The organism is Cyanobium sp. NIES-981 (assembly GCF_900088535.1).
Lineage (GTDB): Bacteria > Cyanobacteriota > Cyanobacteriia > PCC-6307 > Cyanobiaceae > NIES-981.
In genome coordinates this window covers 110,951-215,977 of record NZ_LT578417.1, presented here as the reverse complement: position 1 = coordinate 215,977, position 105,027 = coordinate 110,951, and the positions used below count along the sequence as shown (strand labels likewise).

At 70.2% G+C, this 105,027-nt stretch carries 127 protein-coding genes, 1 tRNA gene and 1 pseudogene (2 of these 129 only partly in view); 74 read left to right on the top strand and 55 right to left on the bottom strand.

Going from position 1 to position 105,027, the window contains the following annotated elements; genetic code table 11:
• The 9 genes from lpxD to fba form a co-directional block, all read left to right on the top strand.
• Positions 1-485 carry the end of a UDP-3-O-(3-hydroxymyristoyl)glucosamine N-acyltransferase gene (gene lpxD, locus CBM981_RS01155; RefSeq protein ID WP_087066909.1) on the top strand. 619 nt of this gene lie to the left of the window's left edge, so 485 of the gene's 1,104 nt are visible here — the last part of the coding sequence; the start codon falls outside the window, past its left edge; it ends in the stop codon at positions 483-485.
• Positions 486-529: 44 nt separating this feature from the next.
• Entirely contained in the window at positions 530-1,615 is a 1,086-nt protein-coding gene (leuB, locus tag CBM981_RS01150) for a 3-isopropylmalate dehydrogenase (protein ID WP_087066908.1), read from the top strand.
• Positions 1,616-1,685: 70 nt separating this feature from the next.
• A complete protein-coding gene (locus CBM981_RS01145) occupies positions 1,686-2,588 on the top strand; it encodes a phosphoribulokinase (RefSeq protein WP_087066907.1) in 903 nt (300 codons plus the stop codon).
• A 190-nt stretch (positions 2,589-2,778) separates the two neighbouring features.
• On the top strand, positions 2,779-2,970 hold the full coding sequence (locus CBM981_RS01140; RefSeq protein ID WP_225867459.1) for a hypothetical protein: 192 nt from the start codon (positions 2,779-2,781) through the stop codon (positions 2,968-2,970).
• A gap of 36 nt (positions 2,971-3,006) precedes the next feature.
• Positions 3,007-3,888: an A24 family peptidase gene (locus tag CBM981_RS01135; protein WP_087066905.1), complete on the top strand. Its 882-nt coding sequence runs from the start codon at positions 3,007-3,009 to the stop codon at positions 3,886-3,888.
• A 67-nt stretch (positions 3,889-3,955) separates the two neighbouring features.
• Positions 3,956-4,831, top strand: coding sequence for an acetyl-CoA carboxylase, carboxyltransferase subunit beta (gene accD, locus CBM981_RS01130; RefSeq protein ID WP_087066904.1), 876 nt, complete (start codon positions 3,956-3,958; stop codon positions 4,829-4,831).
• A complete protein-coding gene (locus tag CBM981_RS01125; RefSeq protein WP_087066903.1) occupies positions 4,828-5,265 on the top strand; it encodes a hypothetical protein in 438 nt (145 codons plus the stop codon). The genes accD and CBM981_RS01125 overlap by 4 nt, the downstream gene beginning before the upstream one ends.
• A gap of 19 nt (positions 5,266-5,284) precedes the next feature.
• Positions 5,285-6,376, top strand: a complete 1,092-nt coding sequence (locus CBM981_RS01120) for a Gfo/Idh/MocA family protein (RefSeq protein ID WP_087069090.1) — start codon at positions 5,285-5,287, stop codon at positions 6,374-6,376.
• Positions 6,377-6,650: 274 nt separating this feature from the next.
• Complete coding sequence (gene fba / locus CBM981_RS01115; protein WP_087066902.1) at positions 6,651-7,724, top strand: class II fructose-bisphosphate aldolase; 1,074 nt, start codon at positions 6,651-6,653, stop codon at positions 7,722-7,724.
• Positions 7,725-7,833: 109 nt separating this feature from the next.
• On the opposite strand, the gene CBM981_RS01110 is transcribed toward fba, so the two are convergent.
• Positions 7,834-10,680 (bottom strand): UPF0182 family protein, encoded by a 2,847-nt coding sequence (locus CBM981_RS01110; RefSeq protein WP_087066901.1) that lies wholly within the window; start codon positions 10,678-10,680, stop codon positions 7,834-7,836.
• 178 nt (positions 10,681-10,858) lie between these two features.
• Here CBM981_RS01110 and thrC point away from each other — a divergent pair, with 178 nt between their 5' ends.
• The 3 genes from thrC (at position 10,859) to CBM981_RS01095 (ending at position 13,461) form a co-directional block, all read left to right on the top strand.
• Positions 10,859-12,124 carry a threonine synthase gene (gene thrC / locus CBM981_RS01105; protein WP_172820782.1) on the top strand — a complete coding sequence of 422 codons (1,266 nt, stop codon included), beginning with the start codon at positions 10,859-10,861 and terminating at the stop codon, positions 12,122-12,124.
• 33 nt (positions 12,125-12,157) lie between these two features.
• A complete protein-coding gene (locus CBM981_RS01100) occupies positions 12,158-12,433 on the top strand; it encodes a MoaD/ThiS family protein (protein ID WP_087066899.1) in 276 nt (91 codons plus the stop codon).
• An 83-nt stretch (positions 12,434-12,516) separates the two neighbouring features.
• Positions 12,517-13,461: a cupin gene (locus CBM981_RS01095; RefSeq protein WP_087066898.1), complete on the top strand. Its 945-nt coding sequence runs from the start codon at positions 12,517-12,519 to the stop codon at positions 13,459-13,461.
• Here CBM981_RS01095 and ftsH read toward each other — a convergent pair.
• On the bottom strand, positions 13,420-15,342 hold the full coding sequence (ftsH, locus tag CBM981_RS01090) for an ATP-dependent zinc metalloprotease FtsH (protein ID WP_087066897.1): 1,923 nt from the start codon (positions 15,340-15,342) through the stop codon (positions 13,420-13,422). The genes CBM981_RS01095 and ftsH overlap by 42 nt on opposite strands.
• A gap of 87 nt (positions 15,343-15,429) precedes the next feature.
• Between ftsH and rpmF the strand changes: the two genes are divergently transcribed.
• Positions 15,430-15,606 carry a 50S ribosomal protein L32 gene (gene rpmF / locus CBM981_RS01085; protein WP_087066896.1) on the top strand — a complete coding sequence of 59 codons (177 nt, stop codon included), beginning with the start codon at positions 15,430-15,432 and terminating at the stop codon, positions 15,604-15,606.
• Here rpmF and CBM981_RS01080 read toward each other — a convergent pair.
• The 3 genes from CBM981_RS01080 to CBM981_RS01070 are packed head-to-tail and all read right to left on the bottom strand — an operon-like array spanning position 15,570 to position 17,596.
• Positions 15,570-16,487: a hypothetical protein gene (locus CBM981_RS01080; RefSeq protein ID WP_087066895.1), complete on the bottom strand. Its 918-nt coding sequence runs from the start codon at positions 16,485-16,487 to the stop codon at positions 15,570-15,572. The two genes, rpmF and CBM981_RS01080, sit on opposite strands and share 37 nt — an antisense overlap.
• On the bottom strand, positions 16,487-16,834 hold the full coding sequence (locus CBM981_RS01075; protein ID WP_087066894.1) for a DUF565 domain-containing protein: 348 nt from the start codon (positions 16,832-16,834) through the stop codon (positions 16,487-16,489). Before CBM981_RS01075 ends, CBM981_RS01080 begins: the two co-directional genes overlap by 1 nt.
• A gap of 24 nt (positions 16,835-16,858) precedes the next feature.
• On the bottom strand, positions 16,859-17,596 hold the full coding sequence (locus tag CBM981_RS01070) for an HAD-IA family hydrolase (protein ID WP_087066893.1): 738 nt from the start codon (positions 17,594-17,596) through the stop codon (positions 16,859-16,861).
• A 32-nt stretch (positions 17,597-17,628) separates the two neighbouring features.
• Between CBM981_RS01070 and recJ the strand changes: the two genes are divergently transcribed.
• Together recJ and CBM981_RS01060 are read left to right on the top strand one after the other, a co-directional pair.
• Entirely contained in the window at positions 17,629-19,560 is a 1,932-nt protein-coding gene (gene recJ, locus CBM981_RS01065) for a single-stranded-DNA-specific exonuclease RecJ (protein ID WP_087066892.1), read from the top strand.
• Positions 19,560-20,876: a chloride channel protein gene (locus tag CBM981_RS01060; RefSeq protein ID WP_087066891.1), complete on the top strand. Its 1,317-nt coding sequence runs from the start codon at positions 19,560-19,562 to the stop codon at positions 20,874-20,876. Before recJ ends, CBM981_RS01060 begins: the two co-directional genes overlap by 1 nt.
• Positions 20,877-21,148: 272 nt before the next feature.
• Here the strand turns inward: CBM981_RS01060 and psb30 are convergent, their stop codons facing one another.
• Positions 21,149-21,256 carry a photosystem II reaction center protein Ycf12/Psb30 gene (gene psb30 / locus CBM981_RS01055; RefSeq protein WP_006041509.1) on the bottom strand — a complete coding sequence of 36 codons (108 nt, stop codon included), beginning with the start codon at positions 21,254-21,256 and terminating at the stop codon, positions 21,149-21,151.
• A gap of 168 nt (positions 21,257-21,424) precedes the next feature.
• On the opposite strand from psb30, the gene CBM981_RS01050 reads away from it, so the two are divergent.
• From CBM981_RS01050 to CBM981_RS00995, 12 genes are all read left to right on the top strand, one after another.
• A complete protein-coding gene (locus tag CBM981_RS01050) occupies positions 21,425-21,817 on the top strand; it encodes a YkgJ family cysteine cluster protein (RefSeq protein WP_087066890.1) in 393 nt (130 codons plus the stop codon).
• 65 nt (positions 21,818-21,882) lie between these two features.
• Complete coding sequence (locus CBM981_RS01045; RefSeq protein WP_369801655.1) at positions 21,883-22,224, top strand: TMEM165/GDT1 family protein; 342 nt, start codon at positions 21,883-21,885, stop codon at positions 22,222-22,224.
• A 116-nt stretch (positions 22,225-22,340) separates the two neighbouring features.
• Positions 22,341-22,673, top strand: a complete 333-nt coding sequence (locus tag CBM981_RS01040) for a TMEM165/GDT1 family protein (RefSeq protein WP_087066888.1) — start codon at positions 22,341-22,343, stop codon at positions 22,671-22,673.
• Between the two features lie 185 nt (positions 22,674-22,858).
• On the top strand, positions 22,859-25,225 hold the full coding sequence (locus tag CBM981_RS01035) for an RNB domain-containing ribonuclease (RefSeq protein ID WP_157665286.1): 2,367 nt from the start codon (positions 22,859-22,861) through the stop codon (positions 25,223-25,225).
• A 4-nt stretch (positions 25,226-25,229) separates the two neighbouring features.
• Positions 25,230-25,922 carry a flavin prenyltransferase UbiX gene (locus tag CBM981_RS01030; protein WP_225867458.1) on the top strand — a complete coding sequence of 231 codons (693 nt, stop codon included), beginning with the start codon at positions 25,230-25,232 and terminating at the stop codon, positions 25,920-25,922.
• A 3-nt stretch (positions 25,923-25,925) separates the two neighbouring features.
• On the top strand, positions 25,926-26,510 hold the full coding sequence (locus CBM981_RS01025) for a hypothetical protein (protein ID WP_087066887.1): 585 nt from the start codon (positions 25,926-25,928) through the stop codon (positions 26,508-26,510).
• Between the two features lie 93 nt (positions 26,511-26,603).
• Positions 26,604-27,077: a DUF2996 domain-containing protein gene (locus tag CBM981_RS01020; protein WP_087066886.1), complete on the top strand. Its 474-nt coding sequence runs from the start codon at positions 26,604-26,606 to the stop codon at positions 27,075-27,077.
• 81 nt (positions 27,078-27,158) lie between these two features.
• A complete protein-coding gene (gene acsF, locus CBM981_RS01015; RefSeq protein ID WP_087066885.1) occupies positions 27,159-28,268 on the top strand; it encodes a magnesium-protoporphyrin IX monomethyl ester (oxidative) cyclase in 1,110 nt (369 codons plus the stop codon).
• A 95-nt stretch (positions 28,269-28,363) separates the two neighbouring features.
• Positions 28,364-29,794, top strand: coding sequence for a TldD/PmbA family protein (locus CBM981_RS01010; RefSeq protein ID WP_087066884.1), 1,431 nt, complete (start codon positions 28,364-28,366; stop codon positions 29,792-29,794).
• A 2-nt stretch (positions 29,795-29,796) separates the two neighbouring features.
• Positions 29,797-31,191, top strand: coding sequence for a TldD/PmbA family protein (locus CBM981_RS01005; protein ID WP_087066883.1), 1,395 nt, complete (start codon positions 29,797-29,799; stop codon positions 31,189-31,191).
• Positions 31,192-31,219: 28 nt separating this feature from the next.
• Positions 31,220-32,248, top strand: a complete 1,029-nt coding sequence (gene fmt / locus CBM981_RS01000; protein ID WP_087066882.1) for a methionyl-tRNA formyltransferase — start codon at positions 31,220-31,222, stop codon at positions 32,246-32,248.
• A gap of 204 nt (positions 32,249-32,452) precedes the next feature.
• On the top strand, positions 32,453-32,665 hold the full coding sequence (locus CBM981_RS00995; RefSeq protein WP_087066881.1) for a hypothetical protein: 213 nt from the start codon (positions 32,453-32,455) through the stop codon (positions 32,663-32,665).
• Between the two features lie 23 nt (positions 32,666-32,688).
• Here the strand turns inward: CBM981_RS00995 and CBM981_RS00990 are convergent, their stop codons facing one another.
• Genes CBM981_RS00990 through CBM981_RS00970 form a run of 5 tightly spaced genes read right to left on the bottom strand, consistent with a single transcriptional unit; the run spans position 32,689 to position 35,813 of the window.
• Positions 32,689-32,868 (bottom strand): hypothetical protein, encoded by a 180-nt coding sequence (locus CBM981_RS00990; RefSeq protein ID WP_087066880.1) that lies wholly within the window; start codon positions 32,866-32,868, stop codon positions 32,689-32,691.
• Between the two features lie 19 nt (positions 32,869-32,887).
• On the bottom strand, positions 32,888-34,300 hold the full coding sequence (locus CBM981_RS00985; RefSeq protein ID WP_369801654.1) for a DEAD/DEAH box helicase: 1,413 nt from the start codon (positions 34,298-34,300) through the stop codon (positions 32,888-32,890).
• A 33-nt stretch (positions 34,301-34,333) separates the two neighbouring features.
• Complete coding sequence (locus CBM981_RS00980; protein ID WP_087066879.1) at positions 34,334-34,630, bottom strand: hypothetical protein; 297 nt, start codon at positions 34,628-34,630, stop codon at positions 34,334-34,336.
• Positions 34,630-34,980: a DUF6464 family protein gene (locus tag CBM981_RS00975; RefSeq protein WP_087066878.1), complete on the bottom strand. Its 351-nt coding sequence runs from the start codon at positions 34,978-34,980 to the stop codon at positions 34,630-34,632. The genes CBM981_RS00980 and CBM981_RS00975 overlap by 1 nt, the downstream gene beginning before the upstream one ends.
• A gap of 14 nt (positions 34,981-34,994) precedes the next feature.
• Positions 34,995-35,813 carry a DUF475 domain-containing protein gene (locus tag CBM981_RS00970; RefSeq protein WP_087066877.1) on the bottom strand — a complete coding sequence of 273 codons (819 nt, stop codon included), beginning with the start codon at positions 35,811-35,813 and terminating at the stop codon, positions 34,995-34,997.
• 55 nt (positions 35,814-35,868) lie between these two features.
• Between CBM981_RS00970 and CBM981_RS00965 the strand changes: the two genes are divergently transcribed.
• The gene (locus tag CBM981_RS00965; protein ID WP_087066876.1) at positions 35,869-36,621 is read left to right on the top strand and encodes a hypothetical protein; all 753 of its coding nucleotides are present in this window, start codon (positions 35,869-35,871) and stop codon (positions 36,619-36,621) included.
• Between the two features lie 3 nt (positions 36,622-36,624).
• Here CBM981_RS00965 and CBM981_RS00960 read toward each other — a convergent pair whose 3' ends face one another.
• Positions 36,625-37,467, bottom strand: coding sequence for a hypothetical protein (locus tag CBM981_RS00960; RefSeq protein WP_087066875.1), 843 nt, complete (start codon positions 37,465-37,467; stop codon positions 36,625-36,627).
• A 119-nt stretch (positions 37,468-37,586) separates the two neighbouring features.
• On the opposite strand from CBM981_RS00960, the gene mfd reads away from it, so the two are divergent.
• The gene (gene mfd / locus CBM981_RS00955; protein WP_087066874.1) at positions 37,587-41,156 is read left to right on the top strand and encodes a transcription-repair coupling factor; all 3,570 of its coding nucleotides are present in this window, start codon (positions 37,587-37,589) and stop codon (positions 41,154-41,156) included.
• An 84-nt stretch (positions 41,157-41,240) separates the two neighbouring features.
• A complete protein-coding gene (locus CBM981_RS15555; protein WP_172820781.1) occupies positions 41,241-41,411 on the top strand; it encodes a hypothetical protein in 171 nt (56 codons plus the stop codon).
• Between the two features lie 9 nt (positions 41,412-41,420).
• Here the strand turns inward: CBM981_RS15555 and CBM981_RS00950 are convergent, their stop codons facing one another.
• The 4 genes from CBM981_RS00950 to CBM981_RS00935 form a co-directional block, all read right to left on the bottom strand.
• A complete protein-coding gene (locus CBM981_RS00950; RefSeq protein ID WP_087069088.1) occupies positions 41,421-41,663 on the bottom strand; it encodes a DUF6737 family protein in 243 nt (80 codons plus the stop codon).
• Positions 41,664-41,686: 23 nt separating this feature from the next.
• Positions 41,687-43,033, bottom strand: a complete 1,347-nt coding sequence (locus tag CBM981_RS00945) for a S41 family peptidase (protein ID WP_087066873.1) — start codon at positions 43,031-43,033, stop codon at positions 41,687-41,689.
• A gap of 129 nt (positions 43,034-43,162) precedes the next feature.
• Positions 43,163-44,416: a (E)-4-hydroxy-3-methylbut-2-enyl-diphosphate synthase gene (gene ispG, locus CBM981_RS00940; RefSeq protein WP_087066872.1), complete on the bottom strand. Its 1,254-nt coding sequence runs from the start codon at positions 44,414-44,416 to the stop codon at positions 43,163-43,165.
• A gap of 30 nt (positions 44,417-44,446) precedes the next feature.
• Entirely contained in the window at positions 44,447-45,166 is a 720-nt protein-coding gene (locus tag CBM981_RS00935; protein WP_087069087.1) for a uracil-DNA glycosylase family protein, read from the bottom strand.
• 154 nt (positions 45,167-45,320) lie between these two features.
• Between CBM981_RS00935 and CBM981_RS00930 the strand changes: the two genes are divergently transcribed.
• The 4 genes from CBM981_RS00930 (at position 45,321) to CBM981_RS00915 (ending at position 50,059) form a co-directional block, all read left to right on the top strand.
• A complete protein-coding gene (locus CBM981_RS00930) occupies positions 45,321-46,637 on the top strand; it encodes a pyridoxal phosphate-dependent aminotransferase (RefSeq protein ID WP_225867457.1) in 1,317 nt (438 codons plus the stop codon).
• Between the two features lie 75 nt (positions 46,638-46,712).
• Positions 46,713-47,669, top strand: coding sequence for a putative selenate ABC transporter substrate-binding protein (locus tag CBM981_RS00925; RefSeq protein WP_087066870.1), 957 nt, complete (start codon positions 46,713-46,715; stop codon positions 47,667-47,669).
• Positions 47,669-48,433, top strand: coding sequence for an ATP-binding cassette domain-containing protein (locus CBM981_RS00920; protein ID WP_087066869.1), 765 nt, complete (start codon positions 47,669-47,671; stop codon positions 48,431-48,433). Before CBM981_RS00925 ends, CBM981_RS00920 begins: the two co-directional genes overlap by 1 nt.
• 21 nt (positions 48,434-48,454) lie before the next feature.
• Entirely contained in the window at positions 48,455-50,059 is a 1,605-nt protein-coding gene (locus CBM981_RS00915; protein WP_087066868.1) for a phosphonate ABC transporter, read from the top strand.
• Here CBM981_RS00915 and mnmH read toward each other — a convergent pair.
• On the bottom strand, positions 50,022-51,104 hold the full coding sequence (gene mnmH / locus CBM981_RS00910) for a tRNA 2-selenouridine(34) synthase MnmH (RefSeq protein ID WP_087066867.1): 1,083 nt from the start codon (positions 51,102-51,104) through the stop codon (positions 50,022-50,024). The two genes, CBM981_RS00915 and mnmH, sit on opposite strands and share 38 nt — an antisense overlap.
• Before the next feature lie 94 nt (positions 51,105-51,198).
• Here mnmH and CBM981_RS00905 point away from each other — a divergent pair, with 94 nt between their 5' ends.
• Together CBM981_RS00905 and CBM981_RS00900 are read left to right on the top strand one after the other, a co-directional pair.
• On the top strand, positions 51,199-51,894 hold the full coding sequence (locus CBM981_RS00905; protein ID WP_087066866.1) for a GDSL-type esterase/lipase family protein: 696 nt from the start codon (positions 51,199-51,201) through the stop codon (positions 51,892-51,894).
• A 53-nt stretch (positions 51,895-51,947) separates the two neighbouring features.
• Entirely contained in the window at positions 51,948-52,823 is an 876-nt protein-coding gene (locus CBM981_RS00900; protein ID WP_087066865.1) for a sigma-70 family RNA polymerase sigma factor, read from the top strand.
• Here CBM981_RS00900 and CBM981_RS00895 read toward each other — a convergent pair.
• Complete coding sequence (locus CBM981_RS00895; RefSeq protein WP_087066864.1) at positions 52,763-53,518, bottom strand: DUF92 domain-containing protein; 756 nt, start codon at positions 53,516-53,518, stop codon at positions 52,763-52,765. The genes CBM981_RS00900 and CBM981_RS00895 overlap by 61 nt on opposite strands.
• Before the next feature lie 113 nt (positions 53,519-53,631).
• Between CBM981_RS00895 and CBM981_RS00890 the strand changes: the two genes are divergently transcribed.
• A complete protein-coding gene (locus tag CBM981_RS00890) occupies positions 53,632-54,057 on the top strand; it encodes a hypothetical protein (protein ID WP_087066863.1) in 426 nt (141 codons plus the stop codon).
• Here the strand turns inward: CBM981_RS00890 and CBM981_RS00885 are convergent.
• Together CBM981_RS00885 and CBM981_RS00880 are read right to left on the bottom strand one after the other, a co-directional pair.
• Positions 54,023-54,826, bottom strand: coding sequence for a 16S rRNA (uracil(1498)-N(3))-methyltransferase (locus tag CBM981_RS00885; protein WP_157665284.1), 804 nt, complete (start codon positions 54,824-54,826; stop codon positions 54,023-54,025). The genes CBM981_RS00890 and CBM981_RS00885 overlap by 35 nt on opposite strands.
• Positions 54,827-54,834: 8 nt before the next feature.
• Entirely contained in the window at positions 54,835-55,299 is a 465-nt protein-coding gene (locus tag CBM981_RS00880; protein ID WP_087066861.1) for a DUF3531 family protein, read from the bottom strand.
• A 78-nt stretch (positions 55,300-55,377) separates the two neighbouring features.
• Between CBM981_RS00880 and CBM981_RS00875 the strand changes: the two genes are divergently transcribed.
• The gene (locus tag CBM981_RS00875; protein ID WP_087066860.1) at positions 55,378-56,046 is read left to right on the top strand and encodes an ABC transporter ATP-binding protein; all 669 of its coding nucleotides are present in this window, start codon (positions 55,378-55,380) and stop codon (positions 56,044-56,046) included.
• Between the two features lie 17 nt (positions 56,047-56,063).
• Complete coding sequence (gene hslO / locus CBM981_RS00870) at positions 56,064-57,002, top strand: Hsp33 family molecular chaperone HslO (RefSeq protein WP_087066859.1); 939 nt, start codon at positions 56,064-56,066, stop codon at positions 57,000-57,002.
• A gap of 8 nt (positions 57,003-57,010) precedes the next feature.
• Here hslO and CBM981_RS00865 read toward each other — a convergent pair whose 3' ends face one another.
• Together CBM981_RS00865 and CBM981_RS00860 are read right to left on the bottom strand one after the other, a co-directional pair.
• Complete coding sequence (locus CBM981_RS00865) at positions 57,011-57,691, bottom strand: CPP1-like family protein (protein ID WP_225867456.1); 681 nt, start codon at positions 57,689-57,691, stop codon at positions 57,011-57,013.
• A 71-nt stretch (positions 57,692-57,762) separates the two neighbouring features.
• A complete protein-coding gene (locus CBM981_RS00860; RefSeq protein WP_087066857.1) occupies positions 57,763-58,008 on the bottom strand; it encodes a hypothetical protein in 246 nt (81 codons plus the stop codon).
• A 68-nt stretch (positions 58,009-58,076) separates the two neighbouring features.
• Between CBM981_RS00860 and CBM981_RS00855 the strand changes: the two genes are divergently transcribed.
• A complete protein-coding gene (locus tag CBM981_RS00855) occupies positions 58,077-58,400 on the top strand; it encodes a hypothetical protein (protein WP_087066856.1) in 324 nt (107 codons plus the stop codon).
• A gap of 30 nt (positions 58,401-58,430) precedes the next feature.
• Here CBM981_RS00855 and CBM981_RS00850 read toward each other — a convergent pair whose 3' ends face one another.
• On the bottom strand, positions 58,431-58,751 hold the full coding sequence (locus CBM981_RS00850; protein ID WP_087066855.1) for a hypothetical protein: 321 nt from the start codon (positions 58,749-58,751) through the stop codon (positions 58,431-58,433).
• On the bottom strand, positions 58,736-58,888 hold the full coding sequence (locus CBM981_RS15100) for a hypothetical protein (RefSeq protein ID WP_157665283.1): 153 nt from the start codon (positions 58,886-58,888) through the stop codon (positions 58,736-58,738). The genes CBM981_RS00850 and CBM981_RS15100 overlap by 16 nt, the downstream gene beginning before the upstream one ends.
• 63 nt (positions 58,889-58,951) lie before the next feature.
• Between CBM981_RS15100 and CBM981_RS00845 the strand changes: the two genes are divergently transcribed.
• The 7 genes from CBM981_RS00845 (at position 58,952) to CBM981_RS00820 (ending at position 64,674) form a co-directional block, all read left to right on the top strand.
• Positions 58,952-59,632, top strand: a complete 681-nt coding sequence (locus tag CBM981_RS00845; protein WP_087066854.1) for a Coq4 family protein — start codon at positions 58,952-58,954, stop codon at positions 59,630-59,632.
• A 99-nt stretch (positions 59,633-59,731) separates the two neighbouring features.
• The gene (cysK, locus tag CBM981_RS00840; protein WP_087066853.1) at positions 59,732-60,709 is read left to right on the top strand and encodes a cysteine synthase A; all 978 of its coding nucleotides are present in this window, start codon (positions 59,732-59,734) and stop codon (positions 60,707-60,709) included.
• Positions 60,710-60,825: 116 nt separating this feature from the next.
• Positions 60,826-61,548 carry a response regulator gene (locus CBM981_RS00835; RefSeq protein WP_087066852.1) on the top strand — a complete coding sequence of 241 codons (723 nt, stop codon included), beginning with the start codon at positions 60,826-60,828 and terminating at the stop codon, positions 61,546-61,548.
• On the top strand, positions 61,529-62,887 hold the full coding sequence (locus CBM981_RS00830) for an ATP-binding protein (RefSeq protein WP_157665282.1): 1,359 nt from the start codon (positions 61,529-61,531) through the stop codon (positions 62,885-62,887). The genes CBM981_RS00835 and CBM981_RS00830 overlap by 20 nt, the downstream gene beginning before the upstream one ends.
• 4 nt (positions 62,888-62,891) lie before the next feature.
• Positions 62,892-63,323: a hypothetical protein gene (locus CBM981_RS00825; protein WP_087066850.1), complete on the top strand. Its 432-nt coding sequence runs from the start codon at positions 62,892-62,894 to the stop codon at positions 63,321-63,323.
• Positions 63,324-63,448: 125 nt separating this feature from the next.
• Positions 63,449-63,610 carry a hypothetical protein gene (locus CBM981_RS15550; RefSeq protein ID WP_172820780.1) on the top strand — a complete coding sequence of 54 codons (162 nt, stop codon included), beginning with the start codon at positions 63,449-63,451 and terminating at the stop codon, positions 63,608-63,610.
• A 5-nt stretch (positions 63,611-63,615) separates the two neighbouring features.
• Positions 63,616-64,674, top strand: a complete 1,059-nt coding sequence (locus CBM981_RS00820; RefSeq protein WP_087066849.1) for a metallophosphoesterase — start codon at positions 63,616-63,618, stop codon at positions 64,672-64,674.
• Positions 64,675-64,702: 28 nt separating this feature from the next.
• Here the strand turns inward: CBM981_RS00820 and CBM981_RS00815 are convergent, their stop codons facing one another.
• Positions 64,703-65,455 carry a type 1 glutamine amidotransferase gene (locus CBM981_RS00815; RefSeq protein ID WP_087069086.1) on the bottom strand — a complete coding sequence of 251 codons (753 nt, stop codon included), beginning with the start codon at positions 65,453-65,455 and terminating at the stop codon, positions 64,703-64,705.
• Between the two features lie 367 nt (positions 65,456-65,822).
• On the opposite strand from CBM981_RS00815, the gene CBM981_RS00810 reads away from it, so the two are divergent.
• Together CBM981_RS00810 and CBM981_RS00805 are read left to right on the top strand one after the other, a co-directional pair.
• Entirely contained in the window at positions 65,823-66,356 is a 534-nt protein-coding gene (locus CBM981_RS00810) for a ferritin (RefSeq protein WP_087066848.1), read from the top strand.
• Positions 66,357-66,488: 132 nt separating this feature from the next.
• A complete protein-coding gene (locus CBM981_RS00805; protein ID WP_157665281.1) occupies positions 66,489-66,833 on the top strand; it encodes a hypothetical protein in 345 nt (114 codons plus the stop codon).
• Here the strand turns inward: CBM981_RS00805 and gorA are convergent.
• Both gorA and CBM981_RS00795 read right to left on the bottom strand, forming a co-directional pair.
• On the bottom strand, positions 66,830-68,194 hold the full coding sequence (gene gorA, locus CBM981_RS00800; protein ID WP_087066846.1) for a glutathione-disulfide reductase: 1,365 nt from the start codon (positions 68,192-68,194) through the stop codon (positions 66,830-66,832). The two genes, CBM981_RS00805 and gorA, sit on opposite strands and share 4 nt — an antisense overlap.
• A 159-nt stretch (positions 68,195-68,353) precedes the next feature.
• Positions 68,354-69,817 carry an ammonium transporter gene (locus CBM981_RS00795; protein WP_087066844.1) on the bottom strand — a complete coding sequence of 488 codons (1,464 nt, stop codon included), beginning with the start codon at positions 69,815-69,817 and terminating at the stop codon, positions 68,354-68,356.
• A gap of 492 nt (positions 69,818-70,309) precedes the next feature.
• On the opposite strand from CBM981_RS00795, the gene CBM981_RS00790 reads away from it, so the two are divergent.
• The 4 genes from CBM981_RS00790 to CBM981_RS00775 all read left to right on the top strand — a co-directional run bounded on the left by CBM981_RS00790 (position 70,310) and on the right by CBM981_RS00775 (position 73,183).
• The gene (locus CBM981_RS00790) at positions 70,310-70,510 is read left to right on the top strand and encodes a DUF4278 domain-containing protein (protein ID WP_087066842.1); all 201 of its coding nucleotides are present in this window, start codon (positions 70,310-70,312) and stop codon (positions 70,508-70,510) included.
• A gap of 220 nt (positions 70,511-70,730) precedes the next feature.
• Entirely contained in the window at positions 70,731-71,072 is a 342-nt protein-coding gene (locus CBM981_RS00785) for a P-II family nitrogen regulator (protein ID WP_087066840.1), read from the top strand.
• Positions 71,073-71,259: 187 nt separating this feature from the next.
• Positions 71,260-72,507: a glutathione S-transferase family protein gene (locus CBM981_RS00780; RefSeq protein WP_087066838.1), complete on the top strand. Its 1,248-nt coding sequence runs from the start codon at positions 71,260-71,262 to the stop codon at positions 72,505-72,507.
• Positions 72,508-72,526: 19 nt separating this feature from the next.
• A complete protein-coding gene (locus CBM981_RS00775) occupies positions 72,527-73,183 on the top strand; it encodes a DUF2808 domain-containing protein (RefSeq protein WP_225867455.1) in 657 nt (218 codons plus the stop codon).
• A gap of 76 nt (positions 73,184-73,259) precedes the next feature.
• Here the strand turns inward: CBM981_RS00775 and CBM981_RS00770 are convergent, their stop codons facing one another.
• The 4 genes from CBM981_RS00770 to CBM981_RS00755 all read right to left on the bottom strand — a co-directional run bounded on the left by CBM981_RS00770 (position 73,260) and on the right by CBM981_RS00755 (position 75,291).
• Complete coding sequence (locus CBM981_RS00770) at positions 73,260-73,493, bottom strand: hypothetical protein (RefSeq protein ID WP_087069085.1); 234 nt, start codon at positions 73,491-73,493, stop codon at positions 73,260-73,262.
• A gap of 122 nt (positions 73,494-73,615) precedes the next feature.
• The gene (locus CBM981_RS00765; protein WP_087069084.1) at positions 73,616-74,008 is read right to left on the bottom strand and encodes a Hepatitis C virus core protein; all 393 of its coding nucleotides are present in this window, start codon (positions 74,006-74,008) and stop codon (positions 73,616-73,618) included.
• Positions 74,009-74,062: 54 nt separating this feature from the next.
• Complete coding sequence (locus CBM981_RS00760; RefSeq protein WP_087066834.1) at positions 74,063-74,782, bottom strand: pirin-like bicupin family protein; 720 nt, start codon at positions 74,780-74,782, stop codon at positions 74,063-74,065.
• Entirely contained in the window at positions 74,779-75,291 is a 513-nt protein-coding gene (locus CBM981_RS00755; RefSeq protein ID WP_172820779.1) for an NADPH-dependent FMN reductase, read from the bottom strand. The genes CBM981_RS00760 and CBM981_RS00755 overlap by 4 nt, the downstream gene beginning before the upstream one ends.
• Before the next feature lie 121 nt (positions 75,292-75,412).
• Between CBM981_RS00755 and CBM981_RS00750 the strand changes: the two genes are divergently transcribed.
• The 3 genes from CBM981_RS00750 (at position 75,413) to CBM981_RS15095 (ending at position 77,221) form a co-directional block, all read left to right on the top strand.
• Positions 75,413-75,811, top strand: coding sequence for a helix-turn-helix domain-containing protein (locus tag CBM981_RS00750; RefSeq protein WP_087066831.1), 399 nt, complete (start codon positions 75,413-75,415; stop codon positions 75,809-75,811).
• Positions 75,812-76,011: 200 nt separating this feature from the next.
• Complete coding sequence (locus CBM981_RS00745; RefSeq protein ID WP_087066829.1) at positions 76,012-76,596, top strand: hypothetical protein; 585 nt, start codon at positions 76,012-76,014, stop codon at positions 76,594-76,596.
• A 76-nt stretch (positions 76,597-76,672) separates the two neighbouring features.
• On the top strand, positions 76,673-77,221 hold the full coding sequence (locus tag CBM981_RS15095) for a LexA family transcriptional regulator (protein WP_157665280.1): 549 nt from the start codon (positions 76,673-76,675) through the stop codon (positions 77,219-77,221).
• A 170-nt stretch (positions 77,222-77,391) separates the two neighbouring features.
• On the opposite strand, the gene CBM981_RS00735 is transcribed toward CBM981_RS15095, so the two are convergent.
• Positions 77,392-77,535, bottom strand: a complete 144-nt coding sequence (locus CBM981_RS00735; protein WP_087066827.1) for a chlorophyll a/b-binding protein — start codon at positions 77,533-77,535, stop codon at positions 77,392-77,394.
• 41 nt (positions 77,536-77,576) lie between these two features.
• Here CBM981_RS00735 and CBM981_RS00730 point away from each other — a divergent pair, with 41 nt between their 5' ends.
• Together CBM981_RS00730 and CBM981_RS00725 are read left to right on the top strand one after the other, a co-directional pair.
• The gene (locus CBM981_RS00730) at positions 77,577-78,218 is read left to right on the top strand and encodes a triacylglycerol lipase (RefSeq protein ID WP_087066825.1); all 642 of its coding nucleotides are present in this window, start codon (positions 77,577-77,579) and stop codon (positions 78,216-78,218) included.
• Positions 78,219-78,312: 94 nt separating this feature from the next.
• A complete protein-coding gene (locus CBM981_RS00725) occupies positions 78,313-78,534 on the top strand; it encodes a hypothetical protein (RefSeq protein WP_157665279.1) in 222 nt (73 codons plus the stop codon).
• Between the two features lie 4 nt (positions 78,535-78,538).
• Here CBM981_RS00725 and CBM981_RS00720 read toward each other — a convergent pair whose 3' ends face one another.
• From CBM981_RS00720 to CBM981_RS15730, 4 genes are all read right to left on the bottom strand, one after another.
• Positions 78,539-78,823: a cell division protein SepF gene (locus tag CBM981_RS00720; protein ID WP_087066821.1), complete on the bottom strand. Its 285-nt coding sequence runs from the start codon at positions 78,821-78,823 to the stop codon at positions 78,539-78,541.
• Between the two features lie 188 nt (positions 78,824-79,011).
• Entirely contained in the window at positions 79,012-79,470 is a 459-nt protein-coding gene (locus tag CBM981_RS00715; RefSeq protein WP_225867454.1) for a hypothetical protein, read from the bottom strand.
• 68 nt (positions 79,471-79,538) lie between these two features.
• Positions 79,539-80,579 carry a hypothetical protein gene (locus CBM981_RS00710; RefSeq protein WP_225867453.1) on the bottom strand — a complete coding sequence of 347 codons (1,041 nt, stop codon included), beginning with the start codon at positions 80,577-80,579 and terminating at the stop codon, positions 79,539-79,541.
• Positions 80,549-80,686: a hypothetical protein gene (locus tag CBM981_RS15730; protein WP_255376850.1), complete on the bottom strand. Its 138-nt coding sequence runs from the start codon at positions 80,684-80,686 to the stop codon at positions 80,549-80,551. Before CBM981_RS15730 ends, CBM981_RS00710 begins: the two co-directional genes overlap by 31 nt.
• Positions 80,687-80,838: 152 nt before the next feature.
• Here CBM981_RS15730 and CBM981_RS00705 point away from each other — a divergent pair, with 152 nt between their 5' ends.
• Positions 80,839-81,237, top strand: coding sequence for a hypothetical protein (locus tag CBM981_RS00705; RefSeq protein ID WP_087066819.1), 399 nt, complete (start codon positions 80,839-80,841; stop codon positions 81,235-81,237).
• A 75-nt stretch (positions 81,238-81,312) separates the two neighbouring features.
• On the opposite strand, the gene CBM981_RS00700 is transcribed toward CBM981_RS00705, so the two are convergent.
• From CBM981_RS00700 to CBM981_RS00680, 5 genes are all read right to left on the bottom strand, one after another.
• Entirely contained in the window at positions 81,313-81,714 is a 402-nt protein-coding gene (locus CBM981_RS00700) for a fasciclin domain-containing protein (protein ID WP_087066817.1), read from the bottom strand.
• A gap of 26 nt (positions 81,715-81,740) precedes the next feature.
• Positions 81,741-83,051 carry a CO2 hydration protein gene (locus CBM981_RS00695; RefSeq protein WP_087066815.1) on the bottom strand — a complete coding sequence of 437 codons (1,311 nt, stop codon included), beginning with the start codon at positions 83,049-83,051 and terminating at the stop codon, positions 81,741-81,743.
• Entirely contained in the window at positions 83,048-84,601 is a 1,554-nt protein-coding gene (locus CBM981_RS00690) for an NADH-quinone oxidoreductase subunit M (protein WP_087066813.1), read from the bottom strand. The genes CBM981_RS00695 and CBM981_RS00690 overlap by 4 nt, the downstream gene beginning before the upstream one ends.
• A 9-nt stretch (positions 84,602-84,610) precedes the next feature.
• Positions 84,611-86,530 (bottom strand): NAD(P)H-quinone oxidoreductase subunit F, encoded by a 1,920-nt coding sequence (locus CBM981_RS00685; RefSeq protein ID WP_087066811.1) that lies wholly within the window; start codon positions 86,528-86,530, stop codon positions 84,611-84,613.
• A gap of 284 nt (positions 86,531-86,814) precedes the next feature.
• Positions 86,815-87,468 carry a DedA family protein gene (locus tag CBM981_RS00680; RefSeq protein WP_087066809.1) on the bottom strand — a complete coding sequence of 218 codons (654 nt, stop codon included), beginning with the start codon at positions 87,466-87,468 and terminating at the stop codon, positions 86,815-86,817.
• Positions 87,469-87,600: 132 nt separating this feature from the next.
• On the opposite strand from CBM981_RS00680, the gene CBM981_RS00675 reads away from it, so the two are divergent.
• From CBM981_RS00675 to CBM981_RS00665, 3 genes are all read left to right on the top strand, one after another.
• Entirely contained in the window at positions 87,601-89,058 is a 1,458-nt protein-coding gene (locus CBM981_RS00675; RefSeq protein ID WP_225867451.1) for a potassium transporter TrkG, read from the top strand.
• A gap of 101 nt (positions 89,059-89,159) precedes the next feature.
• Positions 89,160-89,864: a TrkA family potassium uptake protein gene (locus CBM981_RS00670; protein WP_087066807.1), complete on the top strand. Its 705-nt coding sequence runs from the start codon at positions 89,160-89,162 to the stop codon at positions 89,862-89,864.
• Between the two features lie 75 nt (positions 89,865-89,939).
• On the top strand, positions 89,940-91,757 hold the full coding sequence (locus CBM981_RS00665) for an SLC13 family permease (protein WP_087066805.1): 1,818 nt from the start codon (positions 89,940-89,942) through the stop codon (positions 91,755-91,757).
• Between the two features lie 7 nt (positions 91,758-91,764).
• On the opposite strand, the gene CBM981_RS00660 is transcribed toward CBM981_RS00665, so the two are convergent.
• Complete coding sequence (locus CBM981_RS00660; RefSeq protein ID WP_087066803.1) at positions 91,765-92,835, bottom strand: calcium/sodium antiporter; 1,071 nt, start codon at positions 92,833-92,835, stop codon at positions 91,765-91,767.
• A gap of 128 nt (positions 92,836-92,963) precedes the next feature.
• Here CBM981_RS00660 and CBM981_RS00655 point away from each other — a divergent pair, with 128 nt between their 5' ends.
• Positions 92,964-93,356, top strand: a complete 393-nt coding sequence (locus tag CBM981_RS00655) for an MAPEG family protein (protein ID WP_087066801.1) — start codon at positions 92,964-92,966, stop codon at positions 93,354-93,356.
• 12 nt (positions 93,357-93,368) lie between these two features.
• Here CBM981_RS00655 and CBM981_RS15090 read toward each other — a convergent pair whose 3' ends face one another.
• Positions 93,369-93,542 carry a hypothetical protein gene (locus CBM981_RS15090; RefSeq protein ID WP_157665278.1) on the bottom strand — a complete coding sequence of 58 codons (174 nt, stop codon included), beginning with the start codon at positions 93,540-93,542 and terminating at the stop codon, positions 93,369-93,371.
• A 324-nt stretch (positions 93,543-93,866) separates the two neighbouring features.
• On the opposite strand from CBM981_RS15090, the gene CBM981_RS00650 reads away from it, so the two are divergent.
• Both CBM981_RS00650 and CBM981_RS00645 read left to right on the top strand, forming a co-directional pair.
• Positions 93,867-94,112, top strand: coding sequence for a hypothetical protein (locus CBM981_RS00650; protein ID WP_087066799.1), 246 nt, complete (start codon positions 93,867-93,869; stop codon positions 94,110-94,112).
• A gap of 5 nt (positions 94,113-94,117) precedes the next feature.
• Positions 94,118-94,687, top strand: coding sequence for a DUF924 family protein (locus CBM981_RS00645; protein WP_087069081.1), 570 nt, complete (start codon positions 94,118-94,120; stop codon positions 94,685-94,687).
• Here the strand turns inward: CBM981_RS00645 and CBM981_RS00640 are convergent.
• From CBM981_RS00640 to CBM981_RS00620, 5 genes are all read right to left on the bottom strand, one after another.
• Positions 94,663-95,136 carry an NUDIX hydrolase gene (locus CBM981_RS00640; protein WP_087066797.1) on the bottom strand — a complete coding sequence of 158 codons (474 nt, stop codon included), beginning with the start codon at positions 95,134-95,136 and terminating at the stop codon, positions 94,663-94,665. The genes CBM981_RS00645 and CBM981_RS00640 overlap by 25 nt on opposite strands.
• A complete protein-coding gene (locus CBM981_RS00635) occupies positions 95,136-95,492 on the bottom strand; it encodes a phenylpyruvate tautomerase MIF-related protein (RefSeq protein ID WP_087066795.1) in 357 nt (118 codons plus the stop codon). Before CBM981_RS00635 ends, CBM981_RS00640 begins: the two co-directional genes overlap by 1 nt.
• A gap of 34 nt (positions 95,493-95,526) precedes the next feature.
• Positions 95,527-95,946, bottom strand: a complete 420-nt coding sequence (locus CBM981_RS00630; RefSeq protein WP_225867450.1) for a hypothetical protein — start codon at positions 95,944-95,946, stop codon at positions 95,527-95,529.
• Positions 95,947-96,006: 60 nt separating this feature from the next.
• Entirely contained in the window at positions 96,007-96,873 is an 867-nt protein-coding gene (locus CBM981_RS00625; RefSeq protein ID WP_087066793.1) for a LysM domain-containing protein, read from the bottom strand.
• Between the two features lie 92 nt (positions 96,874-96,965).
• A tRNA-Leu gene (locus CBM981_RS00620) sits at positions 96,966-97,049 on the bottom strand.
• Between the two features lie 43 nt (positions 97,050-97,092).
• Here CBM981_RS00620 and ndhL point away from each other — a divergent pair.
• From ndhL to CBM981_RS16125, 6 genes and pseudogenes are all read left to right on the top strand, one after another.
• Entirely contained in the window at positions 97,093-97,344 is a 252-nt protein-coding gene (gene ndhL, locus CBM981_RS00615) for an NAD(P)H-quinone oxidoreductase subunit L (RefSeq protein WP_369801653.1), read from the top strand.
• The gene (locus tag CBM981_RS00610) at positions 97,341-97,754 is read left to right on the top strand and encodes a DUF3007 family protein (RefSeq protein ID WP_369801652.1); all 414 of its coding nucleotides are present in this window, start codon (positions 97,341-97,343) and stop codon (positions 97,752-97,754) included. The genes ndhL and CBM981_RS00610 overlap by 4 nt, the downstream gene beginning before the upstream one ends.
• A gap of 28 nt (positions 97,755-97,782) precedes the next feature.
• Positions 97,783-98,598, top strand: a complete 816-nt coding sequence (trpA, locus tag CBM981_RS00605; RefSeq protein ID WP_087066792.1) for a tryptophan synthase subunit alpha — start codon at positions 97,783-97,785, stop codon at positions 98,596-98,598.
• A gap of 21 nt (positions 98,599-98,619) precedes the next feature.
• Positions 98,620-99,231 (top strand): DUF938 domain-containing protein, encoded by a 612-nt coding sequence (locus CBM981_RS00600; protein WP_087066790.1) that lies wholly within the window; start codon positions 98,620-98,622, stop codon positions 99,229-99,231.
• Positions 99,228-100,010, top strand: a complete 783-nt coding sequence (locus CBM981_RS00595; protein ID WP_087066788.1) for a class I SAM-dependent methyltransferase — start codon at positions 99,228-99,230, stop codon at positions 100,008-100,010. Before CBM981_RS00600 ends, CBM981_RS00595 begins: the two co-directional genes overlap by 4 nt.
• Before the next feature lie 14 nt (positions 100,011-100,024).
• Positions 100,025-100,096 (top strand): annotated as a pseudogene (locus CBM981_RS16125) (DUF2256 domain-containing protein); the annotation flags it as partial.
• 26 nt (positions 100,097-100,122) lie between these two features.
• On the opposite strand, the gene CBM981_RS00585 reads toward CBM981_RS16125, so the two are convergent.
• Together CBM981_RS00585 and CBM981_RS00580 are read right to left on the bottom strand one after the other, a co-directional pair.
• Complete coding sequence (locus CBM981_RS00585; protein WP_087066786.1) at positions 100,123-101,430, bottom strand: aminotransferase class I/II-fold pyridoxal phosphate-dependent enzyme; 1,308 nt, start codon at positions 101,428-101,430, stop codon at positions 100,123-100,125.
• Positions 101,431-101,457: 27 nt separating this feature from the next.
• Positions 101,458-101,727, bottom strand: coding sequence for a hypothetical protein (locus tag CBM981_RS00580; RefSeq protein ID WP_087066785.1), 270 nt, complete (start codon positions 101,725-101,727; stop codon positions 101,458-101,460).
• Positions 101,728-101,855: 128 nt separating this feature from the next.
• Between CBM981_RS00580 and CBM981_RS00575 the strand changes: the two genes are divergently transcribed.
• Positions 101,856-102,125 (top strand): YciI family protein, encoded by a 270-nt coding sequence (locus tag CBM981_RS00575; RefSeq protein WP_087066783.1) that lies wholly within the window; start codon positions 101,856-101,858, stop codon positions 102,123-102,125.
• Positions 102,126-102,149: 24 nt separating this feature from the next.
• Here CBM981_RS00575 and CBM981_RS00570 read toward each other — a convergent pair whose 3' ends face one another.
• Both CBM981_RS00570 and CBM981_RS00565 read right to left on the bottom strand, forming a co-directional pair.
• Positions 102,150-102,464: a c-type cytochrome gene (locus tag CBM981_RS00570; RefSeq protein WP_225867607.1), complete on the bottom strand. Its 315-nt coding sequence runs from the start codon at positions 102,462-102,464 to the stop codon at positions 102,150-102,152.
• 140 nt (positions 102,465-102,604) lie between these two features.
• Complete coding sequence (locus CBM981_RS00565; RefSeq protein ID WP_087066779.1) at positions 102,605-102,970, bottom strand: AbrB family transcriptional regulator; 366 nt, start codon at positions 102,968-102,970, stop codon at positions 102,605-102,607.
• 250 nt (positions 102,971-103,220) lie between these two features.
• Between CBM981_RS00565 and CBM981_RS00560 the strand changes: the two genes are divergently transcribed.
• Both CBM981_RS00560 and CBM981_RS00555 read left to right on the top strand, forming a co-directional pair.
• Positions 103,221-103,661: a GNAT family N-acetyltransferase gene (locus CBM981_RS00560; RefSeq protein ID WP_225867449.1), complete on the top strand. Its 441-nt coding sequence runs from the start codon at positions 103,221-103,223 to the stop codon at positions 103,659-103,661.
• A complete protein-coding gene (locus tag CBM981_RS00555; protein WP_087069076.1) occupies positions 103,654-104,184 on the top strand; it encodes a Nif11 domain/cupin domain-containing protein in 531 nt (176 codons plus the stop codon). The genes CBM981_RS00560 and CBM981_RS00555 overlap by 8 nt, the downstream gene beginning before the upstream one ends.
• Here the strand turns inward: CBM981_RS00555 and CBM981_RS00550 are convergent.
• The 3 genes in view from CBM981_RS00550 to CBM981_RS00540 are tightly spaced (at most 42 nt apart) and all read right to left on the bottom strand, a layout consistent with a single transcriptional unit that may run on beyond the window.
• Positions 104,120-104,647, bottom strand: a complete 528-nt coding sequence (locus tag CBM981_RS00550) for a phosphate-starvation-inducible PsiE family protein (RefSeq protein ID WP_369801651.1) — start codon at positions 104,645-104,647, stop codon at positions 104,120-104,122. The two genes, CBM981_RS00555 and CBM981_RS00550, sit on opposite strands and share 65 nt — an antisense overlap.
• 38 nt (positions 104,648-104,685) lie before the next feature.
• Positions 104,686-104,982 carry a hypothetical protein gene (locus tag CBM981_RS00545; RefSeq protein WP_157665277.1) on the bottom strand — a complete coding sequence of 99 codons (297 nt, stop codon included), beginning with the start codon at positions 104,980-104,982 and terminating at the stop codon, positions 104,686-104,688.
• A gap of 42 nt (positions 104,983-105,024) precedes the next feature.
• Positions 105,025-105,027 carry the 3' end of a hypothetical protein gene (locus tag CBM981_RS00540; protein WP_087069074.1) on the bottom strand. The gene runs 342 nt beyond the window's last position, so only the last 3 of its 345 coding nucleotides appear in the window; its start codon lies beyond the right edge, outside the window — the gene reads right to left on this strand; it ends in the stop codon at positions 105,025-105,027.

The window sequence follows — 105,027 nt, the reverse complement described above, 5'->3', positions numbered from 1 at the left end:
CCGGCTGGCGCAAGATGCCCCAGACCGGCCGGGTGGTGCTGGAGGACGACGTGGAGGTGGGCTGCGGCAGCACGATCGACCGGCCGGCCGTGGGTGAGACCCGCATCGGCGCCGGCACCAAGATCGACAACCTCGTGCACGTCGGCCATGGCGTCAGCACCGGCCGGGGCTGCGCCCTGGCGGCCCAGGTGGGCATCGCCGGCGGTGCCCGGCTCGGCAACGGCGTGATCCTCGCCGGCCAGGTGGGCCTGGCCAACCGGGCGGTGATGGGGGATGGCGCGATCGCCTCCTCGAAGTCGGGGATCCACGGCGAGGTGGCGGCCGGGGAGGTGGTGAGCGGCTATCCGGCGATCCCCAACCGGCTGTGGCTGCGCTGCTCCGCCGCCTTCAGCAGGCTGCCGGAGATGGCCCGGCAGCTGCGCCAGCTGGAGAGGCGCCGGGCCGCCCAGGAGCAGGCCAGCGCCGGCGGGGAAGCGGGCACCTAACCTCGCGCTCGCCCTCGAGCCTCCCGGCCGTTCCCTCCCCCGCCATGACCTCCAGCCACCGGATCACCCTGCTCGCCGGCGACGGCATCGGTCCGGAAATCATGGGCGTAGCCCGCCAGCTGCTCGATGCGGTGGCCCGCCGCCATGGCTTCAGCCTCCACTACGACGCCCAGCCGATGGGAGGCGCGGCGATCGACGCCACCGGCATTCCCCTGCCCCAGAGCACCCTGGAGGCCTGCCGGGCCGCCGATGCGGTGCTGCTGGCCGCCATCGGATCCCCCCAGTACGACAGCCTGCCCCGCGAACAGCGCCCCGAATCCGGCCTGCTGGGGCTGCGCGCCGGCCTGGGCCTGTTCGCCAACCTGCGCCCGGTGAAGATCATCCCCGCCCTGATCGACGCCAGCACGCTGCGGCGCGAGGTGATCGAGGGGGTGGATCTGATGGTGGTGCGCGAGCTCACCGGCGGCATCTACTTCGGCACCCCCAAGGGCCGCGTGGCAACCCCTGACGGGGTGCGGGCCTTCAACACCATGGCCTACAGCGACACGGAGATCGACCGCATCGCCCGGGTGGGCTTTGATCTGGCCCGGGAGCGCGGCGGCCGCCTCTGCAGCGTGGACAAGGCCAACGTGCTCGACGTGTCGCAGCTGTGGCGCGACCGGGTGGAGAGCCTGCACGCCAGCAGCTATCCGGACGTGGAGCTCAGCCACATGTACGTGGACAACGCCGCCATGCAGCTGGTGCGCAATCCCCGCCAGTTCGACGTGCTGCTCACCGGCAACCTCTTCGGCGACATCCTCAGCGATGAGGCGGCGATGCTGAGCGGATCGATCGGCATGCTGCCCTCCGCCTCCCTCGGCAGCGATGGCCCCGGCCTGTTCGAGCCGATCCACGGCTCCGCTCCCGACATCGCCGGCCAGGACAAGGCCAACCCCATGGCGATGGTGCTCAGCGCCGCGATGATGCTGCGGGTGGGCCTGAAGCAGGAGGCCGCCGCGACCGATCTGGAGGCCGCCGTGGACCGGGTGCTGGCCCGGGGATTCCGCACCGGCGATCTGATGAGCCCCGGCTGCACCCTGGTGGGCTGCCGGGCCATGGGCGAGCAGCTGCTGGCTGCCCTGGAGGGCTGAGCCAGCCGGGGCGGGGAGCCCGGACCGGCGACCTGCCAAACTCGCCCACAGTTTCCCCGAATCCCCGCGCATGTCGAAGCGTCATCCGGTCGTGGCAGTCACCGGGTCCTCCGGCGCGGGGACCAGCACTGTGAAGCGGGCCTTCGAGCACATCTTCAAGCGCGAGGGCATCACCCCGGCCGTGGTGGAGGGCGACAGCTACCACCGCTACGAGCGCGGGCCCATGAAGGAGGCCATGGCGGCCGCCATGGCCAAGGGCGAGAACTTCTCCCACTTCGGCCCGGAAGCCAACCTGTTCGACAAGCTCGCCGAGCTCTTCCAGACCTACGGCGCAACCGGCGGCGGCCAGAAGCGCTACTACCTCCACTCGGTGGAGGAGGCCGCCGAGCACAACGAGCGGCTTGGCACCAACCTCGATCCCGGCCAGTTCACCCCCTGGGAGGAGATCCCCACCGGCACCGATCTCCTCTTCTACGAGGGTCTGCATGGCGGCGTGAAGGGCGAGGGCTACGACGTGGCAGGCCTGGCGGATCTGCTGGTGGGCGTGGTGCCGATCGTGAACCTGGAGTGGATCCAGAAGATCTCCCGCGACAACGCCGAGCGGGGCTACTCCGCCGAGGCCACCGTGGACACGATCCTGCGGCGGATGCCCGATTACATCAACCACATCTGCCCGCAGTTCAGCCGCACCGACATCAACTTCCAGCGGGTGCCCACGGTGGACACCTCCAACCCGTTCATGATCCGGAACATCCCCACCCCGGACGAGAGCTTCGTGATCATCCACTTCCGCAAGGGGGCCCGCGAGAAGTGGGGGATCGACTTCACCTACCTGCTCGACATGATCCACGACTCCTTCATGTCCAGCCCCACCTCGATCGTGGTGAACGGCGGCAAGATGGGTTTCGCCATGGAACTGATCCTCACCCCGATCATCCACCGCATGATCCAGGACAAGAACGGCCAGGCCTGAAGGGAGCCAAATCCAGGCGTCAACCTCTAAGGTGGTGCCGTGAATCGGAGGCGGTGAGGCCATTACCAACGCCACACCCGGTCCCTCTCATCCGTCGTTCCTGATCGCAGGGGGGTCCCCTTCCCCTGCCTTCAATCTCCGGCTTGATCGTGTCAACAGCCAGGAGGTGTTTCAACTGGCCCGCAGGGCCATGTACGCCTACATGGACCGCTGTCCGTCGGGGCCCGATCCCTGCGGTGTGGTGCTGCAGGCCGGCCGGGGGCGGGTGGTGTTCGAACTGCCGGTGCTCCTGCCGGATGAACAGTTCATCCCGCTCGATCTGATCCGCGGCAAATCCAGCCGCAGCAGCTCCAGCCGCGTGCGCTGGGCGCGGCCCAGCTGATCCCTCCGCGGACGTTCCCCCTCCCCTGCCGGCCCCATGCCGTACGCGCTCCAGCCCCTCACCGGCCCGGCCGCAGCACCGGCCATGTCGGCTCTGTGGTTCTGGACCGCCTGTGTGCTGGGGGCCTGCGTCGGCAGTTTTCTCAATGTGGTGGCCTGGCGCCAGCCCCGCCAGGAATCGCTGCTGCATCCCCCCAGCCACTGCCCGCGCTGCGGCACCCGCCTGCGCTGGCACGACAACATCCCCGTGCTGGGGTGGCTGCTGATCCGGGGCCGCTGCCGTCACTGCCACGCCCCCGTCTCGCCGCGCTACCCCCTGGTGGAACTGCTCACCGCCGGCCTGTGGGTGGCGGCGGTGCTCGCCCCGCCCCAGGCCATGGGCCCGGCCCCCTGGGGGCCAGGGCAGGTGCTGGCGGGGTGGCTGCTGCTGAGCTGGCTGATTCCCCTCACCCTGATCGATCTCGACCGGCTGTGGCTGCCGGAACCCCTCTGCAGGATCGGGCTGCTGCTCGGCCTGGGCTGCACCGCCCTGCTGGGCTTTGCCCAGGGCGGTGCGGTGGGCAAAGCCCTGGTGTTCCACCATCTGCTGGCCGCGGGAGCGGGCCTGCTGGGCTTCGAGGCGGTCAGCGCGCTCGCCGAACGCCTGATCGGCAAACCTGCCCTGGGTCTTGGCGACGCCAAGCTCGCAGCCCTGCTGGGCGCCTGGCTCGGCCTCACCGGCCTGGGCCTCACGGTGGTGATCGCCGTGACCTCCGGCGCGGCAGTGGGCCTGGCCGGACGCCTGAGCGGGCGCCTGGGACGCCATGACCCCATGCCGTTCGGGCCCTTCCTGGCCGCCGGCGGGGCGGGGGTGTGGCTGCTGGGCCATGGGCCCTGGCTGCAGCTGCTCGGATCGCTGGGGCTGGTGCCGGGGCCCTGAGCCGGCCGGGCCGGGCCTTACCGGGCCTTAAATGGTCAAGAGCCCCTGATCTCCCCGCAGCCCAGCGATGTCCCTGTTCGATTGGTTCGCTGATCGCCGCAAGGCCGCCCCGGTGGTGCGGGTCACCCAGGAAGTGGAGGAGGGGGACGGGCTCTGGAGCAAGTGTCCCGACTGCGGCCTGGTGGTGTACCGCAAGGACCTCATCGCCAATGCCAGCGTGTGCAAGGGCTGCGGCCACCACCACCGCATCGACAGCGAGGAGCGCATCCGCCTGATCGCCGATCCCGGCAGCTTCGAGCCCCTCGACAGCGACGTGGCCCCCACCGATCCCCTGGCCTTCAAGGACAGGCGCAGCTACGCCGACCGCCTGCGCGACAGCCAGCAGAGCACGGGGCTGCGGGATGCGGTGGTCACGGGGCTGTGCCGCACCGGCGGGCTGCCCCTGGCCCTGGGGGTGATGGATTTCCGCTTCATGGGGGGCTCGATGGGCTCGGTGGTGGGGGAGAAACTCACCCGGCTGATCGAGGAGGCCACGGCCCGCCGCTACCCCGTGCTGATCGTGTGCGCCTCCGGCGGGGCCCGCATGCAGGAGGGCATGCTCAGCCTGATGCAGATGGCCAAGATCTCCGGCGCCCTGCAGCGGCACCGGGCGGCGGAGCTGCTGTACATCCCCCTGCTCACCCACCCCACCACCGGCGGGGTGACCGCCAGTTTCGCCATGCTGGGCGACCTGATCCTGGCCGAGCCCAAGGCCCTGATCGGCTTCGCCGGCCGCCGGGTGATCGAGCAGACCCTGCGGGAGAAACTCCCCGATGGCTTCCAGACCGCCGAATACCTGCAGGACCACGGCTTCGTGGACGCCATCGTGACCCGTCCGGAGTTCCGCGCCACGCTCAGTGAGCTGCTGCGGCTGCATGGCTGCCGGGAGCTCGTGCCGGCATGAGACGCGTCGGAGCCGGCTGGACCTCCCCCCCGCTCGGCTGGCTGGCGGGCCTGCTGATCGCCCTGCTCCTGCTGGCCCCGGCTCCGATCCTGCCCAGCCAGCCGGCCCTGGCCGGCTCGGTGGACTGGCAGGAGGTGCCCGCCAACAGCGATGGCCGCCAGTGGTGGGATGCCGGCAGTCTGCGGCTCACCCGCAACGGCAATCTCTCGGTGCTCAGCCGCTTCCAGCCGGCCGCCGCGGAGGAGGAGCGTCCCCACCTCGGGGATCTCTACGTGATGGAGATCGACTGCGGTCAGCAGCTCTACCGCGACACCTCCGTGAACGGCCTGCCGCGGCTGGGCGCCGAGTGGCAGCCGGCCAGCGGCGATGACCTGATCAGCGCCGTGATCGACGCCAGCTGTGATGCCGGCGCGGCGCTGCTGCAGGCTGCCTGAAGCTCTCCGCCGACCCTCCATGGTGCCCAGTGCCCCCTCCCTGCCCCAGCAGCCCCTGCGCGTGGCGATCGCCGGGCTCGGCTTCGGCGAGACGGTGCACCTGCCGGCGCTGAGGGCGGCCGCCGGCACCGAGCCGGTGGCCCTCTGGCATCCCCGCCCGGAGCGGCTGGAGAGCGCCTGCGCGGCGGCGGAGCTGCCCGGCCACACCGACTTCGCCGCCCTGCTGCATCAGCCCGACGTGGAGGCGGTGGTGATCGCCACCCCGCCCGAGCCCCGCTTCGAGCTGGCCCGCCAGGCGCTGCTGGCGGACAAGCACCTGATGCTGGAGAAGCCCGTGGCCCTCAACGCCGCCGAGGTGGAGGAGCTGCAGCGGCTGGCCCTGGCCCGGGGCCTCACCGTGGCCGTGGACTTCGAATACCGGGCCGTGCCGCTGTTCCAGCAGCTGGCCGGCCTGCTCCACAGCGGTGCCCTCGGCGAGCTGGTGCTGGTGAAGCTCGACTGGCTGATGGGCAGCCGCGCCGATGCCTCCCGGCCCTGGAGCTGGTATTCCCAGGCGGCCGCGGGCGGGGGCGTGCTGGGGGCCCTCGGCACCCACGCCTTCGACATGCTGCACTGGCTGGTGGGTCCCAGCCACCGGGTGGCCGGACGGCTCGGCACCGCCATCCGCCAGCGCCCGCTGCCCGAGGCCAGCGGACGGATGGGGGTGGTGGATGCGGAGGACACGGCCCTGGTGCAGCTGGAGCTGGAGAGCGCATGCGGCGGGCGCGTGCCTGCCCAGGTGTGCCTCTCCTCGGTGACCCGGCGGGGCCGCGGCTGCTGGCTCGAGATCTACGGCAGGGAGGGCACCGCCGTGCTCGGCTCCGACAACCAGAGCGACTACGTGCACGGCTTCCATCTGTGGTGGTCCCAGGCGGGAGAGCCCTTGCGCCGGCTGGAACCGGAGGCCGGGCTGGCCTTTGCCCGCACGTGGGAGGACGGCCGCATCGCTCCGGTGGCCCGCCTGCACGGGTGGTGGAGCAGCGCCGTGCGCGAGGGGCGGCCGATGGTGCCGGGGCTGGCCGAGGCGGTGAGCAGCCAGCGCTGCTACGACCAGGCCCGCGCAGGCGGCTAGCTCAGATTCGGTAACAACCGCTACGATTCAGCCCCCCCCCCCCCCTGGATCGAGGTCTTTCGCCGGAGCCACCCCCATGACCCCCGCCACGGCCATGCCACACGCCCGCCAGGCCGAAGCGGCCCGCCGCGCCGCCAAGCAGGCCGGGGACCTCCTCCAGTCCCTGCGCAAGCAGAATCTGATCGCTTGAGCGCCGCCGGCCCTGCGGACCTGAGACCCGTGAGGCATCACCTAGACTCCGCCGCAGTCCTTTTCTCTGCCTGCGAGGTTTCCCATGGCGTTGGTTCCGCTTCGGCTGCTGCTCGATCACGCCGCTGAGAACGGTTACGGCATCCCGGCGTTCAACGTGAACAACCTGGAGCAGGTGCAGTCGATCATGGAGGCGGCTTACGAGACCGACTCCCCCGTGATTCTGCAGGCGTCCCGCGGCGCCCGCCAGTACGCCGGCGAAGCCTTCCTGCGCCACCTGATCCTGGCCGCCGTGGAAACCTATCCCGACATCCCGGTGGTGATGCACCAGGACCACGGCAACAGCCCCGCCACCTGCTACGGCGCCGCCGCCAACGGCTTCACCTCGGTGATGATGGACGGCTCCCTGCAGGCCGACGCCAAGACCCCCGCCAGCTACGAGTACAACGTGGCCGTCACCAAGGAAGTGGTGGACGTGGCCCACGCCATCGGCGTGAGCGTGGAGGGCGAGCTGGGCTGCCTGGGCTCCCTCGAGACCGGCATGGGTGAGGCCGAGGACGGCCACGGCTTCGAGGGCAAGCTCGACCACAGCCAGCTGCTCACCGACCCCACCGAAGCCGCCGACTTCGTGGCCAAGACCAAAGTGGATGCCCTGGCCATCGCCATCGGCACCAGCCACGGCGCCTACAAGTTCACCCGCAAGCCCACCGGCGAGGTGCTGGCCATCAGCCGCATCGCCGAGATCCACAAGGCCATCCCCAACACCCACCTGGTGATGCACGGCTCCTCCTCGGTGCCCCAGGAGTGGCTGGACATGATCAACAAGTACGGCGGTGCCATCCCCGAGACCTACGGCGTGCCCGTGGAGGAGATCCAGGAGGGCATCCGCAACGGCGTGCGCAAGGTGAACATCGACACCGACAACCGCCTGGCCTTCACCGCCGCCATCCGGGAGGCCGCCGCCAAGGATCCCGCCAACTTCGATCCCCGCCACTTCAACAAGCCCGCCCGGGCCTACATGAAGCAGGTGTGCCTGGACCGCTACCAGCAGTTCTGGTGTGCCGGCAACGCCAGCAAGATCAAGCAGCGCGACATCAACTACTACGCCACCCTCTACGCCAAGGGGGAACTCGATCCCAAGACCGCCGTCGCCGCCTGAGCCTCGGCATCCCGGCCATCCCTGTGATGCCCAGCGGCCCCCAACCAGGGGGCCTTTTTTCTTGCCCGTCTTTTCTGCCCGTCGCGCCGGCCCGTCGCGCCGGTCCAGCTCAGAGGGCGGCCGCGGGGGTGGCCGCGGGGGTGGCCGCCTCCGGTTGCGGCGAGGCCTCCTCCGACCGGCGCGGATCCAGCAGGGCATCGATCGCCTCGCGCAGGCTCGGCTCCATGGCGATGCGGGAGCTGTCGCTCACCACCACCCGCGTGAGGGTGGGCAGACCCCCGGCCCGGGCCCGCAGATACACCGGCTCCACGTAGAGCAGGGCCTGGCCGATCGGCACCACCAGCAGATTGCCCTGGATCACCTGGGAGCCGGCCCGGTCCCACAGCCCGAACTGCTGACTGATGCGGGGGTTCTGGTTGATCAGGGCCTGCACCTGTTCCGGGCCGTAGATGGGCAGCTGGCTGGGAAAGCGCAGCAGGGTGAGTTCGCCGTAGTGGGGGGCATCGCTGCGGGCCGCCAGCCAACCCACCAGATTGGGACGGGCCAGGGGGGTGAGGGGCTGCAGCAGCAGGAACTCCGGTTCCACTTCCCCGGGCAGCTGGGCACTGATGTGGTACGGCTCCACCGGCACCTGATCCTGGCCGTAGAGCTCCTTGGGCACCTGCCACACGTCATCGCCGCTGTAGAAGATGCGCGGATCGGTCACGTGGTAACGCAGCAGCTGGGTGGTCTGGATCTGGAACTGCCAGCGGGGATACATGATGTGGTCCTGGAACGCCACCGGCATGGCGGCCAGGGGCTGGAACAGCTCCGGAAACAGCGACTGCCAGGTGCGGATCAGGGGATCGGCGGGTTCGGCCACGTAGAGCACCATCTGACCGGTGAAGGCATCCACCACCGCCTTGACGCTGTTGCGCAGATAGCGGATGTCCGGCCGGCCCGGCACCGCAGCGCTGTAGGGGTAGAAGGCACTGCTGGTGAAGCCGTCCACGATCCAGTACTGGTGCTGATCGGAGGGGAAAGGGGCCTCCCCCTCCAGATTCACCGAGATCAGGTAGGGCTCCGCCTCGAAACGCACGAAGGGAGCCAGGGCCCGCACCCGGTCGCGCACCTCCCGGTGCAGCAGCAGGCGGGTGGAGGCATTGAGCTCGCCGCGCACCAGCAGCTTCGGTTCCCGCAGGTAGATCGCGGCGGCCAGGCGTTGCCAGAACCGGCCCAGGGGCACGCCCGCACCGCCGCTGTAGTGGATGTAGAAGTTGTTGTCACCCTGGGGGTAATTGAATTCCTCCACGGCCGTGGGGGCCAGGGCATAGGGGGAGGCCAGGGAACCGAAATAGAGAAATGGATCCCGGGTGGGCACCACCTGCTCCACCTGCTGCCGGGTGATCCCCAGCTGGGCGTTGCCCTGCACCTTGGTGGAGGGGCCCAGGTCGGAGATGAAGAACTCGGGCAGGCCCTCCGGTCCGCTCGTGTTCACCGGCGACAGGGTGAAGCCGTTGCCGTGGGTGAACACCAGATGGCGGTTCAGCCAGGTGCGGGCGGTGCGGGGCAGGGAGCCCTGATCCAGCTCCCGGGCCGCCATGATCACCTGCTGCCGTCCCAGACCGGCATCGGGCTGCAGGGCGTAGCGGTCCACCGCCGGCTCCGAGAAGCGGTAGTACACCCGCAGCTGCTGCAGCTGGCGGTTGGTGGCCAGCAGGGGTTCACTGTCCCAGAGGCGCACGTTGCTCAGCGTGGCCTCCCCCTCGGCGAGATCCCGCCGGCTGAGCCGGTCGTTCGGCACCCGGTCGATGATCTCCATCGCATCGATCTGGAAGGCCCGCCGCGTCGCGTCGATGGAGCGGGCCAGATAGGGCATCTCCCGCTCCAGCTCCTGGGGGTTCACCAGCAGGTTCTGGAGCAGGGGGCTCAGTCCCGCCTCCAGCAGGGGAAGGGCCAGCAGCAGCAGGCAGAGCACCGCGGTGGCGGGGCCGCGGTGCCCCTGGCGCGCCAGGGGCAGCAGCAGCAGCAGGGCCATCAGCAGGGCCACCACGGCAGCGGCGGTGCGCAGCGGCAGCGCCAGATGCACATCCAGCCAGCCGGCCCCGGGCACGCTGCCGGTGGTGCTCAGCAGCAGCTGATGCCGCCCCAGCCAGAAGGCCAGGGCCAGCAGCAGCGCCAGGGCGGCGAGGGGCCGGCGCAGGGCCTGGAGCTGGGCGGGGGCGAAGCCGGCGAAGTGGCCGTCACTCAGCTGGGAGCCCCGGGCCATCAGCCCCCAGAGGGCCAGCGCCAGGGTGGCCAGCAGGATCGCGATCGCCAGGGTGAGGGCCAGGGCGAGCGCGGGGAACCGCAGCTGCACGAAACTCACATCGGCGCCCAGCAGCGGCTCCCGCAGGCCCGTGGGCTGCGCCATCACCGCCAGGCTCCACAGGCCCCAGCCCCGCCCCAGCACCAGCGCGAGTCCCAGGCCGGCCCCACCGTGCAGCCAGCGGGCCCCGCCCTGGGGGCGGGCAAGGAGCACCACCGCCGCGGCCACCAGCAGCAACAGCCACGGACCCGGCGGCAGGCTGGCCAGGGCGATCAGACCATGCAGGCGCGCCGGATCGAAGGGCTGGAGGGCCAGACGGGCCACCACCCCCCAGATCAGCGACAGGGAGAGCAGGGCGGCAGCCAGGAGGGCGAGCAGCACCAGGGCGTAGGGCCCCGTGCGCAGCGGACGGCGCAGCGCCCCCGGCGCCGCGGGCAGTGCCCACAGCCACAGCAGCCAGCGCTGCAGCGCCAGGGTGATCGCCAGGCCGATGCCCAGGCCGAGCAGCTGCAGGGCCCAGCGCCGGGCCAGCACCGCGGTGAGGTTGAACTGGGAGAACCAGCTCCACTCGACCCAGAGGCGGGCGGTGAGCACCAGCAGCGCCAGGGCCAGCACCAGCAGGCCCGGCAGCAACAGGGAGGGCCTGGAGAGAAGGCGACCGCGGGGCAAGGAGCGTTCAGGGCGGCTCAGGCGCCGAGGCTAGACAGCCCCAGCGGCACCACAAGCCCCCGGGCGGGCCGCCAGCGCCGCCGCCAGGCAGGGGAATCAAATCCCGATCTCAGACATCGGCTTTAAATCGATGGCCTCGGCAGCGCTGTTAGGGTTCGGGGCAACCCGGGCGATCGCTGTGACGGCCACCCTCTCCCGCTCCACCTTCACCGGCCTGCGCTGCAAGGAATGCGGCCATGCCTACGAGGCCGGCGCCCGCCACGTCTGCGAGGACGTGTGCTTCGGCCCCCTGGAGGTGGTGTACGACTACGAGGCGATCCGCAACCGGGTGAGCCGCGCCACGATCGAGGCCGGCCCCGCCTCGATCTGGCGCTACCGCGACTTCCTGCCCATCGAGGGCGATCCGATCGACGTGGGCACCGGCTTCACGCCCCTGCTCAAGGCCGACAACCTGGCCCGCCGCCTCGGCCTGCGCAGCCTCTACATCAAGAACGACGGCGTCAACATGCCCACCCTCTCCTTCAAGGACAGGGTGGTGTCGGTGGCCCTCACCCGCGCCCGGGAGCTCGGCTTCAAGACCGTGAGCTGCGCCTCCACCGGCAACCTGGCCAACTCCACGGCCGCCATCGCCGCCCACGCCGGCCTCGAGTGCTGCGTGTTCATCCCCAGCGATCTGGAACTGGGCAAGGTGCTGGGCACCCTGATCTACAACCCCACCCTGATGGCGGTGCACGGCAACTACGACCAGGTGAACCGCCTGTGCTCGGAAGTGGCCAACACCTTCGGCTGGGGCTTCGTGAACATCAACCTCCGCCCCTATTACTCCGAGGGCTCGAAAACCCTCGGCTATGAGGTGATCGAACAGCTCGGCTGGCAGCTGCCCGACCACATCGTGGCGCCGCTGGCCTCCGGCTCGCTGTTCACCAAGATCCGCAAGGGCTTTGACGAGTTCATCAAGGTGGGCCTCGTGGACGAGAAGGCCGTGCGCTTCAGCGGCGCCCAGGCCGAGGGCTGCAGCCCCATCGCCCAGGCCTTCGCCGAAGGCCGTGACTTCATCACGCCGGTGAAGCCGAACACGATCGCCAAGTCGATCGCCATCGGCAATCCCGCCGACGGCCCCTACGCCATCGACATCGCCAACCGCACCCGGGGCAGCATCGCCGCAGTGAACGACACCGAGATCGTTGACGGCATCAAGCTGCTGGCCGAAACCGAGGGGGTGTTCACCGAAACCGCCGGTGGCACCACCATCGCCGTGCTGAAGAAGCTGGTGGAGCAGGGCAAGATCGACCCGGGTGAGACCACCGTGGCCTACATCACCGGCAACGGCCTCAAGACCACCGAGGCCGTGGTGGATGCCATCGGAGCGCCCTACACGATCGAAGCCCAGCTCGACAGCTTCAAGGCCGCCTGGCAGCAGGCCCAGGCCGCCCACCAGGGCTGACCCCCGTTCCTTTCCCTTCCATCCCGCTGATCCATGGGCATCCAGGTTCTGATCCCCACCCCGCTGCAGAAGTTCACCGGCGACCAGGCCAGCGTGGAGCTGGAGGCCGCCAGCATCGATGCCCTGATCGATGCCCTCGACGGCCAGTTCCCCGGTCTGAAGGGTCGCCTGTGCGATGAGAACGGCAAGCTGCGCCGTTTCCTCAACATCTACGTGAACAGCGAGGACATCCGCTTCCTGGAGAACCAGGCCACCGGCCTCAAGGACGGCGATGAGGTGTCGATCGTGCCCGCCGTGGCGGGCGGCTGAACGCCTGGCCTGTGCCTGCGGGCACCCCAAGTTCCGGCTCGGGCTGCATAGGCTCGGCCACCGATCGTTCTGTGGCTTGAGCCATGACCCTGACGCCCGAGGCCCCAGCGGCGGCCACCAGCAAGGCCGTGCTGTTCGACTACCGGCAGGCCGCCAATCCGGTGCGCAAGGGTCTGACCGAGCCGATCCCGGAGGGCCGCTGGGGACCTGAGCTGCACCAGCGGGGGCCCAGCGCCATCCTGCCCCTCGACCTCAGCGCCGAGCTCGGCTGTGAGGGTCCGGCCACCAGCCCGGCGCTGAGCGCCAACTTCGTGCGGATCCTGGCCGGCGAAACGATCGACGCCGGTGCCAACGCCACCAGCTCCCTCTTCTATGTGTGGCGGGGGGCCGGCCACTGCCTTCAGCCGGCCACCACACCGGGGCCGGACTTCCGCCAGGACTGGCGCCAGGGCGACCTGTTCGTGCTGCCCGCCGGCGAGGCCGCCCAGCTCGAGGCCTACGAGGAGAGCGTTCTCTACTGGGTGCACGACGCTCCCTTGCTGCGTCATCTGGGGGTGCGGGCCGACCGCCCCCGCTTCGAGGCCACCTATTACCCCGGCGAGTGGCTGCGGCGGGAACTGGCGGCCCTGGCGGCGGATCCCAGCACCGCCCGCAGCAACCGGCTCAGCCTGCTGCTGGCCAACCGCGATCTGCCGGCCAGCCGCACCGTGACCCACACCCTCTGGGCCATGTACGGGCTGGTGCCTGCCGGGGCCGTGCAACCCCCCCACCGCCACCAGTCCGTGGCGCTGGATCTGGTGATCGCCTGTGCCCCCGGCTGCGCCACCCTCTCGGGCACCGAACTGAATCCCGACGGCACGATCCGCAACCCGGTGCGGATGGAGTGGGAACCCGGCGCTGCCTTCGTGACGCCACCGGGCCACTGGCACAGCCATGTGAATGACAGCGGCCAGGAGGCCCTGCTGCTGCCGATTCAGGACGCCGGGCTACACACCTACCTGCGCAGTCTCGACATCTGCTTCAGCTGACGCCGGATGGGTGGCGGGTCCGTTCACCCCGGGCCCGCCTGATGCCTCCCAGCTCTCCACCAGCCGGCGGAACAGGTCACCCTCGATCGTCTCCTCGGCGATCAGGCGTTCCACCAGCAGGTCCATCAGCTCGCGGCGGGGTTGCAGCAGGCCCACGGCACGCTCGAGGGCCGTGCGGGCCAGCTGCCGCACCTGCTGGTCGATGCGAGTGCCGGTCTCCTGGGAGTAGGGCGCTTCGGAACGCAGCCAGTCGCGCCCCAGAAACACCTCGGCGCCGTCCCCCTCCAGGGCCTGGGGGCCGAGGCTGGAAAAGCCGTAGCGCGTGACCATCTCGCGGCAGATGCGGGCCACCATCTCCAGGTCGCCGGCGGCGCCCTGGGTCACCTCGCTCGGCCCGAACACCACCAGTTCGGCGGCCCTGCCGCCCATGGCCACCACGAGCCGGGCCTGCAGGTAGGCCTTGCTGATCAGCCCGGAGTCCAGCACATCCTCGTCCGGCATCATGCGGGCGAAGCCGCCCACGCCGCCGGCCCGCGGCAGCAGGGTCACCTTGTCGAGCCGGTCGGCATGGGGCACCAGGGTGGTGAGCAGGGCATGGCCCACCTCGTGGTAGGCGATCAGGCGCTTCTTGGCCGAATCCTGCAGCGGAGCCACCGCCAGCCCCATGGTGATCCGCTCGAGGGCATCGCCCAGGGCGGCCTCATCGATGGCGGCGCGATGGCGGCGGGCGGTGAGGATGGCGGCCTCGTTGAGCAGGTTGGAGAGATCCGCTCCGGAGAAGCCAGGGGTGCGCCGTGCCCAGTCGGCCAGGGACACCCCCTCGGCCAGGGGGCGGGTGCGGGCGTGGACCGCCAGGATCTCCTCGCGGCCGCGGCGGTCCGGCAGGTCCACCGTGATGCGGCGGTCGAAGCGGCCGGGGCGCATCAGCGCCCGGTCGAGCACGTCGGGGCGGTTGGTGGCGGCCACCAGGATCACGCCGGAGTTCTCCTCGAACCCGTCCATCTCGGTGAGCAGCTGGTTGAGCGTCTGCTCCCGCTCGTCGTTGCCGCCGCCGATGCCGGCACCGCGCTGGCGCCCCACCGCGTCGATCTCGTCGATGAAGATGATGCAGGGCGCCTTGGCCTTGGCCTTGCGGAAGAGATCGCGCACGCGGCTGGCCCCCACGCCCACGAACATCTCCACGAATTCCGAGGCGGCCATGGAGAAGAACGGCACCCCGGCCTCACCGGCGATGGCGCGGGCCAGCAGGGTCTTGCCCGTGCCGGGGGGGCCGATCAGCAGCACCCCCTTGGGGATGCGGGCGCCGATGGCGGTGTAGCGCTCCGGCGACTTCAGGAAGGTGACCACCTCCTGGAGTTCCTCCTTCGCCTCGGCGATACCGGCCACGTCCTCGAAGCGCACCGCCACGCTGTTCTCGGGGGAGAGCCGCGGCTTGCTGCTGCCGAAGCCCATGGCCCGGTTGGCCACCTTGGCACTGCGACGCAGCAGCAGGGACAGGCCCACCACCAGCATGGCCACCAGCAGGGCATTGGACACCAGCGATGCCGTGGCGGCCTCGGCCCGGTCATCCCGCACCGTGAGCGGCACATTGGCGGCCTCAGCGGTGCGCAGCAGCAGCTGGTCGTTGTTGAACACGGGCACCCGGGCCACCCGGCCGTCCGTGAAGGTCACCTCCACGTCCCGGCGGCGGGTGGAGAGCTCCAGCTCCTTCACCTTACCGCCCCGCAGATCCGCCAGCAGCTGGCTGTACGACGGTGCCTGCCCTTCACCCCCCAGACCACCCACGAGGGATTCGAGCTGGGGCCTGGCCTGCTCGCCCTCGGGGGGGGCGCCGGCGGCATCAGAAGCGTTGGCAGCCGCCGGTGACGGGCTCTTGCTCACGGGGGTTCGGCTTTCACGCGAGCTTAGCGATTTGACGAAAGGCGAGACGACAACAGAGGATTGTTGTTTGGCCGTGAGTGATCGGGGATGGCTGTTCCCAAGAAGAAGACATCGAAAGGGAAGCGCAACCAGCGCCACGCCCACTGGAAGGCCAAGGCCGCCACGGCCGCCCAGAAGGCCCTCTCGGTGGGCAAGGCCGTGCTGAGCGGCCGTGCCCAGGGCTTCGTCTACCCCATGGACAGCGAAGAGGAGTCGGACGACTGAGTCCGGCAGCCGAGGCAGCGTCGGCGGCTGTCCAGCGTCGCCACCGCCATCACCCGGCCTGCGCTGCCGGTGATCCCTGCGCTGCCGGTGATCAGGGCATCCTGGTAGAGCACGGGGGGCAGGCTGCAGAGGCTGGCACGCACCAGCGCCTCCAGTTCATGCGGGGCCAGCCAGCCAGCCGGGTCACCTCCGTGGCGCGCCCTGCGCCGCTGGCGGGCCTCGGCCTGGAAGCGCCAGCGGCGCGGCCAGCGCCAGTCGGAGGGGCGCAGCACCCAGATTCCATCGAGCAGCTCCCACACCGGGTGGTAGCGCTGCAGTTCGGCATCCCAGCGCGGCAGCCAGGCGATCTCCTCTGCCGTGAGGGAGGGGGTGGCCGCGTCCAGGCTCCGCCGCCAGGTGCTCCCCGCGCTGCTGGCCGTGAGGTTGAGGCTGCGGCAGCCCAGCAGCCACCCCTCCAGCACCAGGGCATCGAAAGGCGCTTCGCGGAGGCCCTGACGGTCCCCCTGGCCCTGGCGCAGCGCTTTGTCGAACCGGGGCCACCGAAACAGCCCCCCTCCACGCCAGGCCCGCAGGCTTTGGAGCAGGAGGGGGAGATCATGGCTTCCCGGCGGCACCCGGGTCACCCCGAAAGGGTTGCCGGCCATCGCCTGCTGCCGCTCGGGCCACGGCAGGTAGAAATCATCGATCGAGGCCACGCCGAGCCTCAGTCCTGCGGCCAGGGCCAGGGCCTGCAGCTCCTGGGTGAGGCTGGTCTTGCCGGCCCCGACGGGACCGTTGATGGCCAGCACCGGCCGCGCTCCCTCGGCCAGCAACCGCTGCAGCCGGGCCAGCAGCGGCAGGGCGACCTGCTCCATCACGCTGGGGTGCGGGCGGGAATCCATCAGGTGCCCAGCTTGAAGGCTTCGAGCACCACCGCGTACACCAGCCCGATCCTGAAGTTGTCCGCCACCATCCAGCCCAGCCCCGGCTGCTCGCGCACAAGACGACCGCGAAGGCGCACCACCACCTCCAGGAGGAGCACGGCCGCGAGCACGGCCATCGGCCGCCCGCCGGGGAACAGCAACAGCACGTAGCTGGTGAGGTTGCCGCCGGCGTAGAAGCCCAGCAGCAGGGCGAGCAGCACCACGCTGCGGGAACGCCAGCTGCCGCGCAGGGAACCGAAGACGGCCCGCACCAGCCCGTCGCTGAGCCGGTTGAAGCGCGTGGGCTGCAGGGGACGCCCGGTCACGGCAGCACGGTCACGGCAGAACAGTCACAGCAGACGTTCCAGGTAGGAGAGCGTGATCCGGCCGGACTGGCAAGCCGGCCCCCGCACCACCGAGGCGTCCGGGCCCAGACCGGTGACCACGGCCCGGGCGGCGGCGAAGGTCTGCAACGGCAGCAGGTGGCTGTAGTGACTGAGGCTGAGCAGGCAGGGCAGGCCCGCCGCCGCCGCCGCCGCCAGGCCCGGGGGGGAATCCTCGATCACCAGAACCTCCGACGCCGGCAGGCCCAGCCGCTCCAGGGCGCCGTGATAGGCCTCCGGATCGGGCTTCTTGCGGGTGACATCCTCGCCGCAGATCCGGAAGGCGAAGGCTCCGCTTCGTTCCCCCAGCAGGTGCTGTTCCAGGCTCGCCAGGGCCTGCTGACCACTGGTGGTCACCAGGGCCTGGCGCAGTCCGGCCGCCTGAGCTTCAGCGATCAGTTCGGCCACCCCTGGCCGCAGGCTCAGGACACCCGAGGCCACAAGGGTTCCGTAGTGCCGCTGCTTGCTTGCCTGCAGTGCCACCACCCGCGGCTCCGCCGGTTCCCGCCCCTCGCTGGCGTGCAGGCAGGCCCGCAGGCGCTCATGGCCGCCGCTGATCTCCAGCCAGCGGCCGTAGGCGTCCGGATCCCAGTGGATGGGCAGGCCGTGCTCCCGGAACGCCTGGTTGAAGGCCACGCGGTGCCCGTCCCGCTCCGTTTCCGCCAGCGTGCCGTCCACATCCCAGAGCAGCGCGCGCAGGGCCATCGATCCGGTCCGGAGCTCCCAGTGCCCCCAGAATGGCCCGGCCCCTGCTTCAGCAGCCGTTGCTCCCCCCGCTCCATGAGCAACGCTGGCAGCTGCCCGCCCCCCTGGGGGAGCTGGCCGATCCCGAGCTCCTGCAGAAGCTCAACCCGGCCCCCCTCTCCCGCCTGCCCGATCCGCTGCTGGCGGTGCTGGCCCGACGCGGCTACGCCAGCGCCGAGGCGATCACCGACCTGCTGAACCCTCCGGAGGCCCCGCAGGCCTGCGAGCACTTCGCCGATCTCGAGCCTGCGGTGGCCCGGCTCCAACGCGCCTGTCTGGCCGGCGAGGCCGTGGCGATCTGCGGCGACTACGACGCCGACGGCATGACCAGCACCGCCCTGCTGCTCGGTGTGCTCGAACGGCTCGGGGCGCGGCCGGTGGCGGCCATTCCCAGCCGGATGGCGGAGGGGTACGGGCTCAACGCCGCCATGGTGGAACGGCTGGCGGCCGAGGGCGTGCAGCTTCTGGTGACCGTGGACAACGGCATTGCCGCCGCGGAGGCCCTCGCCCGGGCCCAGGCCCTGGCCGTGGAGGTGATCGTGACCGACCACCACAGCATCCCCGCGCAGCTGCCGCCCCTGCTGGCCCTGCTGCACCCGCAGCGCACCCCGGCGGATTCGCCCTACAGGGGCCTGGCCGGCGTGGGGCTGGCCTACGTGCTGGCGGCGGCCCTCTGCGAAGCCATGGGGCGGGGCGACGCCCTGCAGATGGCCCGCGACCTGTTCTGCATCGGCACCATCGCCGACATGGCTCCCCTCAGCGGGGTGAACCGCCGCTGGCTGATCGATGGCCTGCCCCGGCTCGGTCACTCGGGCCTGGCGGGTCTGCAGGCGCTGCAACAGGTGGCGGGGGTGGACGACCGCCCGCTGGATGCGCAGGCCGTGGGCTTCCAGATCGCCCCCCGGATCAATGCGGTGGGCCGGCTCGGTGATCCCCGGCTGGTGGTGGAACTGCTCACCACCACGGATGCGGACAGGGCGCTGGAGCTGGCCGGGCAGTGCGAGGCGCTCAACCGCCAGCGCCGGGAGCTGTGCGAAGCGATCGAAGCCGAGGCCCTGGCCCTGCTCGAGGCCGACGGTCCGCACCGGCCCCGCTTCATCCTGCTGGCCCAGGGCCACTGGCACCACGGCGTGATCGGCATCGTGGCCGCCAGGCTGGTGGAGCGGCTGGGGTTGCCGGCCGCCCTGCTGGCCGGCGAAGGCGGGGGGCTGCTGCGGGCCTCGGTGCGGGCACCCCGCGGTTTCGCCGTGGACCAGGCCCTGAACCACTGTGCCGATCTGCTGGAGCGGCACGGTGGCCATCCCGCCGCCGGAGGCTTCACCGTGCGGGCCGAGCACGTGGCCCGGCTGCATGAGCGCCTCGACGCCCTGGCCGCCACCTGGCTGGCCAGCCACGGCGGCGGCCATCCTGTGGAACCGGAAGCGCTGCTGCGGCTCGAGCAGATCGACCGCGACTTCGTGCGCCACCAGCAACGCCTCGAACCCTTCGGCATCGGCCACCCCCAGCCGGTGTTCTGGAGCGCCGCCTGCCGGGTGACGCAGCAGAAACTGCTGCGCGGCGGCCATCTTCAGCTGGAGCTGAGCCAGGGGGAACGCAGCCTGCGGGCGATGGGATGGCGCTGGCAGGGGGCCGCCGACCTGCCGCCCTGGGTGGACGTGGCCTACCGGGTGAAGATCGACCGCTGGCAGGGCCAGGAACGGCTGCAGCTGGAGCTGGTGGGACTGCGCGGCAGCGACCCCCCCGGCGGGGAGCGGGAAGTGCGCCTGCAGCGACGCTCCCGCACCTACTGGTGCCGCCGCCAGGGCGATGGCCTGGTGGTGCGCAACGCCGCCGGCGAGGAGCTGCACAGCAGCAGCGCCCCCGAGCACCCCTACCTGCGGGCCCTGCTGCAGGATGCCGCCATGGCTCTCGGTCTCAGCGCCTGATGCCCCGCTCCCCCCTGCACCGCGGTGACCTTCGCAGCCTCGGCCGCCTGCTGGGGCTGGGGGTGGTGGTGGGCCTGGCCTGCTGGCCCCTCAATCTCGTGGACGACGCCCAGAGCTTCCTGCAGACCAGGCTCCCCAGCTTCACGGGCGAGGCCTGGACGCTCTGGACCGTGGGGATCGCCGCCGCGCCGCTGCTGGTGATGCCGATCCTGCTGGCCCTGCAGGCGGGCCCTCTGGGGCTCGGAGCCGGGTCCGGCATTCCCCAGACGCTGCGAAACCTGGAGGGCCTCGATCAGGACAGCGCCCTGCTGGGGGCGGCTCCCACCACCGCCAGGCTGGGGTTGTGGACAGCGGCGAGCCTGGCCCTGATGCCCCTGGGGCGCGAAGGCCCGGTGGTGCACCTCGGCGCCGCCATCGCCCAGGCCCTGCAACGGCTGTTCCCCCGGCTGCTCGCGGGTCTGCGTCGGGAGCATCTGGTGGCGATCGGCGCCGGCGCCGGTCTGGCCGGAGGCTTCAACAGCCCGCTGATGGGCACCCTGTTCGTGATGGAGGAGCTCACGGGCAGCTACAGCAGCACCCTGCTGTGGCCCTCGCTGGTGGCCTGCTCCGCGGCGGCCCTGATCAGCAACCTGGACGGCGTGCCGCTGTTCCCCCTCGGGCTGGTGGCCACTGGGGAGCCGGAATGGCAGCAGCTGCTGCTCTCCCTGCCGGTGGGCGTGGGGGCGGGACTGCTGGGCGGGCTGTTCGCACGGATCCTGCTGGTCTCGAGCCGCTGGCTCAAACCTCGGGTGATGCAGCAGCCCTGGCGCTGGGGCCTGGCGCTGGGGGCAGGCCTGGCCCTGTTCGCCCTGTTGAGCGGAGGCTGGAGCGGTGGCGATGGCGAAACCCTCATGGAGCAGCTCCTGGAGGGACGCGGACCGTTGCCGGTGGCTGGAGCTCCCCTGGGACTGGTGGGCTGGGCCCTGGTGCTGGCCTCCCGGGTGCTGGCGCCGGTGCTGGCCCTGGCGGCAGGTGTGCCGGGGGGTCTGATCGATCCTGCCTTCACGATCGGCGCGGTGTTCGGCAGCGGTGTGCTCGCGACGTTCGGCGGCAACGTTCAGCTGGGGGTGGCCCTGGGCATGGCCGGAGGACTGGCCGGAGCCACCCAGCTGCCGCTGATGACCGTGCTGTTCTCCATGCGCCTGGCCGGCGACCAGCAGTGGCTGTTCGGAATCCTGATGAGCGCGGTGATCGGGGCCTACGCCGGCCGCAGACTCCAGCCGGAGCGGATCTACCACGCCCTCTCGGATGTGCACCACGACAATCAGCCGGCATGACAGCCGGTCGCCATCACAGCCGGGCTGCGGGTCAGCTGCCCGGCCGCCAGCGCGATGCCGGGTCAGCCGCGGGACGGCTCAGGGCTCGCGCACTGAATCGCTGTCTGAGGCGGTCAGACCTGTCGCAATCAGGTCTGTCGTGATCAGACCTGTCGTGATCAGACCTGTCGTGATCAGTCGTACCGCGATCGGTCCGGACGCAATCGGAGCAGGCGCGAAGTTCCTAGAAGATCAGGCCCCGGGCCGCCTGAACGGACTCACCTGAACGGATTTCAGAGGGCACCGCGGCGGTAGAAGAGGATGAAGATCACTGCAGGCCCAGCCAGGGTGATCAGCGCCAGGGCTCCGAAGTTGGCGATCAGGTGGAAATCGATGCCCATGGTGACCGGCGGCGGAGACGTTTGCTGGGCGCGATCGTAGGCGGCGTCAGGAACCTGTCCCCACCCCAGCGGATCTCTGTGACGGGTTGTCACAGCAGCGGGTCCGGGCTGGCCCCATCCCCAGGCCCCGGGATTCCTAGAACGGGTTCCCGAGAACTCGGCCCTGTGATGTCCAGCAACGTGCTCCACTGGCAGTGCATCCAGGGCTGTGGTGCCTGTTGCCGCCTCGATCCGGGTCTGCGGGGCGAGGCGCTCGAGGCCCTCAGCCCCGGGCAGAGGGAGCGCTATCTCGCCATGGTGGGGGAAGACGGCTGGTGCATCCACTACGACACCGGGGGCAGACGCTGCCGGATCTATGGCGAGCGACCCGACTTCTGTCATGTCGACAACCTGGTGGGACTGTTCGCCGGCGCCTGTGGCGCTCACGGTGATGGGACAGGGGCTCCGCCGGAGCGGGACAGCCTGGCCATCGCCTGCTGCCTGCAGCAGATCCGCGCCGAATACGGCGGGCGTGGCAGGGTGATGCGTCGTTTTCGGCAGGCGATCCGCCGCGGACCATGAGTGATGCCCCCCAGGCCAGAGCGGCGGAGCCCGATCCGCAGGCCGCTGCACCGCAACCGGACGCCGTGAGTGAGTCCGGGACCCCGACGTCCAGGGGGTGGGTGGTGGCGTTCATCACCACCTTCACCACCGTGTTTCTGGCCGAACTCGGCGACAAGACCCAGCTGGCCGCCCTGCTGCTGTCCGCCCAGTCCGGGCGGCCCCTGGTGGTGTTCCTCGGGGCCTCCCTGGCCCTGATCTGCTCGAGCCTGGTGGGCGTGCTGCTGGGCCGCTGGCTGGCCCGGGTGATGCCGGCCCAGCAACTGGAGCGGCTGGCGGGAGGCCTGATGGTGGCCCTGGGGCTGTGGCTGGGCCGGCAGGCGGTGCTGAACCTGGCGCCCATGCAGGGTCTGAACCCCCCGGCCTGAGTGCCGGAGCCATTTCCCCTCCAGCCTTCCACGCCCGTCGCGCCCTCAACGGCGGTCCAGGTCCGCCCGATCCCCCAGCCCAGCCCAGACCCGCTTTCTGCCTCCCGCTTCCTGCCATGGACCTCGCCCTGCTGGCCTCCACCTTCGCCACGGTGTTCCTGGCCGAGCTGGGGGACAAGACCCAGCTCGCCATCGTGACCATCAGCGGCACCTCAAGCCGTCCCGGCGCCGTGTTCGCCGGCAGTTCTGCCGCCCTGGTGCTCGCCAGCCTTCTGGGCGCCGCCGCCGGGGGATCCCTGTCCAGCGTGGTCCCCACCGACACCCTGCAGCTGGCCGCCTCGGTGGGCTTTCTGGTGCTGGGGCTCCGGCTGCTGCTGATGGCCAGGGCGGACGAGGACTCCGCTGCGGCCGACCAGGAGAGTGGCGCAGGCCAGGACAGCCACCCCTGAGGCTCGCCCCCCGGGCCGCGGCGGTGGCGTGGATCCAGCCCCGTCCCACGGCTGCCTAAAGTTCCGGTCCGGGAGTCCAGGGGTACGCGGGCATCGCTCCGAGCCCGGTGCGCCCCTTCCGCTGCCGCCGCCGCCAGTCCCCTGGGCTGAGCTCGGGCCGCACAAGCCACACAGCTGCTGATTCGATGAAGTTCACGGTCGCCGACCTGCTCGACCAGCTTCCCGCCGGGGAATCTCTGCCTATCGCCAAACTGGAGAAGGCCCTTGGCCTGAGCGGCACGGACGACAGGACCCATCTGCAGATCGGCCTGCATGCCCTCGACAGACTCGGCCTGCTGAGCCGATCCGACGACGCCATTCAGCGTTGCGACACGCCGGAACTCATCCCGGCCCGACTGCGCTGCTCGAGCAAGGGGTTCTGCTTCGCCCTGCGGGAGGACGGAGGCGAGGACATCTACATCCGCGATCACCAGCTCAACCACGCCTGGAATGGCGACCGGGTGCTGGTGAAGGTGACGCGGGAAGGCGGCCGGCGACGCTCTCCGGAAGGTGGCGTGCAATGCATCCTCGAGCGCCACACCACCGCGCTGCTGGCCCAGGTGGAACACCAGCGGGATCACCTGGTGGCCCTGCCGCTGGACGACCGGCTCCTGACCGCCGTCCAGCTGCCGGAATCCGACGCCGAGTACCTCGATCCGGAGCAGAACTCGGTGGTGGAGGTGATGATCGATCGCTACCCCGTGGCCCAGTTCGCCCCCCAGGGGCACGTGGCACGGCGCCTGCCGATCCATGGCGGCGAGGCGGCCGACCTCGATCTGGTGCTCACCAAGCACCGCCTGAACCAGCGCCCGACGGCCCCACGGGCCAGCCTCCGCACACCGGAGATCAAGGACCGCGCGGACCTCACCCAGCAGCCCGCCCTGCTGATCAGCGGCTGGCAGTGCAAGGACACGCCGGACCTGGCTGCGGTCTGCCTCGAATCCCGCGACGAGGGCTGGACCCTCTGGATCCATGCACCGGCCGTGGCCGAGCGGATCCCCTTCGGCGGCAGCCTCGACCAGTGGCTGCGGGATCAGGCCGAAGCCCACTGCGTCGGCCGCCAGTGGCTTCCCCTGCTGAGCCCGGCCCTCCAGAAGGCCGCCGGCTGGAAGCCCGGCGAGCGCCAGGCCGCTCTCTCGGTGGCGCTCGAGCTCAACAGCTCCGGCCAGCTGGAGCACTACCGCTTCTGCCGCTCCCTGATCAAGCCTGAGGCCCGCGTGGACGCGGCGATGCTCGCCGCCCTGGCCGAGCGCAAACCCAAAAGCCGCTCCACACCGGCGGCCCTGAAGGCCGTCAAGGCCCACCTCGACCAGCTGGAGCAGCTGGTGACGCTCACCGCCCTGCTGCGGGAGCGACGGCTGGAGAAGGGTTCGCTCGACCTCCTCCTGCCGATGCCTCCCATCGAGAGCCTCGGGGACCTGGCGGTGCCGCCCCCGGATGCGGCAGGACAGGGCTGGATGGTGGAGCTGCCGGCCCACCATCCGATGGCGATCCTGCGGGAGGGCGGTCTGCTTGCCGATCGTGCCCTGGGGGAACACCTGGCGGCCCTGCAGCTGCCGGCGATCTATGCGGTGAATGCTGCGGCGGAAGCCTCCGACCTCAACGATGTGGCCAAGGCGGCCCTCGCCCTGGAGATCCCCCTGGAGCTGGATGAGGAGGGCCATGCCAGCGCCGGTGAACTGGCGGCCGCCTTCGCGGCCACCGATCGCTGCCGCCCCCTGCAGCAGCAGCTCAGGGCCGTGCTGAGGCCCGTCAGCCTGGCCACCGAGGCCGGGGAGCATGCCGTGGCGGGCATCACCGGTGAGGAGCCGGCCTATGCACCCTGGTGCTGCCCTGGCCTGCATTACGCCGACATCTGGAACCAGCATCTGCTCACCCTGCTGCTCACCGAGGGCAAGGACCGCCCGAGCGTGCGTCACAAGATCGGGGTGGACCTGGCCTCCGATGCCTGCCACGGCTCCATCGACTGGCCCCTGCTGCCGAACAGCGCCCTGGTTCCCTTCCATCAGGGTCTTGCCCATGGCCTGGTGCAGCGGCTGAACGGCAGGCGCCGTTTCGGGGCGGAGCTGGAGGCGGATCTGCTGGCCATGGCCCAGGCCCGGCAGGCTGAACCGCTGGTCGGCCAGGTGCTGCCGGGAATCATCAGTGGTGTGCAGAGCTACGGCTTCTTCGTGGAAGTGCCACCCTCCAACGTCGAGGGGCTGGTGCACGTGAGCTCCCTCAAGGACGACTGGTACGAGTACCGCTCGCGCCAGAACCGGCTGGTGGGCCGCAAGAACCGCCGCACCTACATGCTCGGCGATGCGGTGGAGGTCGAGATCCAGAAGGTGGATGCGCTGCGCCACCAGATCGATCTGGCCGTGCAGCTGCCGGAGGGCTACGAGGCCCTGGCGGACGGCCAGGACAACCTCGCCGCCCCGGACAAGGCCCCCCTCGACGGCGACTCCCACGACGGGGACTCCCCCGACGGCGACGACACGTTCACCCCGGTGGCCGTGCTCAACGAGGCCTGAGGCGATGGACCCGGTTGTTCTGGCCGTTTCCGGGGCCTCGGCCCAACCCCTGGCCAGACGGGCACTGCAGCTGCTGCTGGAGGCGGGCGAGTCGGTCGAGATGGTGACGAGCCGCGGTGCCATCGGGGTGTGGCAGGCGGAGCTGGGACTGCGGGTCCCGAGCGAACCGGAGGCCCAGGAACGGTTCTGGCGCGAGGAGACCGGTTGCCAGACCGGACGGTTGCGCTGCCATCGCTGGAATGACCAGGCCGCCGCGATCGCCAGCGGCAGCTACCGCACCCGGGGCATGGTGATCCTGCCCGCTTCGATGGGCACGGTGGGACGGATCGCCTCCGGTGTGGCCCTCGACCTGGTGGAGCGGGCCGCCGATGTGCACCTGAAGGAGGGCAGACCCCTGGTGATCTGTCCCCGGGAAACGCCCTGGAGCCTGGTGCACCTCCGCAATCTCACCGCCCTGGCGGAAGCCGGGGCACGCATCGCACCACCGGTGCCGGCCTGGTACCACCGCCCCCGTGGGATCGAGGAGATGGTGGATTTCCTGGTGATCCGCGTCTTTGATGTGCTCGGCTTCGAGCTGGGCAGCCTGCGGCGTTGGCAGGGCCCCATCCAGGCCGATCGGGCCGACCGCTCCAGCCCAGGCTCCGGCAACCCGACACCGCCAGAGCCCGTGTCCACCCCGATTCCCACCGAGTCCTGAGTCTTGGCCCCTCTGGTGCGACAGCTGCTTCTGCTCCCGTTGCTGGCGCCGCTGCTGGCCGTGGTGCTGATCGGTGCCGTCAACCCCCGGCCTGCGGTGGCTCTGCGCCTGCTCACCTGGAGCACGCCCTCCCTGCCGATCGGGGTGTGGATGATGCTGGCGGCGGCGGGTGGAGCTGGGGTGAGTGCCCTGGGCACCGCCCTGGCCATGAGCGCAGGGGAGCGGGAGCTGCAGCGGCAGGTGAGGCGCCCTCTGAACAGCCGCGAAGCCAACGTCGAAGACAGCCGCCAGCCCAGCGCCCCCCCCCGCGAGACCGGCTGGCCGGGAATGGACGCGGACAGCGAAGCGCCTGCTGGCTACCCGCCCGCCTACGGCCCTGGAGCCGGCCCCACACGGGCGGCCGGGGAGAGCAGTCCCACCGTGGCGGTGCCCTACCGGGTGATCCGGCGGGCCGGCGCCACCACCGCCAGCCCCGCCCAGGAACACCCAGCATCGCCGAGGCCGGAGCGGGGCTTCGCGGTGGCGGCACCGACACCAGGGGCTGCCGGGGGGGATGGCTGGGGCAGCCCCCTGGCCGAGAGCTGGTGAACCCAGGGCCCACGGCCCCGGCACCGAGGTGTGTCTGAAGCACACGCCGCCCGGCTTAGAGTCGGGCCACCGATGGTTTGAGGCCAGAGTTCGGTGAGTGAGGCCACCAATCCAGCCCAGGACAGCGCCGCAGACAAGGCTGGAGCAGCCAGCTCTGCCGGCACCGCTGCTGCCAAGCCGGCCGCCAAGGCGGCAGCGAAGCCACCGGCTCCGGAGGAGCAACCCTTCGCCACCTTCGTTCCCGAGCTGCTGATCCCGGCGCTCAGCAAGGAGATCCAGGCCTACGGCGGACCAGCGCCCCAGCTCTCCTTCGAGCAGGCTGCGATGCCGGTGATCGGCAGTCCCTGCTGGATGGTGGCTGGCGTCCTGCCGGAGGAACGCCGGTTCTGGCTCTGCTTCACCGAGGAGAGCCTCACCGCGCCGAAGGTGGTGATCGTGGCCGAGGCCGGCGCCCAGCCGAGCCTGGTGGAATCCTTTCTGATCGACGAGCGCAAGATCACCCTGCCCCTGCTGGTCTCCCGGCTGGTGCAGCGGCTGAACGGGCAGAAGTGGCTCGGGGCCAACTAGCACCCCCGTACGCCGTTACATCCAGGCCGCCGCAGAGGCCAGGCCACTTACGATGGCCGCACGCTCTGTGTTGCCAGCCTGATGGTGCCCCCAACCGCTGTCGCCAATCCCGCCGCCGCACCTGGCTCCGGCCTGACCATCGGCACACCGGATTCCCCCGCCATCAAGGATCCGGTGAAGGACACCATCCTGACGCCGCGGTTCTACACCACCGATTTCGAGGCCATGGCGGCCATGGACCTCCGCCCCAACGCCGTGGAGCTGGAGGCCATCTGCGAGGAATTCCGCAAGGACTACAACCGCCACCACTTCGTGCGCAATGGCGAATTCGAGGGTGCGGCCGAGAAACTTGATCCTGAGACCCGCCGGGTGTTCGTGGAGTTCCTCGAGCAGAGCTGCACCTCTGAATTCTCGGGCTTTCTCCTCTACAAGGAGCTGAGCCGTCGCATCAAGGAGAAGAACCCCCTCCTGGCGGAGTGCTTCGCCCATATGGCCCGGGATGAAGCCCGCCATGCCGGCTTTCTCAACAAGGCCATGGCCGATTTCGGCCTCCAGCTCGACCTGGGCTTTCTCACGGCCAACAAGGCCTACACCTACTTCAAGCCCAAGTTCATCTTCTACGCCACCTACCTGAGTGAGAAGATCGGCTACTGGCGCTACATCGCCATTTACCGCCATCTGGAGAAGAACCCGGAAAGCAAGATCTTCCCGATCTTCAACTTCTTTGAAAACTGGTGTCAGGACGAGAACCGTCATGGTGACTTCTTCGACGCCCTGATGAAGGCCCAGCCCGACACCGTGCGGGGCCTGCAGGCCCGCCTGTGGTGCCGTTTCTTCCTCCTGGCCGTGTTCGCCACCATGTACGTGCGCGACGTGGCGCGCAAGGAGTTCTACGAGGCCCTCGGTCTCGATGCCCGTGCCTACGACAAGTACGTGATCGACAAGACCAACGAGACCTCCGCCCGGGTGTTCCCCGTGGTTCTGGATGTGCGCAATCCCAAGTTCTGGGAGCGGCTCGAGCGCCTGGTGGACAACAACGCCGCCCTCAGCGAGGCCGACCAGAGCGGTGCCCCGGCCCCCCTCAAGGCGCTGCGCAAGCTGCCCTACTGGATCGGCAACGCCGCCGAGATGGCCAAGCTCTTCCTGATGAAACCCATCCGCAGCGAGGCCTTCCAGCCTGCCGTGCGCTGAACGGCAGCGGCACCGCAGAGCTCCCGGGCTCCGGCCACCGTCGCCGGGGCCCTTTTGCTAGGACCGTTCCACCACCCACCTCTGACCTGAACCACGTGGTTCTTTCCGCAGCCCCGCCCGTCTCCGAGCAGCTCGATCAGGGATGGCTTCCCCGCCTGGAGACGATCCTGGCCGCCGGCCGCGCTGCCGGCGCAGATCTGGTGGAAGTGTTCCTCGAGCGCACCGACCATCTCGGCATGCTGGCCGAGCAGGATGCCATCACCAGCGTGAGCCCCTCCTTCGGCAGGGGTGCGGGCATCCGGGTGTTCCGCGGGCTGCGCGATGGTTTCGTGAGCACCAACGATCTCTCCGAAGCCGGGCTGCTGCGGGCTCTGGAGCAGGCCCTGGGAATGCTCGGCCTGGAACTGGCGACCAGCACCCCCAGCCCGTTCGAGGGCCTGAGCAGCCTGCGGGATTACGGCGCCGCCAAGCACGACTGGCTGCAACGCTGCCCGGCCATGGGCGAAGCCAGCGGCAAGCTGCTGGAGGCCACAGCCCGGCTTCAGCAGCATGGGCGCCACCTGCAGGCCCGCCGCAGCCAGTACGCCCGTGACTGGCAGGAAATCCTGGTGGCCGCCAGCGATGGCTCCGTGGCTCGGGACATCCGCCTGCATCAATCCCTGGGGCTGAACGTGCTGGCCGCCGATGGCGACCACCGCGCCGGCCTCGGCCGCCGCTACGGCACCTCCGGCCGCCCTGACGATCTGCGCCACTGGGACGCCGACGCCAGCGCCCAGGATGTGTGCGGCAGCGCCGCCACCATGCTCTACGCCGATTACGTGGAGGCCGGCCAAATGCCGGCGGTGCTCGCCAACCGCTTCGGCGGCGTGATCTTTCACGAGGCCTGCGGCCACCTGCTGGAAACCACCCAGGTGGAGCGGGGCACCACCCCCTTCGCCGGCAGGATCGGCGAACCGATCGCCCACAGCGCCGTGACGGCCATCGACGAGGGCCTGAGCGATGGGGCCTTCGGCTCCCTCTCGATCGACGACGAGGGCATGGAGGCCCAGCGCACCGTCCTGATCGAGAACGGCGTGCTCAAGCGCTTCCTCAGCGACAGGGCCGGGGAAATGCGCACGGGCCACCCCCGCACCGGCAGCGGCCGTCGTCAGAGCCACAGCTTCGCGGCCGCCAGCCGCATGCGGAACACCTACATCGCGCCGGGCCCCCACACACCGGAGCAGCTGATCGCCTCGGTGGACCGCGGCCTCTACTGCAAATCCATGGGTGGTGGCAGCGTCGGACCCACCGGCCAGTTCAATTTCGCGGTGGAGGAGGGCTATCTGATCGAGAACGGCAGCCTCACCAGGCCCGTGAAGGGAGCCACCCTGATCGGTGAGGCCAAGGAGGTGATGCCGCGGATCTCCATGTGCGCCAACGACCTCGACCTGGCGGCCGGCTTCTGTGGCTCGGTGAGCGGCAGCATCTTCGTCACGGTGGGGCAACCCCACATCAAGGTCGACACCATCACCGTGGGGGGCCGCTGACCATGACCATCACGAGCTCCGCCCACCCCGGCAGCACGGCCGGTCTCGATGCCCCCGCCCTGCACGAGCGGCTTGAAACCCTGGCCCAGCGGCAGGGGATCCGGCAGTGGGATCTGGGTGCCTCCTGCAGCACGGACACCTCCGTGCAGGTGGACCGCGGCGAGGCGAAGCAGATGAAGGGGGCCCAGCGCAGCGCCATCACGGTGCGGGTCTGGAACGGCGACGGCCTGGTGGGGATCACCAGCACCTCCGACCTCTCCGATGCCGGGCTCGAGAAGGCTCTCGCCGGAGCCCAGGCAGCCTCGGCCTTCGGCAACCCGGACGACACCCCCGCCTTCTCCCCCCTCGCCACGGCACCGCTGGAACCGCTGCAGCAGCCCAGTCACGCCCCGCAGCCGATCCTGCAACTGCTGGGCACGCTGCAACAGGCCGAACAGACCCTGCTCGAGAGCCACCCCGCCATCGGCACCGTTCCCTACAACGGCCTGGCCCAGCGCAGCAGCGAGCGCCTCTACCTGAACAGCGCCGGCGCCTGCCGGCACCAGCGGCTCACCACCGCCAGCCTGTATCTCTACGCCCGGGCCGAGGAAGAGGGCCGCAAGCCCCGCAGTGCCGGGGCCATGCGCCTGGCCTACGGCGCCGGCGAGCTCGACATCGACGGCTGCATCAGCGAGGCGGCCGAGCGCACCATCAGCCACCTCGATTACGCGCCCATCGCCACAGGCCGGTACACCTGCGTGTTCAGTCCGGAGGCGTTCCTGGACCTGATCGGCGCCTTCAGCAGCCTGTTCAATGCCCGCGCCGTGCTCGATGGGGTCAGCCTGAGCAGCCGCACCTCCCTCGGGGAACGGCTGGCCGTGCCCTTCCTCTCCATCCACGACAACGGACTGCACCCCGGCAACGTCGGTGCCTCGGCCTTTGACGGGGAGGGCACACCCACACGGCGCCTCGCCCTGGTGGACGGCGGCGTGCTGCGCCATTTCCTGCACTCCGAGGCCACGGCCCGGGCGTTCGGGGTGGCGCCCACCGGCCACGCCGGCATGGGAGCCAAGGTGTCGGTGGGTCCCGACTGGTTTGAGATCGGCCCCACACCCGGCAGCGACGGCGGCCAGCAGGGGCTGGACCGGTTCAACACGGAGGAGCCGCTGGTGTGGATCGATTCCCTTTCCGCCCTCCATGCCGGAGTGAAGGCGAGCCAGGGGGCCTTCTCCCTGCCCTTCGACGGCTGGCTGGTGCGCAACGGTGAGGTTCGCTCGATCGAGGCCGCCACGGTGGCCGGCGACATCCGCCGGGTGCTGCAGGGCATCATCGGCTTCGAAGGCGAGGCCAAGGTGACTCCCGACGGCCTCTGCCCCCATGTGTGGGTCGAGGGCCTGTCCGTCACCGGGGAAGCCTGAGCGAGTCACTGCCCTGCGTGCTGCCTCCATGCGGATTCTGTTCTGGGGTACGCCGGCCTATGCCGTGCCGAGCCTCGAGGCCCTGGTGAATGCCGGTCACACCCTGGTGGGTGTGGTCAGCCAGCCCGACCGGCGCCGCGGACGCGGCGGCCAGCTCGTGCCCTCGCCGGTGAAGCAGAGGGCCGAGGCCCTGGGGCTGCCGGTGTTCACCCCGGGACGGATCCGTCACGAGCCCCACACCCAGGCGGCCCTGGCCGCGCTGGGCGCCGATGCCTCGGTGGTGGTGGCCTTCGGGCAGATCCTGCCGCCGGAGGTGCTGGCCCAGCCGCCCCTGGGCTGCTGGAACGGCCATGGCTCGCTCCTGCCCCGCTGGCGCGGTGCGGCCCCGGTTCAGTGGAGCCTGCTGGCCGGCGACCCGGAAACCGGAGTGGGCATCATGGCGATGGAGGCCGGGCTGGACACCGGGCCCGTGTTGCTGGAGCGCAGGCTCCGGATCGCTCTGCTGGAGAACGCCGAGAGCCTGGCCCGGCGGCTGGCCGCCCTCACTGCCGAGCTGCTCCTGGAGGCCCTGCCCCGGATCGCCGCCGCTGGCCCGGGCCCTGAAGCTGAGCGCTGGCGCCGTCTGGGTGTGCGTCCCCAGAGCAGCGACGGCATGACCTACGCCCGCCAGCTCCGCAAGGACGACGCCGTCATCGACTGGAGCAGCCCTGCCCTGGAGATCCACCGCCGGGTGATGGCGCTCTACCCCGCTGCCCACACGCTCTGGAACGGTCGGCGGCTGAAGCTGCTGGCCACCGAACCCCTGGTGGAGCGGCTGCGGGAGAGCCTGTCCCCGGCGGCGGCAGCCCTGTGCGGACACTGGAGTGCCGGCGGTGCCGCGGCGGGTGAGATCCTGGCGGTGGAACCCGGGGAGGGTCTGGTGGTGGCCACGGCTGGCTGTCCCCTGATCCTGCGGGAAGCCCAGATCGAGGGGAAGCGCCCCTGCCGTGGCCAGGCCCTGATCCAGCAGCTGGGCGCGCAGCGCGGCGACAGGCTGGGGCCGGCCACGGCCGCCTGAGCCGCGCAAGCACGGGGCCGAACCCCGGGAGATAAGTTCTATGTGGTTAGGAAACGCACACGCAAGGACGCCCCGGGGACGTCGCTAGAGCGGGGGTAAAGCTCTTGAGGCAGCTCCATGGGCATCAGCGTGCCGGCAGGCAGGCATTCACGCGCTTCGGATGGCCCCGCAGCCGTACCGGCTGCTTCAACCGTCCTCACGTTCGTGGCTGAAGCGGGTGTCCACTGTCAGATCTTCCGCGATCTGGCGGGCGGTTACCTGGTGGGTGCTCGGAATGCGGCCGGCATGTGCCACCCGCAGGGCTTGCGGCGGGTGGCCACGCTGGCCTGTGCCTACAGCCTCTGCCGTGAACTGGAGGAGCAGCTCTCCAGGCCAGCGGCAGCGTCACAGCCCGCCACGGGTGGGGCGACGGGCTGAGGCCCGGGGCCGCCCCAGCAGCTTCATGCATTGCTGCGCCGGTAAAGCGCGTGCAACCCCTCCAGCTGGTTGTGCACCGAGCGCAGCTGGTCGCGGATGTGGGCACTGTTCTCGATGCGATCCAGGGCCAGAAGCATCGATTCGATCTGGCTCTTGCAGTCGATCAGCACACGGCATTCGGGGGATCCGGGCTCGTAAGGCATGGGGTCGTTCGTTGCGGCCCTATCCGAGCCGAGGGCCGCGTCCGCGGTTGTGTCGCTTGCTGCTGTTTGCGGAGCCGCGGCCCTCGGGCCGTGGGGTTCGCCCTGCGCTGCTCCGCCCGACGCTGCCGCGGCCAGGGGCACTGCGCCCCCCCCGGCCGCCGCGGCCGCCGCTGAGATCGAGCGGCGGGGCCCGCAGCACGGTGGGCTCGAAGCCCGGCACGGTCTGGGAGGGCAGGGGGGTGCCGATCAGGCGCTCGATGGCCCCCAGCAGCTCGTGCTCCTCGGCCGCCACCAGGGAGATCGCGTGGCCGGGATGGCCCGCCCGTCCGGTGCGGCCGATGCGGTGCACGTAGTCCTCGGCCTGGTTCGGCAGGTCCAGATTCACCACATGGGGGAGCTGGTGGATGTCGATGCCGCGGGCGGCCAGGTCGGTGGCCACGAGCACGCGCACCTCACCGCTCTTGAAGCCGGCAAGGGCCCGGGTGCGGGCCCCCTGGCTCTTGTTGCCATGGATGGCGGCGGCCTCCAGGCCCGCCGCGCAGAGCCGATCCGCCATCCGGTTGGCCCCGTGCTTCGTGCGCGAGAACACGAGCACCTGCTGCCAGTCGTTGCTGGCGATCAGGTGGGTGAGCAGCTCCGGCTTGCGCGCCATGTCGCAGGGATGGAGCAGGTGCTCCACGGTGGGGGCGGCCTGGTTTTCCGGCGTGGCCTGCAGCTGCACCGGCTGGTGCAGCAGGCCGTGGGCCAGCTTGCGGATCGAGGGGCTGAAGGTGGCGGAGAACAGCAGGTTCTGGCGCTTCGGCGGCAGCAGGGCCAGCAGCTTCTGGATGTCGCGGATGAAGCCCATGTCGAGCATCCGGTCCGCCTCATCCAGCACCAGCACCTCCACCCGGTCGAGCCGGATGGCCCGCTGCTGCTGCAGGTCCAGCAGCCGTCCAGGGGTGGCCACCAGGATGTCGGCTCCGGCCCGCAGCCGGTGGATCTGGGGGTTGATCTTCACCCCGCCGAACACCACGTCGCTGCGCAGGTCGAGGTAGCGGCCGTAGGCCGCCACGTTCTCGGCCACCTGGGCGGCCAGCTCGCGGGTGGGGGTGAGCACCAGGGCCCGCACCACGCCGCCGCGGGCGTGGGGCCCGTGGCTCAGCCGCTCCAGCATCGGCAGGGTGAAGCCGGCGGTCTTGCCCGTGCCGGTCTGGGCGGCGGCCATCACGTCGTGCCCCGCCAGCACGGTGGGGATGCACTCCAGCTGGATCGGGGACGGGGTGGTGTAGCCCTTCTCGGCCACGGCCTTGAGAATCGGCAGGCCCAGGCCGAGGGCCGCAAAGCCGGAGGGTGCGGGTTCGTGCTGCTCCCCTCGGGCCGAGCGGGTGGGAACCGGTTGGGAAGCCGTGCGGGAGGAGGGAGTGATGGGGAAACGGGGCGGAGCGATCACCCCTTCACCCTACGGGCGCCGCCCGTGGGTCGCTCAGTCCAGGTAGAGACGGCGGGCCGTGGCCAGCACGGCCAGAAGATCGTCGTCGGCCAGCGGGTCGAACTCCCTCACGCCGAGGCCATGGAGCCACTGGCGCACCCGGGAGGCGGCCGGACCTGGATCCCCGCCGGTCGCCTCCGCGCCGCCGAATCCGGTGAAGAACCCCTCCTGGGCCGCCAGCACCCTGAACTTGAGGAACTCAAGCAAGCGCCCCCGCAGCCGGATCCTGAGGGCCTGGCCTGCGGCCTCCGCCTGCCGGGCACCGTCAGCGGCGGAGGGATCGGCCGCCATCAGCGGGTGGGCTCGAAGTGGGCACAGCGCTCGCACGGTCCGTCGGGCAGCACGGCGCAGCGCAACAGAGGGCTGCGGGCGTTGTACCGGCAGAGGGGATCACCGATCACCCAGCCCTGCCCCCAGCGCCGGGCGTCGGCCGGGCGCGGCTCCGGTTTCACCTGCAGGGCCACGGCCGCCAGCGTGTAGCGACCGTTGCGGAGGCGGTAGCGATGGCGGCGCTGCATCACCAGGAAGCTGCGCTGGCCCACCTCCAGCCAGCGACCGGGCTGGGGGATCTGGGTCTGCAGCTCCACCGTGAGGGTGTCGAGCAGCTCATCGGTGCCGATCTGACGGAGTTCCACCTGCATCGCCTCGCCTGGCCTCACTCCAACTGAGTCGCTGCGTCAGCCGGGGGCTGCCGCACGGAAAAGCCCCAGAGAAACAGCCCGCCCACCATGGCCAGCAGGGTCCATTCCGGCGGCACCAGCTCCGGCCAGGCAAGGCGCAGCAGCAGTCGCAGTCCCACCAGGCCCACGGCCAGGTAGCCGGCGGTTTCCAGATGCCGGAAGATCTCCAGCCAGCGGATGAACAGCTCGGCGGTGAGCCGCAGGGCGATCACACCGATCACCCCGCCTGCCATCACGAGCACGAGCCGATCGCTCACGGCCACGGCCGCAGCCACGCTGTCGATCGAGAAGGCCAGATCGGTGATCGCCAGCGTGGCCACCACGCTGGCAAGCCTCACCTCGGGGGTGGAAACGCCTGCCGCCGACTCCCCGCAGCTGTGGCCGCTGTCGCCGGCGGAGTGGGTGTCCAGGGGGTTGGCGGCGGCAGCCGGAGCACCGGCGGCTGGGATGGCAGCACCGGGCTCCGCCTTGAGCAGGCCGGCCAGATGGCGACCACACAACCACAGCAGGTAGGCCGCTGCAGCCAGCTGCAGCGGCCAGAAGTTGAGCACCCACTGGGCGGCCAGGATCAGGGCGAGGCGGAACACCAGGGCCAGCAGCAGCCCGAGATTGAGTGCCGTTTCCTGGCGGGCCCGGTCGTGCAGCCGGCGGGAGATGGCCGCCAGGGCGATGGCGTTGTCCGCGGAGAGCACGGCCTCCAGGGCCACCAGGAGCGGCAGCAGCAGCAGGGCTTCATGCCAGCGGTCCACCTCCTGCAGCAGAGGCGTGAGGGACTGAATCGACTCGGCTTCCATCGAACCCCGCGGAGGCAGCACTCTAGGAAGGCCATCACCGCCCCCGACTCCATCGATGCAGTTGCAGGCCCGCCTGGTTCACGCGGAGTCCGGGGCCCGGGTGGTGGAGGTGTCCGCCCACCGCGATGGCGCGCTGCTGGCCAGCGCCCTGGGGGAGGCCCCCACGGCGGAGGAGGCGGAGGACCGGGCCCTCGAACGGCTGCAGCGGCGGTTGCGGCAGGCCCCCGGGCCCGCAGCCCGGCCAGGCCCGCCGTCCCAGCCAGCGCCGGCGGCAATGGGGCAAGCGCCGGCTGAGGCTCCGCCGGCGACGCCGCCGAGCACGCCCCGGCACCCTGCAGGAGCGGACCGGGAAGCACCTCCGGAACCCGCTCCTGAACCCGCTGTGGAACCCGCTGTGGAACCCGCCCCGGATCCCGAGGACTGGAGCGGTGAACTGGCCCAGATCGATCTGCAGTTGAGGCGGCTGAGCTGGCAACGGGAGCAGGAGGGCCAGTACCTGGAGAGGGCCTTTGGCCATCCCAGCCGCAGCCGGCTCACCACCTACGCCGATCTGCTGGCCTACCTGCAGGCCCTCACCGCGCTGCCCGCCGGCAGCGACCCTGCCGTGGCGCCTGTGGCCCTGCGGCGGCGCGACCTGCTGGCCCAGTGCGACCAGCTGCTGGCCCAGCTGGGCTGGGACGCCCAGCGCGGGCGGCAGTGCCTGGAGGAGCACTTCAGCCAGAGCAGCCGGCAGCAGTTGAGCGACCCCCAGCTGCTGCAGTTCAACATGGTGCTGGAGGAGGCCCTGATGGCCAGGAACGGGGGCTGAGGGTCATGCCCTGCCCGGTGGGGCGGCCAGCCGGCAGTGCTGCCGCACCAGCCGGGCGCCCAGGTCGAGCCGGTGCTGGTTGGCGTAGGCCTCACGCTCCAGCTGCTTCACATCGGAACTGGCGCTGGCATACACCGCTTCGCTGAGCACGCCGCCCAGATGGGCCGGCAGCCGGGTGTCCAGGCCCAGCAGCCTCGGCGCTGCCCGCACGCTGCCACGGCTGCAGCTCTGGGCCACATGGATGGCCTCATGGTTCAGCACCTGGGCGAAGTCCGAGCTCCCGGCGCCCATCACCTTCGGCTTGATCCGCAAGGTGCGGGCGCCGGGATCCCACTCGGCGGCGGCACCGGGCTTGCGCGGCTGGGAGAGCTGGATCCGCACCCCAGCGAGGCCGAGCACGCCGATGAGCTGGCGGATCGCCGCCTGCTCGGCATGGAAGCTCGGAGGATCGGCCATCCGCCGACGGATCTCGGCGAGGGAGAGGCGGGGCTCGCCCGAGCGGCGCTGGTAGTGGTAGCGGATGCTTCCGTCCGGCAGCTGCTCCGCCTGGGGAGTCCAGGCCGCATCGGCTGCCTCCAGCTCACGCAGCAGGCTGGCCTCGTCGATTCCCACAAGCCCGGCCGGAGCCGCCATCGACGTGAGCGGCTCCGTCGCCCGCAGCACTTCCGCGGGGAGTCCGCCAGCCAGCGGCTCCGGCCAGAGGCGCCGCAGCGGCACCAGGGCGACCCCCAGACCCACAGCCACCGCCAGGGCGGCGATGGCGGGCAGGGGGCGCAGCGCCGGCACCCGCTGCAGCGGATCCCCGCAGCGTGCACAGACCCAGAGGCCATCGTCCCGGCGGAGCATCGCCAGGGGCCGGGGACGGCAGCGGGGGCAGGAATAGCGCGCCACGGCCCCATTCTGGCGGCGCTCGCCGCTCCGGGGGGCCGGTTGGCAAGATCAGAGATCCTCAAGAACCGGCAACCATGCCCCTCGCCGCCCTGGTGCGCCAGCTGCAGCAGGCCCCCCTGACCGGTGAGGTGCTGGAGCGCAGCCATCGGGGTGAGCGCCTGCGGCTGAGCGGCGCCGGCCGCGCCGCCCGGGCCCTGATCAGCAGTGCCCTGGCCGGAGCCGCCCAGGCCCCGCTGCTGGTGGTGGTGCCCACCCTGGAGGAGGCCGGGCGCTGGGCGGCGCTGCTGGAGCTGATGGGCTGGAGCAGCAGCCAGCTCTATCCCACCAGCGAGGGCAGCCCCTATGAGGGCTTCGATCCCACCAGCGAGATCACCTGGGGCCAGCTGCAGGTGCTCGGCGAACTCCTCGATCGCGGTGGTGCCACGCCATCCCAGGACCGGCTGGCGATCGTGGCCACCGAACGGGCCCTTCAACCCCACCTGCCCCCACCGGATGCGCTCAGGGCCCAGTGCCTCAGCCTGCGCAAGGGCCAGAGCATCGATCTGGAGCAGCTCGCCGCCAGCCTCACCCGGCTGGGGTACACCCGCGTAGCGACGATCGACCAGGAGGGCACCTGGAGCCGCCGCGGCGACATCGTGGACGTGTTCCCGGTGAGCGCCGAACTGCCGGTGCGGCTGGAGTTCTTCGGCGAGGACCTCGAGAAGCTGCGGGAATTCGATCCCACCACCCAGCGCTCCCTCGATGCCACCGACGTGGTGCGCCTCACCCCCACCGGCTACGCCCCCCTGATCGCCGAGGCGCTGCGGGAGTCGATGCCCGACGCGCTGGAGCAGCTGCTCCGCCCCGAGGCCCTGGAACAGCTGCTGGAGGGGGGCACCCCGGAGGGGTTGCGGCGGCTGATGGGCCTGGCCTGGGCCGAACCCGCCTCCCTGCTGGACTACCTGCCGGCCTCCGCCGTGATCGCTGTGGACGAGCGGCGGCACTGCCTGGCCCATGGCCAGCAGTGGTTCGAGCATGCCGGCGAGCACCACGCCGATGTGGCCAGGGAACTGGGGGCAGCCCCGCCCGCCGTGCTGCATCGCCCCGCCAGCGAGGCCCTCGCCGCCGTGGAGGCCTTCCCGGGCTTCGATCTGGCGGAACTGCACGAGAGCGACAGCCATCCGAACAGCTTCGATCTGGCCGCGCGCCCGGTGCCGGCCCATCCGAACGCCTTCGGCAGGCTGGCCGCCCTGATCAAGGGGTTCCAGCAGGAGAAGGCGCGGGTGTGGCTGCTCTCGGCCCAGCCGTCGCGCGCCGTGGCGCTGCTGGAGGAACACGACTGCATCACCCGCTTCGTGCCCAACCCCGCCGATGGGCCGGCGATCGATCGGCTGATCGAGCAGAACACCCCGGTGGCGCTGAAGGTGCGAGGCACTGTGGAGCTGGAGGGCCTGCAGCTGCCGGCCTGGAAGCTGGTGCTGATCACCGACCGGGAGTTCTTCGGCCAGCACGCCCTGGCCGCCAGCGGCTACGTGCGCCGGCGCCGCAAGGCGGCCAGCCGCACGGTGGATCCGGGCAAGATGCAGCCGGGTGACTACGTGGTGCACCGCAACCACGGCATCGGCCGCTTCCTCAAGCTCGAGAAGCTCGCCATCGCCGGCGAGGAGCGCGACTACCTGGTGGTGCAGTACGCCGATGGGCTGCTGCGGGTCGCCGCCGACCAGCTCGGCAGCCTGGGCCGCTACCGCGCCACCAGCGACAGCCCGCCGGACCTCAACCGCATGGGCGGCACGGCCTGGAGCAAGGCCAAGGAGCGGGTCCGCAAGGCGGTGCGCAAGGTGGCTCTCGATCTGGTGAAGCTCTATGCCGAACGGCACCGGGCCCCGGGATTCCCCTTCCCCCCCGACGGCCCCTGGCAGAACGAGCTCGAAGACTCCTTCCCCTACGAGCCCACCCCCGATCAGGTGAAGGCGATCGCCGAGGTGAAGCGCGACATGGAGCAACCCCAGCCCATGGACCGGCTGGTGTGCGGCGACGTGGGCTTCGGCAAGACCGAGGTGGCCATCCGCGCCATCTTCAAGGCCGTCACCGCCGGCCGGCAGGTGGCGATGCTCGCCCCCACCACGGTGCTGGCCCAGCAGCACTGGCGCTCCCTCTCCGAGCGCTTCGCGCCCTACCCGGTGAAGGTGAGCCTGCTGAACCGCTTCCGCACCGCGGCGGAGCGCAGGGTGATCCAGGAGGGCCTGGCGGCGGGCACGGTGGACGTGGTGGTGGGCACCCACCAGCTGCTGGGCAAGGGCACCAGCTTCAAGCAGCTGGGCCTGCTGGTGGTGGACGAGGAGCAGCGCTTCGGCGTGAACCAGAAGGAGAAGATCAAGGCCCTGCGCAAGGACGTGGACGTGCTGACCCTCAGCGCCACGCCCATTCCCCGCACCCTCTACATGAGCCTGTCAGGGGTGCGGGAGATGAGCCTGATCACCACGCCGCCGCCGCTGCGCCGCCCGATCAAGACCCACCTCGCCGCCCTGGATGAGGAGGCGGTGCGCAGCGCCATCCGCCAGGAGCTCGACCGGGGGGGCCAGATCTTCTACGTGGTGCCGCGGGTGGAGGGGATCGAGGAGGTGGCCGAGCAGCTGCGGCAGATGCTGCCGGGCCTGCGGCTGCTGGTGGCCCATGGCCAGATGGCCGAAGGCGAGCTGGAGAGCGCCATGGTGGCCTTCAACGCCGGTGAGGCCGACCTGATGCTCTGCACCACGATCGTGGAGAGCGGCCTGGACATCCCCCGGGTCAACACGATCCTGATCGAGGACGCCCACAGGTTCGGCCTGGCCCAGCTGTACCAGCTGCGGGGCCGGGTGGGCCGCAGCGGCGTGCAGGCCCATGCCTGGCTCTTCTATCCGGGTGATGCCTCCCTGAGCGAGGCGGCGCGGCAGCGGCTGCGGGCGATCCAGGAGTTCGCCCAGCTGGGGTCCGGCTATCAGCTGGCGATGCGGGACATGGAGATCCGCGGCGTGGGCAACCTGCTCGGGGTGGAGCAGAGCGGCCAGATGGAGGCCATCGGCTTCGACCTCTACATGGAGATGCTGCAGGAATCGCTCGCCGAGATCCAGGGTCAGGACATCCCGAAGGTGGACGACACCCAGATCGACCTGCCGATCACCGCCTTCATCCCCGGCGACTGGATCACCGAGAACGATGAGAAGATGGCCGCCTACCGCGCCGCTGCCGACTGCGCCAGCAAGGAGGCCCTGGTGGAGCTGGCCGCTGGCTGGGTGGACCGCTACGGCGCCATCCCCGCTCCGGTGACCGCCCTGCTGCAGCTGATGGAGCTGAAACTGGTGGCCAGGCGCTGCGGCTTCTCGCGGATCAAGCCGGAGAAGCCCAACATCGTCCTGGAGACGCCGATGGAGGAGCCCGCCTTCCGGCTGCTGCGCCAGGGCCTGCCCCAGCATCTGCACGGCCGGCTGGTGTACCAGGCCGGCAGCGGCAGCACCGCCAAGGTGCTGGCCCGGGGCCTGGGGGTGCTGCCGATGGAGCGGCAGCTGGAGGAGCTGATGGGCTGGTTGAACCAGATGGCCGACCAGATCCCTGGCGCCGATGGACTCACCCAGGCCCAGCGCGCCGAGGCGCAGACCACCCGCAACGCCGAGGTGCTGAGGGTGTGAGTCCGGGCCGGCAACGGGCGGCGACCCAGCCCGAGCGAAACTTCGTTACGATACTGAGAGTTTTGTAAACGAGGACGGAGCTGCATGGGTGAGGTGATGGGGGCCGGAGGCGGCGTTGGCGCAGACCTGAGCCTGATTTCCGCCGTCTTCAGCGCCGTGGCCCTCGGCCTCTTCGCCCTGCTGCAGGGTCCCAACGAGAACAATGACGATGACGACTCGGGCCCAGGTGGTGGGTTGATGCAGCCTGTCGCCTGACCCTCAGGCTTAGCCCTCAGCCCCGCCTTCGCCGGGAGTTCCGGCTGACTGCTGCGAATGGCGGTAGGCGTTCGGCACCATCACAAGAAACAGCCACCACCACAGGAGAACCGCCACCACGGCCGGTGCGGTCACCCACCAGCGCTGCAGCAGCAGCCAGGAGACAACCGGAGCAGAGGCGCCGGTGAGCAGGATGCTCCAGGGCTGACACCACCAGGGCTTGAGCGCCCAGATCGACGGGAGGTCAGCCATGGACTCCACTGCGGACTGCCCTTTCAGGGGCGTGAGCCGGCGGATGCGCCCAGGGCCGCCGGCACGTTGGCACTGCCGGGATTGAAGCTGCCCCCCACGGCGTTTGCAGCCTGCAGCCGCTTGCGCAGGGTGGATTCGGCCACCCGGTACTGGCTGTCCCTGGCCGTGCCGAGGTCCTTGAGCTGAAGGCGCTGGGCCTCCTGCTCGGTCATCTTGGCCGGCACATCCGGGTCAATGCCGTGCTTGTGGATGTCACGACCCTTGGGGGTCATGTACTTGGCGATGGTCACCGTCATGCCGGATCCATCGGAAAGCCCCCGCACGGATTGCACCAGTCCCTTGCCGAAGGTCTTCTGACCCACGAGCACGGCCCGGTTGTTGTCCTGCAGGGCGCCGGAAAGAATCTCGCTGGCACTGGCGGAGCCCTCGTTCACCAGCACCACCAGGGGTTTGTCGGTGAGGGCACGGCCGGTGGCCCGCTTCACATCGGTGATGCCGTTGCGGGTCTTGGTGGACACGATGGTGCCCTCGTTGAGCCACTGGCGGGCGATCTCCACACTCGCCCCCAGCAGACCACCGGGGTTGCTGCGCAGATCGAGCACGTAGCCCTGCACCCCCTGGGCTTCCAGCTCACGCACCGCCACGCGCATGTCCTTGGTGGCGTTGGCGTTGAACTGCTTCAGCCGGATGTAGCCCACCTTCACGCCATCAGGGGTGACGTTGATCTGGTGATCCACCGCATGCAGCTCGATGCGATCCCTCACCAGGGGAACCTCGAGGCTCTGGCCCTTGCGGCGCAGGGTGAGGGTCACGGTGGTGCCTGCCTGGCCCCGGATGAGCTTCACCGCATCCTCGGTGCTCATCCCCTTGGTGCTCTTGCCGTCGATGGCGGTGATCACATCCTTGGGCATCACACCGGCCCGGGAGGCCGGAGAACCCTCGATCGGCGCCACCACCACCAGATCCTTGGTCTCCTTCTCCAGACTCAGCTGGATGCCCACCCCGGAAAGCTCTCCGGAGGTGTCGATCTGCATCTCCTTGAACTCCCGGGGGTCCAGGAAACGGGTGTAGGGATCGTCCAGGGTGGCCAGCATGCCCCGGATGGCTTCGTAGGCATCCTTGGGGGTGCCGTAGGTCTTGGCCAGCACATCGCGGCGGAGCTGTCTCCACTGCTCAGGCGTGTACTTGCCGTTGATGTCGAGATAGTCGCGGAAGACGATCTGCCAGGTCTGGTCGATCACCTCCTTGGGGCTGTCGGTGATGGTTCCGGCGCCGCCCGGGGAGATGACCGCCTCGCGCGCCATCACCGCCGTGGCGGCACAGGCACCCACGCTGACCAGCACGATCAGACTGGTGCGCGCGCTGCCCATGGACGAAACCCTGTCAGGGGACGGGATACTTGAAAACAACCTAGCGCCGATCGACGGTGGCCCCGGCGGCGGATGACCGGTCCGGGAAGGGGCAACCTCCGATCAACCTGCGATGCGGCGCTGGCCCGTTCAGGGATCCACCCAGCGGCCGTCCTCCCGGATCAGGGCGATGAGGGCCTCCACCCCCTCGGCCTCCGGAACACGGCGGATCTCCTCGCGGCCGCGGTAGAGGGAGATGGTGCCGGGGGTCTTGCCCACGTAGCCGTAGTCGGCGTCGGCCATCTCGCCGGGGCCGTTCACGATGCAGCCCATCACGGCGATGTCCAGACCCGTGAGGTGGGCGGTGGCGGTCCGCACCTTCTGCAGCACCTCCTCCAGGTTGAACAGGGTGCGGCCGCAGCTGGGGCAGGCCACATACTCCACCATCGTCTTGCGCAGCCCCAGGGCCTGCAGGATCGAGTAGCAGACAGGGATCTCCTTCTCCGGTGCCTCGGTGAGCGACACCCGGATCGTGTCGCCGAGGCCCTCGGCCAGCAGGGTGGCGATACCGGCCGTGCTCTTGATGCGGCCGTAGTCGCCATCGCCCGCCTCGGTCACCCCCAGATGCAGGGGGTAATGGAAGCCTTCGGCATCCATGCGGTCGGCCATCATCCGATAGGCGGCCAGCATCACCGGAGCTCTGGAGGCCTTCATCGACACCACGATGTTGTGGAAATCGAGGCGGTCGCAGATGTGGATGAACTCCATGGCGCTCTCCACCATCCCCAGGGGGGTGTCGCCATAGGTGAACAGCATCCGCTCCGCCAGAGAGCCGTGGTTGACGCCGATGCGCAGGCCCTTGTCCTGCTCCTTCAGCAGGCTCACCAGGGGCTCGAGGGTGGTCTGGATGCGCTCGCCGATCGCCGCCACCTCCTCGGGGGTGAATTCGGTGCGGTTCGGATCGGGCTTGTCGAACACATAGAGGCCCGGGTTGATGCGCACCTTGTCGACGTGCTGTGCCACCTCGAGGGCGATCTTCATGCCGTTGTGGTGCACGTCAGCCACCAAGGGCACCGGCCGGTAGCTGTCCTCCAGGCGCCTGCGGATCTCCCCCACCGCCTTGGCATGGGCGAGGCTGGGCACCGTGAGACGCACGATCTCGCAGCCGGCCTCGTGCAGGCGGCGGATGCCGGCCGTGGCCCCCTCCACGTCGAGGGTGTCCTCGTTGATCATCGACTGCACCACCACCGGGTGGTCGCTGCCCACCCACACGTCCCCTACCCGCACGCTGCGGGTCTTGCGACGGCGGATCACCGTGTCGTAGCGGGGGTTGCTGGCCCAGTCGGCGGGCAGCCCCGCTGGAGAGCTGGCGGCGGAGTCGGGGCGGGCCAGAGTACCGGTCATGGCAGGGGGCCGGAGGTTGGCCAAAGCCTGTCACAAACCGCCGCCGGATCGGCGGGCCCCGTCCTGATCCAGCCGGCGCCGCACGTCCTGGAGGTCCTGCCAGGTGAGCCACTTGGGGCTGCCGGACTGGCGCGAGGGATTGCGCAGCAGATAGGAGGGATGAAAGATCGGCATCAGCCAGCGCCCGTCCAGCACCGGCCCGCTGCCCTGGCGCCACTGGCCGCGCAGGCGGGTGATGCCGCCCTTCACGCCCAGCACCCCCTCCATCGCCGTGGCGCCCGCCAGCAGGATCACGGCGGGATCATTCAGCTGGATCTGGCGGTCGAGCCAGGGGCGGCAGGCCGCCATCTCCGCCGGGGTGGGCTTGCGGTTCTCCGGCGGACGGCACTTCACCACGTTGCAGATGTAGGCATCGCGGTTGGAGTCGATCCCCACGCTGGCCAGCATCTGATCCAGCAGCTGGCCGGCCCGCCCCACGAAGGGCTGGCCACTGGCATCCTCCTGGGCCCCCGGCCCCTCGCCGATCACCATCAGGCGGGCGTCGGGGTTGCCGCGGCTCACCACCACCTGCTGCCGGGTCGCCGCCAGGCCGCAGCGCCGGCAGAGGGCACAGGCCGCCGCGACCCCCTCCAGGTCCAGATCCGGGTCGGGCGCAGGCGCTGCCCATCCCGAAGCAGGGCCCGGGGTGGGCGCCAGAGTGCCGAACAGATCGGGCTGGCCGGACTCGCCGGTGGTGAACGGCTGCGGCATCGGGGCGGAGCGGGCAGCGACGGTGTGCGCCATCCTGTGACAGAGCTGGGCGGAACGGCGGCTTTCGTGCCAGTTCGAACCCTGCAGGGGGCAGGCGTGGTGCAGGATGGCGAAGACGCCTGAGCCGCGCTGTCTCCACGCCGGCCCCCCGCCCATGCCGGACCAAGGGATGCTGGCCACTGCCGCAACCAGCAGCGCCAGCCACGACACCAGCGCCATGGCCACCGGGACGAGCCTCCCGATCGCGGGCGCGGGCCTGGTGGGTCCAGGCATCACCAGCCCGCCCCAGCCCCGCCTCGGCGCCGACCTCCTCTCCCCGCGCGCCAGGGCCCTGCACCCCTCCCTGACCCTGGGCATCGCCGCCCGGGCCAAGCAGCTGAAGGGGGAGGGCCGCGACATCTGCAGCCTCAGCGCCGGCGAACCGGATTTCGACACCCCCGCCTTCATCCGCCAGGCCGCCGCGGCGGCCCTGGAGGCGGGGCACACCCGCTACGGACCGGCGGCGGGCGAACCGGCCCTGCGCGAGGCGATCGCCGCCAAGCTGTCGCAGGAGAACGGCATCCCCACCCGCCGTGAGCAGGTGATGGTGACCAACGGGGGCAAGCAGGCCCTCTACAACCTCTTCCAGGTGCTGCTGGGCCCCGGCGACACCGTGCTGCTGCCGGCTCCCTACTGGCTGAGCTACCCCGAGATCGCCCGTCTGGCCGGTGCTTCGGTGACCCTGCTGCCCTGTGAGGCCTCCCGGGGCTTCCGCCTGGATGCCGCCCAGCTGGAGCGGGCGATCACCCCGGCCACCAAGCTGCTGGTGCTGAACAGCCCCGGCAACCCCACCGGCATCGTGCTCGCGCGCCACGAGCTGGAGGCCGTGGCCGCCGTGCTGCGCCGCCATCCCCACGTGGCGGTGGTGTGCGATGAGATCTACGAATTCCTGCTCGCCCCCGGCCACCAGCACCACAGCCTCGCCGCGGTCGCCCCGGACCTGGCTGGCCGGATCTTCACCGTCAACGGCTTCGCCAAGGGCTGGGCGATGACGGGCTGGCGCGTCGGCTGGCTGGCCGGTGCCGAACCGGTGATCGCCGCGGCCGCGGCCCTGCAGAGCCAGTCCACCAGCAACGTCTGCAGCTTTGCCCAGTACGGCGCCCTGGCGGCCCTCGAGGGCTCCCGCGACTGCGTGCGGGCCATGGCCGACGAGTTCAGCCAGCGGCGGGCGCTGCTGAGCCGCGGGCTCCAGGCCATGGCGGGCGTCACCCTGCCGACGCCGGAAGGGGCCTTCTATGCCTTCCCGGACGTGAGCGCCTACGGTCTGGACTCGATGGCCCTGTGCGAGCGGCTGCTCGACGCGGTGGGGCTGGCGGTGGTGCCCGGTGTGGCCTTCGGCGACGACCGCTGCATCCGCCTCTCCTGCGCCGCTGCACCGGCCACGATCGAGGACGGCCTCGAGCGGCTGCAGCGCTTCCTCACCGCGCTCTGATCCCCAGCAGGCTCTCACCCATGGGTGGTCACACGGGCGGGCAGGATCATCCGGTCGTCCCCTGAATCTCGACCCTTGTCCCCACGAGAACCCTGGGCCGTTGCGCTCGCCGGCCTGCTCCTGATCGGCCTGCTGCCAACGGCCTGTTCCCCCCGGCCCGACGGCGCCTCGGCCCCGGATGGCAGCAGCAGCGAGGCCGTCCGACCCAACGAGAAGCGGGTGCTGCGCATCGGCGCCATTCCCGACCAGAACCCCGAGAAGCTCAACCGCCTCTATGGCCTGGTGGCCGAGGAGCTGGGCGAGCAGCTGAAGGTGCCCGTGCGCTTCGTGCCGGTCACCGACTACACCGCCGCCGTGAGCGCCTTCCGCACCGGTGACCTGGATCTGGTGTGGTTCGGCGGCCTCACCGGCGTGCAGGCCTGGCTGCAGAAACCCGGGGCCCGCGCCCTGGCCCAGCGGGACATCGACCGCTCCTTCCACAGCGTGTTCATCGCCAACCCCAACAGCGGCCTCAAGCCCTTCAGCGAGCAGAGCGGCCTGCGGCAGTTGAAGGGCAAGCGCTTCACCTTCGGTTCGGAGAGTTCCACCTCCGGCCGCCTCATGCCCCAGTACTACCTCAACCAGGCCGGCGTGCAGCTGGGTGATTTCGCCGGCGGCAATCCGGGTTTCAGCGGCAGCCACGACGCCCTGATCGCCCTGGTGGAGAGCGGCACCTACGACGCCGGCGTGGTGAACGAACAGGTGTGGCGCAGCCGGATCGAGGAGGGCAAGGTGGACCCCACCAAGGTGGTGGAGCTGTGGCGCACGCCCGGCTACGCCAACTACACCTGGGTGGTGCAGCCCGGCCTCGACAAGGACTACGGCCAGGGCTTCACCCAGCGGCTCGAGCAGGCCTTCACCGGGTTGAAGTCCAGTGATCCGCGCCAGGCCCAGATCCTGGAGCTCTTCGGTGCCGACAGCTTCGTACCCGCCAGCAACAGGCAGTACGACGCGATCGAGGCGGTGGGGCGCCAGGTGGGCAAGATCCGCTGATGGATCCGGCCTGGGTGCTGGAGCTGGAGGAGATCCATGTGCGTGGCCGCGGCCAGCCCCGCCTGGACGGGGTGAGCCTGCGGCTGCGGGCGGGGGAGCGGGTGGCCCTGCTGGGGCCCAGCGGCGCCGGCAAGAGCACCCTGCTGGCGGTGGCCAACGGCGTGCTCACACCGGAGCGGGGTCGGCTGCGCTGGCAGGGCCGGGAGCGGGCCCGGTCGGCGCGCGCCCGGCGCCGTCAGCAGGCGCGCATCGGCACCCTCTGGCAGGACCTGCGCCTGATCGAGGAGCTGAGCGTGCAGCAGAACCTCAACGCCGGCCGCCTGGGCCAGTGGGGCTGGCCGCGGGCCCTGCTCAACCTGCTGCTGCCGCTCGAAAGCGACGCCTGCGCCGCCCTCCTGCGGCGGCTGGATCTGGATCCGGCCTGGCTCGACCGACCAGTAGCCGCGCTCTCCGGGGGCCAGCGCCAGCGGGTGGCCCTCGGCCGGCTGCTGCGCCAGGAGCCCATGCTGCTGCTGGCCGATGAACCGCTGGCCAGCCTGGATCCCCGCCTGGCCGGCGAGCTGCTGCAGCTGCTGCTGGAGGAGGGCCGGGCGCCCCGGGCCCTGCTGCTGAGCCTGCACCGCCCGGACCTGCTCCACGGCTTCGACCGGGTGGTGGGACTGCGGGGCGGGCGGCTGCAGTTCGACCGGCCCCTTCAGGAGGTGGACAGCGGCCTGCTGGCGGCGCTCTACGCCGGCTCGGAGCCCATGGAGTGCCGGGCGTGAGGACACCGTGAGAGCCCAGCGATGACCGGCACGGCGGCCCACGGAGGCCGGTGGTGGCGCCGCCGGCCGGCGGCTCCCCTGTGGGTGCTGGCGCCGGCGCTGGTGCTGCTGCCCCTGGCGGTGCTGTTGCCCGCCCTCAGCCACGGCGGCGGCTGGAGCCTGGTGGGGCGGTTCGCCCTGGCGGCGCTGCGCCCATCGCTGGATCCGCTGGTGCTCGGCTCCGCTCTCGCCGGCCTGGGCGTGACCGTGGGCATGGCCCTGCTCGGATGGGCCCTGAGCCTGGCGCTGGGGCTGGTGCTCGGGGTCCTGAGCGCGCGGCTGGTGTGGCAGCGCTGCAGCGGCCTGGTATGGCCGGCGGAGCTGATCCGGCGCCTGCTGGCCCTGCCCCGCTCCATCCACGAGCTGCTCTGGGGCCTGCTGTTGCTGCAGCTGGTGGGCCTGCAGCCGGCGGTGGCCGTGCTGGCGATCGCCATCCCCTTCGGGGCCCTGGTGGCACGGGTGGTAGGCGACCAGCTCGATGCGCTGCCCACCGGGAGCCTTGAGGCCCTCACGGCCTCCGGCGTGGGCGCCCCCGCGGCCCTGCTCACCGCCCTGGGCCCGCCGCTGCTGCCCCAGCTGCTGAGCTACGGCGGCTACCGGCTCGAATGCGCCCTGCGCAGCGCCACCCTGCTGGGAGTGTTCGGCCTCGGCGGCCTGGGCACCGAACTGCGGCTGACGCTGCAGTCCCTGGCCTTCCGGGAACTGTGGACCGGCCTGTGGCTGCTGCTGGCGGCCATGCTGCTGCTGGAGGGGCTGGTGGGCCTGCTGCGGCGCCGCTGGACGATGCCGTCGCGGCTCAGCCTCACCGCCCGGGGCGCCCAGGCCCAGGCGGGCCGCCGGGTGGGCCGCAGCGGGCGGGAACTGGTGCTGGCCGGCACCGTGCTGCTGCCGGTGCTCGCGGTGGTGGGCTGGGCCCTGCAGGTGGATCCCCGCGGCCTGCTGCGCTGGCAGCCGCTGCCGCCCCTGCCCCCCGCCGACTGGGCCGCCGTGGCGGCACTGCCCTGGCCCAGCCTGATCGGCCACACACTCGGGCTCACCCTGCTGGCCGCGGCCCTGGCGGTCGGGCTGGCGCCCCTGCTGCTGCTGCTGGTGCGCCCCTGGCCCCTGGGGCGGGCCGTCCTGCGGGGTCTGTGGGCCCTGGCACGCCTGTGGCCACCGCCGCTGATCGCGCTGCTGCTGCTCTTCGTGCTGCAGCCCGGGGTGGTCACCGGGGCCCTGGCCCTGGGGCTCCACAACCTGGGGGTGCTGGGCCGGTTGCTGCTGGAGAGTGCCGAGCACCGCGGCGAGACGGTGGAGCAGGCCCTGGAGGGCGCCGGGGCCGGGCCGCGGCTGGCCCTGCTCTACGGGCGGTTCAGCGCCCTGGCACGGCCCTACCTGGCCTACGGCGCCTACCGGGCCGATGTGATCCTGCGCGAATCCGTGGTGGTGGGCCTGGTGGGGGCCACGGGCCTGGGGAGCCAGTTGCTGGAAGCCCTCAGCAGCTTCGCCTACGACGAGCTGGCGGCGCTGATGCTGGCCTACGCCGCGCTCACCCTGCTGGGGGAAGACCTCAGCGATCGCCTGCGCCGGCGCCTGCTGGCGGGCTGAGGGCAGCGGCATCGCCGAAGGCCGCCCGATCCACCAGCCCCCGCTCCAGCAGCAGCGCCGCCGCCGCTTCGGCGCAGAGGCCGCCCAGCTCCACCGGCTGGCTGGGGTGGGCGCTGAGCTCGTGGTCGTAGCAGCGGTCGTAGTAGTCGAGCATCTGGCGGCAGGCGGCGGGCCAGTCGGCCGCAGCGATGGCCTCCAGGGCCACGGCGGTGCGCTGGGGACCGAGCCGGCGGGCGATGCGGCGGGTGGCCTCCGCCAGGGCGTCAGGGTCCTGCACCCCGTAGATGCGCACCAGCTGGTTCACCCGTTCTTCCAGGGGACGGCGCACCTCCAGCACGGGGGCCTGCTGCATCTGACGCCAGAGGGCCGTGGGAATGCGGCAACGCCCCACCTGGGCACTCTCGGCCTCCAGCCAGATCTCTGCGGCTCCCTCCAGGGCCGTGAGGGCGGTGGCCAGGCGGTTCTCGAAGTGCTCGCTGCTGGGCTGGGGCGGCAGACCCAGACCGCCGAAGCTGCTGCCGCGGTGGTGGGCCAGCCCCTCCAGATCCACCACGGCCGCGCCCCGGGCCGCCAGCGCCAGCAGCAGGTCGGTCTTGCCGGTGCCGGTGCGCCCCCCGAGCAGACGCAGGGGCCAGGGTTGGTCGAAGCGGCAGAGCACCCAGCGGCGGAAGGCCTTGTAGCCCCCCTCCAGGAGCAGGGTGGGGAGGGGGAGCTGCTCCGCCAGCCAGGCCACGCTGGCGCTGCGCATGCCCCCCCGCCAGCAGGTGAGGCGCAGGGGGAGACCCGATGTCTGCGTGGCGATGCCGGCCAGGTCGCGCGCCATCGCCTCCAGGCGAGGGCCCACCAGGGCCAGGCCCCGCAGCACGGCGGCCTCCCGGCCCGCCTGCTTGTGGAGGGTGCCGATCTCGGCCCGCTCGGCATCACTGAACAGCGGCAGGTTGCGCGCTCCGGGGATGTGTCCCTGCCGGAACTCCGCAGGGCTGCGCACATCGAGGAGAGGCCCCCGCTCAGCCAGGAAGGCTTCAACCGGCTGCCGGAGGGCCATGGGGCACGGGGGTTGCATGCCGCCAATCCTCTCCGGCCGGCCCGGGGAGGGATTGCAGCAGGATCGCACTCGGTTCTGCTCCCCGCTCCCGTCCATGGGTCTCCCGGTTCCGCGCAAGTTGATCGTGATCGGCGACAGCGGGGTGTATGGCTGGGGTGACCCCGAGCACGGCGGCTGGTGCGAGCGCCTGCGCCGTCAGTGGATGGCCCTTCCCGACGGCCCCGTGGTGTACGGCCTCGGCGTGCGGGGGGATGGACTGGCCCGGGTGTCGGCCCGGCTCGAGCGGGAGGTGGGCTGCCGCGGCGAACTGCGGCGCCAGAGGCCCCAGGGCATCCTGCTGGCGGTGGGCGTGAATGACACCGCCCGGGTGGGACGACCGGACGGGCGGCCCCAGCTCGATCCGGATGGGTTCCTGTTCGGCCTGCAGCAGCTGCTGCAGCGGGCCGCTGAGCTGGCTCCCGTGCTGGTGCTGGGGTTGACGCCGGTGCTGGAGGAGCGCATGCCCTTTGCGGAGGTGCTCTGGTACTCCCTCGAGCAGCTTCACCGCTACGAGGCCCTGCTGGAGCAGGCCTGCCTGGAGGCCGATGTGCCCTTCCTTCCCCTGCTGCGGCCGATGCTGGCCGATCCCGGCTGGCGCCGCTGGCTGTGCCCCGATGGCCTTCACCTCAACAGCAGCGGCCATGGGGAGGTGCACGGCAGGGTCGCGGCCTGGCCAGCCCTGGCCAGCTGGGCGGCCCTGGCCCCACCGGGCTCACCCGATCGGGTGAGGGGGACTCACCATCCCGGGTGAGGGGGGCCGGCACCGGAGCTGCGGAGCCTGGAAGAGGATTCCCACCCGCCTCCATGCACGCCCGTTCCGCTGCACCATCCCCCGGCCGGCCCTGGGAGCGGACCCCGGATCCCCGGCGGCTCCGCACCCACAACCGGGCCCTGCTCAGCCGGCTGAGCCAGTCCCGGCAGAAGCAGGCGCGGCTGCGCTGGCGCAATGCCCTGGTGGAGAACAACCTGGCTCTGGTGCGCATGGTGGCCCAGCGGGAGAGCCGCCGCACCGGGCTGCCCTTCGATGAGCTCTGCTCCGTGGGTTTCGAGGCTCTCGTGCATGCCGTGGAGGGCTTTGACACCAGCCGCGAGGTGAGCCTGAGCAGCTACGTGGTGCCCTGCCTGCGGGGGGCGATGCTGCAGGACCGCCGGGATCGGCAGCAGCCGCTCCAGACGCCGAGGCGCCTGCGGGAACTGCACCAGAAGGCCGAGCGCTGGCTGGAGCAGCGGCGGGCGGCAGGGCTGGCGGCCCCGGATGGCCCGGGGCTGGCCATGGCGCTGGGCTGCACCGTCCTCCAGCTGGAGGAGGCGGGGCGGGTGCACCGCGCCCTCCAGCTCTGCAGCCTCGACGCGCCGGTGGCCGGCGGCGACAGCGAGGGCGGCTGCAGCCGCCTGGAGCAACTGGCCGATCCCGCCACGGCGCTGCCACCCTGTGCCGAGGCCGGCCAGGATCCCCAGCTGCGCTGGCTGAGGGAACAACTGGCTCGGCTCACACCGGAAGACCAGCGCCTGGTGGAGGGCCACTGGCTGGACGGGCTCAGCTGGAGCGACCTGGCCCTGGAGCTGGCCAGGCCGGCCCGCGCCTGCCGGCTGCGGGGGGCTGCCCTGCTGGCGGAGCTTCAGGCGGCGGCGATGGCCAGCCAGACCCCCATGGCCAGCACGGCGGCGAGGGTGGTCTGAACGGCGTTCACCGCCTCGTTGGTCAACCAGCCGAAACGGGACTGCACCGTGGCGCCGATCACGCTCTCCAGGAGGGTGGCCAGCAGGCCGACAGCGGTCACCAGCAGCCCCTGCCCCCAGCCCTGGAGCAGGCCCAGGCCGGCCATCCAGGCGGCCATCAAGGCGCTGCCGGCGAGGCTGGCGAGGGTGCCTTCCACACTGACGGCACCCTCGGTGCCGGCAGGCACCACCTGCAGGCTGGTGATCAGCAGCGGGTGGCGGCCCCAGCGCTTGCCGATCTCGCTACCGAAGGTGTCGGCCAGCTTGGCGGCGAAACTGGCCGCGAAGCCCACCAGCAGCAGCGGCCGCCAGCCCGGATCCACCAGCACGCTGAGCAGGGCCAGGGCCGCGCCGGTGGCGGCGGAGCCCCACACGTTCTCCGGACCGCGCCTTCCGCCCCGCCCCTCGGCCAGGCCGGCCTCCTGCTTGCGCCGGAACCCCAGGCGCGTGACCAGGGACCCCAGGGCCAGGTAGCCCACCACCGCCAGCCAGCCCCGGGGGCCCAAAGTCCCCCAGAGGATCGTGCCGAGGGCGCCTGCGTGGGCCCACCCCGCCGGAGTGAGCAGGGGAAGCCTCCGGGCCGCGGTGATCAGCACGCCATTCAGGGCCAGGGCGATCAGCCAGGTGGACGGGTCCTGGGGGGGCGGGGCGAACACGGGCGGCTCAGGCCTGACACGGACCCTCCAGTGTGTTGCACTGCCCTAAGGCCAGCTGCTGCGGCGCAGGTGCCGGCGGATAATCACCCCACGACGTTGCCGCCAGAGCCGCGATGGTGTTCAAGCGCAAGGGCTTCTTTCTCGATCTCACTGGGGGTGAAGGCAGTGGCAGTGAAGGCAGCAAGGAAACCAAGCCCGTGCAGGTGGCTGTCGCCGCCCCGAAGGCTGCCGAAGCGCCCGCCGGGGCCAAGGGCAAACCCGAGAGCGGCAGCGCGGTGACAGCCCCGGCCCCCGCGCCCGCCGAGGCTGCCGCGCCCGCACCGGCCGCAGGGGCCGGGGCGGTGAGCCCAGCCCTCACCACCGCCGAGGCGATCGCCGCCGAGCTCCGCGCCGCTCAGGAGGCACTGCCCCCCCCTTCGCAGGTGACCTTCGCGCCCGAGTGCCTCAATCCCGCCAATGCCCTGCCCCAGGGGCGGCGCCGTCCGGGGGCCAACCTCGGAACCTTCAAGGCGATGGCGGATCAGATGTTCCGGAGCTGAGCCTCAGCTGCCGGCTCTGCCGCCAGGCGCTGAGCAGGCTGGCGGCGGCCACCACCGCCGTCGAGCTGCGCAGGATGCCGTCCCCGAGGCTCACGGCGCGCCAGCCCGTCTCCAGAGCCAGAGCCTCTTCCTGGGGCGACCAGCCCCCTTCCGGCCCCACGGCCAGGCTCACCGAGGCCAGCCGCTGCGGCGCAGCCGAGAACAGCAGCTCCAGCAGTGGAACCGCTGCAGGGCAGCGGGTGGTGGCCAGCAGCAGCAGCTCCCCCTCCGGCTGGCGGGCGAACCACCCCGAAGCAGGCTCCGGCCCTGAGCATCGGGGCAGCCAGAGCCGCTCGCATTGCTCGATCGCCTCCCGCAGCACCGAACGCTGGCGCCCATCGCGGGGCGGGGCGGCGGCCACGCTGCGCTCGGCCTGCAACCACTGGAACTGGTCGATCCCCAGCTCGCAGGCCATGCGCAGCAGCACCTCGGGATCGCGGCGCGGCGGCGCGATGGCCAGCCGCAGGGCCGGCGTGGGGCGCGAGCTGCGGACCAGAGGCTGGTCGAGGGGCTGCTCCAGCTGCGCCCCCTGGGTCTGCTGCGGCGGATCCTGCGGCATGGTGGCCGACCAGAGACGGCCGCAGCCATCCACCACGGCGAAACGCTCCCCCTGGCGCAGCCGCAGCACCCGCCGCAGGTAGTGCAGTTCCTCGCGCTCCAGCGGCAGGAGTCCGCCGGGGGCCTGCAGCCGGGGCGGATCGACCAGCAACCGGCGCAGTTCCCGGCTCACCGAACCGCTCAGCGCTCCGAGAGGCCGTCGAGCATCGGCAGCATGGTCTCGGGCTGCTCCTCGATCGGCCAGTCCTCGTTCAGCCCGCCCACCAGCAGCTCGGTGATCTCCACCACATCGTTGTCCAGCTGGCGCAGGGTGTTGATCAGCACGTCGAGGCCGAAGGCATCGCTGGTGCCGAGGTCCACCCAGCAGCGGGCCCACTCACCCTGGTACTCCATCGGCCCCATGTTGTGCATCAGGGCCGGCAGGGCGGCAGCGGCGGCGTCGGAGTCGTAGGCCATCCAGCTGAGTTCCGCCCCCTCCTCATGGGCCTGGAGGTTCTCGGCATTGAAGCCGCCGAGCTTGCCCAGAAAGAACCAGCTGTCCAGGGCCGTTTCCACATAACCCCGCTCCCCCTGCCCCGGTGGATGGGAAAAGCGGAGCCAGATCCAGCAATTGAAGGGATCGAACTCGCGGAAGCGCACCTCCATCACACACCGTGCGGCCAGGCCGCAGCCTCGAACATCAGGCCACTATCCGACACGGACCCTGCCAGGCATGCTGGATCCATGCTCGAACTGCGCGGCATCCGCTACCAACCGGCCACGGCGACCAGGCCCGTGCTGAACAGCGTGGATCTGCAGCTGGCTCCGGGTGCCATCGGCCTGGTGGCCGGCCGCAGCGGCGGCGGCAAAACCACCCTGCTGGAACTGATCGGCGGACTGGCGGATCCCGATCGCGGCACGATCCTCTGGAACGGCGACCCCCTCAAGGCCAGGCAGCGCCGCTGGCTGTGCGGACTGGTGTTCCAGTTCCCCGAGCGCCATTTCCTCGGGCTCACCGTGGGCCAGGAGCTGCGGCTGGGCCACCGCCGCCTGGAGCAGGAGAAGGTGGCCGCCGTGCTCGAGCTGGTGGGCCTGGCGGGAGTGGGCCCCCAGCAGCTGCCCGAACAGCTGAGTGGGGGGCAGCAGCGGCGCCTGGCACTGGCGGTGCAACTGCTGCGCAACCCGCGGGTGTTGCTGCTGGATGAACCCACAGCGGGGCTGGACTGGGCAGTGCGTGACGACATCGTGGGCCTGCTCCAGGCCCTCGCCGAGGACCGGGCGGTGCTGGTGGTGACCCATGAACCCGAGCTCTTCCATGGGCAGGCCGCCAGCCGCTGGCGGCTCGAGGACGGCCACCTGGTGGATCTGTCGCCGCAGGCGACGGCACCAACCGGGCTCCTTACGATGCCCTGAGCCGTTCTGATCCCATCTTGAGTGCCCCGCCAGGACGCGACCAGTTGGTGCGGGCCACCGCAGCCGGTGGAGGGATCCGGCTCGTGGCGGTCACCACCAGCGAGGCCAGCCGGGTTGCCGCCAGCCGCCACCAGCTCTCCTTTCTCACCACGGCCCTGCTGGGTCGGGCCATGAGCGCAGGCCTGCTGCTGGCCAGCTCCATGAAGATCGCCCACGGACGGGTGAATCTGCGCATTTCCTCCGACAGCGCCCTGCGGGGGCTGATGGTGGATGCAGGCCGGGACGGCACGGTGCGGGGCTACGTGGGCAACCCAGGCCTGGAGCTCGATCTGGTGGAGGATGGCGATGGCACCAGCCAGTTCGACTTCCGTACGGCCACCGGCACGGGCTACCTGCACGTCGTGCGGGACTGGGGCCGCGGCGAACCGTTCAGTTCCACCGTGGAACTGGTGAGCGGCGGCATCGGTGATGACGTGGCTTCCTACCTGCTCCACTCGGAACAGACGCCTTCAGCGGTGTTCGTCGGCGAGCGGATCGACAGCCGGGGCGTTCGCTGCAGCGGCGGCGTGCTCGTTCAGGTGCTGCCGAAGGCCGCGCGGGAGCCGGCCCTGGTGGCTCTGCTGGAGGCCCGCTGCCGGGAGGTGGAATCGTTCAGCCGGCAGCTTGAGGCCTGCGAGGGGAATCTGATCACCCTGCTCCAGGCCATCTTCCCCGATCTGGACCCCCAGCCCCTCGGCGACGCGGCCGAAAGCCAACCGGTGGAGTTTCGCTGCCGCTGCAGCCGTGAGCGCAGTGTCGCTGCCCTGAAACTGCTCGGCAGAGAGGAACTCAACGCCATCCTGCAGGAAGACGGCAAGGCTGAACTCACCTGCCACTTCTGCAGTGCCGTCTACGAGGTGCCGGGCGAGGAGCTCGGGGAGCTGATCGCTGAGCTGGCCTCCCCCATGCTGCGCTGAGCCTGGACTCAGGCCACGAACAGCGCGGCCAGCAACAGCAGCAGCATGGCGGGGATGCTCTGCAGCTGCAGCGGATTGAGGGGCAGACCGAGGGGGAACCCGGACGCTGTGGCTCCCATCAGCAGGCCTCCGAGCACCAGGCCCAGGGTGAGCAGGCCGAAACCCCAGCCCACCGCGGCCAGGAAGCGGCGGCGGCGGCGCTGCAGACACACCACCGTGAAGCCGGTGGCCAGGGCCAGAAGAAACTCCGGCGCCACCGACGGCGCCACGAGCAGCAGACCCAGCAGCAGGCCGAACCCCCCCAGCGCGAGGCCAAGATCGTTCCCCTGGGCGAGCTCCAGGGCCGGCCAGCCCAGGGAGGGTCGGGCCACCTTGGGCAGGGACAGCTGGGGCAGAGCCGGCATCGCCACACGCGGCGGCGGCGGCGGTGCCAGCTGTTCGCGGGCGGAGGCGGTACGGGCCGCCGTGCTCACCCGGCCCTGCTGGCGCTGCTTGAGCCGCTCCATCAGCAGGGCGTCATAGGCGGCCTCAATCCTGGAGCGGGCCATGGGATCGTCGCCGGCCTCGTCAAGCCGGGACTGCTTGGCGGCCTGCACCTCCTCGAAGCTCGACTCCGGGGTCACCCCCAGCCGCTCGTAGGGTCCCAGGGGCTCGGCCGCCGGAGGTTGGGGATCGGAAGGATCAGGCATCACCATCGCCGGCAAACTCCACGGCTTCAGAGAGCGTATCGAGCCTGGGCCGCTGGAGGGGTTCGCTGACGCTAGAAGAGAGGATCACTGAAGTGGAATCCGCCCTCCTGTTCCAGTCGCACGCGGCAGCGCTCTGCCTCATCGGGATTGAGGCGGTGGCGCCGCTTCAGCAGGGGCATCTGGGGGGGGAGATGGCTGCCCTCGCGCATCTCCACGCAGCCGGTCAGGGGAGAGCCGCTGACGGCACTGAATTGAAAGCTGACGTAGTCGCAGCCCCCGTCTGGGCGGGGACGCACCAGCCAGAGCGGCTTGAGCATCGCCGTGATGGTTCGTTACAGAAAGTCTGGCTCGGCCAGCGCCCGAGTGTGGCTGCGGGCTGGACGGGTTGGTCCTGAAGGGCGCCGGCGGGCTGCCCACCCAGCTTGATCCGGCGGATCCTCCGGTCGAGGGCCGTGACCCCGCTCTGGTCCCAGATGTGGGCCTCGCTCACGAGATGGACGCGATGGTGCTCGCTCACGAGACGGGACTCCACCACAATCCCCTTGGCCCCCTTGCGGCTGAACAGGATGCCGGCGAGGGCCACCCGGCCAGCAGGCCGATCGCCAGGTTGTGGGCGAGCACCGTGATGGTCACCTTGATGACCGCCGTGATGATCGCCATGACCGGCAGCACGGCGGTGTCGCTGCAGGGGATGGGGCGGGCGCTCTGATGGAGCGGCGGTTGGCGGCGTGGATCGCGATCAGGTGATCGCGATCATGGTCATCACCCCCGCCAGGGGGGCCATGGGGATCCGAGTCAGCCAGTGGCGGGCCAGGAGGATCATCGCCAGCAGGCTCACCCCGGAGATCGGGGTGAGGAGGCGGGTGCGACCGCCGTAGCCCCCATGCATCACCGGCTGGCCCACCAGCGCGCAGCCCGGCTGGACGAACACCGGCAGCCCGGCAGGGAGCGTTCCCAGGCAGGCCACGGTGGGCACATCGAGCCGCAGGCCAATGGCCAGCGCGGTGGTGATCCCAATGGCCAGGGCATGGACGAAACCGGCCATCACGGGCTGGGGCACCGGAAGCGCATCTGGTGGGTCAGCCACAGGTCACCCCAGGCGATCTGGAACAGGCCGGTGAAGATGCCCGCCGCCAGGAGGCGCTGCAGGCCCAGCCCCTTCCCCAGGGCCTCGCCCTGGCTGACCAGGCCTGTCATCAGCAGCGCCGTGGACCCCGTAACGCTGACGGGTGATGCTGGAGGCAGTTGACCAGGCCCTGGATGCCACGCTTCTCCGAGCTGCTGCGGGCTGCGAACAACCTCAAGCTGCTGGTGGCGATCGGGCGAAGTGGCGGTGATCTGCGGTCGGTGGCCGACCTGGTCGACAACATGGTGGCCACCCCGCAGATGGATGCCTGCCTCCAGCGCTTCCGCGCCCTGCCCGGTGCGGCCGCGATGCTGGACGAGCGTTACCCACCCCTGCAGCCCGACCTGGCCCGGCTGGCTTGCCTGGCGGAGGGGAGCCTCGGCCGCAGCTACGCCGATCTGATCCAACGGCTCCACTACGACCCGGAGTTCTTCCGCCCCAGACCGATCGACACGGAGGCCCTGTGGCTGACGCAGCGGATTGCCACCACCCACGACATCCACCATGTGGTGTGCGGCTTCGGCACCCACCCCGAGGGTGAGACGGGCGTGCTGGCCGTGACGGCCACCCAGATCGGCTTCCCCGCCTATGTGCTGCTCACCACGGCGGCCCAGCTGTCCACCTTCAGGCTCCAGCCCGAACGCTTCCCGCAGATGAGCGCCGCCGCCGCCCATGGCATCGCCATGGGCCGGCAGGCCGCCTGCCTCGCCGCCGTGCGGTGGGAGGAGGGCTGGGAGCGTCCGGTGAGCGAATGGCGAGAGCAGCTCGGCATCCTGGAGCCGGCCGACGCTGCGGCCTACGGGCTCAAGGTCTGAACCCATTGGCGACAGCGGTGCGGCTGATGCTGTCGGGGAACCCTGGGATCCCGCCGTGACCGGCCGTCCCTAGGGTGAGCGGCAGGAACGGCGCTCATCATGGCGATCTACGCCGACAACAGCCTCAGCATCGGCAAGACCCCGCTGGTGCGCCTCAACCGGGTCACACGGGGCTGCGACGCCACCGTTCTGGCCAAGATCGAAGGCCGCAATCCGGCCTATTCGGTGAAGTGCCGCATCGGCGCGGCCATGATCTGGCAGGCGGAGCAGGACGGCCTGCTGGGGCCGGGCAAGGAGCTGATCGAGCCCACCAGCGGCAACACTGGCATCGCCCTGGCCTTCGTGGCGGCGTCGCGCGGCATACCGCTCACGCTCACCATGCCCGAGACGATGAGCCTGGAGCGGCGCAAGCTGCTCACGGCCTACGGAGCACGGCTGCTGCTCACCGAAGGACGGCTGGGCATGTCGGGGGCCATCGGCGCCGCCCAGGAGCTGGCGGCGACGGAACCGGACCGCTACGTGCTGCTGCAGCAGTTCGCCAACCCCGCCAACCCGCGCATCCACCACGACACCACCGGCCCCGAGATCTGGGAGGACGCCGAAGGCCACGTGGACGTGCTCGTGGCCGGCGTCGGCACGGGCGGCACCATCACCGGCGTCAGCCGCTACATCAAGCACACCCTGGGCAAGCCGCTGGAGTCGGTGGCGGTGGAGCCCGTCACCAGCCCGGTGATCTCCCAGGCCAAGGCCGGCGAGGAGCTCAGGCCCGGGCCCCACAAGATCCAGGGCATCGGTGCCGGCTTCGTGCCGGGCAACCTCGACCTCGACCTGGTGGACCGGGTGGAGACCGTGAGCGATGCCGAGGCCGTGGAGATGGCCCGGCGGCTGATGCGGGAGGAGGGCATCCTGGCCGGGATCTCCTGCGGCGCCGCCACCTGCGCCGCCCTGCGGCTGGCCGCCGATCCCGCCTACGCCGGCAGGACCATCGTGGTGGTGCTGCCCGATTCGGGCGAGCGCTACCTGAGCTCGGTGCTGTTCGAAGGCGTCTTCAACGAGCGGGGCCTGGCCCTCGTCTGAGCGGGGCTCTGGCCGGGCTCTGGGCGGGGGATACACCCAGGGACAGTGCGTCGACCGACCTGCCGCGGGGCGGGGGAGGATGAACGGCACCCGTCTGCCGCCGGCCCGCCGGAGCCATGGCCCGACCCCACCGCATCTGGGTCGTCGATGACGATCCCGAACTCCGCCAGATGCTGCAGCGCTATCTCGGCGACCAGGGCTATGAGGTGCGCTGCCTCGCCAACGGCCAGCAGCTGGCCGCCCGGCTCGAGAGCCAGCGGCCCGATCTGGTGGTGCTCGATCTGATGCTCCCCGGCGACGACGGGCTCTGCCTGCTGCGGCGGCTGCGGGATGGGGGCGATGACCTGCCGGTGCTGATGCTCACCGGCAAGGGCGATGCGGTGGACCGCATCATCGGCCTCGAGCAGGGCGCCGACGACTACCTGGCCAAGCCCTTTCTGCCCCGCGAACTCACGGCCCGGATCGAGGCGGTGCTGCGTCGCCGCGGCACAGGCCCGTCCGGGGCGCCCCAGGCGGAGGCCGGCCCGATCCCCTTCGGCGGCTGGGTGCTGCACCCCAGCAGCCGCCAGCTGGAGAGGGAGGGCCAGCCGGTGAGCATCACCAGCGGCGAGTTCAGCCTGCTGCTGGCGTTCGCCCAGCACCCCCACCGGCCCCTCTCGCGGGAACGGCTGATCGAACTCTCCCGGGGTCCCACCAGCGACACCGATGCCCGCAGCATGGATGTGCAGGTGTCACGCCTGCGGCGGCTGGTGGAGGACGATCCCTCCCGCCCCCGCCACATCCAGACCGTCTGGGGCTATGGCTATGTCTTCGTCCCCGATGGCCAGCCCAGGGTCTAGGCGCCACCGCGGCCTGCGGGTGCTGGCCTACGCGGCCTGCGGGCTGCTGCTGTGGCTGCTGTGCCTGGTGACGGTGCAGGCCCTGCTCAGCCGGCGGCTGGCCCGCAGCCAGATGATCCAGCTCAGCTCGGAGGTGGCCTTCAGCCTGCGGCTGGGCGAACTCGCCCTGGAGCAGTACCCGATGGAGGCGGTGGCTGAACTCAGCGGGCTGGAGCTGGCGAAATCACCGCCACCGGCCAGCCCCCGGGGCGTGGCCGAAGCGGAAGCGCTGCATCAGCAGCTCTGCGACCAGCTCGGCTACTGCCGCGAGGTGGTGGCGGCCGGCGGCGGCCTCTGGGTGGAGATGGTGTCCCCGATCGAGCCGATCTGGCTGTCGGTCTCGCTGCCGCGCCTGCGTCGCTGGCCGCCCGATCCCCTGTCTCTGGTGCTGTCGCTGGTGGCCAGCGGCCTGGGGCTCTCCACCCTGGTGCTGAGCCTGGAGGTGCAGAGGCCGCTGCGGCAGCTGGAGCATTCGCTGCAACAGCTCGGCAGCGGCCAGGAGCCGGAGCCGCTGAGCGAGCGGGGCACCCGGGCCGTGCGCCAGATCACCCGGCGGTTCAATGCCCTGCTGCGAAGCCTGGAGGAAGCCAGGCGCGAACGGGCCACCATGCTGGCCGGCATCGGCCATGACCTGAACAGCCCCATCACCCGGCTGCGGCTGCGGCTGCATCTGGCCGAGAACCAGCCGATGACGGCGGCGGACGTGGCCAAGGCCCAGGCCGATCTCGACGCGCTCGAGCGCATCACCCGGCAGTTCATCTCCTTCGCCCGGGGCGATGGCGATGAGGTTCCGGTGCAGCTGGATCTCGATGCCCTGCTGGCGGAGGTGGCTGGCCAGAGCGGCCTGCCCGGGCTGCAGCTGCGGTTGCAGCCCCTGCGCGCCTGGGTGCGCCCCACGGCCCTGAGCCGGGCGGTGGGCAACCTGCTCAGCAATGCCGCCAGCCATGGCCAACCACCGTTCCAGCTGGCTCTGGAGCCCTGGAACGGGGCCGGCTTCTCCATCACCGTGCGCGATGGAGGCAGCGGCATCCCCGACCAGCTCTGGGAGCAGGCCCTGCAGCCGTTCCGGCGACTGGACGAGGCCCGGGGCGGTGACGGCCATTGCGGGCTGGGTCTGGCGATCGCCCAGCGGGCCGCCGCGGCCCACGGGGGCGAACTCTTCCACCGGCATGCTCCGGAGGGGGGCTACACCCTCGGCCTGCGGGGGCATTCCCTGTCAGATCTGGTCACATCTCAGGGCCCCGCGGTCAGACCTGAGGCAGATCGCTCCCCCAGGATCAAGCCTGTTGCTCCCGATTGAAACCATGGCCTCGCCATCCGCCCTGCCCACCACCCTGCCGCGCCTGCTCTTCCGTGGCGGCTGCGCCGCCGCCGCCACCCTGGCCCTGGCCCTGGGCAGCTTCACCCCGGCCATCGGCCAGGACTCGGCCCCCCCCGAGCGGCTCACCCCGGCCCAGAGGGAGAAGATCTTTCCGGAGCGCAAGGCCCTGTTGCTCAAGCAGCAGCAGCAGAGCCTGAAGATTCAGGAGACCTATCTGCGCTGCACCAAGGCGGCCAACAACCAGGACGCCCTGCGCAACTGCAAGAAGGCCGACCGTCAGGCCCAGCAGAAACTGCGTGCCGAAACCCGCGACCAGATGCGCAAGATCTATGAGCGCAACGGCATCCAGGCTCCCGTCGGCGGCCCCGGCAAGGGCCGCAAGGGCACCAAGGGCAAAGGCAGCGCCGGAGCCTGAGGGGCTGGGCCCCGGGGCCTGAGCCTCGGAGCCGTCACAGGCGCTCACATCTCGTGATGCATCGCAGGTGGTCGGGAAGCGATGGGGCTGCCTACGGTTGAAACAGCCGTCTAGGGAGTCCCACGATGCACACCCACGACCTGGAGAACCACGACAACCTCTACGCCGACGAGATCCAGGCGGTGGTCGGGGAGACTGCCAGCGACGCCCGCTCCCATGCCCTCTGGGCTGTCGCCCTGATCGCCGTGATGGTCATCGGCCTCGGCGCCTCCCTCGCGGTGTTCTGATCGCCATGCCCCTCACCCGCCGGCGCTTGCTCCACCTGGCTGCGGCGGGCTCGGGAGTGCTGGCGGTCCAGGCCCTCTGGCCCAGGCCCGCCTCCTCCGGCGGGGGGACTCCGGCAGCGTCCTCCCAGGCGGCTGCATCACCTCTGCGGCTGGCGCTGATCAGCGATCTCAACAGCAGTTACGGCTCCACCACCTATGTGCCCCAGGTGCAGCGGGGGGTGGACCTGCTCCAGAGCCTGGCCCCCGAACTGGTGATCTGCGCCGGCGACATGGTGGCCGGACAGAAAGCAGGCCTCAGCACAGGGCAGCTCGATGCGATGTGGCGCAGCTTCGGGCAGCAGGTTCTCGATCCGCTGGTGGGTCGGGGCATCGGCTTTGTGCCCGCCATGGGCAACCACGATGCCTCCAGCAGCCGAAGCCAGGGGCAGTATGTGTTCGCCCTGGATCGGCAGCGCGCCGAGCGCTTCTGGCTGGCCCAGCGCCCCAGGCTGGGGCTGAATCTGCTGAGCGCGGAGGCCTTCCCGTTCCGCTACAGCCTGCTGCACGGGGATGTCTTCCTCCTGGTGCTGGATGCCTCCTCGGCCTTCCTCGGCGCCGACCAGAAGCGCTGGGCCCAGCAGCAACTGGCCAGTGCGGCCGCCCGGCAGGCCAGGCTGCGCCTGGTGATCGGCCATCTGCCGCTCTACGCCGTGAGCCAGGGCCGGGATCGTCCCGGCGAGGTGCTGGATCGCCCCGGTGAGCTGCTGCAGCTGATGGAGCAGGGGCGGGTGAACCTCTATGTGAGCGGCCACCACCACGCCTACTTTCCCAGCCGCGTCGGCCGGCTGAACCTGCTCAGCCTGGGGGCAATGGGCAGCGGCCCGCGGCGGCTGCTCCAGAGCGGCCAGAGCCAGGGTCAGACCCTCACCCTGCTCGAGCTTCCGTCCGGAGGCCGCGAGCTGATCGAGACCACCTACAGCCTCAGCAGCCTCGCCCCCCTGGATCCAGCCACGTTGCCCCGGCAGCTGCAGCCCAGTGCGGGCCCCAGCCTGCCCCGTCGTGCATCCAGGATTCCGATCGCCTGATCTGCCTGCCAAATCTGCAGCAGTGCCATCACCGTTGCCCCTCACCTCCGGGGGCCAGAAGATCGAGCAGGTTGTCGATCAGCAGGCGCCCCTGGCGCCTGCTGCGTTCACCCCAAAGGCTGGCGTCATGGCGGATCCGCTGGGCAGCCCCCGGGCCCAGCGCCGCCTCCACGTAGTCGGCATCCTCCAGCAGCCAGCGCTCCAGATCGCCGGGCAGCACCTCCACATGGCACTGCAGGCCGTAGGCCCGCGGCCCCAGCCGGAAGACCTGCTCCGGGCAGAGCAGCGTGGAACCGAGCAACTGGGCCGAGGCCGGCAGGCGCACCCGATCGCCATGCCAGTGCAGCATCACCTCACTCGGATCGAGACCGCGCAGCAGCGGCTCCTGCTCAGGAGCCACGGTGAAGGACACCGCTCCCCAGCCCACCTCGCGGATCGGCACCGGCGGCTCACCCGCGCAGAGGGGCTCCACCAGCCCCCCGGCGGCATGCACCAGCAGCTGGGCCCCCAGGCAGAGGCCCACCACGGGATGGCGGCGTTCCAGCACGTGGCGCAGCAGGTCCACTTCAGCCGCGAGCCAGGGGTAGGCGGGGTCGCCGATCTGGGCCACCCCCATCGGACCGCCCAGCACCAGCAGCACATCGCCGACGCCGGGATCCGGCAGCGGATCGCCCCGATCCGGGCGGGACACCCGCAGCTGCCAACCCCTGGCGGCGGCCGCTTCCGCGAACAGGCCCGGCCCCTCCCGGTCGAGGTGCTGGATGGCGAGCAGGCAGGGCATGGCAGGCAGCTGCTGGTGCCCATCCTCCCCCCTGGCGACCACGCCCTCACGATGCACGCGTCTGTGCCATTGGCTGCCCGCCCCCGTTGCATGGATCAGCCCCAGCTCAGGCCAGCGGCAGCAGGCTGGAGCGAGCCGCCCGACCTCCCATGCTTCGTCTTCACGGCAACCGTCTCAGCCTGCTGGCCGCCCTCACCGCCCACTGGGCCCAGGGCCAACTGAATCTCCCCGCGCTGGGGTCGCCCTCGCCCGGGGCCGGCCTCAGGCGTCCGGGCGAAGGATCTGACCCTGCCCGCCGCCGTGCTGCCGGCAGACTCTCCCCTCCATAGCCTGGGGAGACTCCACCCCCAGGATCCCGGCCCCCCCTGTGAACAACCTCACCCAAGCCATCAACCGGCACCTGGAGTCGGAATTCCAGGCGAGCCACACGTATCTCGCCATGTCGATCTGGCTGCGGGAGAAGGATCTGGCCGGCTTCTCCCAGTACATGCTCACCAAGAGCGATGAGGAGCGCACCCATGCAGCCCGGATGATCGCCTACCTGGTGGACTGTGACGAACAGGTGGTGCTCCCCACGATCCAGGCCCCCCCTCGCCACTGGGACTCGGTTCAGCAGTTGTTCGATCGGGTCGACGAGATGGAGAAGGAGGTGACGGCCTCGATCAACCATCTGTACAGCCTGGCGGATGAGGCCTCCGAGCGCAGTGCCGCGGCGATGCTGGACTGGTTCGTGGAAGAGCAGATCAAGGAGGAGGCCGAGGCCCGGTTCGTCCGCAAGCGGCTCCGCCTGGCGGGGGACAACGCAGCGGCCCTGCTCCTGCTGGACCAGCAGTTTCTCGAGGGCACAGCCCTGGCCCACGTCAAGGCCACGATGATGGGCTACACCAATCAGGGAGCCTGATCAGGGGGCCTGACGCCGGCAACACGTCCGGGCAACAATGCCAGCAGCGGTGGACGAGGGTCCATGAGTCATCTGCGCGACATCATGCAGCGGCTTGCCAGCCGGCAGTCCCCCCCGGCAGACAGGGCGCCCGTGGCTCCGCACCCCCCCCAGCGGCTGTTCAGCGATGAGCTGGAGCACTGCACCGATGCCATGCTGCAATACGAGTGGGCCTGGCTCGAACGGCATCGTGAGGACCTGGAGCAGTGCCGCTTCAACCCCACCATGCTCGAAGCCACCGGTGGCCGTGCCCACCTCGAGGCCCTGATCGCCCAGGCCAGCCAATACGCAGCCCAGCTGGAGGAGATCTTCAGCCGGAAGGGGCTGATGCCGTGCCAGCACAGCCACAGCGTGGCTCCAGCTGAGCATGCGTGGGAGCTGAGCAACCAGGGGCTGCGTGAGCAATGGGGCATCACCCCCTCGGAGGAGATCCGCTAGTTGGGCATGGTCACGAATTCCTCCGCCACCGAGGGGTGCAGCGCCATGGTGCGGTCGAAGTCGGCCTTGGTGGCTCCCATGCCGATGGCGATCGCCGCCATCTGAATGATTTCGGCGGCATGGTCGCCCACCATGTGGCAACCGAGCACGCGGCCGGAGGCGATCTCCACGATCAGCTTGAGAAGCACCCGGGGGCCCCGCCCCGGCAACGCCTGACTCATGGGCCGGAAGCGGGCCCGATGGACCCGGACGGCCTCGGCGCCATGGCGGGCGATGGCCTGTTCCTCGGTGAGACCCACCCCGGCAAGTTCGGGCTGGGAGAACACGGCGCTGGCCACCAGATCATGGTCCACCTGCCGCGGCCGCTGGCCGTAGACGGTGTCGGCAAAGGCACGGCCCTCATCCACCGCCACCGGGGTGAGGTTCACCCGGTCGGTCACATCCCCCACGGCGTAGATGTGAGGCACGTTGGTGCGTTGATCCGCGTCGACTGCGATGGCATCGCCCTCCACGGCCACCCCGGCAGCCTCGAGATTGAGCCCGCGCAGAAAGGGCTTGCGACCCGTGGCCAGCAGCACCCCTCCACAGCCGATCTGCTCACCGCTCTGGGTGGTGAGCGTCAGCTCGCCGGGGGCGCACTCTCCGGTGATGGCCGCGGGGGTATGGGCGAAGCGCAGCGTGATGCCCTGCTCCTCCATGGCGTCCTGAACCGCACGGCTGGCCTCGCGATCGAAGCCGCGCAGCAGGTGGTCGCCCCGCACCAGCTGGGTGACGGCCACCCCGAGGCCGTGGAGGATGCAGGCGAACTCACAGGCGATGAAGCCGCCGCCCACCACCACCACGTGCTCGGGCAGTTGTTCCAGCAGGAACATGTCATCACTCACCCAGGCCAGATCGGCGCCGGGGATGGCGGGGCGGTGGGGTCGTCCACCCACGGCGATCAGGATGCGGGCGGCGCGCAGTTCCCTGCTGGAGCCATCGGCAGCGCTCACCGTCACGGTTTCGGGGCCCGTGAAGCTCCCCCAGCCGGGCACCAGATCCACACCCGCCTTCTCCAGCAGGCCGATGTGCAGCTGGTTGAGGCGATCCACCTCGGCGCGCACGTTGACGAGGAGTTGGGCCGCCTCGCAGCGGACCCCATCCAGATGCCAGCCGAAACTGGGCGCATCGTGCACGAGATGGCGGTAGGCGGAGCCGTACACCAGCAGCTTCTTGGGCACACAGCCGCGGATCACGCAGGTGCCTCCCACCCGATCCCCCTCCACGATCGCCACCCGGGCCCCGTAGGAGGCCGCCCGCTTGGCAGCGGCCAGGCCGCCGGAGCCGGCACCCAGCACGATCAAGTCGTAGCAGTCGGTCATCGCAACAGGGGGTTCGCGGCAGGGTCAGAACAGCAGCCACAGGCAGCCCGGCCGGGCCGCCGAGGGTCCAGCCCAGGGTAGGCAGCAAAAAGCCCACGGCTGACCGTGGGCCTAGGCCATGGGCGCTGGCGGAGAGCACCCAGGGAGGGATGATGGACCCTATTTGGCGCTGGCAGCGAAATCGGGGTAGGCCTCCATGCCATGTTCGCCGATGTCGAGGCCCTCGATCTCTTCCTTCTCGGTGACTCGGATGCCACCGAAGATGGCGCCGATGATCGACCAGGTGATCAGGGAAGCCACGATCGCGAAGATGGCGAAGGCCACGATGCCCACGATCTGGATGCCCAGCTGGGCGGGGCCATGGCCGGTGAGCAGGCCCTTGTCCATGTTGAACAGGCCCACAGCCAGGGTGCCCCACATGCCACAGGTGCCGTGCACCGAGAAGGCGCCCACGGGGTCGTCGATCTTGAGGCCGTCGATGAAGGCCACGGAGAGAACCACCAGCACACCCCCGATGAAGCCCACCACCCAGGCCGCGGGCATGGAGAAGCCGTCGCAGCCGGCGGTCACGGCCACCAGACCGGCCAGGATGCCGTTGATGGTCATGGTGAGGTCCGGCTTGCCACCGGTGAACTGGCTCATCAGGGTGGCGGAGATACCGCCGCCAGCCGCACCCAGCGTGGTGGTGACGGCCACGTAGGGGACGGTTTCGTTCATCGCCAGCACCGAGCCAGGGTTGAAGCCGTACCAGCCGATCCAGAGGATCAGGCAGCCGAGGGTGGCGATGGAGAGGTTGTGGCCAGGGATGGCCTGGGGCTTGCCTTCCACGAACTTGCCGATCCTGGGGCCGAGCAGAATGGCGCCGATCAGGCCGGCCCAGGCCCCGAAGGAGTGCACCACCGTGGAGCCGGCGAAGTCGATGAAGCCGAGGCTGGCCAGCCAGCCACCACCCACACCGGCGTCATCGGGGAAATTCCACTGCCAGGAGCCGGAGATCGGGTAGAGGATGCCGCAGAGCACCAGGGAGAAAATCACGAACTCCCCGAACTTGATGCGCTCAGCGACTAGACCGGAAACGATCGTGGCAGCCGTGCCCACGAAGGCGGCCTGGAAGAGGAAGTCGATGCTGGGCACGAGCGCAGCGTCGGTGACCATCTCGGCGGTGACGGTGGGATCAAAGAAGATTCCACCGAACTTGAACCAACCGGGAATCACCCAGTCGGCGTTGTACATGATCTTGTAGCCGATGAACCAGTAGGCCGACACCGCCAGGGCGAAGACGATAAGGTTCTTGGCCAGGATGTTGACAGCGTTCTTCTGCCGACACAACCCAGCTTCCACCATGGCGAAGCCGGCGTTCATGAAGATCACCAGAACCGCGGCGATCAACAGGAACATGTTGTTGGCCAGGAAGGCGGCCGTGAGTTCCGGGAGCTCAGCTGCGTGGGCGGAGAGGTTGAACACCCCGAGGCCGAACAGGGCGAGGGGGATGCAGGCCAACCAGACAAGGCTGCGCTGGGAGGAGAGGCCTCGGATTCCGCGCAGCAGCAAGGAGGGGGCCTCCAGCAGACTCGCCTCCTGCAGGCGCTTCGGGCGCCTGGGAGGGTGGGAAGCAATGGTCATGGGCAGATCAGAAAGACGGCTGCTCGATGGGGGTAGGACGCCCACAGGGCGCCCATTGCGAACGACAATGCGCTGTAGCGGCACCCTCCGGTGTTCGTTTTGATACCAAATGGGCCCAGGCTCCCGACTGCGGCTCCTTCCGTGCGGAAACACAGGCACAGCCCTAGGCCCAGCCCATGCCAGTGCGGCAGATTGCGAAGTTTCCCTTCTTTCCGGCAGCAATGTTCACAATGAACAGCGGAAGGGCGTAGACCAGTGCTGCAGGACAGTCCGTTGGGCCCTTGCCCTTCTGCGAATGCCCGGCACCGGACAGCCACCTCGCTCTGCGTCGGGCTGGCACGGACCAGGAGTCCAGAAGGTGACAGCTGGAAGTAACCCGATCACGAGCACCCCCACACGGCTGACTCGGCACGGGTGAAGCAACGCTCCTCTGCCCCACGCCGGTCGCCTTGTGCGCACCGCTTGCTTTCAATCCCCAACGCGGTCGGAACCATGACCAACTCCCAACTTCGCTATCGCGGCATTCCCTACGACGCCAGCCAGCACGAGCACCCCTCCAGCGAGGCTGTCGAGCACACCTACAGGGGGCGGCACTACCTGGCACCCCTGCGCCATGAGCCGGCACCGGTGGACACCTCCCGTGAGCTCCACTACCGCGGGGCGGTGTATCACCACCGCGCCAACGCCGCCTGAAAGGCAACCGGCAGCGCACCCCCAGGCCCGGCGCTCCTCCCCGGATCGTGAGCGTCGGGCTTTTGCCTTGGCTGCGGGGGGAACGGGCTCAGCGCTGCGGGTCAGCGCCCCGGGTCGGCCCTCCGATCAACGTTGCCACCGGTTTGGGGCAGATGGCTGTCGTTGCTACAGAACGCGGGGCACCCACCCCCTAGATCAGAAGAGCTGCATCCTGTATCGCGTGAAACAGATTCAAGCCATCGTGCGCCCCGAGAAGCTTGACGCCGTGAAGGAAGCCCTCGTCGAGGTCGGCATCAACGGCATCACCGTCACTCCGGTGCAGGGCTTTGGCAAGCAGATGGGCCACACCGAGGTCTATCGGGGTGTGAAGGTGGAAGCCAAGCTGCTCACCAAGATGAACGTCACCACGGTGGTCACCGATGAGGCCGTGGACAAGGTGGTGGAGGCCATCCTGTCGGCAGCCCGCACCGGTGAGATCGGAGACGGCAAGATCATCATCACGCCGGTGGAAAACGCCATCAGGATTCGCACCGGCGAGTCCGGTGACTCCACCCTGATCTGAATCCCTCCATCGATTTCCACACCTGGCTGATGGCCGCGTCGACGGCCCCCAGCTGGCTCTCAGTGCTGGCGGGTTCGCGCCTCTGGCGGCAGGATCCGTCCCCCGACCAACGGCACCATCGTGCTGCGATCGCGATCCACCCGCCGGCGTCCCCTAGAACAGGCCCGCGCCATACGGAAGCGACCCTGTGATCGAGCCCCTGTCCTGGGATGAGCTGGCCTCCCGGGCATCAACCCCGGCCGATCGCGTGCATGGCCCCACCAATGCCCAGGCGCTCCTGCGGCTGTTCGGCCACAACGCGCGCGACGTTCGCGTCATCCTTTACCGGGACCACCATGCCTGGTGCCCCTACTGCCAGAAAGTGTGGCTCTGGCTGGAGGAGCGGCGGATCCCTTACCGGATCCGCAAGGTCACGATGGTGTGCTACGGCACCAAGGAAGCCTGGTACCGCCAACGGGTGCCTTCCGGAATGCTGCCGGCCATCGAGTTCGATGGCCGGCTGATCACCGAGAGCGACCGCATCCTCGAGGCGCTGGAGCAGGCCTTCGGCGCCCTGGCGGCAGGACTGCATCAGCCTGAGGTGTTGCCCCTGCGGCAGCTGGAACGGCTGCTGTTCCGGAGCTGGTGTGCCTGGCTCTGCCAACCCCACCGGAATGGGGCCAGCGACCAGCAGGCCCAGCTGCAGTTCCAGCGCACGGCCGCGGCGATGGAAGCGGCTCTGGAGCAGACCGCCGGCCCCTGGCTGCTGGATCGATTCAGCACGGCCGATCTCGTGTTCGTGCCCTACCTCGAGCGGATGAACGCTTCGCTGGCCTACTACAAGGGGTTCCTGCTGCGCCAGGAGCATCCCACCCTCCACCGCTGGTTCACGGCCCTTGAGCAGCGGCAGACGTACCGCGGGACCCAGGGCGACTTTCACACCCATGCCCATGACCTTCCCCCCCAGATGGGGGGATGCTTCGCCACCAACAGCGCCATCCAGATGGCCCTGGCCCGGCGCATCGATGCAGGCCCCTGGCCCCTCACCATGGCCGATGGTTCCGACCCCGAGACATCGGCGCCGGAGCCCGAGGATGCCGCGGCCGTGGCCCTGGAACGGATGCTGCGGCACCGCAGAGTGCTGCAGGAGCGTCCTGCCCTGGCTGGCGCGGCAATGGATCAGGCCCTGCGCTGCGCCCTCACCCAGCTGATCGGAGCTGGCCCCTGTTCGCCACCCCCTGGAACCGCGGCGGGTCTGCGCAGCCTGCGCGATCGCATCAGCGTGCCGCGCGACATGCCCCTGCATGCGGCACGGCACCTGCGCCAGGCGCTGGAGGCCACCGCCCAGCGCGATCCGATCGCCTCCGAGGCCCAGGCCCCAGCGTTGCCGGTGCAGCACCGCCGCGACCAGGATCCACGCCCCTTTGTGGAGGCCTCCGTAGCATCGGCCCTGTGAGTTGTGGTCCTGGTCAGCCATGAAGTCGACCGATCCCTCCTGCCCCAGGCCGCGACCAGCAGCCTGCCGGAGCCGTCACCGTTCCGCCCAAGGCCTGGCCCGCACCGTCGCTCCCCTGCTCAGTGGCCCTGGGCTGGCCATGCTCCTGATCGTGCTGCCCAGTCCCCCCGCGGCCCAGGCCGGGGAGCAACCCTCCACCCTGGCCCTGGAGCTGCGCGGCAGCACCTACTTCCGCCGTGCCCCCTGGAAGGTGGATCTGGTGAGCTACAACTCGATCGTGTCACAGCCATCGGCGCGGTACTACTTCACCGTGGAGCTTCCCGAGGATGCCGGTGCCTCCCTGGAGGGCCTGAGCTTTCGCCAGACCCGCGGGGTGGACACCAGGTTTGCCTTCAGTCCGGAACGCACCCGAGCCTTCGTCGGACGCCCGCGCCGCGAGGGCCGGGCGATTGCCGTGGACGCCGAATTCGATGCACGGCAACGCGAAGTGCGGGTGAGCTTCCCGGAACCGGTTCCCCCGGGCACCACGGTCACCGTGATGCTCAAGCCCTGGGCCAACCCCTCGATGTCCGACACCTACATGTTCCAGGTGCAGGCGTTTCCGGCCGGCCCCAACCCCAGCCCGGCCCCCCTGGGTTTCGCCACCCTGCGGATCTACGACCCCGACTGGCGCTGACCACCGCCAAAAAAACCACCGCCAAAAAAACCGGGAGGGCCGAAGCCCTCCCGGCAGGCGTCACACCCCTTGACGGTCAACCGGTGCCCCCGGGGAAACGGAGCGTGCGCCAGTCGCCACTGGCGGTGCTCACTTCCACCCCGATCTCCACCGGACCCTGACTGGCACCGAACTGGTCCTGCCACCAGCCCATCGCCTCGGTCCAGGCGGCGTCCAACGACTCATAAAGGTCGTCAAGCACCGGATGGGGGGCACCCTGTTGATCGACAAGACGGTAGTGACGCACATGCTGGGCATGAACGGGAGCCATCTCTGACAACACGAGATCCAACGGGGATCATGGCCCTTGTGACAGCCAGAAACTGTCACCTTCACAACATCTTCGGGTGGTCCGGGCCCTGGCGGCAAAACCGGAGGGCTGCTAAGGGAGGCTCAGGTGAGATAGCGGCGGATGCAGGGGCGGCACCAGTACACCAGCACGGCCGCATTCACCGTCCACACCAGGCCGGCGATCACGGCGGTGAGCGCACGCCCCTCGCTGAACACCGCCAGACGCACGATGCCGTAGGGCAGGCCCACGGCCAGGCTCATCGAGAGGGCCACGATCGCCACGATCTGTCCCCAGGCGCGCCACTTCAGCAGCCCCGTGGTCGCCACCAGCCCCACCACGGCCGTGGGGAGCACGGCACTGGAGCCGAGCACGATGTGCACCGTGCGCCAGGTGGGATCCCGCAGGATCACCAGGAGGATGAACGGGAGCAGCAGGGCGTTGGCCACCAGGCCCAGCCAACTGAGCGTGAGGTAGCCGCGCGGGGGCTGAAGCATCGCGAGCTGGAGGTCCAAGGGAAGGGGCGACCGGGTCACCATGCTCGGACATGATCAGCGCAGCGCGAACAGCAGCAGATCGGCCCCCTCCGGGCCCGCCACGAACGGGGGCAAGGCGCCGGCCTCGAAGCCGATCCCATCCCCGCGCTGCAGGGGTCTGCCAGCGATCTCCCCGCGGCCGTCGATCAGCTGCAGCCAACCCTGGCTGCCGGGGCCGATGGCCGCCTCCAGGGCATCACCCGGCCGGGGCCTGGCGCGCCACAGCTGCACCGGCCGCTGGATCGCCAGGGTGTCCCCGGCGGCGTCGGGCGTAAGCAGGGGCGTCCAGCCCGCGCCGATGCGGAAGGACTTCTGGCCGTAGGCCGGCGGCAGCGCCCTGCGGGCCGGCTCGATCCAGATCTGCAGCAGCCGGCAGGGGCGCTCGCCGAGGTTCATCTCGCTGTGCACCACCCCGGTGCCGGCGCTCATCACCTGCACCTCACCTTCCCGCAGCACCGCCGTGTGCCCCATGGAATCGCGGTGGTTCAGCTGGCCCTCCACCATCACCGTCACGATCTCCATGTCGCGGTGGGGATGGAGGCCGAACCCCTTACCCGCCGCGATGGTGTCGTCATTGATCACCCGCAGCGGCCCGAAGCCCATCCAGGCGGGGTCGTAGTGGTTCGAGAACGAGAAGGAGTGCCAGCTGTCCAGCCAGTCGAGCCGGCTGTGGAAGCGCTCGGCGGCAGGACGAAACACCAGGGTGTCGGACCCCGGGGAGGTGAGGGAGGTCATGGATGGGAGCTGTCGAGGGAAAGCAGCCGATCCACCAGATCGGCGATGCTGCTGTCCTTGGCCGGATGGGTGGCGTTGCTCACCAGCTGGCGGCCCACCACATGGGCGCCCAGATGGGCCAGCTGCAGCCGCAGCGCCGCCATCACGGTGTGCCCGCCGCCGCCGGAATGGGTGGCGATGGCGATCGGACGCTGGTTGAACAGGGCGCGGAAGTCGTCGCCCTGCACCGACAGCCAGGCGATGGCACTGGTGAGCACCGGCGGAATCGAGCCGTTGTACTCCGGGGCACAGATCACCCAGCGGGGCACCGCCGCCAGGCGGCGCTGCAGATCGGCCACGGCGGCAGGGAGGCCTGCCTCCAGGGCGCGGGGCGTGAACAGGGGGAGCGGCAGGGCCGTGAGGTCCAGCACATCGGCGCTGAGGTCACGGGCCCTGGCCGCCGCCGCGAAGCGCTCAGCCAGGCGCAGATTCTCGCCGTTGCTGGCGGCCAGCACGAGCAGATCGGTCATCACGGCAGGATCACGGAAGCCGGCCCTGGGGAACCGGTGACGGACAGACCGATCGTGCGGCAGCCTCCCCCCTCGGCACAAGCAGGTACGCCAAAGTGGGTCGGTGACCTCGACGTAACCCATGGACGGGCAGGAGGCCGAGCGGCCGCAGGGCTCCCGGCCCGGATTCCGCCACAGCCACGACCATGCCGGCTGCAAGGCCCAGCTGGCCCTGCGGGTGATCCAGGGCCGCTGGAAGCTGCTCATCCTGCGCGAACTCATCGAGGCGGTGTGTCGCTTCTCCGATCTCCAGCGCGCCCTCCACGGCATCAGCCAGAAGGTGCTCACCGCCCAGCTGCGCGAACTGGAAGCCGACGGCGTGGTGCAGCGCACCGTGTATGCCCAGGTGCCGCCGCGGGTCGACTACGCCATCACCCCCCTGGGGCGGGAGCTGCTGCCGGTGCTGGACGAACTGCATGCCTGGGGCGAGAAAGTGAGCCCTGCACAGCAGGATGTGGTGGGCCCTGGCCTGGGCGGCTAAGTTGCCAGCATCGGGTCCAATGGAGGCGGCGGACCCACCCCCGCCGATGCCCCCCGACCGAACGGATCACGTTCCACGAATCACGTTCCGGCGTTCCTGCCCCACCCGGCGAACCTGCCCCACATGGAAACCAGGCCCATCGTGCCGGCCATCAGCATGTCCATCCGGATCGCCCCCCCCACCGTTCCCGGCTTGCGTTGATGCCTTTCCGGCTGGTGAACCTGCTGGTGCTGGCGGGCCTGGCTGCGACGCCCGCCAGCAACGCCATACAGCAGCAGCCCCAGCTGCCGGTGGCCGTCTGCGTGGTGGCCCCCCGGGTGGAACCGGTGGAGGACGCGGACGCGCTGGGCATCGTGCCGGTGGCCCGGCCCCGCCTGGTGGTGGTGGAGCCGTTGCTGGAGCTGCGGATCGCGCGCCCGCGCGCCACCACCTGGCGCCTGGTGAGCACCCCCGAGCAACCCATTCGCACACCGCTCGACTGGCCCACCGCACCGATCCTTCCGGGAGAGCTGGTGCTGCTGCAGCTCCGCCCCCAGGATGCCGCCGCCGACGCCTTCGCCCATGTCCATCTGGTGGGCGCCGCCGCCGGCCGGATGGAATCCACCCGGCGGCTGATCGAAGGTCTGCAGGACAGTGGCGCGGCGTGGGTCAACGCCATCGACACGGCGCTGCGCGAGGGTGACGTGCCGCTGGCCTGGTCGCTGCTGTTCGCGCCCCAGGCCCCCGCTGACGCCGACCTGCAGGCCATCCAGGAGGAGGTGGTCCGGCGGGGCTGCGGCGGGTGACCGGCAGCGCGCCCACGCCATGCAGGACACCCACGCCATGCAGTACAAATGTACGCAGCGTCGTGGTCCGAGCTGCATGCAGCACCTTCGCCAGGGGGCCCCTGGAGGCGAGCTCACCTGGCTCGGCCCCATCGACAGTGCCGCGACCGGCTCCGGACTGCCCCTCGCCATGGAGGCCGTGGCGGCGGGATTCCCCAGCCCGGCTGACGACTACGTCGAAGCCTCGATCGATCTCAACACCGCCCTGATCCCACGGCCCACCTCCACGTTTCTGATGCGGGTGGAGGGGGATGCCATGCGGTCCGCCGGCATCCACCACGGCGACCTGCTGGTGATCGACCGCAGCGTGAGCGCACGCCCCGGCTGCACGGTGGTCGCCGTGCACGAGGGGCGCTTCGTGCTGCGGCACCTGCGCGGTGACCGTCCGCCCTGGCACCTGGTGGCCAGCGACCCCACCATCGCCCCCATCGTGCTGCAGGACAGCGAGCCGGTGATCTGGGGGGTGGTGATCCATGCGGTGCACCATCTCCTGCCGCGCCGGCGGCAGCACGACGCCATCATCAGAAACCCTGGGACCGCAGCCACACCGCCAGGAGAGCCATGGGAAGGAACACCGCCGCGATGATCTGCAGCTTCACCACCACGGGGGACGGTGGCGGGGAGGGAGGCATGGACACACGGGGGCGACGGGGCTGGGCAACCATGGCAGCCCCGGTGCCCTGACACAACGGTGCCACGGCACAACAAAGCCCCCTGGCAAGGCCAGGGGGCGGGAGAGGCGATGGTGCCGGAGCTTCAGCCGAGACCCACCTGGGCCAGGATGCCCTGGCCGGTGAGGATTTCGGTGGCCAGGCCGATCACGAAACCCATCATGGCCAGACGGCCATTCCAGGTTTCCGCGAAGGCAACGAAACCGAAGCGGGAGGTGCTGTCAGCCATGGAAGGCAGGTGAAGAAAGACTGCGAAGATTGTAACGGAAGATGAAGGATCGTGGCGGGTCGGGGCGTGGGGAAAGCCGCACCTCCGGCCGGGACGACACCCCCCTGGTGCTGGTGCACGGTCTCTGGGACACCCCCCGGATTTTCGAGCCGCTGACGCGCCACCTCGCCGGCCGGCGCCAGCCCCTGCTGGCGCCCCACCTGCCCCATGGCCTCGGCCAGGTGCCCCTGGACGCCATGGCCGGGCAGCTGGCGGAACACCTGGCGGCCGCCGTGGCGCCGAACCAGCCGATCGACCTGCTGGGCTTCTCCATGGGCGGGGTGGTGGCCCGGATCTGGATCCAGCGGCTGGGAGGGCATCGCCGGACACGACGCTTCATCAGCGTGGGGAGTCCCCACCACGGCTCCCTCAATGCCCTGCTCTGGCCCCGCTGGCTCCTGCCCGGCATCGCCGACATGCGCTGCGGCAGCGAGCTGCTGCGACAGCTCAACCGGGAACACAGAACACTGGAGCAGGTGGATTGCTGCAGCTTTTACACCCCGATGGATCTGATGGTCACCCCGGGGTGGCGGGCTGTGCTGCCCTGCGGCCGGCGGGAACGGCTGCCGGTCTGGACCCATGAACAACTGATCCGCTCACCGATCTCCCTGGAACGGCTGTGCCACGAACTGCTCAGGCCCTGAACAGCAGGGCCTGACGGAGCAGGACCGGGGCCACAAATCCTGGGAAAACATGAAGGCCCTGCCGGGGGGAATCGGCCACCCCCAGAATGGCGCGATGGCCGAGCCCAGTCCCGAAGGTCGTTACCGCGTCCGCCCCCGCGTGGAACGCGAGCAGAGCGTGCCCCAGCAGGTGCTGGCGGCCCGGTTCCACTACCGCGACGAGGCCGAGACCTTCGCCCAGGCCCTGGCCCTGCAGCAGCAGCAGGGTGTGGTGGTGGAGAAGCTGGCTCCAGGGGGGTGCTGGCTGCAGCTCAGCACGGTTGCCTCCCACCCCTGAGGCGTCAGGTCCCTGGGGAACCCGGAGAGGCCTCGCGCCGGAGGCTGATCAGTTCCGGGGCGAACACGAAGGTCACCGCGTCGAGGCACTCGGCCTGGCCGTCGATGGCGCTCACCCCACCGGCCACGAAATCGATCAGCCGCTGGGCCTCAGCGCGGTCCATGGAGCCGGCGTTCACGACCACCGTCTTGAGCTCGCGCACCGCCTGGACGATTTCCTGGGCATCTTCGAAGTGGAGGGGGTGAAACACCACCACCTCCGGCAACCAGTCGCCAAAAGGGGTCTGCATGGCCGCGGCGCGTGGGCGCAGGCTAGTCGCGGCGGCCTGCACCTGCTCAGGGTCGTGATCCAACGGCACAGCGGTGCCAGGCAAACTGCCAAGCAAAAGGGGCCCCGCAGGGCCCCGTCTCGGAAAACATCCCCAGGCAAGTGGGGACATCGTCCACCTCGACCCTGCGACCGTACCTGGCCAGGCGGTCAGGCTGACGAACCGGCCGCGATGGCCTCACACGGGTAACGCACCTGATCGCCACGGCGCAGCCGCAGATCGGGCCGCTCGGGGTCCTCCAGGCTCCACCACCAGCGTCCATCGGTGAAGCTGGGAGGCCCGGCATTGTTGGTGCGGGGCAGCTGCAGCTGCAGGCCGCGCCAGTGAATCACCACAAAGGCCCCGGGCACCGTGCCCGCGACTGTGTTGGGAACCCCGGGGGCGTCGACGGCACCGTTGTCGATCGTTGCCACGAGCAGGTCGCCGTCACAGCAATACCGGGTGGGCAGGCCGGTGCCATCCGCCGCCATCGCCGCAGCAACGCTGCCGGGGCAGAGCAGCAGCAGTGCGGCGAGTGCCAGGCCCAGGATCCGGCCCAGGCCCAGGATCCGGCGGGGGCCGGCGGGGGGGGCCAGCCGGGGGGGACGGTCACCGGCCTGTGGCTCCATGCTGCTGCTCCAGGACCGGGGCGTCGGGATCCCCATTGTGGGCCGATGCCCTCGCTGCTGCCGGCCCCTCAGCCCAGGCCTGCCTGCAGCAGCGCGTTCGCGAGCAGTTCGGCGCTGCGCAGCGCTCCCTCGATCCGGCCAAACCCCGGCCCTGCGAGGAAATCCCCGCAGAAGCCGACCCGGCTGCCGGGGCAGAGCATCAGGGCCTGCGGCAGCCCCGGCGCCACGGGGAAGGCCGCCCCCCAGCGCATCAGCTGGGGGGCGGCCCGCTCCAGGCTGCCCGCGTCGATCCAGGGGGCCAGGCACTGGAGCACCGCCTGGGAGAGGGCCTCGATCACCTGCTCTTCACGCCCGGCCTCCGGGGGGAGGGCCAGGAGCCGGGCCACGGCGGAGCGGGATCCATAGACATCGAGATGGTCGGCCGCGAAGGCATCGCTGGAGTGGGCCACCACGGTGCAGCGGCCATCGGCGAGGGGTTGGATGCTGATCCGCCGCAGCCCCCAGCACTGCTGGGCAGCGGCATCGAAGTTGACCAGCGTGAAGGGGAGGGCACGCCAGGGCGAGGCGTCTTCCTCCGGCACGATCAGCAGCAGGTTGCTGCGGGCTTCGGCGCGGATGCCGGCGATCGTGGTGAGGGCGTGGTCGAGCTGGAGATCACCGAGCTTGGCCGCAGCCTCGGCCATGGGCACGGCGGGCCAGTCGAACAGGAGGCGGCTGCGGGGATGGGCCAGCAGCGTGCTGCTCAGCACCAGCCATTCCGCTTCCCCCACCAGGGAGCCAGAGCGGTCCCGCAGTCTCCAGGTGCCCGTGTCCGCAACGTCCAGAAAGCGAACCAGCGTGCGGTAGTGGGAGGTGACGCTGGGCGCGGACGGCCGGGCGGCGAGCTGCAGCAGGCCGCGGCACAGGCCATCCATGCCGCCCACCCCCCCGTAGAGGCTGCCCTGGCCCAGCATGTCGGGACGGCCGATGTGGAGCTTGGACTCTCCCTCCAGCAGCGCCATCAAGCCGGACCAGGGAGCGATCCAGCCTCCGGCCAGAAGGGGCTCCAGCAGGGCAGGAGCAGGCTCAGCCGTGATGTTCAGCAGCGGCGCCCCATGGTCGATCGCCACAGCTGCATCCTGGCGTGAGCGCCGGGTACTGGCCCGCCCCCCGGCCCACGCCCCACCTCCCACAGGCTGATCGGGCCGGTGAAGCCCTGCAGCCGTAGCTGGGCCACACAGGCGCAACCGGCCACGCCTGCCCCAATGACGGCAACAGATCCCGCAACGGGTCGGGGTCTCAACAGGCTTCACCCCAGGGCGCCATCAGGATGGCAGGAGAGGGGATCCGGCGCAGTTCCGGAACGCCGCACCAGGCGCGGTAGCGTCGGTGACCAAGCAGTGGTTCATGGCGCGGTTTCTCCTGGTGCTCAAGCCCCAAGGCCCGTTGGACTCCGCGGCGATTCTGCGGGCCCTGGATCCGGTGCTGAAGGGACTCAACGCCGAGGTGGACCACCGCACCACCGCCCATCTGGGGGCGATGGTGAAGGAGGGGGGGGAGAGCCAGCGGATGCAACTGTTCGCGGACGTGCAGTCCAAGGCGGATGGCAAGGTTCTGGAGCTGGTGCTGATCAGCCGGGAAGCCATGGGGCTGAGGGCTCCCCAGACCCACCAGATGTTCGAGAAGCTGCTGAGCCTGGTGGCCGAGCACTTGGAGGGCATGACCCTGCAGTTCCGTTCCGACCGCGATGGCCCGATGCCGGCGGAGGGCCGCTCGACGGCGAGCTGATCACACGCAAGCTGATCACACGCAAACTGATCGCAGGGTCGGGTCGCAGGCTCGGGTCGCAGGCTCGGGGCCTGATCAGCCGGGCAGGATCACCCGGTCGATCACGTGCACCACGCCGTTGTCGCACACCACATCCGCGGCCACCACCGTGGCGTTCTTCACCTCGAACGGATCGGCGCGACGAATCGGGATGGGCGCCCCTTCCAGGCTCTCCCACTCCGGCTGGGCCACCAGGGCCTCGCGGCGGTGATCACCGGCCAGCACGTGGTACTTGAGGATCCGGGCCAGCTGGGGCGGGTTGTCCACCAGGGTCTGCACCGTTCCCGGCGGCAGGGCCGCGAAGGCTTCATCCACCGGGGCGAACACGGTGAACGGACCGGCTCCCTCCAGGGCGCCACGCAGCCCGGCGGCATCCACGGCGGCGAGGAGCGTGTTGAAGCTGCCGGCGGAGGCAGCGGTTTCCAGGATCGTGGCCATGCGTCGGCGGAGGTGGGGGAGGGAGTTCAGCGGTAGTCCTGGCTCTGGATGGCCGGCAGGCGGGCCTCCGGCCGCAGGAAGCGGTCCATCTGCGCCTCGAAGAAGCGGCGGTTGGCCATCAGGTGCTCGGGATCGGTGTCATCGAGGGGATAGAGCAGGGCGCAGCGGAGGGCCTGGATCACCGCCGAGGTCACGTTGTACATCGAGCGCTGGAAGGTGATGCCCAGCTGAATCAGCTGATCCGCCTCGCCGCGCTTGTGATGGCGGTACATCTCCTGCAGATAGGGAGGCAGGAAGTGGAGCATGTCCTGCATCAGCAGGGTGGGAGGAATCCCGGCCGAACCCACCGGAAACACATCGGCGTAGAGGATGCCGTAGTGGAAGTCGGCCTGGTCGGCCGGCACCTGGAGCGCCTGGGCGTTGTAGCTCTTGGTGCCGCGGAAGGGCGCGGTGCGGTAGAACACCGCCTCCACATAGGGCAACGCAGCCTCATAGAGCCAGGTGAACCCGGCGCTCTTGGGGATGATTTCGAAACACTCATCCCCGATGAACACGTGGTGGTAGATGGGCCGGCCCGCCACGGCAAAGATGCCGTTCACCAGGAAGTCCATCGCCGCGGGCAGCGAGGTGAGCTTGCCCTCGTCATAGAGGTCGCTCATCTCGAAGAACACCGGCGCCATCACCTCCCAGAACAGGCCGAGATTGGCGTAATAGGAGAGCTTGCGCACCTGCTCCAGGAACATGTCCGGGAACAGCCTGTACAGCCCCAGCATCAGGACATTGCCCTTGAAGTAGGCCTTGATCGCCCTGTCGGCCGCGATGCGGTAGAGCTCGGAGTCGAGATAGTCGTTGAAGCGGCCGCCCATGCCCTGGTGCCAGAACATGGCATCCATGCACGCCTCGGCGAACTCCATGTTCACCCGATCGTGCCAGAGGTGATGCAGCAGCTTGGGCATACCGCGGGTTTCGCCCTTCGCCATGAACTCCAGCAGCTCCGGATGGGCCCTGTCTCCTCCGCGCCAGATGCGCAGCTGGGAGTGGTCGCCGGCATAGCTGTTGGGCCGGTCGAGGTACTCCTGGGAGATGAAATACTTGAAGGCCGGCAGAGGATTCAGAAAAACCCGCTCGGCGATGTAGAGAAGGTCACGCCAGTAGAAGTCCATCGGCACGGCGTAGGCCTTGTAGATGCCGATGATCTGCATCAGGTTGTCCGGCGTGTCCGGCAGCATCGAGCCGCCGGCCTCAAGCCGGTGGATGATCTCGGCGTAGCGATGGCTCGAGGGCGGGATCCGGCTGGTGTCGCTGGCGGGCAGCGTGGGGGCGGAGGAGGGGGTCATGCCAGAGGCTCCATGGCGTGGGAGAACGACGGAATGGTCTGGGCGACCAGCTGGGTGTCAGCGGGGAAGGGATGGCGCAGGGCCAGGGCCGCGGTGTCGGCTTCACTCCAGCCGGCAAGGAGGCTCGGCCAGATCCCGGCCACCAGCACCAGGGCGGTGAGCACCATGGCCGGAGCCCGCTCGCCCCAGGTGGTGGCCTGCCAGTCGGCGCGGGCGTTGTCGAGGCGACCGAAGCCGACGCGGTTGAACAGCCTCACCGCGTAGACGGCCGTGAAACCCGAGGCCACCAGGCACACCAGCGTGGCCCTGGGGAAGGTGAGCCAGCTCCCCTCGAACACCAGCAGCTCGGCGGGGAAGCCGGCCAGCCCGGGGATGCCGGCCGCCGCCATCAGGGCCAGCAGCAGCATGCCCATGGTGAAGGGGAGGCCACGGATCGGATTCATCAGACCGGAGAGATCCGGGATGGCGGTGGTGCCGGTCTTGCGCTCGATCAGGCCCACGCAGGAGAACAGCAGGGCGGAGATCAGGCCGTGGGCCATCACCTGGGCCACCGCTCCCTGGAGGCTCATCGGCGTGGCCGCGGCCAGCGCCAGGGTGAGCAGACCCATGTGGCCCAGGGAGCTGTAGGCCATCAGCCGGCGGATGTCGGTCTGGGCGATGGCGGTGAGGGCGCCGTACACCGCGCTGATGGCGGCGATGGCGGCGATCCAGGGCGAGAGGCTGGCCCAGGCTTCGGGCAGGAAGCCCACACCGAAGCGCAGCAGGCCGTAGGCCGCCAGCTTGGACACGGCCCCGCTCAGCAGCATCACCACGGGGATGGGGGCCTCGGCGTAGCTGATCGGCTGCCAGCCGTGCAGCGGCACCACCGGCAGCTTCAGCCCGAAGCTGAGCACCAGCAGCCCGAGGATCACGGTGCCCACCCCGGAGGGGATCTCGGCCGCCTGCAGGGTCTGGTAGCTGAACAGGGTGAGGGCCGAGCCGTCGGCGGCCAGCGCGATGCCCGAAGGGCTCTGGGCCGAGTACCAGCCGATCGCCAGCACGCCACCCAGCAGGGCCAGCCCGGACACGGCGCCGTAGAGGAGGTAGCGGACCGCCGCGGCGGCGCGCCTCTCCTTCCCCCAGATCGCCACCAGCAGGGTGGTGGGGATCAGCACCAGCTCGAAGGCGAGCAGGAACAGGAGAGCGTTGGTGGCCAGGAACGCACTCACCAGGCCGAGGTTGGTGGCCAGCAACAGCGCGAAGTAGAGACGCGGGCGGCTCTGGTTCACCGGGGAGGCCAGCACCGACAGGGCCGTGAGCAGGCTCGCGAGCAGCAGCAGCGGCAGGGAGAGGCCGTCGAGGCCGAGCTCAAGGCCGAGACCCAGTTTCGGCAGCCAGGCGAGGTGAAGCGGCTCCGGGGGGTAGCGCCAGCAGAACAGTCCCAGCGCCAGCTGGATCAGGGAGGCCGCCAGGGCCACCGGGCGTGGCCGGAGGGGGGCGTCCGGCGGCAGCACGGACACCAGCAGCCCCGCCACCAGGGGCACGACAAACAGGAGGATCAGGAACGGCATGGCCACAGATCAGGGCAGGGTCTGGGGAACGGGCTGGCCACCCCCGGCGATCAGCCACGCCGCCATCAGCAGCACGCCGAGCACCAGGGTGAGGGCATAGGCCTGGGAGCGGCCGGAGGTGGTGAAGCTGAGGCGCCGGGCCCCCGCCATGGCAGCCGCACCGGTGCCGCTGCTGAAGCCATCCACCAGGCGGGCATCGCTCCAGGCCCCGATCCGGGCGAGGGCCAGCACCATCGCCACCACGGTGCGGTGGTAGAAGCGCTCGGTCTGCATGTCCTGGGCGAGCCAGGCCTGCAGGCCGCCGAGCATGGCGGGAAGCTTGGCGAGGGGATGGGGCCGCAGATAGAACACGGCCGACAGTCCGCCCCCCACCAGGGTGCTGGTCAGCAGCAGCAGCGCCGTGGGGCTCCACGCCAGCAGGGGATTGAGGGGGAACACGTGGTTCACGGCCAGGATCACAGGCAGGTGCAGCACCACGCCCATCAGCACCGTGGCCGGCAGCACCATCAGCCAGAGCACCTCGGCTGATCGGATCGTGAACACCGAGGGCTCTCCGGCCCAGATCAGGCCGAACACCCGGATCAGGCCACCGGCGATCAGGGCATTGGTGACCAGCACCAGGCCCGAAAGCAGCACGGGGTGATTGCTGGCAGCCGTGAGATCGAGCAGCTCCCGCAGGGCTGAAAAGCCGCCGAACGGGGGGAGCCCCACCAGGCCGGCGGCGCCCACCAGGAAGGCGATGCCCATCACCGGTCGCCGGCTCCACAGGCCACCCAGCTGGGTGAGGTCCTGGGTGATGTTGCTCACGATCACCGTGCCCAGGGTCATCAGCATCAGGGCCATCGGCAGCGGGTACACCAGCAGCAGGTGGTCGGCCACGGTGGTTCCCGCCAGGCCCACCGCAACGAACAGCAGGCCCAGCCAGCTGCTCACCAGAAAGGACAGGGCCCGCTTGATGTCCACCTGGGCCAGGGCGATCAGGGAGCTCACCACGGCGGTGGAACCACCCACCACCACCAGCACGGCCCGCACGAAGGGGCTGAGTTCGAGCAGGGGCTCGAGGCGCAGCAGCAACCAGGCGCCGCCGGTCACCACCACGGAATTCCGCAGCACCGTGGAAGGCAGTGGGCTTTCCATCGCCTCGTCCAGCCACAGGTGGAGGGGAATCTGGGCGCACTTACCCATCGGTCCGGCGATCAGGGCCAGCAGGATCAGGGTCTGCCCCAGGGGCAGGGGGCTGGGGTTGCCAGGGGCGGCGGCCATCTGTTCGGCCGCCCAGGCCTGCAGGCCATGGAAATTCCAGGTGCCCGTCACAGGCAGCAGGGCGATCACCCCGGCCAGCAGGATGAGGTCGCCGATCCGCTTGGTGAGGAAGGCATCCCGGGCCCCCTTCACCACGAGGGGCTGGTTGTACCAGGTGCCCACGATCAGATAGGTGCCGAGGGTGAGCAGCTCCAGAATCACATAACTGAAGAACAGCGAATCGGTGATCACCAGGGCACAGAGCCCGGCCTCGAAGAAGCTGAGGCAGCCGAAGAAACGGGCCCAGCCCCAGTCCATCTCCATGTAGCCAATCGAATAGACCTGAACCAGAATGTGCAGGCCTGTGATCACGGTCATCGCGATCAGGGCTGGCTCGGTGATCAGTCCGTCGAAGCCGATCTTGAGGCCGGCGGTGTTCAGCCAGGTCCAGCTGAATGTGATCGGGGCGTAGAGCGCAGCCGCACCGGCCTTGGCATTGCCATGCAGGGTGACCAGGGCCAGCACGCTGTGCACGAAGGACACCGTGACCAGCAGCAGATTCATATAACCGCAGGGCCTCGGACCGGTGCGGGAGATCACCCCCGGAGACCAGGCCAGGGAGAGGATGGCGGCGACCAGCGGGTACACCGGTACCAGCCAGGCTGTTTCCAGAAACAGGGCATTCATGGGTTCAGGACCTGTGACACTGACTGTGAAGACGTGAGCGACAACGTCATCCGAACAGGTGACCCCAGGCGCAGGTGGGCCACCTCTGGGGTGACCGGACGCGCCGCGGGCAGGGGACCAGCACACCTGGATTGCTCCCGGTCGGGGGAGGCAACGCGGAGGCTGGTCCCCGGCGCGGAAATCATGGGATTTCTCAGAGTGTGAGCGAAACCTTAAGCGTGGCCCCCGGGGTTCTGGAGACGCCGACGAAAGGAATGTCCTATAGCTCCATCAAGGAGGGGTGATCAGCCCGGCTGGCGGCCGGCGCGCACGGCCCGCAGCAGCAGCACCAGCAGGCCGATCCCCAGGGCGATCGCCAGACCCAGCTTCAACGCTTCCGCATAGGGGGCCAGCCAGGGCTGGACCCGTCGGTAGCCGTCCCCCAGGGCGCGGCCCACCAGGATCAGGGCCGTGGTCCAGATCAGGCTGCCCGCGGTGGTCCAGGCCAGGAACACAGGCTGGGGCATGCGCTCCAGGCCGGCCGGCACGGAGATCAGGGTGCGGAGGCCAGGCACCATCCGCCCCCAGAACACCAGGGCGGACCCATGGCGCAGAAACCAGCGCCGGCTTCTGGCCAGGTCGTCCACCACCAGCCCCAGCCGCCGGCCGTGGCGCTGCAGCCAGTCCTCCAGGCGTCGCGGAGGCACCAACCGGCCGATCCCGTACCAGAACCAGGCGCCCGTGACCGTGCCCAGCAGGGCCGCCGCCACGGTGGGCACGAGCAGCAGCTGCCCGCGCCACACCAGGTAGCCCGCCATCGGCAGCAGCACCTCGGAGGGCACCGGCGGGATCACGTTCTCGAGCAGCATGGCCACGGCGATGGCGCCGTAGCCGAGCCAGGGGTTGGTGTCCACCGCGTTCACCACCGCGCTCAGGATCCAGGCCGGCAGATCGTCCATCCAGGGGCCGTCCGGGGGGTGGGAGGGGGTGGGGGGGGGGGGGGTGGGGGAGCGATCCAGGGGGCCGGGATGCCAGATCCCACTGGGGACCTGGGGTTTAGGTTACCCACCCCCGGCCCGGCCGCTGCCGCGATGCAGCCTCCCGACATCCACCGCTCGAACCTGCCGTCCGCTGGCGGCCGTGGGCACCGTGCCGCCCCTTCCCGGGCCTGGGAGGCCCTGCAGCGCTGGCGGCACCGGCTCACGGTGCCCCAGTTCACCGTGATCACCGGAGCCCTGGTGATCGCCGCCGGCACCGTGGTGCTGGCCAGCCCCCTGTGCTCCACCGACTCGGTGGGTCTCTGGGAGGCCCTGTTCACCGTCACCTCGGCGATCACGGTGACGGGCCTGTCGGTGATCGACATCGGCACCGAACTCACCCCCTTCGGCCAGGTGGCCCTGGCGGGGCTGATCATCACCGGCGGTCTCGGGCTGATGGCCATCACCACCTTCCTGCAGGGCTTCGTGCAGGGCCACTCCGGCCTGCGGGCCAGGCTGGACAAGGGTCGGGCCCTGGATGACTTCGGCGTGGGCGGCATCGGCCCCACCTTCAACAGCATCCTGGTGGCCGGCAGCTGGATGATGGGCCTGGGCACCGCGGTGCTCTATTTCTTCGGCTTCACCGACATCAGCGACCCGCTCGAGCGGCTCTGGGCTTCCCTGTTCCACGCGATCAGCGCCTACAACAACGCGGGGTTCGGGCTCTGGAGCGACAGCCTGGTGCGCTACCGCGACAACGCGGTGGTGAACACCGTGATCGCCACGATGATCGTGGTGGGCGGCATCGGCTGGCGCGTGATCAACGACCTCTGGGCCAACCGCGCCAGGCGCAGACCGTTCCGGATGCTCAGCCTGCATTCGCGGCTGGTGATCCGCTCCACCCTGCTGCTGATCCTGTTCGGCTGCCTGGGGCTGCTGTTCACCGAGCACTTCGCCACCGGCGGCGTGATCGAGCCCCTCACTGGCACCCAGAAGCTGCAGGTGACCCTGTTCCAGTCGATCACCACCCGCACCGCCGGCTTCAACACGGTGCCCCTCTCGGCCGCCACCTTCTCCGATGCCGGGCTGCTGCTGGTGATCGTGCTGATGTTCATCGGCGCCAGCCCGGGCGGCACGGGCGGCGGCATCAAGACCACCACCTTCGCCACCTTGATGGCGGCCACCCGCTCCACCCTCAAAGGACGGGAAGACGTGGTGATCCACAGCCGTCAGATTCCCGACCGGGTGGTGCTGCGCGCCATCGGCGTGACGATCGCCTCCCTGATCTTCGTGCTGCTGATGGCCCTGCTGCTGGGGCTGGGACCCACGGCTTCAGGAGAACCGAACCAGATCAAGTTCAGCTTCCTGGAGAAGCTGTTCACCTGCATGTCGGCCTTCGCCACCGTGGGCCTGGATCTCGGCGTCACCGACAAGCTCAACCGCTGGGGCCAGCTGGTGCTGATGGTGGGCATGTTCGTGGGACGGCTCGGCATCCTGCTGCTGCTGTCGGCGCTCTACGGCAATCGGCCCCAGACCCGGGTGGGCTACCCACGGGAAGAGCTCTACATCTGAGCGGCCATGCGGTCTGGGAAGCTGGCTGAACGGGTGCTCCCCCCTGCGCCTGCCAGGGTGATGGGGGTCTCCTCGATCCCGCCTCCCTCTGTCCAGCAACGATGACCAACTGGTGGAACTGGAACCCGCCCGAGAACCGGGCCATGGGCAGCTTCGCCGTGATCGGCGTGGGCCGGTTCGGAACGGCCCTCTGCCTGGAGCTCAGCAAGGCCGGTGCGGATGTGCTGGCCATCGACAATGACCCTGGCGCCGTGGACCGGCTCAACAAGCTCGATCCCTCGATCACGGCCCGCAAGGTGGACAGCACCGACGAGGAGGCCCTGCGGGAAGCCGGTGTGCTGGATGTGCACACCGTGGTGGTGGCCATGAGCGAACCGATCGAGGTGAGCATCACCGTGACCCTCATCGCCAAGGACAGCAGCGGCAGCCGGGTGGAGCGGGTGATCGCCCGGGCCACCAACGATCTGCACATGAAGATGCTGCAGCGCGTCGGGGCCGACCGGGTGATCTTTCCCTCCAAGATGCAGGGTCAGCGGCTGGGGCAGGAACTGGTGCGTCCCAACCTGCTCGATCGCCTCCGCCTCGATGACCGCACCAGCATCGAGGAAATCCGGGTGCCGGAGGAGTTCATCGGCAAGTCCCTGCGGGACATCAACCTGCGCAAGAGTTTTCATGTGAGCGTGCTGGCCGCCGGACCCGACAACCAGCTCACGGTGAACCCTCCCGCCACCCACGTGGTGCAGAAGGATGAGCTGCTGGTGGTGATGGGTGCCAGCGAGGATCTGGCCAAACTGCCCGGCCGCTGAGGCGCTCAGACGGCGGCGGCAGGTCCTTTTTCCAGTCCACCCCCGTAAATTCGGGGCCGGTTCGCCGCCAGGTCCTTGTCGCCCCTTCTTGAGGCTGTGCTCGCTCCACAGCCCCTCATCACCCTGGGGGTGATGGCACTCTCGGTGGTGCTCTTCATCAGCGGCTGGCTGCCGCCGGAGATCACGGGCCTCCTGGCCATGGGGCTGCTGATGGCCTCAGGGGTGCTCAAGCCCGCCGAGGCCGTGGAGGGTTTCGGCAGCCCCGCTCTGCTGACCCTGATGGGGCTGTTCGCCCTGTCGGCCGGCCTGTTCCGCTCCGGTGGGCTGGATCGGCTGCGGGGGATGATCGGCTCCGATGCCGTCCGCAGTCCGCGGCGGATGATCCTGCTGCTCACCGCGCTGGTGGGGCCCGTGTCGGCCTTCGTGCCCAACACACCGATCGTGGCCTCGCTGCTGCCGGTGATCGAGGGCTGGTGCCACCGCCGCCGCATCTCCCCCTCCAAGGTGCTGCTGCCGCTGTCGTTCGCCACGGTGCTGGGCGGCACCCTCACCCTGCTGGGCAGTTCGGTGAATCTGCTGGCCAGCGAAGTGAGCAACAAGCTCGGCTACGGCGCCTTCGATCTGTTCTCCTTCACCCCGATCGGCCTGGGGGTGTGGATCGCGGGCAGCCTGATGATGGTGCTGCTCTCCGATCACTGGCTTCCGGATCGCGGCTGCAATGACGACGATCTGGTGCGCAGCTTCTCCAACAGCGGCTACCTCACCGAGGTGGAGATTCCAGCCGGCTCGGAGCTGGTGGGGCAATCACTGCACCGCAGCCGCCTGCAGCGGCGCTTCGACGTGGACGTGCTGGAGCTGCACCGCGGCGTGGAGCGGTTTCAGCCCCCCCTGGCGGACCGTCGCCTCGAACTGGGCGACCGCCTGGTGCTGCGCTGCACCCGGGAGGATCTGCTGCGGCTGCAGCAGGAGCACACCGTGACGCTGGCGCCCACCCCCGAGGAGGAACCGGCTCCGCCGCGGGGCGGCGAGGTGGGCAACGGCCAGCCGATGGTGGAGGTGCTGCTGCCTTCAGGATCCACACTGGCCGGCAGCTGCCTGCGCGATCTGCGCTTCCGGCAGCGCTACAACGCCACGGTGCTGGCCCTGCGGCGGGGCAATGCCGTGCTGAGGGAACGCCTCGGCCAGGCCAACCTGCAGGAGGGCGATGTGCTGCTGCTGCAGGGCCCGAAGGATGCCATCCGGGGCCTGCAGGCCAACAATGATCTGGTGGTGCTCGAACAGCTCGAGGACGACCTGCCCACCATGAGCCGCAAACGCGTGGCCGTGGTGATCGCCGTCCTGGCGATCCTGCTGCCGAGTCTCAAGGTGCTGCCCCTGGTGGCGGCCGTGCTGCTGGGCACCGTGGCCATGGTGGCCACCGGTTGTCTGCGGCCCGGGGAGCTGCAGCGCTCGATCCGGCTGGACGTGATTCTGCTGCTGGGTTCCCTGGCCAGCTTCAGTGTGGCCCTGGAGAAGACCGGCGTCGCCGATGCCCTGGCCCAGGCGCTGATCAGCGGCCTGCACAGCTGGCCCCTGTACTGGGCCCTGGCCACGGTGTTCCTGTTCACCACCTTGCTCACGGAGGTGATGAGCAACGCCGCCACGCTGGCGATCGTGATCCCGATCGCCGCCAAGTTGGCCATCGGTCTGGGCATGCCTCCGATGGCGGGCATCTTCACCGTGCTGTTCGGGGCGAGCCAGAGCTTCCTGAGCCCGGTGGGCTACCAGACCAACCTGATGGTGTTCGGGCCCGGCCGCTACCGGTTCCTGGATGTGACCCGCTACGGGTTTCCGCTCACGGTGGTCATGACCCTGCTGGTGCCCTGGCTGGTGTGCCGCCAGTTCGGGATCTGAGCGGCCCTCAGCTGCGGCGTTCCTGCCACCAGCGCACGCTTTGCCACACCAGCACCAGCAGCACCAGGGGCAGCACGGCCGTGAGGGTCACCAGCCGGAATCCGTCCGTGACCGTGGGGAGGGTGTTGGTGAGCACCTGCTCCAGCAGATACAGCCCGTAGAGCAGCACGAGGAGGCCGCCCTCGAGCCGGGTGATCTGACCGTGACTCCAGAAGATCGGCAGGCACGCCATGGTGGTGGCCAGCATGACCGGAAGATCGCGGCTCACCAGGGTGGGATCCACCTCCAGCCCCCGGCTGCCGGAGGCCAGGGCACAGAGCCCGAGGATCACGAACAGGTTGAGCAGGTTGCTGCCCACCACGTTGCCGATGGCCAGGTCCATGCGGCCGCGGTAGGCCGCCACCAGCGAGGTGACCAGTTCCGGCATCGAGGTGCCGGCTGCCACGATCGTGAGGCCCACCACGGTCTGACTCACCCCCAGGGCCAGGGCCGCGGTGGTCGCCCCACGCACCAGCAGCTGGGAACCCAGCACCAGCAGCACTAGACCGCCCAGCAGACGAACCGTGGCCGCCGGCGGCGACAGGCGCTCCTCATCGTTCAGCTCGTCGGTTTCGTCGGGGTTCTCGCCAGCCGTGCGGATTTCCCAGACCAGGTTGATCACCAGACCCACCAGGAGGGCCAGACCGGCCTGCCAGGTGAGCCGGCTGCCCGAGGCCATCCCCCACACCGCCATCGACACAGCCAGGAGCAGCGGCACATCGCGCCGCACGATGCGGCTGCGCACGCTGAGGGGCACCACCAGGGCACTCATGCCGAGCACCACCAGCACATTGAAGATGTTGCTGCCCACCACGTTGCTGAGGGCGATCGCATCGTTGCCCTGCAGGGTGGAGATCAGACTCACGAACAGTTCTGGAGCACTGGTGCCCAGCGAGACCACCGTGAGACCGATGACGAGCTGGGGGATGCCCAGCAGCAGGGCCACGGCGGTGGAGCCGGCCACGAAGAGCTCCCCGCCGCCGAAGAGCAGCGCGATGCCCAGCACGATCTGGATGGCGCTGGGAGCCAGGGTGGCCATACACGGTGCGGCGGAAGAGCGTTGGGGGCCGATTCTGAACCGGTGGCAGCCATCGGCAGGCGATGGGCGCCTCCACATCCAGGCCGCTGCCGCGAGGATGCCCCCTCGCCATTCCCGCACGACCCACCATGACCAACCTGGCCCTTCCCGCCCTGGTGACCCTCGCCGCCGTGACGCTGTACCAGGGCACGGCGCTCACGGTGGGCCGGGCCCGGGTGCAGTACGGCGTGAAGCCGCCGTCCATGGACGGGCCGGAACCCTTTGAGCGGGCCGTGCGGGTGCAGCAGAACACCCTGGAGCAGCTGGTGTTCTTCCTGCCCTGCTTCTGGCTGGCGAACTTCTGGGGAGGAAGCGGTTGGGCCAATGGGATGGGCATCCTGTGGGTGGCCGGCCGCATCGCCTATGCGGTGGGCTACCTGCAGGCACCCGAACGCCGGGGTCCGGGTTTCGGCATCAGTTTTCTGAGCGGTGCCGTACTGCTGGTGATGGCCCTGGTGGGAGCCATCGGGGAGCTGGGGTAGGGCCTGGCCGCTTCAACGCTGGCCCAGCAGCTCCTCCCAGGTGAGGGGCTGCGCCGGCGTGGCCTGGGCCGAACCCTGGCGAACACCGCCCGGCAGGGGGCAGCTGGGATAGGCCAGGGCGCGGGCGCGGCCGCTGCCCTGGAAGGCGTGTTGGCGGCTGGAGCGGAAAGAGAAGGTGTGGGACATCGCGTGAAGGGATCGCTTGAAGTGGAGATATGAACGACGCACCCATGACCGTGGCTCCCGGCCGGAGGCAGGGAACCCACAGAGCAGATCCATTCAGCCCATGGGCCTGGATCGGGGCCCCCAGGAAGCACAGGGAACCATCTGGTGCTGGTGCTCGGCGTGCGCAGGTCTTCGGACCCGCCAGCTTCAGCCGGCTTCGCAACTATAGAGCAGATTGCTGCGGTTTCAGCTGCGGTGTCGCCCAGACATCGGGTTCCCGTATGGGGGATCACCTCCATTGGCGCCCCATCGCGCCAGGCTGGTTGCCGGAGGGCCAGCAGACCCATGCGCGAGATCGTGTTCCGCGTGCTTCATGAGCAGCCCGGCCGCCTGGAAGCCCAGGCGGACGACCCTGCGCTCACGATCACGGCCCCATCCCGTGAGGAACTTCACCACGAGGCCCGGGAGGCGTTGATTCAGCATTTCGGCCCGGCCCATGCCGCCTGGCGGGTGCGCATCCGCTCCGCCCCGGTGCTGCAGGCCAGCAGCCACAGGCTCCCGCGGGCGGGTCGCGCGATCGGGTGCAGCTGAACGCCATGGCCAGCCCGACGATGCAGCCGGCCGAGGGTCCGGGCTCGGTGCACCAGTTCTGGTTCGAGGCCACCCCACCGCAGCAGTGGTTCCGGAAAGATCCAGACTTCGACGCCCAGGTGCGGCAGCGGTTCCTGCAGCTCACGTTGCAGGCGCTCGACGGTCAGCTCAGCACGTGGGCGCAGGATCCATCCGGGGGCCTGGCCCTCGTGCTGCTGCTGGACCAGATGCCCCGCCAGATCTGGCGGGGCACGGCCCAGGCCTTTGCCGGCGATCCCGCCGCCCTGGCCCTCAGCCAACGCGCCGTGGAGCGGGGATGGGTGCAGCAGGAAGCCGACCAGGCACGGCGCCAGTTCTGGCTCATGCCCCTGATGCACAGCGAGGATCCGGAGGTGCAGCGCACCGCGGTGCCGCTCTTCGAGCGCTGGTGCGATCCACGCACCGCAGCGTTCGCACGGAAACACCGGGATGTGATCCGGCGGTTCGGCCGGTTCCCCCACCGCAACGCCCTGCTGGGGCGTGCGTCGACACCGGAGGAACTGGCCTTCCTTCAGGAGCCCGGATCCAGCTTCTGAGCCGCGTGAGACCCGGACGGGAGCGCCTGATGGTGCGCCTGCAGGGCGCAGCAGAGGGAAGCCGCGAGCGGGCGATGCTGCTGGAGGCGAGGGCTCCAGATCGAGCCACTGACCAGCTCCGCCAGGCTGGCCAGCACCATGTCCTGGCCCTCCTGAAGAACCAGGGCCTCCAGAGGGAGGGGCAAGGTCGCCCGGAACACATGGGCGATCCGCTGGGCGTTGGTATGACGGAACCAGAAGGGCAGGGGCCGGGGCGGCCACCAGTGGATCTCCTCCAGCAGTTCGCGGCGCACGGCCTGCTGGGCGCTCTCCCCTGCATCGAGGTGGCCGCCGAACAGTCCCCAGGCCCCCGGAGCCACGATGCCGGGCACGTCGTCGCGCAACTGCACCAGCCAGTGGCCCCGCTGCTCGAGCACGGCCAGGGCCACCTCCACCGGCGGTGCCGGCATCAGCCGAAGGTGCGGCCGTTCCAGCCCCAGAGGTACCCCTCCGCGGCCATGAACGCCACGTAGGTGCGCTCCGGGGGCACACCCAGGCTGTCAGCGACCAGTTGGCAGAGGTCTGCGCTCACGGCCGCAGTGGTCGTGGGCGAGAACCCGCCCACGCTCCTGAGCTCGAGGTAACAGACCGGTTGATCGCGGCTGCCGGCGAAGGTCATGGGCACGCCGGCCTCGAAGGCGGTCATCACGTAGGCCTCCGGCTTGCCGAGGTGGCGGGCCACCCGGGCGGAGAGGTCGAGCAGGAGGGCATCGACCGCGGCGGCGGACGGGCTCTCGCAGGAGGTGCGCACCGTGATCAGGGGCATGGCGAAGCGGTCTGGGAACGGGGTGGGGGCTGGCTCAGGGCTGCACCCCCCATGGCCTCCAGCCCGACTGGCGGAAGATCGCGTAGGCCACGCTGCTGTTCACCACGGGATCGAGCAGCTCCTCGGGGCTGCGGATGCCCATGGCAGCGATGAGGCTGCGGTTGGCGGCGTAGTGGATCTGGAAGAGGCCGAAGCAGTCGCCTCCACAACCCCGGGCTGTCGGCATGAGGCCGCTCTCCAGGTGGGCCAGACGGATGGCACTGTCCATGTGCTCCTCCGGCCACACCTGACGGATGGCCTGCAGGGCATCGGAGCGCGGCGTTTCACTGGCCCGGACGGCCTGACCCGGACCGGGAAGCCCGAACCCGAGTGGCAAGGTCCCGACAAGAAGGAGCCGGATGATCAGCCTGGGCAGCAGCCTGGGGGCGCCGGCTGGGGACACACGGGATGGCATGCCCGGTGGAGGCCTGGAACTGGCCCGAACGGTATCGGCCTGCAGGCGGGCTGGCCAGGGTCAGAGGCCAGGCCCGGCGGTCGGGGGCGGGATGGTGCTGTCGGTCGGATCCTTCACCTGCTCGCAGAGGTCCAGCACGATCTGCTGGGCCACCGAGCGGGGGGTGGGCACGGTCCACTCCTGCCAGGCGCCATCCACGCGCCAGGTCTGCCGGAGAGTGCTGCACTGCACCGCCACGGCCGTGGCCTTGGCCCGCACCGCACCCACGTCATCAGCGGAGGGCTGCACCACCGTGACCCTGAGGCCACCGGGGTGGAGCTTCCAGCCCCCCCAGTCCACCAGGGTGTTGCCGAAGTAGCGCCAGCGGCCCTCACCAGGCTGGGCGGGATCGGCGGCGGCGGCCGCCGGCTGGGCGGCAGGAGTGGCCTCGGGCTTCGCAGCTGGCCCTGCCGCCGGCTGGGCTGGCTGCTGGACTGGATGCTGGGCTTTGGCGGGTGCGGCCTGGGCAGGTGGCGCCTTGGCCGCTGGCGCCTTGGCGGGCGGTTGCTTGGCGGGTGCTGGCGCGGCTGGTTTGGCGGCTGGTTTCGGGGTTGGTTTGGCGGCCGCAGGCCTGGGCTTCGTGACTGGTGGCAGCTTGAGCACCTGGTCGATCTGCAGCGTGCGGGGATCGGTGATGCCGTTGAGCTTCTGCAGTGCCTCCACCGATACGCCATGACGTCCGGCGAGCACCTCCAGCGTGTCCCCCTCCTTCACCTTGATCGTGCGCGGCTTGGCAGCCGCCTGGGCCTGGGCGGGCGGGGGAGCGGGCAGCAGCACCACGCCGGCCATGGCGCATGCCAGCAGGGCCGCCGCTGCCATGGCCGCCCGGGGGCCGGGGATGGCTCGTGGCTGCTGGGCTGGGAGCTGCTGGGCTGGGGATCGTTGCATCAGCCTGACGGCCTGGGCTCATGTTCGACCCTAGTGGGAGGCTCTGGCCTGGTCCACGCCGGCTGGTGCCAGGACGCACCATGGAGGAGGCATGGGGGCAGGGGGACTTGAACCCCCACAACCTCGCGGTCTGCGGATTTTAAGTCCGCTGCGTCTACCGATTCCGCCATGCCCCCGGCCCGGGCACTTTAGATTTGCCCGATCCACGCCACCGCGGCTGTGCCCCTGTTCGGTTCCCTCGGTTCGATCTCCGGCGACACCCTGCTGGTGCTTGGCCTCTACCTGGCCCTGGGCGGGGCCTACCTGGTGGCCGTCCCCCTGGCCCTCTACGCCTGGATGGTGAAGCGCTGGACCGTGATGGGCAAGCTCGAGCGCTTCGGCGTCTACGGCCTGGTGTTCCTCTTCTTTCCCGGGTTGATCCTCTTCGCCCCGTTCATCAACCTGCGGATGGCCGGCCAGGGCGCCCGATGACCAAGGGCCAATCCCTGCTGCTGGGACTGGCGGTGCTGGGCCTTGGCGCCATCGGCTATGCCCTGTTCCAGGCCAACGGCTTCGAAGGCTTCTCCGCCGGCATCGGCGCCTCCACCCTGTTGATGGTGGTGGTGGTGGGCTGGACGGCCAGCTACCTGTTCCGGGCTGTGAGCGGCAACATGACCTACATGCAGCAGCGCCGCAGCTACCGCGCCGCCTACGACGCCGCCACCACCGCGGAGCTGCAGCGCAAATTCGAAGCCCTCAGCCCGGAGGAGCAGCTGCGATTGCTGCGTGAAACAGGCCAGCTGGCGGCAGAGGGCCCCGACCCCGACGACGGCGGCATCGAGCCGAGCGGCACGGTTCCGGGCCCGGCGGTTGAGGGCGGGGCTGTTCAGGGCGAGGCATAGGCTCACAGGCCGAACCCCATCCGCCGCTGTGTCCGCCGCCCCCACCCTGATCCAGCAGCGTTTCAGCCATCTGCAGGAGCAGGGCCGCTGCGCCCTGATGCCGTTCCTGATGGCGGGCGATCCGGATCTCGCCACCACTCGGGCCACCCTGCTGGCCCTGCAGGCCGCCGGGGCGGATCTGGTGGAGCTGGGCATTCCCTACAGCGATCCGCTCGCCGATGGTCCCGTGATCCAGGCCGCCGCCAGCCGGGCGCTGGCCGCTGCCACCACCCCGGCGAGGGTGCTGGAGATGCTGGCCGGGCTGCGGGGGGAACTCACCCTGCCGGTGGTGCTGTTCACCTACAGCAACCCCCTGCTCAACCGGGGGATGGACGCCTTCTGCCGCGATGCGGCTACCGCCGGAGCCGCCGGGCTGGTGGTGCCGGATCTTCCCTTGGAGGAAGCCGAGAAACTCTCCGGCATCGCCGCCGCCCACGGCCTGGATCTGGTGCTGCTGGTGGCCCCCACAACCCCGCCCGCCCGGATGGAGCGAATCCACCACGCCAGCCGTGGCTTCACCTATCTGGTGAGCGTCACCGGCGTGACGGGGGTGCGCACCAGCCTGGAGTCCCGCGTGGGGCCGCTGGTGCAGCAACTCAAGGCACAGGGTGGCACCCCGGTGGCGGTGGGGTTCGGAATCTCGGGTCCTGAGCAGGCGCGCCAGGTGCGCGACTGGGGCGCCGACGGCGCCATCGTGGGCAGTGCCCTGGTGAAGGTGATGGCGGCAGCCCATGACGAAGGACACGATGTGGCCGCCGCCGCCGCGGGCTTCTGTACCGCGCTGCGGAGCGGCCTGGACGCATGAAGGTTCCCCCCAGCCGCCGCGATGCTGTTTTCCCCAGCCTGTGAGCGCAACCGCTCCCCCATCCTGGCGGTGCTGCGCCGCTGGCTGCCGGCGGGGAGCACCGTGCTCGAGGTGGGCTCGGGCAGCGGCCAGCATGCCGTGTTCTTCACGCAGGAGATCCCCAGGCTGATCTGGCAGCCCAGCGAACAGGCCAGCGGCGTGCCCCCCCTCCAGGAGCGGATCGCGCTGGAGGGATCGCTGCGGCCCGCCCCTGGCTCCCGGCTGCTGCCGGCCCTCAGCCTCGCCGTGGACGCCACCGACGCCTGGCCGGCCGGCCCCTACAGCGCAGTGTTCAGCGCCAACACGGCCCACATCATGGGGGAATCCACGGTGGCGGCCTTTCTCGCCGGCAGTGCCCGGGTGCTGGCGCCCGGAGGCCGGCTGCTGCTCTACGGCCCCTTCAGCGACAACGGCGTGCACACGGCGGAGAGCAACGCGGCCTTCGACGCCCATCTGCGCAGCCTCGACCCCGCCATGGGGGTCCGTGACACGGTGGAGCTGCACAGGCTGGCAGGCCGCAGCGGGCTGGAGCCCCTGGCGGACGTCCCCCTGCCTGCCAACAACCGGATCCTGATCTGGAGCCGGCGGGGATGAACCACTCCACGCAGGCGAGCGATGTGTTCGGTGCGGTGGCGGCCGCCTACGCCCGCCACCGCCTCACCTATCCGGCCGCTTTCTTCGACGCGTTCGCCGCCCGCCTGCCCGCCGGGGCCAGGGTGTGGGACTGCGGCTGCGGCAGCGGCCAGGCTGCCCTGGATCTGGCGGCCCGGAACGTGAGCGTGATCGCCACCGATGCCAGCGCCGAGCAGCTCGGCGCCGCCCGCCGCCATCCCCTGGTGACCTACCGCCAGGCCAGGGCCGAAGCCAGCGGTCTCGGGACGGCCAGCGTCGATGGGGTGGTGGTGGCCGCGGCGCTGCACTGGTTCGAGCTGGAGGCCTTCAACGCCGAGGTGCTGCGCGTGGCGCGGCCCGGAGCCCTGCTCGCCTGGATCGGCTACCTGCCACTGTCTCTGCCGCACCGGCAGCTGCAGCAGATCCTCGAGCACTTCCGCAGCGTCACCCTGGGCCCGTGGTGGGCTCCGTCCTGCGCCTGGGTGGAGGCCGGTTACCGCAACCTGCCCTTTCCGGCCCGGGAAGACCCCTTCCCCGCAGGCCTCTGGATCGAGCGCCGCTGGACGCTCCCGCAGCTGATCGCCCACCTCGGCACCACCTCAGCGGTGCAGCGCAGCCGCACCGCTGGCCTCGACCTGCTCACCCCGCTCCAGGCCAGCCTCCAACCCCTGTGGCCCGAGCGGGGAGACGGCGCCCTCCCCCTGCGCTGGCCGTTCATGGGGCGGTGGGGCACCCTTCCTGGGGCTGCGCCGGCAGCCTGAAGAACGATCCCTCCATGCCCCACCACCAGAACCGCCCCACCAAGCTCTGCGCCTTCTGCGGCCGCCCCTTCCAGTGGCGGCGCAAGTGGAAAACGGTGTGGGAGGAGGTGCGCTACTGCTCCGAGCGCTGCCGCACCAGTGCCCGCACGCCCGCGAACAGACGCCGCAGGGCTTCCTCCAGCTCCGACTCGGACAACAACCCGTAACTGAGCCGCAGCACCGCACCACCCACCGACACGCCGCAGGCCGGCGCGGCGAGGCCGAAGCACTCCCCCGCGATGGTGGCCACCCGGTGCTCCAGCACCAGCTGCCGCATCAGCGCCAGCCCTCCCCCGGCGGCCCCTGCCCACCCACCGGCCTCCACCGCCAGCAGGCCATAGAAGGCTCCCTCCGGCTGGGCGAGCAGCCGCAGCGGCAGCCCCTCCGCCCGGGCCCCGGCAACGGCGGCGAGCAGCTGACGGCGCCGATCCGCAAGGGCACGGATGTGGGGGGCACACCAGGCAGGTCCGGCCTCAAGGGCGGCCACGGCCGCCCGCTGCATCAGCCGCGGAGGGCAGATCAGCACAGTGTCCTGCACCTTGGCCAGCGCCTCGGCCAGCTGGCGCGGCGCCGCCATGAAGCCGACCCGCCAGCCGGCCATGCCATAGGCCTTGGAGAGGGTCTGCAGCGTCACGGTGTGGGTGCCACTGCCGGGCAGCGCCCCGGGGCTCCAGTGGGGCTCGGTGCCATGCACGAACAGGGCATAGGCCTCGTCGGAGATGTGGAGCAGGCCGTGCCGGGCGCAGAGGGCATTGATCTCCGCCAGCACGGACCGCGGCATGACCACGCCGCTGGGGTTGTTGGGTGACACCGTCACGATGGCCCGGGTCCGGGGTGTGATCGCGGCGGCCAGGCGATCGGGGTCGGGAATCAGACCGGCGTCCACGGGCACGGGGCGGCCACCGGCCAGCTGGATCGCCATCACGTGGTTGAAGTAGTACGGCAGGGGCAGGATCACCTCCGCCTCGCTGTCGCAGATCACCTGGGCAATGGCGTGGAACGCCATGTTGCTGCCGGCGGTGGCCATCAGGGTGCTGGCCGACAGGTCGATGCCGTGGTGGCCGCGCAGGAGGGTGGCGAGGGCGGCCAGCAGCTCCGGATCTCCGGCCACCGCCCCGTAGTGATCCAGCGGGGCGCCCGCAGCTGCCGCGGCGGCCACCACCTCCCCGACGGCCTCTCCGACGACCTCCCCGACAGCGTCTCGGAAAGCCTCTCCGACAGCCTCGGCCACGGCCGCTGGAGGGCCCCAGCCCACCATGCCCTGGGCCAGGGAGAGGGTGCCCGGTGTGCGGGCCACCAGGGCCGCCAGTTCGGGGATCACCGGACGGAGCACCGCCTCCAGCCGGGCAGCCGGGCCGGGACCTGCGGGAACCACCGTCATCACCCCCTCAGCCCCGGCGAGGGGGCCTCAGAGGTTGTACTTCTTGGCGGTGCGGGCCTTGCAGGTGGCCTTGGCCTGTTCCTGGGTCTTGCGGTTCTTCATCTCCTGCACCACGCAGTCACAGGTGTAGTCGGCCATGCCAGCGGGGGCGGGCTTGCCGGACGCCTTCACCTCCTGGTCCACCGCGGCCAGGCAGTACTTGCGGATCATGAAATCCATCATGTTGGCCTGGGCCGGCACGCCGGCCGGCATCACACCGGTGGCCAGGATCAGCAGGGCGGCAGCGCGCTTGAGCATCGGTTCGGAGACGGCACAACGGGGATTCATTCCTATCACCGCCGGAGCAGCGGACCGAACTCCAGGCCGGCCGCACGTTCCGGTTTGCCGACCGGCCTGGATAAGGTCAGCACAGCAACAGCGACGCCATGGCCCGCTTCGTCCTGTGGGGCACCTACTGCGACAACGCCCTTGAGAAACGCACCCCGTTCCGAGACGAGCACCTTGCCGGCCTGCAGCGGCAACAGGACGCCGGCACGCTGATCACGCTGGGTCCCACCGAGGGCAGCACCCATGTGTTCGGGATCTATGAGGCCGAGTCACGCGAACAGGTGGAGGCCCTGGTGCACAACGATGTCTACTGGCGCCATGGAATCTGGACACAGGTGGAAGTTCATCCCTGGATCCAGGCCTTCTGAAACCATCCCGGCGCAGACCATGCCTCAGGTGCGCGGCCAGTCCGCCTGGGCCTGATCCCACACCCAGCGGGCCACGGCCCGGACGCCCTCCTCTCCGAGCACGTCACCGTACCCGCCCATCTGGCCGATCCCGGCTGCGGCAATGGCAGCGATCGCCTGCTCGGATGCCACCCCCTGGCGCTCAAGGGCGGCCAGGCGCAGGGTCTTGCGGCGACGGATGATGTTGCCGCCGTTGACATGACAGCCGGCACAGTGATTCTCGAAAAGCCTGGCTCCATCCGCTGATGGGCCCGCCGCTGCAGCGGGCTGCAGCGCGGTGAACAGAACGAGGCCAATCATCACCAGCGCGACCGCCGAGCGCCTGAACCAGGGATGCATCACGCGCAGCATGGGAAGACAACAGGAATAGCCCGCCAGAAGCGGCAAGGCCACTGGCAGGCGCGGGCGTGGCCCCGGGGGAAGTCAGGGCGCGGGATGGATCACTCCTCGTCTTCGTCGGTGGCTCCGGCGGGGATCAGGCGAATCTGCTTGCGACCCAGCTTGATCTCAAACTCATCGCCGGGCTTGAGGTCCAGCAGGGCGGTGTAGGCCTTGCCGATCAGCAGGTTGCCGTTGCCCTGAACGGTGGCCACATAGCTGAGCTTGCGACCACCCTTGCCCACTTTGCCGGAGCCACCGAGCTCCACGCCCTTGGCTTCGAGCAGAGCTTCGTAGAAGGCCGTGAAGTTGAGGCGCTCTCCGCCATCCTTCTTGGTGGAGACGTAACCGCAGGCACGGACGATCTCCGACTTGGTCACATCACCAAGTTCCTTGACCTTGGCGAGCAGTTCAGATCCGGTGAGCATTGATCGGGGTGGCAGTAGGGGGAATATTCCCTCTGTGACATCTGAAATTTACACCACCGCATGCTGATGACAAGGATGGGGAGAGAGGATCGCTGTCGGCCGACAAATTAGTGTTGGCTCGGGCCCCGACCCGCAGGAGCGTGAACCGGGTGATAGAACACGCCCAGCTCCCCACGGGTGGATGAACCACTTGCGCTTACTGGACGCCGGGGACCTGAATCAACTGGTTGCGGTGTATGAGGACGCGGTGATGACCCAGACCGTTCGCCTCTACACACCGCGTCAGATTGAGGCCTGGTCGGCCCATGCCAGTCGAAGCAATCTGATCGCACGCAGCCTGCAGGCTGGCTACGGCGTTGGCTGCTTCCGGCAGGAACATCCACCCTGCCTTCAAGCCTTCGGCATTCTTGACCCCCCCGACCGCCTTGCCCTGCTCTACTGCCGAGGTTCAGCCAGCCGTCAGGGACATGCCAGCGCCATTCTCGATCGGCTGGAAGCCAGGGCGCATGACACCGGGATTGCCCAACTTCGCACCGAAGCCAGCCAGCTCTCCAGGCCCCTGCTGCTGCGGCGGGGATGGCGGGTGGAGGCGGAAGAAACCGTGGAGATCGGCGGGGAGAGCTTCGTGCGCTGGCGCATGATCAAAGCCCTGTCTCCCTCGCCTGCCGGCGGTGATCGCGGCCGTGGCTGAAGCCCAACTGCAGCAATTCCTCGACAAGGTGCGCCAGCTCAATGCCTTCGTGGCACTGACCGAGGCGGATCCGGCCCTGCGCGACGCCCTGCGCGACTGCTCCCATCACCACCAGGTGGTGGCCCTGGCCCGGCAGTGTGGCTTTGAGATCGGTCGCCGCTGGGGGGAGCGGAACGCTCCGCTGCCCGCCGGTCCGAACCTGCTGGGAGGGCCCTGCCCTCCCCCCGGCCGGGAAACCAGCGAAATCCTGCTCCAGGGAGCTGACTGGAGACTGGAGAAAATTCACTCGTGCGAGGCCACCACCCCCAGCGGTGCCTGGTATGACCAGCAGGCCAGCGAATGGGTGACCCTGCTGCAGGGATCAGCCCTGCTCCAGTTCGCCGATGAAAGTGAGCCCAGGGCCCTGGGCCCCGGCGACAGTGTGCTGATCGCTCCCCATCGCCGCCACCGGGTGGAGGCTACCGATCCCGCCCCCGGATCCGTATGGCTGGCCCTGTTCTTCGGGGCGGCTTGCGCAGGGTGAGCGAGCGCACCAGCCAGTAGGCCGCGGCCAGGGCCAGCACCGCCACCCCCAGGCCGGCCAACAACTGGGGCTTGCTCTCGGCTCCGGCCGGCAGCACGATCACCTTCCGGGCCACGGCGGTCATCGCCGTGAGCAGCACCAGCTCGATCTGCACCACATGGCGGCGCAGATAGGAGGTGATGTTCTGCAGCACCTCCACGGCGATCAGCAGGTTGAGCAGATCGCCCAGCACCCGGTTCAGCTTGTCACCGAGCCAGGGGGTGTCCGGAACACTGAGGGCGAACCCCACCTGCCAGACCAGCTGAAAGGTGGCGGCCACCATCACCACCACCAGCACCAGCCCCAGCAGCTTGGCGAGCTGCTGCTCGGCGCGGTCGATCACATAGAGGTAATTGACATCGTCAAACAGCCGTTTGACCAGGGAGCGGAACCGGGGCAGGGGAGGGGCGGCGACGGCGCCCATATCTTGCATCACCACACCGTGACGGCCGCTCCGCGGACTCAGTTGTTGAACAGCTCGTACTGGGGGCGTGCCCTGGTATCGCCCGGCGGGTTCTCGAGCTCGGTGTCACAGGTGATCGCGCCATCAGGGGCAGTGACGCAGTTCATCGGTTTCACCTTGGTGGACGGCCCCACCGAGCTTCCCGGCCCCAGCAGGTAGCTCTCCGTCTGGGCCAGGCCGGTGCCCGGCACCAGCAGCACCGTGGCGATCACCAGGCCCCCGAGGAGCCGATCCCCACAGGTCGCGGGGCCCTGCTGGGCCGATCGCCTCCGGGGCAGGGAGTTCAAGGCTGCCATGGCTGAAAAGCTGCGCAATCGTTCCACTCTGGCGAAACCGGTTCA

What these genes read in the sequence shown, in the direction of transcription:
- leuB (WP_087066908.1), top strand. Translation starts at nt 530, where the DNA reads ATGACCTCCAGCCACCGGATCACCCTGCTCGCCGGCGACGGCATCGGT.
- CBM981_RS00865 (WP_225867456.1), bottom strand. Translation starts at nt 57,691, where the DNA reads ATGCCTGATCCTTCCGATCCCCAACCTCCGGCGGCCGAGCCCCTGGGA.
- CBM981_RS00795 (WP_087066844.1), bottom strand. Translation starts at nt 69,817, where the DNA reads ATGACCATTGCTTCCCACCCTCCCAGGCGCCCGAAGCGCCTGCAGGAG.
- CBM981_RS01040 (WP_087066888.1), top strand. Translation starts at nt 22,341, where the DNA reads ATGGACCTCGCCCTGCTGGCCTCCACCTTCGCCACGGTGTTCCTGGCC.
- CBM981_RS01035 (WP_157665286.1), top strand. Translation starts at nt 22,859, where the DNA reads ATGAAGTTCACGGTCGCCGACCTGCTCGACCAGCTTCCCGCCGGGGAA.
- CBM981_RS01120 (WP_087069090.1), top strand. Translation starts at nt 5,285, where the DNA reads ATGGTGCCCAGTGCCCCCTCCCTGCCCCAGCAGCCCCTGCGCGTGGCG.
- CBM981_RS00625 (WP_087066793.1), bottom strand. Translation starts at nt 96,873, where the DNA reads ATGCAACGATCCCCAGCCCAGCAGCTCCCAGCCCAGCAGCCACGAGCC.
- CBM981_RS01125 (WP_087066903.1), top strand. Translation starts at nt 4,828, where the DNA reads ATGAGACGCGTCGGAGCCGGCTGGACCTCCCCCCCGCTCGGCTGGCTG.
- fmt (WP_087066882.1), top strand. Translation starts at nt 31,220, where the DNA reads ATGCGGATTCTGTTCTGGGGTACGCCGGCCTATGCCGTGCCGAGCCTC.
- CBM981_RS00760 (WP_087066834.1), bottom strand. Translation starts at nt 74,782, where the DNA reads ATGACCTCCCTCACCTCCCCGGGGTCCGACACCCTGGTGTTTCGTCCT.
- CBM981_RS00965 (WP_087066876.1), top strand. Translation starts at nt 35,869, where the DNA reads ATGCAGTTGCAGGCCCGCCTGGTTCACGCGGAGTCCGGGGCCCGGGTG.
- CBM981_RS00750 (WP_087066831.1), top strand. Translation starts at nt 75,413, where the DNA reads ATGGACGGGCAGGAGGCCGAGCGGCCGCAGGGCTCCCGGCCCGGATTC.
- CBM981_RS01135 (WP_087066905.1), top strand. Translation starts at nt 3,007, where the DNA reads ATGCCGTACGCGCTCCAGCCCCTCACCGGCCCGGCCGCAGCACCGGCC.
- CBM981_RS00585 (WP_087066786.1), bottom strand. Translation starts at nt 101,430, where the DNA reads ATGACGGTGGTTCCCGCAGGTCCCGGCCCGGCTGCCCGGCTGGAGGCG.
- recJ (WP_087066892.1), top strand. Translation starts at nt 17,629, where the DNA reads ATGGCCCGGCCCCTGCTTCAGCAGCCGTTGCTCCCCCCGCTCCATGAG.
- CBM981_RS01060 (WP_087066891.1), top strand. Translation starts at nt 19,560, where the DNA reads ATGCCCCGCTCCCCCCTGCACCGCGGTGACCTTCGCAGCCTCGGCCGC.
- CBM981_RS00765 (WP_087069084.1), bottom strand. Translation starts at nt 74,008, where the DNA reads ATGCTTCAGCCCCCGCGCGGCTACCTCACGCTCAGTTGGCTGGGCCTG.
- CBM981_RS00600 (WP_087066790.1), top strand. Translation starts at nt 98,620, where the DNA reads ATGCTGTTTTCCCCAGCCTGTGAGCGCAACCGCTCCCCCATCCTGGCG.
- CBM981_RS00990 (WP_087066880.1), bottom strand. Translation starts at nt 32,868, where the DNA reads ATGCCTTACGAGCCCGGATCCCCCGAATGCCGTGTGCTGATCGACTGC.
- CBM981_RS00815 (WP_087069086.1), bottom strand. Translation starts at nt 65,455, where the DNA reads ATGCCCTGCCTGCTCGCCATCCAGCACCTCGACCGGGAGGGGCCGGGC.
- CBM981_RS00610 (WP_369801652.1), top strand. Translation starts at nt 97,341, where the DNA reads ATGACCAAGGGCCAATCCCTGCTGCTGGGACTGGCGGTGCTGGGCCTT.
- rpmF (WP_087066896.1), top strand. Translation starts at nt 15,430, where the DNA reads ATGGCTGTTCCCAAGAAGAAGACATCGAAAGGGAAGCGCAACCAGCGC.
- CBM981_RS00790 (WP_087066842.1), top strand. Translation starts at nt 70,310, where the DNA reads ATGACCAACTCCCAACTTCGCTATCGCGGCATTCCCTACGACGCCAGC.
- CBM981_RS00680 (WP_087066809.1), bottom strand. Translation starts at nt 87,468, where the DNA reads ATGGACGATCTGCCGGCCTGGATCCTGAGCGCGGTGGTGAACGCGGTG.
- CBM981_RS00720 (WP_087066821.1), bottom strand. Translation starts at nt 78,823, where the DNA reads ATGCAGACCCCTTTTGGCGACTGGTTGCCGGAGGTGGTGGTGTTTCAC.
- CBM981_RS15095 (WP_157665280.1), top strand. Translation starts at nt 76,673, where the DNA reads ATGCAGCACCTTCGCCAGGGGGCCCCTGGAGGCGAGCTCACCTGGCTC.
- CBM981_RS00675 (WP_225867451.1), top strand. Translation starts at nt 87,601, where the DNA reads ATGCAGCCTCCCGACATCCACCGCTCGAACCTGCCGTCCGCTGGCGGC.
- CBM981_RS15550 (WP_172820780.1), top strand. Translation starts at nt 63,449, where the DNA reads ATGCACACCCACGACCTGGAGAACCACGACAACCTCTACGCCGACGAG.
- CBM981_RS15555 (WP_172820781.1), top strand. Translation starts at nt 41,241, where the DNA reads ATGGGTGAGGTGATGGGGGCCGGAGGCGGCGTTGGCGCAGACCTGAGC.
- CBM981_RS00945 (WP_087066873.1), bottom strand. Translation starts at nt 43,033, where the DNA reads ATGGGCAGCGCGCGCACCAGTCTGATCGTGCTGGTCAGCGTGGGTGCC.
- CBM981_RS00690 (WP_087066813.1), bottom strand. Translation starts at nt 84,601, where the DNA reads ATGCCGTTCCTGATCCTCCTGTTTGTCGTGCCCCTGGTGGCGGGGCTG.
- CBM981_RS01050 (WP_087066890.1), top strand. Translation starts at nt 21,425, where the DNA reads ATGTCCAGCAACGTGCTCCACTGGCAGTGCATCCAGGGCTGTGGTGCC.
- CBM981_RS00770 (WP_087069085.1), bottom strand. Translation starts at nt 73,493, where the DNA reads ATGGCTCCCGTTCATGCCCAGCATGTGCGTCACTACCGTCTTGTCGAT.
- CBM981_RS00975 (WP_087066878.1), bottom strand. Translation starts at nt 34,980, where the DNA reads ATGCAGGTGGAACTCCGTCAGATCGGCACCGATGAGCTGCTCGACACC.
- CBM981_RS00730 (WP_087066825.1), top strand. Translation starts at nt 77,577, where the DNA reads ATGAAGGATCGTGGCGGGTCGGGGCGTGGGGAAAGCCGCACCTCCGGC.
- mnmH (WP_087066867.1), bottom strand. Translation starts at nt 51,104, where the DNA reads ATGGCCCTCCGGCAGCCGGTTGAAGCCTTCCTGGCTGAGCGGGGGCCT.
- CBM981_RS00640 (WP_087066797.1), bottom strand. Translation starts at nt 95,136, where the DNA reads ATGCCGGCACCGCCGGTGGAGGTGGCCCTGGCCGTGCTCGAGCAGCGG.
- CBM981_RS00560 (WP_225867449.1), top strand. Translation starts at nt 103,221, where the DNA reads ATGACCCAGACCGTTCGCCTCTACACACCGCGTCAGATTGAGGCCTGG.
- gorA (WP_087066846.1), bottom strand. Translation starts at nt 68,194, where the DNA reads ATGACCGACTGCTACGACTTGATCGTGCTGGGTGCCGGCTCCGGCGGC.
- CBM981_RS00725 (WP_157665279.1), top strand. Translation starts at nt 78,313, where the DNA reads ATGGCCGAGCCCAGTCCCGAAGGTCGTTACCGCGTCCGCCCCCGCGTG.
- CBM981_RS00660 (WP_087066803.1), bottom strand. Translation starts at nt 92,835, where the DNA reads ATGGCCACCCTGGCTCCCAGCGCCATCCAGATCGTGCTGGGCATCGCG.
- CBM981_RS00825 (WP_087066850.1), top strand. Translation starts at nt 62,892, where the DNA reads ATGGCCTCGCCATCCGCCCTGCCCACCACCCTGCCGCGCCTGCTCTTC.
- CBM981_RS01080 (WP_087066895.1), bottom strand. Translation starts at nt 16,487, where the DNA reads ATGGATTCCCGCCCGCACCCCAGCGTGATGGAGCAGGTCGCCCTGCCG.
- CBM981_RS00635 (WP_087066795.1), bottom strand. Translation starts at nt 95,492, where the DNA reads ATGCCCCTGATCACGGTGCGCACCTCCTGCGAGAGCCCGTCCGCCGCC.
- CBM981_RS00580 (WP_087066785.1), bottom strand. Translation starts at nt 101,727, where the DNA reads ATGCTCAAGCGCGCTGCCGCCCTGCTGATCCTGGCCACCGGTGTGATG.
- CBM981_RS00830 (WP_157665282.1), top strand. Translation starts at nt 61,529, where the DNA reads ATGGCCAGCCCAGGGTCTAGGCGCCACCGCGGCCTGCGGGTGCTGGCC.
- CBM981_RS00860 (WP_087066857.1), bottom strand. Translation starts at nt 58,008, where the DNA reads ATGCTCAAGCCGCTCTGGCTGGTGCGTCCCCGCCCAGACGGGGGCTGC.
- CBM981_RS00595 (WP_087066788.1), top strand. Translation starts at nt 99,228, where the DNA reads ATGAACCACTCCACGCAGGCGAGCGATGTGTTCGGTGCGGTGGCGGCC.
- CBM981_RS00930 (WP_225867457.1), top strand. Translation starts at nt 45,321, where the DNA reads ATGCCGGACCAAGGGATGCTGGCCACTGCCGCAACCAGCAGCGCCAGC.
- CBM981_RS00565 (WP_087066779.1), bottom strand. Translation starts at nt 102,970, where the DNA reads ATGCTCACCGGATCTGAACTGCTCGCCAAGGTCAAGGAACTTGGTGAT.
- CBM981_RS00570 (WP_225867607.1), bottom strand. Translation starts at nt 102,464, where the DNA reads ATGATTGGCCTCGTTCTGTTCACCGCGCTGCAGCCCGCTGCAGCGGCG.
- CBM981_RS00820 (WP_087066849.1), top strand. Translation starts at nt 63,616, where the DNA reads ATGCCCCTCACCCGCCGGCGCTTGCTCCACCTGGCTGCGGCGGGCTCG.
- CBM981_RS00875 (WP_087066860.1), top strand. Translation starts at nt 55,378, where the DNA reads ATGCTCGAACTGCGCGGCATCCGCTACCAACCGGCCACGGCGACCAGG.
- CBM981_RS00835 (WP_087066852.1), top strand. Translation starts at nt 60,826, where the DNA reads ATGGCCCGACCCCACCGCATCTGGGTCGTCGATGACGATCCCGAACTC.
- CBM981_RS00880 (WP_087066861.1), bottom strand. Translation starts at nt 55,299, where the DNA reads ATGGAGGTGCGCTTCCGCGAGTTCGATCCCTTCAATTGCTGGATCTGG.
- CBM981_RS15100 (WP_157665283.1), bottom strand. Translation starts at nt 58,888, where the DNA reads ATGACAGGCCTGGTCAGCCAGGGCGAGGCCCTGGGGAAGGGGCTGGGC.
- CBM981_RS00745 (WP_087066829.1), top strand. Translation starts at nt 76,012, where the DNA reads ATGCCTTTCCGGCTGGTGAACCTGCTGGTGCTGGCGGGCCTGGCTGCG.
- CBM981_RS00700 (WP_087066817.1), bottom strand. Translation starts at nt 81,714, where the DNA reads ATGGCCACGATCCTGGAAACCGCTGCCTCCGCCGGCAGCTTCAACACG.
- CBM981_RS00900 (WP_087066865.1), top strand. Translation starts at nt 51,948, where the DNA reads ATGCACGCCCGTTCCGCTGCACCATCCCCCGGCCGGCCCTGGGAGCGG.
- CBM981_RS00950 (WP_087069088.1), bottom strand. Translation starts at nt 41,663, where the DNA reads ATGGCTGACCTCCCGTCGATCTGGGCGCTCAAGCCCTGGTGGTGTCAG.
- CBM981_RS00545 (WP_157665277.1), bottom strand. Translation starts at nt 104,982, where the DNA reads ATGGCAGCCTTGAACTCCCTGCCCCGGAGGCGATCGGCCCAGCAGGGC.
- cysK (WP_087066853.1), top strand. Translation starts at nt 59,732, where the DNA reads ATGGCGATCTACGCCGACAACAGCCTCAGCATCGGCAAGACCCCGCTG.
- CBM981_RS01100 (WP_087066899.1), top strand. Translation starts at nt 12,158, where the DNA reads ATGGGCATCCAGGTTCTGATCCCCACCCCGCTGCAGAAGTTCACCGGC.
- CBM981_RS00890 (WP_087066863.1), top strand. Translation starts at nt 53,632, where the DNA reads ATGGTGTTCAAGCGCAAGGGCTTCTTTCTCGATCTCACTGGGGGTGAA.
- fba (WP_087066902.1), top strand. Translation starts at nt 6,651, where the DNA reads ATGGCGTTGGTTCCGCTTCGGCTGCTGCTCGATCACGCCGCTGAGAAC.
- CBM981_RS01140 (WP_225867459.1), top strand. Translation starts at nt 2,779, where the DNA reads ATGTACGCCTACATGGACCGCTGTCCGTCGGGGCCCGATCCCTGCGGT.
- ispG (WP_087066872.1), bottom strand. Translation starts at nt 44,416, where the DNA reads ATGACCGGTACTCTGGCCCGCCCCGACTCCGCCGCCAGCTCTCCAGCG.
- CBM981_RS00735 (WP_087066827.1), bottom strand. Translation starts at nt 77,535, where the DNA reads ATGGCTGACAGCACCTCCCGCTTCGGTTTCGTTGCCTTCGCGGAAACC.
- CBM981_RS00915 (WP_087066868.1), top strand. Translation starts at nt 48,455, where the DNA reads ATGACCGGCACGGCGGCCCACGGAGGCCGGTGGTGGCGCCGCCGGCCG.
- CBM981_RS00920 (WP_087066869.1), top strand. Translation starts at nt 47,669, where the DNA reads ATGGATCCGGCCTGGGTGCTGGAGCTGGAGGAGATCCATGTGCGTGGC.
- CBM981_RS01005 (WP_087066883.1), top strand. Translation starts at nt 29,797, where the DNA reads ATGACCATCACGAGCTCCGCCCACCCCGGCAGCACGGCCGGTCTCGAT.
- CBM981_RS00550 (WP_369801651.1), bottom strand. Translation starts at nt 104,647, where the DNA reads ATGGGCGCCGTCGCCGCCCCTCCCCTGCCCCGGTTCCGCTCCCTGGTC.
- psb30 (WP_006041509.1), bottom strand. Translation starts at nt 21,256, where the DNA reads ATGGGCATCGATTTCCACCTGATCGCCAACTTCGGAGCCCTGGCGCTG.
- CBM981_RS01030 (WP_225867458.1), top strand. Translation starts at nt 25,230, where the DNA reads ATGGACCCGGTTGTTCTGGCCGTTTCCGGGGCCTCGGCCCAACCCCTG.
- CBM981_RS00670 (WP_087066807.1), top strand. Translation starts at nt 89,160, where the DNA reads ATGACCAACTGGTGGAACTGGAACCCGCCCGAGAACCGGGCCATGGGC.
- CBM981_RS00715 (WP_225867454.1), bottom strand. Translation starts at nt 79,470, where the DNA reads ATGGAGCCACAGGCCGGTGACCGTCCCCCCCGGCTGGCCCCCCCCGCC.
- CBM981_RS00905 (WP_087066866.1), top strand. Translation starts at nt 51,199, where the DNA reads ATGGGTCTCCCGGTTCCGCGCAAGTTGATCGTGATCGGCGACAGCGGG.
- CBM981_RS00935 (WP_087069087.1), bottom strand. Translation starts at nt 45,166, where the DNA reads ATGCCGCAGCCGTTCACCACCGGCGAGTCCGGCCAGCCCGATCTGTTC.
- CBM981_RS00970 (WP_087066877.1), bottom strand. Translation starts at nt 35,813, where the DNA reads ATGGAAGCCGAGTCGATTCAGTCCCTCACGCCTCTGCTGCAGGAGGTG.
- CBM981_RS15090 (WP_157665278.1), bottom strand. Translation starts at nt 93,542, where the DNA reads ATGTCCCACACCTTCTCTTTCCGCTCCAGCCGCCAACACGCCTTCCAG.
- CBM981_RS00755 (WP_172820779.1), bottom strand. Translation starts at nt 75,291, where the DNA reads ATGACCGATCTGCTCGTGCTGGCCGCCAGCAACGGCGAGAATCTGCGC.
- CBM981_RS00960 (WP_087066875.1), bottom strand. Translation starts at nt 37,467, where the DNA reads ATGCTCCGCCGGGACGATGGCCTCTGGGTCTGTGCACGCTGCGGGGAT.
- CBM981_RS00575 (WP_087066783.1), top strand. Translation starts at nt 101,856, where the DNA reads ATGGCCCGCTTCGTCCTGTGGGGCACCTACTGCGACAACGCCCTTGAG.
- CBM981_RS01145 (WP_087066907.1), top strand. Translation starts at nt 1,686, where the DNA reads ATGTCGAAGCGTCATCCGGTCGTGGCAGTCACCGGGTCCTCCGGCGCG.
- CBM981_RS00650 (WP_087066799.1), top strand. Translation starts at nt 93,867, where the DNA reads ATGCGCGAGATCGTGTTCCGCGTGCTTCATGAGCAGCCCGGCCGCCTG.
- CBM981_RS00695 (WP_087066815.1), bottom strand. Translation starts at nt 83,051, where the DNA reads ATGACCCCCTCCTCCGCCCCCACGCTGCCCGCCAGCGACACCAGCCGG.
- CBM981_RS00980 (WP_087066879.1), bottom strand. Translation starts at nt 34,630, where the DNA reads ATGGCGGCCGATCCCTCCGCCGCTGACGGTGCCCGGCAGGCGGAGGCC.
- CBM981_RS00685 (WP_087066811.1), bottom strand. Translation starts at nt 86,530, where the DNA reads ATGAATGCCCTGTTTCTGGAAACAGCCTGGCTGGTACCGGTGTACCCG.
- mfd (WP_087066874.1), top strand. Translation starts at nt 37,587, where the DNA reads ATGCCCCTCGCCGCCCTGGTGCGCCAGCTGCAGCAGGCCCCCCTGACC.
- CBM981_RS00655 (WP_087066801.1), top strand. Translation starts at nt 92,964, where the DNA reads ATGACCAACCTGGCCCTTCCCGCCCTGGTGACCCTCGCCGCCGTGACG.
- accD (WP_087066904.1), top strand. Translation starts at nt 3,956, where the DNA reads ATGTCCCTGTTCGATTGGTTCGCTGATCGCCGCAAGGCCGCCCCGGTG.
- CBM981_RS00630 (WP_225867450.1), bottom strand. Translation starts at nt 95,946, where the DNA reads ATGCCATCCCGTGTGTCCCCAGCCGGCGCCCCCAGGCTGCTGCCCAGG.
- CBM981_RS00775 (WP_225867455.1), top strand. Translation starts at nt 72,527, where the DNA reads ATGAAGTCGACCGATCCCTCCTGCCCCAGGCCGCGACCAGCAGCCTGC.
- CBM981_RS00845 (WP_087066854.1), top strand. Translation starts at nt 58,952, where the DNA reads ATGCCACGCTTCTCCGAGCTGCTGCGGGCTGCGAACAACCTCAAGCTG.
- CBM981_RS00645 (WP_087069081.1), top strand. Translation starts at nt 94,118, where the DNA reads ATGGCCAGCCCGACGATGCAGCCGGCCGAGGGTCCGGGCTCGGTGCAC.
- acsF (WP_087066885.1), top strand. Translation starts at nt 27,159, where the DNA reads ATGGTGCCCCCAACCGCTGTCGCCAATCCCGCCGCCGCACCTGGCTCC.
- CBM981_RS01095 (WP_087066898.1), top strand. Translation starts at nt 12,517, where the DNA reads ATGACCCTGACGCCCGAGGCCCCAGCGGCGGCCACCAGCAAGGCCGTG.
- CBM981_RS01070 (WP_087066893.1), bottom strand. Translation starts at nt 17,596, where the DNA reads ATGGCCCTGCGCGCGCTGCTCTGGGATGTGGACGGCACGCTGGCGGAA.